The sequence below is a fragment of the Diplocloster modestus genome, from assembly GCF_019042245.1.
GTDB lineage: Bacteria > Bacillota > Clostridia > Lachnospirales > Lachnospiraceae > Diplocloster > Diplocloster modestus.
On record NZ_JAHQCX010000005.1, the window covers coordinates 288,357 to 372,958 of the forward strand.

Below are 84,602 nucleotides of genomic sequence, written 5' to 3' on the forward strand. Positions count from 1 at the left end.
AGGGTCAGGAACTTGGGCGACTGAATGGCAAAATAAGCCAGCAATATAATAAAGATGATCCACAAGCCGTAGGAGCAAAACAGATCCAAAAGCTTTCCTCTTAATACTTTTCCTTTTCTTGACTGTGAATTTTCCATCAATTCCCACCTCCGATCGCGGCTTCCATGATAAGTTCCTGTGTATATTCCTCTCTGTGAAGCTCGCCGGTAAGCACATTATGGCTCATGACCAGAATCCGGTCACACATCCCCATCAGCTCCTCCATCTCAGAGGAAACTAACAGTATGGTTGATTTGTTTTTCGCCAGATCGTTGATAATACTGTAAATCTCATATTTCGCGCCCACATCCACTCCTCTGGTAGGTTCGTCCAGCAGGAAGATCTGCGGTTTTCTCAATACCCATTTCCCGAATACCACCTTCTGCTGATTGCCGCCGGAGAGATTGATTACCGCCTGGCGGGCCGGATCGAAGGTTTTGATATTCAGCTCCTTCACCATCTCCTCAGTCTCCCGCTGTTCCTCCTTCCGGTTGATAAAGCTTAAGGATGCCGCGATCTCCTTTAAGTTCGCCAGCACGATATTCTCTTTCACTGTCTTGGTCATCAGGAGCCCCTCTTCTCTTCGGTTCTCCGTGATAAACGCCATCCCGTTTTTAATACAGTTCTCCGGAGTGATCGGTTTGATCTCCTGTCCCTTATAGATCAGGCCTCCGTCCGTGATCGGGTCAATTCCAAACAGGCAGCGCAGCAGTTCCGTTCGTCCCGCTCCCATCAGCCCGAACAGTCCTACGATCTCTCCCTCCCTTATCTGAAGGTTGATATTTTCAAACCGTCCTTCCTGGCAGATATTCTTAACCTCAAAAGCTACCCCGCCGATTTCCTTTTCCACGGTCGGATAAATCTTATTCAGTTCCCGTCCCACCATCTGCTTAATGACCTCGTTGGTGCTGATGTCCGAAGTCCGGTTTTGAGAGATAATCTCCCCGTCCCGCAGCACGGAGATTTCGTCGCAGTGCTCAAACACATCTTCCAGAATATGGGAAATAAAGATAATCGATTTATTCTGTTTCTGGAGCAGATGCATGATATCAAACAGTTTTACCTTCTCCTTGTTGGACAAAGAGGTGGTGGGTTCATCCAGGATAATAATCTGCGCGTCCTTCATAATCGCCTTGGTGATCTCGATCAGCTGCCGCTGTCCCATAGGCAGGTTCCCGACTATCTCATCCACGCCGAAATCTTCAATCCCCAATTCCTTAAGCTTCTCCGCCGCGATCTTTTTCATGGCCTTCTTATCGATCGTATGAGCCTTGCTCTTGACCATGTCCGTAATAAATAGATTCTCAAATACCGACAGGTTCGTAAATAGATTTAATTCCTGATGTACAAAAGCGATACCCGCGTTCTGAGAAACCTTCGGGTTAACCGGTTCGAACTTTGCTCCATTTAAGTATATCTCTCCGCTGTCCCGTTGATAGATTCCGCCCAGAATATTCATCAGTGTAGATTTCCCCGCCCCGTTTTCACCGACCAGTCCCAGGATTTCTCCCTTTCTCAGGTTGATGGTGATATCTTTTAACACTTGTACCGAAGCAAAAGATTTGGTAACCTGCATAAGCTGCAGTATGTAGTTCTGGTTTTCAGCCAACTTGTTCACTTCCAATCTATGATATACTTGTTTACGCCTTTTCGTTCCGCTTCTTTAATATCGCCACACCGCCGGCCACCAGGATAATGGCGCCTTTTATGATCGTAATGATAAAGTATGGTGTATTTAACAAGTTTAAAGTCACATTAATCAAAATTATCAGAAACGCACCCATCACCGTATTTGGGATTTTGCCCACACCGCCTGCCGGGCTGGTTCCTCCGACGATGATACTGCCCATAATATCAATAAACAGCGTACTTCCGTAACTGGACGCGCCGGATTCCATCTGAGCCATCATGATAATACCGGCAACCGCGGAACAGACACCGCTGAAAATAAAGATCTTAAAGATCGTTTTCTTCACAGGCACGCCCGATATAACGGAAGCCTTAGGATTCGTTCCTGTCGCATAGAGCTGCCTGCCATATAAAGTCTTGCTGCACACCAGGTGGGTCACCACCGCCACCAGCAAAGCCAGTATTAACGCAAAGGGTATCACAAATATCTTACCGTTTCCCAGTATCGTAAAACTATCCGGCAGTCCGGAGATCGTGCTTCCCCCCGTATAGACTACGGCCAGTCCGCTGCCGATCATCTGTGTCGCCATCGTCACAATAAAAGACGGCATTTTAAATCTGGTCACCGCAAATCCGTTTATAACACCAAAAACCAGGCCGATCAGCAACATTGCCGCCAAAGCTACCGGTATCGCATACCATCTGCCGGCCAGCAGGCCGGAAGTAGTGCTCATAATAGAAGCGCCCACCACACAGGTCAAAGCGATAATAGAGGTAGAAGAAAAATCCACTCCTCCGTTCAATACAGAGAAATGAACCCCGCAGGCAACGGTCAGCAAAACGCAGGCCTGGCTGAATATATTCGTAATATTACTCTCGGTAGCAAAATTTGGTACAAAGATCAATGCCACAATGACAAAAACCACAATGAACCAGACAATCGCATCTACCGATTCATAAATCTTCCTCACCCGTTCCATAATCAAACCTCGCTATCTGACTTAGGATTTCTCGTCCACTTACTTCGAAATCAAATAGATTTTATTCAGCAGGACTACTTACCTATTGAATAAAAACCCTGCTGCAAAAAAGCTTCCCACGCACTTGTCCGAGGAAAGCCTCCCCGCAGCAGTTCTTTTCTATCTGATATCCGTTTCTAAAAGGAGGACATTAATAACCTGCAAATCCTGTGGTGTCTACATTTTCGGGAGTTACTTCAAATCCGGGATCTACCAGGCCTTCCACCGGTTCACCCTTGGCGGCCGCTACAGCGGCTTCCACACACAGAGTACCCTGATTCGTTGCATCCTGAACGGAGACGATATCCACATAACCTGCTTTAATCTGATCCACTGCGTCTTTCGCACCGTCGAAGGTCACGATCGTCACATGTTTCTCATCGCCGATCGGATAGAATTTGTCGATCTGCTGTAATGCGGAGATAATCGAAGGCAGAAGAGCGTCTGATGGGCTGAATATCATATTGATATCCGGGTTTGCTTCAAATGCACTCAAAACTCCTGAGAGGGCCAGTTCACCCTTCCACTCGGTGGGAACCTCAGCAACCACATCGAAGATGTCCTTATTCGCGTCTGCTACGTTTTTGAATCCGGTGTCACGGGCGATGGCATTTACGTCGGTAAGACTTCCCACAAGCTTGATCACCTTGTAAGTCTTGCCGTCTTTTTTCGCCTGATCCATGACATAGTTCATTTCTCTTTCTACCATAGCTATATTATCCGAGGTAACCGTTCCGGCAACTTCTGCGCCTTCACCGGCTGCCCGGTTTGCCATGATAACCGGTACATTCGCTTCGTTACATTTCTTGATCGCGGAAACTACGGCCTCGCCGTCTGCCGGAGCAATGATAATCGCATTCGCGCCGCTGGAAATCAGGTTCTCAATCTGCTGGTTCTGTTTCTGAACGTCGTTTTCCGCAATAACTTCGGTGTATTTCACGCCCAGTTCGTCACATTTTTTGTGCATAGCGGTCTGATATTCCGCCCACATCTGAGATTCGATCGCACACATGGAAATGCCGATCATGATGTCATCACCGCTCCCCGCAGCATCCTTAGCCGCCTGTGCGTCATCTTCCGCCGCTTTCGCGGGAGCCTCGCTGGCTGCCGGTTCAGCTGCCGGTTCCGAAGCCGCTTCCTTCGTGCCACATCCCACCATAGTGAGTACCATCGTACATGCCAACAGGATACTTACCATTTTCTTTCTCATACCTATTTCTCCTTTTCCTGATTTTTATAAAAAAGAACGTAATTGTTCTTTTCCATCGTTTCTGTGTACCGTAAGCCGTTTCATTCGGACCTGTTCTTTAAGCTCCATAGCCCGCTGATAATCAAATCCCACCGTGAGCTCGGATTCCGCGGTGGCCGCAGAGATTCCGGTAGCCAGCTTGAGAATCTCTTCAAATTCCATTTCCCGGGAAAATCCATACACCATTCCGCTCAGGAACGCGTCTCCGCAGCCGATGGTGTTCTTAACATCTACTTTAAGCGCATCCACCTGATAAATGAGTTCCCTGTACTTTACAATAGAGCCGTCCCCGCCTCTGGATACCGCGACACATTCGATCCCCTTCGAAGCGATCTGAAATATCCCATCCAGGATATCCGCTTCCGATGCAATGGCCTTTCCAACGACCTGAGACAGTTCGTCCACATTTGGTTTTACCAGAAACGGTTTCTTCTCGATCCCCCGGATCAGGTTCCCGGAACTGGTATCCAGATAAATCCGTATTTTCTTTCCGCCCGCGTCCAGCCGTTCCATAATCACATTGTATATGTACGGTATCTCTGTGTTTGAAGCATCTCCGGACAAAACCAGATCATCGCCGTCCTCCAGGGATTCTTCCATAATATTCAGAAGCTTTTCACATATCCCGGAACTTATTATAGTTCCCCGCTCGGTAATCAGGCTGCACTTATGGTTCTCCTCGATCAGTGCATAATTGGTTCTGGATTCCCCGGTCTCATAGTGCAGGAAGTGCACGTCCACACCCTGACCTTTTAACATGTCCTCAATCTTATGGCCGGTTTTTCCAAAACCGATCCCGTAAGCCCGGTTATCGCAGTTCAAAATACGAAGGTTCGTTGAAACATGGGTACCCTTCCCGCCCAAAACATCCATGGAGCGTACGATTCTGTTCGTATTATCCCGTTGAAACCTGGAAACAAACAGCAGCTTATCAATAGCCGGGTTGATTGTTAATGTACAAATCACGGTTGCGCTCTCTCCTTACCAAACAACTAAATCCACATTCTTGTTTTTTGTTTGTGTGGTTATTGTAGCGCATATCGGGTTAAAAATCAATATTTATTTTGTATTTTTTGTTGATTCGGTCATTTTATGCAAATTTAAGTCCGTTCTCCGCATTGCACAATGCCCGTTTTTGTGCATATTTAATAAATTTGTTATTTCCACGGTCTTTGCGTTAACGTTTACGCTTTTCTTAAATTTATCATATTTCACGAACTTTGTCAAATGTATTTGATTGCATTGTTTTTCAGATTTTTACGTGCTATGCTTCAAGTCAAACGTTACATTCAAAGGAGGTATTTCCAGTGAAAATTTCTTCATTTTCCAGTTTTGATTATGTAATCGGCATCGACATCGGCGGCACTAATTTCCGGATCGGAACTATTACGAAAGATTTAACGTTAAGCAACTGCAGACGGGAAAGCAGCCGGAAATTATTCGACTCCGTACGGCCGGCCGATACGATATCTTCCTTTCTCTCCTCCTATATGGAAACGATACCGGCCGGCAAATGCAGAGGGATCTGTCTGGGTTTTCCCGGAACCGTCGACAAGTCGAAACAGACTGTTTTCTCCTGTCCGAATCTTCCGGTGATCACCAATCAGAACATTGGAGCAGCATTAAAAAAACAGTTTCAGATTCCGGTTATGGTAGAACATGACGTCATCCTGCTGCTGGCAAACGACATGCAGGCTTTTGATCTCTTTGGCTCTGACTGCGTGATCGCGCTCTATGTCGGCACCGGCCTCGGAAACGCCCTCTATATTCACGGCCGTTTTCTCGACGGAAAAAACGGAGTATCCGGAGAACTGGGCCACATTCCGGTGATGGCAAAAAAAGATCCCTGCCCATGCGGGAACCAGGGATGCCTGGAACTCTACTGTGCGGGTAAAAGGCTGGAACAGATACACCAGGACCACTATCCCGAATCAGACATGGAAAACATGTTCGGTTACTATCCGGATTCCGATATATTAAAAGAATATGTGGACAACATTGCCATCGCCGCAGCCTCGGAAATCAATATCCTGGACCCTGATCACATCCTGTTGTCCGGCGGTGTAATCCGCATGAAAAATTTCCCCTACGAATCCCTTTTGGACCGGATTCATTTTCATACCCGCAAACCTTATCCCGAACAAAACCTCCAGTTTATCCGCGGAACCGACGACCCCTTCAGCGGTGTATCCGGGGCCGGAATTTACATGTGGAATCTCATTTCTTAGATTTTACGATTGCACATATTCGGTCATATTTTTTGTTGTTTTTAATACAATTCGGTCATTTATTTCTTGACACCCGTATTCTTCTATGCCATAATGAGGTGGAAATTTCCAGTAATAAACGAACTCTCTCAGAAAGGACTGTTTTTTATGAACAAAGTATCTCCCTCCGTTATGTGCATTGACATGATGGACTTAAAGCACCAGCTGGAAGCGCTGGACCAGGCGCATGTGGACCTTTATCACATCGACATTATGGATGGCCATTTCGTTCCGAATTATTGTCTGAACGGCGATCTGATGGCAGCTATCCGCAAAGTGTCCGACACCCCCATGGATGTACATCTCATGGTCACAAATCCGACTGAATTCATCCAGTACTGCGCGGACCGCGGCGCGGACATCATTACCCTGCATATAGAAACACTGGAGCATCCGATCCGCGCCCTGAAGCAGATCCGCGCTCTGGGTAAAAAAGCAGGTATCGCCATCAATCCCGCCACTGATATCGGACAGCTCAAATATATGCTGGAATTTATCGACCTGGTCTGTGTCATGACCGTAGATCCCGGTTTCGCCGGCCAGACCCTGATTCCCACCAGCTACGAGAAGATCACAGCCATACGCAGCATGTTCACTGAGGCCGGTTACGAGGTGGACATCATGGTGGACGGCCAGGTAAAAGAAGAGACAGCTCCCAAACTGGTGGCTGCCGGCGCTAATGTCCTGGTTCTTGGATCCTCCGGCCTGTTCTGTCACGATCCGTCCGAGTATCCCGAAGTAATCTCAAAATATCAGAATTTATAGAAGGGGGACACAAATCCATGAATGAGTTGAAAATGTTCGGTATGCCCATCCAATTCTGCGAAGAAAGCCAGAAGCTGGTTCCGGCTAACGATACCATCCACTACGAGGACTATTCCCGTAAATACTCAAAAGGAATGTTCGGACTTTTAGCCGACGCTGCATACAAGGTCGAAGACAATCCATACTACGATTTTTACAAAGCGATTGTGGAAGACAACACCAAGGAAATATTCCAGTCCACAGATCTGCGCTATGACAGCACGGTGATCATCGAAGGCACCGCCGGAGGGGAATACAAGAAAACTGCCGGGCATTTCCACATGCCGATTCCCGGACAGTCCATCAGCTATCCGGAACTATACCAGGTCATCAAAGGCACTGCGTTGTTCGTCATGCAGAAAGTAGACGATTACCGGAAAGAGGACGGCAGCATGCAGGTTCAGGATGTCATCCTGACCAAAGTCGAGGCCGGTGAATCTGTAGTAATCCCCCCTGATTACGGACACTGCACGATTAACATAGGCGCAGAAACCATGGTATTTATAAACCTGGTATCCTGTCACAGCACCAACTACTACGACAGCGTCAAACGCCACGCGGGCATGTGCTGTTACGCCTTCCGGACTCCGGACGGCGGATTCCGGATCGAGAAAAATCCCCGCTATGAATTTGTCTGTGAACCCCGCCTGACAGCACCGACGGATTCCGCGGTATGCGGGCTTGAAAAGAACGTACCCGTCTACCGTTCCTTCCTCAAGGATCCCCAGAAGTACAACTACCTGAATGATCCCGCTACTGCTGCGGATGCCATGTTCTCCCTTCTCAAGACACTGTAGTTTGCCAGAGCCTTAGGTTTATACTGCTTACCGGCCCTTCAAATATACTTTCTCCAAATTTACCGCTTGCCAACCCTCTCGGGGCATATTACAATCTATAGAGAAACTAGCAGAGGAATTGGGTTATGAAAAAAGTGACTTTGAAACAGATTGCGGAATTGGCAGATACATCGATAGGCACAGTGGACCGTGCATTGAATGGCCGGGGCAGAATTAACGAGGTGACAAAGCAGAAGATTTTGCAGATCGCAGATGAGCTGGGATATCGGCCCAATAAACTGGCCAGTAATCTGAGCAGGAACAAACAGCTCCATTTGGGGATTTTGTATCCAAAATATCCAACTTATTTTTTTGATGAGATGACGGCAGGTGTGGAACAGGCCGCTCACGCTCTGACGGACTATAATGTGGATATCCGGGCCTTTCGATGTGATTATCTGAATCCGGAGAGCCAATTGCCGCTTTTGGATGAATTAAAACCTGAGGACTATGACGGGTTTGTTTTAAATGCCGGGGGCAGTGCTCTGATTCCATATATCAATCGTCTGGCCGATGCCGGAGTAACCGTGGCCACTTTTAATTCTGATGTAAGAGGGAGCAAAAGGCTATTTCATGTCGGGGTAGACCCCTATCTGGCCGGCAGGATTTCCGGCGAATTGATGGGAAAAATCATGGGGGACAAAGGATCGGTATGTTGTCTGTCGGGTTTTCACTCGGTGGATGCGCATACGGAACGTATGCGGGGATTTATCGATAAGATCTCGGAAGATTATCCTGGAATTACGGTTGCAGGGGAATTTGAGTATCTGGACAGTGACCAGCTGGCAGAGGAGATTTCCGAAAGAATGTTCCGTGAGAATCCGGGCATCGGGGGTGTCTATACAACCAGTTCTCCCGGCGCCATCGGTGTGGGCTGGTACCTTGATAAACATCCGGCTGTCCCGCGTCCCGTCGTCAGCGGCTTTGATGTGACCCCCCAGCTTTGCACACTGACGAAAAAAGATCTGTGTACATTTGTCATTTATCAGAATCCTTCCGCCCAGGCCTACCACAGCCTGATGCTGCTGGCGGATTATCTGCTGCAGGGTGTCCTGCCCGGTAAAAAGCACCTGATGCTTCAGCCCCGTATTGTTTTAAAGGAAACGATCGATGATTATATCTTTGATCCAACACTGTCTTATCAGTTTTTGAAATAAGGACCAAGACAAACCAAAACCGTAGATTATATGTCACCCATTCGTGGATTACATATAATCTATGGTTTTGTGCATTTTCCAAATATTCTATAATCCCTTCATCCCGTTGTACATATTTATTGCATTACACCAATAGGAAGCATTTGTTTTCCGAGGATCTGCCGCTTACATGTCACAAATTCCGTTTTCTCTGCGTTATAGAGGTGTAACGAATCAGCGGTACCGCAAATAAAGGATGTGTAACTATGGAATTACTGCAGGAAAAAGATTTATTGGATCAAACTTTTGCCGACGGAGGCGAAGCGGAATTAAGTCTCGCCATAGAATTCTATGGTCAGGCGCTTTTGCGCTACTGCCACAATATCCTGTGTGATTATCACGAGGCGCAGGACGCTGTACAGATGACTTTTCTCAAAGCATATGAAAACCGTCAGAAGTACAGGAACGGGACATCGTTGTCGGCCTGGCTGTACCGGATCGCATATCACTGCTGCATCGATACTATCCGCCGGAAAACACTCTTTTTCTTTACCCCCGCTTCCGACACGCAAAAACCGCATACTGGGATCAGCGACGAACTATTTGAAGCCCTCAGCCGGTTGTCGGCCATGGAGCGCTCTCTGATCTATGGACGGATTATGGAAGAGAGAAGTTTCCGGGAACTGGCCAAAATCCATCGAATAACCGAATCCGCTGCCCGAAAGCGGTATGAACGTGCCAGAAAAAAGCTGGCAGGACTGCTCCGGAAGGATAACCGGCAGGAGGAAGGCAGTATCGCAGATTGGAGGAGTCAACATGAAATTTGATCAGGATGAACGATTGATAAAAGAACAGTTAAGTAAGGTACGCACTCCGGAGTATGATCTTCAGCTTGCCCTGGCAGATCGTATCCGGCACCCCCGGCGCTTTGCCGGAAAATCATTTATGATACTGGCCGCCGTCCTGCTCGGATTATTCGGTCTGATTGGCGCCGGAACTTATTACGAATGGAAGTCTTTCCGGTTCGACGGTTCCGTGAATGATGGAACTTCTCCCTCACTAGAGAATGCAGTGGCCGGCGAAGATACGGAATTCAGCAATGTCGTCTCCCAGGAGATGTCTCTCGAACCATCTGCACTGGCCCCAGGGGAAGTAAGTATTATTACCCATCTGCAGGATGGACAGAGCAGCTCCAATGCGGCCTGCGGTGTATTTCGAACCGATAGCGAACAGACGCTTCTGGATATGCTGCTTCCATGCGCCATACCATACTCTATTCCCACCCAGCTTCCGGCTGGTTATCAGTTTGAGGAGGCCGTAGTCCAGTTCTATGCGGATGCGGGCATGCTGGATACCCCCTCAGAAAGTCTGACCGTAGAAGGGGAACATGATATAACCATACGTCAGACGCTGAAGCTGCCGGACGGATACCAGAAAAACATTCAGGATATCTATGTTGGTTACATCAACAGCTCCGGGGAATTTATTCGAATAACCATAAGTCTGGCGGCCGCCGATTGGAATGTTTCTTTTGGAGCTCCCGACACCGCCTACAGTGAGAAGCTGAAATTAGACGGCTATAATCAGGCCCTGCTAATCTGTGACGAAAGCAGGAAGAACGGTTCTTATTATTCACTGGGGATGACCAGGGATATTCCCGTTGTCACCGCAGCTAACCTCATGAATCTGGGCCGGTCAGAGCGCAATGCGGCGGCAGGGATTAAGGATAGCCGGGAATCCTTTGAGGAGACTTATGACCAGCTGTCTTATTATATTGAGAGTTCGGCTATTGAAAGGGAGGAGCTTATGAATTTTGTAGATGGGCTTATGCAGCCCTAATAAATAGTGATACCCATGAGAGGGACATGTCCATTTCGATTTGGGACATGTCCATTCTGATCTGGGACATGTCCATTCTAATCTGGACATGTCCCCATTTACATTCATCCCTTTATGATTCGGCTCAGCCTGAAACAATGTAGGGACTTTTCAGCACTTCCGCGGCCGCTGCCATCGCGCTCTCGCAGCTGGCCGCCCGGAGTTCCTGCTTTATACGGGGAGAGCCGGAAGCCGACATGCTGAATTCATCCAGCCCCATCCCCAGCAATAGGCGGGCCGCCTCAATATTGCCGGCCAGCTCGCCGCACATGCCTACCGGAATATGATGCTCATGGCCTGCACGGATCACATGCTGTATACTTCTAAGCACAGCAGGGTGAAAGGGATTATATAGTGTGGCCACCGCCGGGTTACCGCGGTCTGCGGCCAGTATATACTGAGTCAGGTCATTGGTACCGATGCTGAAAAAGTCCACCCGCGAGGCCAGCTCTTGGGCCAGTAACACGGCCGCCGGCGTCTCAATCATAATTCCTGTTTCCAGCCCTTTATCAAAAGGCCGCCCCTCCTCTGATAATTCATCTTTACAGACACCCAGGATTGCCTGAGCTTTTTCCAGCTCTTCCAGCGATGTAATCATCGGAAACAGGATCCTCACCCGTCCAAATGCGCTGGCCCTTAGTATAGCCCGAAGCTGTGTTTTAAAGATATCCGGCCTGTTTAAACAGATCCGGATGGCGCGGCAGCCAAGGAATGGGTTATCTTCCTTTGGAATCTGAAAATAGTCAAGTCCTTTATCTCCGCCGATGTCCAGCGTCCGGATCGTCACTTCTCTGCCTTTCATCCAGTGCACAGCGCTTTGATAGGCTTGGAACTGCTCGTCTTCGGTTGGAAAGCGTCCTTGCTGCATATAGAGAAATTCACTTCGGAACAGGCCGATCCCATCCACATCATAGGCCGCTGCCTGCTCGGCCTCTTCCGGGCTGCCGGCATTCGCACAGATGGAGAGCTTTCTTCCATCCATGGTAATACAGGGCAGTGCCGCACTTTCTTCTGCTTTTTTACACATTTCCCGGTATGCGGCCGCATTCCGAAGGAACACTTCCTTCTCCTCCCGGCCCGGCGAGGTTATAATACTTCCCCGCTGCGCGTCTAAAAGGATCTGCTCCTGACCCCTGATTTCCCGGATGTCAGGCCCCGCGCACACCAGGCAGGGGATTCCTCTGTTCCTGGCTATGATCCCCACATGACTTGTGATACCGCCTTTTTCCGTTATGATTCCGGCTACCAGCTTCATGTTCATCCGGATGGTATCCGACGGTGTCAGGTCTCTTGCCACCACCACGGACGTCTCCCGCAGGGTGTCGAAAGCGGTTTCTTCCGCCCCCTGAAGGATTAACATCAGCCGTTGTGTCACATCCCTGATATCGTCCGCCCGTTCCCTCATATACGCATCATCCATTGTTTCAAATATTCCCGCGTAATGATCTGCCGAAAGCTGCAGCGCTCTCTGCGCATTTTCCAGATCCTGAACGATTCTCCCCGTAACTTCTTCATGGAGTGCACAATCTGTCAATATATCCAAATGTCCGGCGAAAATAGCAGAATTGCCTGCCTGTTCAGAGGTTGCACTTTGCGCTTCTGCTGCCAGCAGTTTCTGCAGCTGCTCCCTGCCCGTTTCCACTGCCTGTTCAAAACGCCGGATTTCACCTTCGATCTCCTCTTCCCTGATCTTATCCTTTCGTACCGGCCTCTTTTCCCGACAAACGAGGAATGCCGGTCCCGACGCATAACCTTCTGAAGCAATTTTACCGCAATTCCATATTTTCACGCCGTTTCATCCACCCCTTCGCCCAGGCCGGAGGCAATCGCCTGAAGAATCATCTCTAAATCCTGCTCCTCTGTCTCGCCGGAACACTCCACGGTCACAACCGTACCCTTTTTGATTGCCGCGCTCATCAGAATCAGGATGCTTTTGGGATTCACCAGCTTTCCCCCTGACCGGATAATAATATTGGATCCGCACTTCCTTGCTATCTTAGACAGTTCTGAAGCCGGCCTCATATGCAGACCTGATTTATTTTTGACTTCAATCGTTGCGCTAACCATAATTACCTCCAAGTTTAACTTTCTATATCTTTTCCTATGGTCTGCTCATACACCTCTTCCGCTTTATCCATAACCTGTTTGATATGCCGAATGGCCTGATCGATCGGAACCTTTACCACCGGTTTCCCTTCAAACCGCTCTTTCTTAGCCACAGCTATGGCATAAGCGATCAGGATCACATCTGCCGACTGACAGATCTCCTTTGGAAGCATATCCGAGAGATTCGATCCTCCCTGCATTTCCACACGCACCGAATGACCGCGGGCGATCGCTTCTTTTTTCAGCGCAGCTGCACACATTTCGCTGTGTGCTACTCCCGCCACGCAGGAAGTGATAATAACCAGTTTCATAGATACACCCTCCTTTCGTACCCGTTTCATAGGCATTTCCCGCTCTCGCGTCCCCGGGACTACAGGCTCATAACCTCATCGTCGCTGTCCGGATCGAAATTCTTCCTGGGCCAGATTTTCCGAAGGAAGATTAACGATGCCGCCGTCATCGCAGCGCCGACCACCACACAGAGTGCATATACAGGCACCGAGCTGATAAAGAACCAGGAAGCCAGTCCCAGAGCTGGGACACTTAACTCCAACCCAAAGAAGCCGGCCAGAAATCCACTGACCAGACAGCCCAGAAAGCTGGCAATAGTGCAACGAATAATATCATTGATCACCAACGGAAGTGCCAGTTCCGTAAAACCACCGATCAAAACAATGGGCCAGGATGTTCTGGCATATCGTCTTTCAGACTTTGTAAAAAGTTTCGGGGCGACGAACGCCGCCACTGTGAATCCGAACGGCGGCACCATGGCGATGGCGATCGCAATGCCTACGAACAGATAGATTCCTTTGTCAAATCCCGCAAACATGATCGCTGTCCCGATCTTACTGATGGGGCCGCCATAATCCACTCCGCCCAGCGCGCCCAGAATCAGTCCGGCGATCCCTCCCTGGGTAGCATCCATACCGGAGAGTTTCGCTACCATATAGTCCGTAAAACGGGCGACCGGCGCATTAATGACATAAATTATGAACAAGCCCACGACCAGGGTCGAAAACGCAGGGACAAAATAGTCCCATACCCCCTGCAGTATCTTATTGGGTTTGATCAGTTTTTTCAGCAACGCCACCACATATCCCACCAGGAATCCCGCCAGCAGCGCTCCTATGTAACCCGACCCATTGGTATTGGCCAGATAGGCGCAGATAAATCCCGGCGCGATGCCCGCTTTGTCTGCAATGGAAAATGCTATGTATGCGCCGAAGATCGGTATAAAAAAGGTCATGCCCACCTGCCCGATCGACGCAACCATCGACCATATAGGAGCATCCGAGATATTGCTGATCGAACTGACTGCGGTAATAATCCCCCCGATCAGTACAAACGGGAGCATATACGATATACCGGAACGCAAATGGTCAAATGGCTTGGAAAATATATCTTTCACAATCTGCTTTTTCGTTTTTTCCACATTTTCAAATTCAAACGTAAGATCATTGCCTGCCATACTGATTTTCCCTCCCTTCCGCTGTTTCCAGCGTGGCTAGAAACTCTTCTGTATTCTTCACTTTACCCCATATTTCCAAATTATCTTCCCGCAATGCCGAGATCGCTATAGAGGAAATCATCTCCAGATGCCGGTTAATAACCGTCTCATCTTCCACTCTCGGTATGGCTATCAGAAAGACAAATCTTACCGGTGTCTCCTGATCCCCATCCCAGTCGACAGCGGAAGTTAAACGGCCGAAGCACAGTCCGGCTTTATTTACCGATGTACTGATCCCGTGAGGCACCGCCAGCTCCGATGTGCTGTAGGTGGAACAGATCTTTTCCCGTTCCAGTACACTTTGTATAAAGCATTCCAGGTCTTGAACCAATCCGTTATCATAGAGCATTTTAGCCAGCTCCCGGATTACGGTGTCCCTGTCACCGGCTTCCAGTTCCAGATTTACCGTATTTTCATTGATTACCTCACGAATTTTCATAGAAGTCCTCCTTATATGCTTCGGTTCAACCAGCTCTGCCTTTATTGCAGGTTATATTTTACAGAGAGATTATCCAGTATATTCCGGAATTCCTTCACTGCATAGGTGATTCCCTTGTCATGTCTGAAAATCGCGGAGGAAAGTATCACCACGTCCGGATTACACTCGATCAGAGGTTCCACATTATCAGTACGGATCCCACCGTCTACCGCCAGTTCACACTTCGGATTTTTCTCATCGATCATCTTTCTTGCCCGCTGTACCAGATCCAGTACGGATTCTCTCCAGTACCAGTTATCTTTCCCGTCGGTATTCGATGTCCCATGCGTGACGATATGAAGACGGTCAATATCATAGATAGCTTCATCCAGGAAACAAAGAGGAGTATAACAGCCAATGGTAAGGCCGATTTTCATTCCCAGCCGTTTACACCAATCCATCCGGTAAGCCAGGGTGGCTCCGATAAACCGTTCCGCCGGAAGGATCAGCATGTTACATCCCACTTCCGCGATTCTGTCTATAAATATCTTATCACATTCGGAAGTGTAGAAGTGACATTCGATGGGTTTATCCGTCACCTTGCGGAATCCCTCGATGATCTGGGGACCGCCCATCAGCTGAAGATTAATGGGGAGTTCCACCATATCGGCCGCATCGGCGTGGACAATGTCTGCGCCGGCATCCATGGCTTCCTTCATGTTAGCGCCAAGTCTTGAGTAGTCAAAATGGGCGATACCAGCTGAAATTTTAATATGTTTCATGTAGCATCCTCCTTTCAGAGTGGTTCTGTTTTGCGGTTACATTTGAATCATATCATTCAAAATTGTACATAGTTTCTAAATAAAATGAAATATTTTCCAAATATATTTACATTACAACCTTTCTTCCTGTCATTTCAGCATCCAAAGCATACAATCTGCCGTTAAAATATAGGATTTGTGTACATTTTTTTGTGCTTTTTTCAATTTTCCATGCAGCCGAACAATTGAATTCCGAATATAAACAGGGTATGATTGGATTATCAACTACCATATCCATAAAATCTGCACGTATGTAACACACATAACAGAAACAGTCTGTACAGAAATGGGGGCTTCCGCTCATGAATCTGACAACACGCCAACAGCGGCTTTTAAAACATTTCGTATCCCGTCAAACAGCTTTATCCTATCCGGAAATCGCCAACGCCTACGATATCTCTAACAGTACTGCGCGCAGTGATATGCGTTATATCAGCAATTATCTGAACGATCAGTACCAAATCAGCTTTCACAGGGACTCTTCCAACCGGTTTTTTCTGGAAAAAGAGGACATACGCACATTATTAAAAGCGCATCTGCCCTTCAGTTTATCCACAGATCCCAATATAAAGTCCCGCCTTCTCCTGCTCATTTACCATCTGCTCTTTTCCCTCCCGCAGACCTTAAGCATGCAAAGACTGGCGGATCTTCTTTTTATCAGCCGTCCCACTGCCTATCATCTGTTAAATACGGCGGAAAATGTACTGGCAGAATATCATATCACGATTCAAAAAGGGTCACCCAACGGGCTTTCCCTGACCTGCCGGGAGTATGCGTGGAGAACCGCTTCAGCCACTTTATACCAGCAATTAAAAAAGCACGGATACCAGATCCGCTCTTCCCGGATCAAAGCCATGCCCGTGTCCTCTATGGATGTAGTCTCCGTCGAGATCCTGGAGGGACTGTTTCCAGGTCTTGACATCTGCAAAATTATAAATCTGCTGCTTCGTTTTGAGAAGGAGCAGGGGATCCGCCTTATAGATTATTCCTTTGAACGAGTGTGTGTCTACCTGACCATATCCTTGTACCGGATCCGGCAGCATCACCTTGTGGAATACCCGGAGTCTTTTTCCGAGACCGGTTCTGAACACACTCCGGCCTATGCATTGAGCCAGGAATTTATCGATCTTCTGGAAGACAATTTTCATATGAAACTGCCGCTCCAGGAATCCCACTTAATCTCATCCCTGTTCTTGTGCAGCAATCTGGAATATCTGAACGCGGATTACCGTTACAGCACCGTCCCCCCATTGCTGCGGGATTTCCTGGATGAACTGCTGGAGAGGACCAGCAATATGCTGAACAGACGTATCGCCAGTGACCGCAAACTGTACGACGACCTGGTACACTACATTCCCTCTGCGATAGGCCGTCTGCGGTACAGATTCAACTCCTACAAGGGTCCTTACGATACCATAAGAAAGCAGTATTCCAGATTGTTCGCCATCATCTGGTCCACGAACCTTCTATTCAATCACTACTTTCAAGTGGAATTGAACAAAGAAGAAAGCTGCTGCCTGGTCTTATTTTTCGCCGCCGCTCTTGAACGGACCGCCAACCACCTCAGGGCCATAGTCGCGTGGAAGAGCGACACCGGCCTGGGCGAAATCGCACTGCTAAACGCTGTCATCGAAAAGAATATACCAAATCTCTCCCTGATCGATGTCCTGCCCCTGCACCAGCTGGACATGAAGCCTTATCACCGCAGCGCTTATGACTTTGTGATCTCCAATTGTCCGGTTACCCATTCCGGCAAAACTGTGGTACAGGTGAACTCCATCCTGACTCCCGACGACATCAACACCGTCCAGAAGGTCATGCTGGAAATAACAGAACGTAAGAATCAGAACACCAGAACCAGAGCGGCCATGCATTATCTGCTGCACCCTTCCGGCATTCTCACAGGAGTGCATCCCAGTCACAAGAATGAGATACTGAAAAAGCTTTGCACTCTACTGGAAATATCCGGGAACGTCACAGAAGCTTTTTATGATACGGTACTCTCCCGGGAATCCATATGCAGCACCTACATCGGAAACGGCCTGGTATTCACCCACGGAGACAGTGAGCAGGTCCGCAAGTCCGCGTTGTCCATCGCCCGGCTCGCTTCCACGATTCCCTGGGACGACGCAGAAGTTGATCTGATCTTCGTCTATGCCTTTAATTTAAACGATCTAGAAAAAAATAATATTAAGATGGATGATTTTTTTTCAATCTTTGTAGATATCACCAATGAAGATGGTATGATGAATGAATTGAGGGAACAGCCAGGCCCGGAAGCCTTTTATGAAACCTTCCTCTCCTTCTTCTAGCAGATATGGCAGGGGTCATACGGCAGGGGACATACGGCGGGGGACATGTTCATTTCAGTTTGGGACATGTCCATTTCAATCAGTCAAAAGGGACATGTCCCAAATCGATTTGGACATGTCCCCTTCCCGCTTTTATTCTATAATCCTTTTTACGATTACATTTACCCACTTTGTATTTCTCTCGCTGCGCACATCATTGGACTTCCAGATCTCCAGTGTCTCCACATCGTCGGACTTCTGAAGTACCTTCGCCAGTGAGGCGATCGTATAGTCATAATAATATCTGCCGTTGTCAAATCCATGGGAATCCCCGAAGCGGAAGGACATATACAATACCCCATCCGGCTTCAACGCCCGAAACACCCGGTTCAGCACGCCTTCCATTTTGTCCTTCTCCACATGCACCAGGGAAGCACAAGCCCAGATCCCGTCAAATACACCGTCAAAATCCAGTTCCTCAAACCGTATATTCAGGACCTCTTTGCCAAGATTGATCTCCGCCAGCTTACACATTTCTTCCGATCCGTCGACTGCGGTAACGTAAAAGCCTGCTTCCTCCAGATACAAAGAGTCCCTTCCCGATCCGCATCCCAGATCCATCACTTCCGCGTTTTCAGGAAGATACTTGACAAAACGTTCCAGCGCCTCCGACATGTCAAGATCAACCGTACTTTCGTAATAGGCCGCAGCGTACTTATTGTAATAATCAATTGAATCCAATGTAATCTCCTACACCCTTCCTTTATATGCTATAACAGAAAATACTTAGATAGAATTATTATAACAAGCCTGTTATAAAAATGCAATCGCTATCGAAGAAGCGAACAGGGCAATCGCTTACGAACAATCAAAGACTTTAAGCAAGTATGCCGGAGAAAGCATACACTTTTTGCGTTTGAGATTAATACTTCCACGGTAAGAAGTCTCGGACTTCAAAAGATTAAGCGCAAGATGACGCATTATATTCATGTTTTCCGCAGCATAACCAGCACGCATGCGCATAGAATCCTCACCAAAATCAACATCCAAAACCCAATGCAGACTGTTTTCTATTGACCAATGTGCACGTTTGGTTTTTAAGAGCTCAGCCGCTGACATTGATTCCTTGCTGAAAATGACATAATGTACCATCGTTTCGCAGGCTTCTTTCCCAACGACTTGTGTACAAGAGCGGATCACCCCTATCCCAGATAGACCAGGCCAGTTCTCTTTGTGTGCCAACCAATCAATTTGTGTTGTCACATAGCATTCTCGTGTTTCATAACGTCCATGCGACTTCTCTGCGGTTTTAGCATATTCACATTGCTCTTGTTCCGTTGAAAAATACAACGTTATATCTTCGTATAACCCCGGCTGGTTTTCTTTTACCGATAGCACATAATCGGCCTGCGCCTCGCAAATGGTTTTTGCAATTTCCCGCTGCGTACCCATTGCATCAATCGTGACGATACAGTCTTTGAGTTCCAGCAATTTCAACAACTTTGGGATTGCCGTTATTTCATTGCTTTTTTCATCTGTTGCTATCTCACCCAAAACCAGCCCGTTTTCTGCTGCCCACGCGCTTACGACATGGACTGCCTTTTTGTTTTCTGCCACGCTTTTGCTTGCACAAATGGTTTTCCCATCCACCGCTACCACTTCATCTGTTATCTTTTGCCGGACAGTTTCTACCCATTCCATAAAGCCAGTTCGTAATTCCTCCGGTTTGATAGCTGAAAATACATCGCCAAACGTATCGTGCGAGGGTATCCCGTTCTCTAAACTTAAAAATCCTCGCAGCCATGTTTCCCGCTCCTTACCGAATAGTTCCATTTCTGTGAATTGCGTGCATCCACTTATGACTGCCAATATCGCTATCGTCAGGATCTCTTCCAGCTTATGCTTTTTTGCATTCCCTACACGGGGATCTGCTATACCTTTAAATATTTCTACCATTCCTCGTTCCATCATAGGCACCTGCTTTCACTTCTTAATTATAGCACCATTTTGGGATCTTCACTTTTTCGTAAGCGATTACCCTGAAGAAGCGAAAACATATCGTTGTAGGATTACAATACATGTGTTACAACTGAATAATTAAAATGCAGGGATTTCTCTTTTGTGTTATATTTTAGTCACCACAGCCACAACATAAACAAAGGAGTTCCCTGCTATGGCTAGTATAACACAAGATATGAGATACCGTCTATCCCTGATCCGTTACGCTGAGAAATATGGCATTACCAAGGCTGCTATCAAATACAAAACCAACCGGCAGTATATCTACCGCTGGAAACGACGCTTTGACGGCTCTATTGAATCCCTCCGTGATCTCTCCAGACGCCCCCACCATCATCCCAACCAGCATACCCCTGCGCAAGAAAAGCTTATCTCGGATATGCGCCGCCGTAATCCCGATGCCGGTCTGGTCATTTTTTGGGTCAAACTCCGGCAGCGCGGGTATTCCCGCTCCATCACAGGTCTCTACCGCTTCCTCCAAAAACACGGAATCATGGCTGTCCATCCCCCGAATCCGAAATACATCCCAAAACCATATGAGCAGATGGAGTATCCCGGTCAGCGTATCCAGGTGGATGTGAAATTTGTCCCTTCCGCCTGTCTTATAAACAGCAGGGTCATTGGGAAGCAGTTCTTCCAGTACACTGCCATTAATGAGTTTTCCAGATGGCGTTTTGTGGAAGCCTTTGAGGAACACAACACCTATTCTTCTGCACAATTTGTGGAACACCTCATAAAAGCGTTCCCCTTCCCCATCGAGTGCATCCAGACAGATAATGGATCGGAATTTACCAACCGCTTTACTTCTCACCGGGACAAGCCCACTCTCTTCCAAAAGCACCTGGAAGCACATGGGATAAGGCATAAGCTCATCCGGCCCTTTACGCCACGTCACAATGGGAAGGTAGAGCGAAGCCATCGGAAGGATAATGAGCGTTTTTATGCTACCCATCTGTTCTATTCCTTTGAGGACTTTGCTGCACAGTTAAAAGTGTATAACCGTAGGGATTACAATAATTTCCCCATGCGCCCTCTTGGCTGGAAAACGCCCAATGAGGTCTTAAAAGATTCTTTACGGTTAATGTAACAAATGTTTGACAAACCTACAGATCGAAGAAGCGAAAACATATCGTACAACCAAAAACAAAGCCCGAAAACAAAACCAAAAATCAAAAGGGTGTAAAGTCTGGAAATCAAAACAGGCATTTCATGATAACACCTTTTTAGGTTCCATAAAGCGGCTTTAATTCAGAACCGCAATCCCGTGTACTATTATTATATATCCACATCCTCTACACGAATGTCCTTATACATAATAGCTAATATTTCTTTCTGCATACCCGTTAGAGCGATATCGCTCTTTTTGGTCTCCCATTGGTAAAATTCCATATCAAAATCGCTATATGTATCATCCAGAGTTGAATCTCCATACAATTTTTCCAAATCCCGCCGCGTGATGCGCATGGCATCATCATAATCCATATCAGAATCGCCGACATTGAGAAGAACATATACCGCAACAAGCCTATCATTTTGAAAAATGTATTGCGCACCGCCTTCCATTGTTTTCAATTCTCCAAATCCTGTAAAATATTCAACAACTGTACTGCCATCTTCACCAATCTCATATTTTCCCTCTATTTTATCCATAATATCATCCATGGATGTTCCCCATATAAGACCCCATTTCTTTTCATTCGCAGACGGGACTGGTTCGGGTATGGGATTTCCACCCGCTAAGCCTTCCGGTTCACAAACATCCTGCAGAGATACTTCCTGACCACACAATACATATAAATCCCCCTTTTCATTATTTATAAACTCATTGCAGCTTCTTTTAACCATATAGTCCACTGTAAAAATCGCAGAACCAGCTTCCCCGTCAATCCACCCGCCAAAGGCCGTCACCACGTCCCTAAAAGTTTCATGATTTAGTGCATGAAAATGTCTGTACGAAATAAAATTTTATATTTAATGGGTAATTTAAACAAAAAACGCTTTGCAAATATAGAAATATACTATTTAATTTAACAAAACCCAGGGTTGCTATAAAAAAATATTTCATAATTTTGTTGACAGATGGCTTATGCGTGAATATACTTTTTATATACAATAAATTCTGGAATTAATTAAATACGCAAAAATGGAGAAGAATATGGCTTATCTTGATGCATATGAAAAGTATCTGGGACAACTCAAAGATGACATTGCGAATGCCAAAAATCTGCAAAAGTATCTGGTATTTGGTTACACAAGCAATCTGGATGTAATTTTCAAATGGGATATCCACCGGTTTAACCGGATCTTAGACAAATTTCTGCTGGAGGAACCCGCATGGGAAAGTGAAGATGCCATCCACAGTATGGAAGACTTTGCGCGCATTACCAGTGAATTTCTGATTAAAGGGATAGGCGGAAGCGTCGAGGTTGCCGATATTGGTGTCTGCGAATACCTGGAGAAGGCCTTTGAACTGGAATACGGGCTGGGCGGAAACGGTGCTCAGGGGGCAGCAGCCCTCGGAACACTGGGTATTCCAGTAGTCGTTCAAATGACAGACTATTCCCCAGAAGTGTGTAAAAAACTGGAGCATGGAGATATCCGGATCGTAGACGAAGCGGGACAATTGGTACCCATGAAAGGACATACACGGAAGGAACCACCGCTGTACCATATGATTCTCCAGTTTACCAAAGGTGACAAATTAAAGATCCGCGGAAAGGAATATAATATTCCGATCTCAAACCGGCTGATACTTTTCTGTGATTCCGTACATAAAGCAGTTCCGATCCCCGCTCATTTTCTCGGCTATTTGGAAAGACATCCCTGCGATATCAGCGCTTACCTGATTGCCGGTTTTGACGCGGTGGTTGACAAACAGATTATGCAGGAACGGCTGGATATATTGTGCCCCCATTACGAGAGACTCAAAAAAGCAAACCCCGACTTCATCCTCTACTTCGAAGGTGCTGATTATATCAACTTAGACGTTAAGGAACTTCTGTACCGCTCGATCAGCAGATATGCAGACATCCTGGGAATGAACGAGGAAGAGCTTGGCATCCAGCTTGGAAGGTTCGGGAAGGACCTGGACAAGGGGAGCCTGCCAAGCGTACTGGATGGGCTTCGGTTGCTGCTGCAGAGGTTTCCGGTACGTGGAATCGTTCTCCACACCAAAGATTACGCCATGTATTTCGGAGCCCGGCTGCCGGGTGTCGATATAGAAAAAGGGTTGACAATAGGGAACCTGATGTCGGCGACCAGGGCGCGTCTTGGAAGATACGGGACCATTGAGATGTGTACGGAAAGCCTGAAGATGGATTTAAGCCCAACAGGCCTCCGGTTCTTCGAAGAGCTGGCACAGATGCAGGTCGATGAGTATATCTGTCTCGTGCCGTCACGCTATCTGGAAAAGCCAAAGTATACGATAGGGTTGGGGGATACCTTTGTAGCAGGGGTACATACCAGCTTTCTGAAATAAACAAAGGAGGTACCTGCCATGTCTTATCTAATGGGAATCGATCTGGGAACATCCAGCTTAAAGACACTCATCATGGATGAATCAGGTCACGTAAAGTCAATCAGTGCCAGGTCTTATCAATTTGATTCTCCCCATAATGGTTATGCGGAACAGGATCCCGGCCAATGGTGGCAGGCCTGCTGCGAAACCACGGCCGAGGCGCTTAGAACAGCGGGAATCTTATCTCATGAGATCCGGGGAATCAGTTTTTCCGGCCAGATGCACGGCGCTGTAATGCTTGACAGCTCTTACCTGCCGGTACGGCCGGCGATCCTCCACTGCGATGCCCGATCCTCCAGGCAGGTGAAAAAGATAAAGGCTCAATTAGGAATCGAGATGATCCGGGAATATTTCATGAATCCGGTCTATACAGGGTTTCTGCTCCCCTCACTGATATGGGTAAGAGAGGAAGAACCATATAATTATGAAAAGATCCGCTATGTTATGCTTCCAAAGGATTATATCCGTTTCCGGATGACAGGAACCATCTCCTCCGATTATTCCGACGCATCCGCGACCCTGGCCTTTGACATCAAAAGGGGCTGCTGGTCCGGGAAGATCCTGGAGATCCTGAATATACCGGTTGATTATTTTCCTGAATGCTGTGGTACGGCGGATATCGCAGGAGAAGTGACAGAGCAGGCAGCCAAAGAGACCGGTCTATGGGCTGGCACATGTGTTATAGCCGGAGGCGGCGACCAGGTCATGCAGGCGATCGGAAATGGAAGCATACAGCCGGGTTCCGCCACGGTAAATGTGGGAAGCAGCGGACAGGTCTGCTTCCAGAGCGCCTGCCCGGTAGCCAACCCGGCATTAAATACGAATACCTTCTGCGGTTACTCCAGGGACCGTTGGATCACCATGGGCGCGATCATGAGCGCAGGCCTTTCCCTAAAATGGATCAACGGAGTGCTCCGTCAGACGGATTACCGGCTGGTTAACAAAGAGGCTGATTCGGTACCCCCGGGGAGCGGCGGGCTTTTGTTCCTCCCTTATCTGACCGGTGAGAGAACCCCCCATATCAACCCTAACCTGACCGGGATGTTCGTTGGTTTAAGCCTGAACACCGGAAGGGCCGAGATGACCAGAGCCGTTATGGAAGGGGTGGCATTTGCCCTCCGGGAATGTATGGAGATCTGCCGGGGACTGGGGCTTCAGGCGGATCGCGTCATCGCATCCGGCGGAGGAGCCAGGAGCATTCCATGGCTTCAGATACAGTCAGATATCTATGGTCTGCCCCTGAAGGTAGCGGACACGGAAGAACAGGCATGCCTGGGCGCGGCAATCGCGGCAGGAACAGGAGCCGGGATATATCAAAACATAGAGGAAGGCTGCAGGCAGGTGGTAAGGTACCGGGATCTGACGGTCACTCCCAGCGAAAGAAATCACGGCGTCTATGACGAATATTACCGGCTGTTCAAAGAAGTCTACCGGGAAAGCAGGAACACGATCGAACAAGTGACGTTATTAGGAAGGAACCCGAATTAGCGAATAATATATAGGAGTGAGCAGGTATGGAGAAAAAAGAGGACTATATTCTGGAATGTGAGGGAATATCGAAGGCATTCGGCGGTACCCAGGCGCTTTCCAACGTACAGCTGCACGTACGCAGGGGCGAGGTCCATGCGCTCCTGGGAGAAAACGGGGCGGGTAAATCCACGCTGATGAAAACAATCATCGGCCTTTACAAAGCAGACGCCGGATCAATTACGTTCGAGGGCATGCCCTATTCGGTAAAAGGGCCGGTGGAAGCGATTGCCGCCGGCATATCAATGATCCATCAGGAACTGAATCCTGAACCATATCTCAGTATTGCCGAAAGTATCTTCCTGAAAAGGGAAAATACCTTTGGAGGTATTCTCCTGAACAAAAAGGAGCAGAACCGCAGGGCCGCGGAAATTCTGGAGAAATTCGCTTTCCCCTTCGGTCCAAAAACTCTGATGCAGGAATTGACCCTGGCCCAGGTACAGATGATTGAGATTATCAAGGCAGTTTCCTGCGATGCGCAATTGATTATAATGGATGAGCCGACATCTTCCCTGGACAGCGAAGAGACGGAACATCTCTTCCGGACTATTCGGGAATTAAAGGGCAAAGGGGTGGCCGTTATCTATATCTCCCACCGGATGGATGAGATTTTTGAGATCTGCGACCGGGTTTCCGTATTCCGGGACGGCACCTTTGTTAACAGCTGTGAACTGGCAGACGTGACGAAAGATGAACTGATTTCCATGATGGTAGGCCGCAATGTGGCAAACGTATTTCCGAAAACGGACTGCGAAATAGGCGAGACGGTATTCAAGGTTGAGAATCTGACCGGAAATGGTTTTGAAAACATTAATTTTGAGGTACATAAAGGGGAGATCCTGGGCATCTCCGGCCTGGTCGGTTCCGGGCGGAGCGAGACTATGCGGGCCATCTTCGGGCTTGATAAGATCAAGAGCGGATCGATGTATTTAGAGGGCAGAAAAATGGTTAATAAAAGCCCCAGGGCGGCCATCAAAAAAGGGATCTGTATGGTTAACGAGGACAGAAAGGAATACGGCCTTTGCCTGTTCCGGTCTATACGGGAAAATATCTCCCTGCCGAATCTGCCGGCCAGGCAGAGAGGCATTCTGATCAATCAGAAGCGCGAAAAAAAAGAGTGCAATGAAGTGGCTAAAATGCTTACGGTAAAGGCCGCCAGTATCGAGCATGACGGATTTTCCTTAAGCGGCGGGAACCAGCAGAAGGTTGTCATTGCCAAATGGTTTATGGCAAATCCCAAAGTTCTGATCCTGGATGAGCCGACCAGGGGCGTGGATGTCGGAGCGAAAGCTGAGATCCACTCCCTTATGTGCGAATTCGCGGCAAAGGGCATGGCGGTGATCATGATTTCTTCAGAACTTCCCGAAGTCATGGGAATGAGTGACCGGATCCTTATTTATCATGAGGGTAAGCTGAACGGGGAAGTTTTAAGGAAAGAGATCATAAGCGGTGCCATGGGACAGGAAAAAATTCTGGCCAAGGAGTTTGGCGGTAAATAGGAGGAGAAAGCAATGGCGGTTAAAGAAGAAAAGAAAGTGTTGGGCATCGACAGGGATAAGTTCCGTATGTTCATGGGGAAATATGGAATCGGCGTAGTACTGTTCATTATGATTATCGTTATTTCAATAATGGAGCCAGCCTTCCGCAGCGCAAAGAACTTTATCAACGTGGCAACTCAGGTATCCATCAACGGTATGATTTCCTATGGTATGTGTCTGGTAATCACCACCGGAGGTATCGATCTGTCGGTGGGCGCTCAGTTAGCTCTGGTCAGCTGTATTCTCGGCCAGTTTATTACAAACTTCGGTGTGAACCCGTTCCTGGCCTGTCTGATCGCTCTGCTGGCTTCGACCGCTTTTGGGTTCCTGAACGGATTTTTCGTAGCCAGGTTTAATATGTTCCCGTTCGTGGTTACACTGTCCACCCAGTTGATTATCCGTGGCCTGGCACAGGTAATCAGCGGCGGCAATGCAATACCGCTGACTAGTGAGACCTTTCAGCATATCTATTCGTCCAAAGTGGGACCGATACCACTGCCCATTGTAATATTATTTATCGTGACGGTCGTCGTATATATTATGCTACACTGGACCAAATTCGGCCGCTATATCTTCGCGGTGGGCGGAAATGTCCATGCGGCTATCGCATCCGGTGTCAGCGAATTCTGGACCAAGGTTGGGGCCTACACCATCAGCGGCCTTCTGGCCGGTATCGCAGGCATTATCTTTACCGCCAAAACTTCGTCTGCCCAGTCTAACATCGGTATCGGCTATGAGACAGACGCGGTCGCGGCCTGCGTATTGGGCGGCACATCCTTCGCCGGCGGCGTCGCCACCATTCCAGGCGTTGTCATGGGTATCTTTATTATCGGTTTTATTTACAACGGCATGAACCTGATCGGAATCGAATCCTATTACCAGTCCATGACCAAAGGCGCTGTTATTATCGGCGCGGTATTACTGGATATGGTATTGAACCGAAAAAAAGGATAGATGACCGTTAGATACGGGAAGTAAAGGCCCCGGGAACGGGGATTTACGATAAAACCATTCCAAAAGGAGGAAAAGAAATGAAAAACATGAAAAAGGGTTTGGCACTGTTGTTAGCAGGCGTTATGGTATTTGGTATGACCGCTTGCGGCGCAAAGGAAGAGGCCCCGGCAGACGCTGCCGCGCCTGAACCCGCCAAGACAGAGGCTCCGGCCAAAGCGGAGACGCCGGCTCCTGCGGCAACCGACGCAGCGGCGCCTGCCGATTCGTCATCAGACGTTGTTGCGGATGTCAACGGGGACGGCAAAATAACCATCGGCTACATCTCCAAGAACCTGGTAGACCCGTTCCATGCCCCCATCAATGCTGCAGCTCAGGAAATCTTTGACCAGATGAAGAAAGACGGCAAGATCGACGACTGGACAGGCGTCCTGGACGGCGAGACCGATCCCAACAAGCAGATCGACCGTGCCGATGAATGTATCACGAAGAACTGTGATATGGTCATTATTCTACCGGCAGAAGCAACCGCTTCCGATCCGGCCGTAACCAAAATGGCGGATGCAGGTATCCATGTAATCGTTGTAAACTCCAAGACAGACAGCACGGATAAAGTTGCGGTATCCTACTGCGGTTCCGACGACGTATACGCAGGCGAGCTTCTGGCGAAATGGGTTATCGAACAGGTTCCCGACGGCGGGAAATATGCGCACTGCCAGGGTATCATAGGCAACTCCGCACAGATCCAGCGTGGTGAAGGCCTTGCCAACACGATGAAGGATCATCCGGAATTCGAATCCGTCGGTGATTTCCCCTGTGACTGGGCAGCCGACAAAGCGGCCAACGTGGCGACAGATATGATGAATAAATACGGAGACGACCTCAAAGCCATCATCTGTGACAACGACGATATGTCCTCCGCAGCTCAAAGAGCATGTAACGATGCCGGCAGAAAAGATATCGTATGCGTTGGCGTCGACGGCAACCAGAAACCTTTGGAAATGGTAAAAGCCGGTGAAATGGGTGCAACCGTTCTCCAGGATGGCGTTGGACAGGTAAAAGCGGCAGTCAGCGTTATCGATGCGATTATCGCAGGACAGCCCTTTGAGAAAGAAAATATCGTTCCGTTCGTTCTGGTAACAAAAGATAATGTAGACCAGTATCTGAAATAAGAAAGGGTCAAATTCTCATCAACTTCTATAGAATCCAATTCTTCTAAATAAAGCACCATCTTAAAACAGCCGGGAGTGCAAATTGCACTTTCGGCTGTTCTGCGTACGCTATACGTCGATATTCCCTATTGAAGTATTCCTTCCATGAACTCCAATCCGGCCATCCTGTCTTATTCCTGTCTAAGCATCTCTTTCACAGACCGTGCCATGGAATCCAGTATCAGATAGCAGCTGGTAGCCCCTGCGTCCAGAACCCCGCGGCTGCGCTCCCCCAATCGGCCGGCACGCCCAATTCTGGCAACCATGTCCTCCGTGGACCTCCAGCCGTCCGCCGCCGCTAGCTGCATATCATCCAGCGCTTCCGTGAATCTCTTCCCCTCCGCGCAGGCTGCGTTATAAGCGTCAAGTGCGGGCAGAAGTGTATCCATCAGGGTTTTATCCCCCACATGGGCATCACCGATCTCCTGGACGGCGTTCGCTGCATTCTGAAGCATGTCTCCGAAGACTTTTTCATCGATCTTTTCAATACCAGCGCTGGACTGTGAAAGCGTTTCGAAGAATACACCGTAGAGCGGGCCCATCGACCCGCCGATCTCCTCCATCAGGGTCTCTCCAAGCACCTGGAAGCCTTCTGACATGGAGAACTCACGTCCCCCAAGCTTCTCTTTGGTGATGGTAAACCCTTTGTTCATATTGATACCGTGATCGCCATCGCCGATCTTCCCGTCAACCTCACTTAAATAATCCTTATTCGACTGTATGATCCGGATCAGGTCCAGGATAACAGTACCGGCCGTTTCATTGCGAAATATCATGTCACACCTTCTTTTTAAAGTTGTTTCAAACCGACTGAGTTTACCGGCAGATTAATACATTCCTTTAATTCCTCATCCAGCTTCATCAGGGTCAGTGTAACCCCCATCATGTCCAGAGAGGTAAAATAATTCCCTACATACGATTTGTAGACCGTAATGCCCCGATCGGCCAGGATCTCAGCCACCTTTTTATAAACAATATACTGCTCCATGACAGGGGTCGCGCCCAGGCCCGACAGCAGCACTACCACTTCATCCCCCAAGGCATACGGAAGGTCGGGCAGAATCAGATCCAGCATCTTTGCTGCGATCCCGTCAGCGGATTTGAGCGGTTCTATCTTGATGCCAGGTTCCCCGTGGTGTCCGATCCCGACTTCCATAGTTCCGTCCTCAATGATAAAATTCGGATGCCCTACAGCAGGAATCGTACAGGGGGCGGTTCCGATCCCCACAGAGCGAGTGTTGTCCATGGCTTTTTGGGCAGCGGCTATGACCTGATCCAGGTCTGCACCCATAGCAGCTTTGGCTCCTCCTACCTTCCACATCAGGATTTCCCCCGCGACGCCGCGGCGCTTCTCCGGCTGGTCTTTGGGAGCCGATGCGCAGTCGTCGTTTGCCACTACCGTTTTGACTGTAATGCCAAGTGCTTTCGCTTTACGGACAGCCATCCTAACGTTCATATTATCACCGGCATAATTCCCATACAGGCAGGCGACCCCTTTTCCTCCGTCGGCCGCTTTGAAGGCTTCCAAAAAAGCGGCCGCTGTGGGGGATGAGAAAATCTCCCCTGCGGCAACCGCATCACAAAGGTTCATGCCAATATATCCGATGAAGGCCGGCTTGTGGCCGGAGCCCCCGCCGGTAACGATGCCGGCTTTGCCTGGAATTGGCGCCTGTTTATATTTGAGGACCCTGGGATTCCCTGTGGGAGCCACGATATCCTTATTCGCCTCCTGGAACCCTTTCAGCATGTCCTCCACCATATAATCAGCTTTGTTAAATATCCGATTCATTAGTCATCACATCCTTTTACCATTTATATTTTTTCATAATAGGAGCGTTCAATCTCCTTGATCCGTTCTACCTTGGGGGCGCTGCCTCCCCCTGAAAAATCGCATTGAAGCCAGATATCCACCAGATACTGGGCCAGCTCCGGGCCGATCACCCGTTCCCCCATACAGAGGATCTGGGCATCGTTGCTTTTTCGCGCGCGCTCCGTGCTGAAAGGGTCGTGGCAGACAGCCGCTCGGATTCCCGGAACCTTATTCGCGGTAATACACATACCGATGCCTGTGCCGCAGAACAGGATACCCCGGTCATAATCCCCCCGGACAACAGCCTCTGCCACCGCTTTGGCCACATCCGGATAGAGTACAGTTTCCCCTCCCTGCGCTCCGAAATCCGTCACATCAACCCCGGGTTGTGCTTTTAAATGGCGGATCATCACCATCTTTAACTGATAGGCCGCTTCATCGCAGCCAATAGCAATATTCATGACAGCCTCCTGACTATGTAATACAAATATATTATTTAAAAAGCGCTTACAGTTCTGCGGCGATTGCTTTTAAATTGGAAAGGCCTTTCACGGCAAGCTCCTCACCGGTATCCGCGAAATTCCGCCAGATCGCGCAGTTGCCCGCCAATTCTTCGAAGCTTGGATCAAAGGATTCGATGACCAGCGGTCCCTCATATCCTGCCTCTTTCAATGCCAGAAAGAATTCCGGGAAGGGTACCAAACCGGTTCCGGGAATACCCCGGTCATTTTCATTTACATGGATGTAACCCAGATATTCTTTTCCACACGCGCGCACGGCGCCGGCAAAGCTTTTCTCCTCTCGGATCATATGGAAGCAGTCCAGGTGGACTTTGACATTGCCGGTTCCCACCTCTTTGCAGAAGCGCACGGCATCCTCCGCGATGTTGAGGAAATGGGTTTCAAATCGGTTCACGCACTCTACACAGATCGTTACATTCCCGGTGTCCTTTGCATAGGCAGCTGCCTGACGCATATTCTCCACACCCCAGTCCCATTCCTGCTGTGTCCGGGGTTTTTTCGTCAGATATCCCCAACCGGCATAGTTGACACCTCCAAGGATTGGGGCGGACAGCTGGTTGCAGATATCCACCGCCTTCTTCATGGCTTTCAGCGCGTTCTCCCTGACAGTATGATCCGGCGAGATCGGGTTGGTCCCAAGGGTCAGGGTAGTGGTGCATACGCAGTCGATCCCAACCCTCTTTAATTCTTTTTCCACGGCATCAGCCGGAAAGGCAAAGGGATCGGCAATCGCAAAATCAACCACCTCGAAGCCCAGATCCTTAGCCTTCTGGATGATCCACAAATCTTTTTCGCTGAAGTTCTCGGCCCATATAAAGCTGTCCACTCCAAATTTAAAATTCATAACAGATCCTCCGTTCTTTTTTACTCCGCCATCCTTTTATAACAGGAAATTACTCCTGCGTTATCTTCGCAAACGCCTGCCCCGGGTTAAACGGATGTGGGAACCTCAGGATTATTATTAGCGAAATTCTGCAGGATAACTAAAGGTTCATAATTGCTTGTGTTGGCAATTACAACCCCTTTTTCAGCCGTCTGGGCAGACACAGAAAATTCATCTCCCGAGATGTCATCGAAGCGCAGAAGCCCGGGAGCCTCACACTCGAAGCCTCCGAAGCTGCCATGTCCCTGGGCCACCAGCGCACAGTAGCATGCCTTGTCCTTAAGCGTATAGGTCTGTCCCGGAAGCACAGTGGTTTCCTTAGCCGCTATCCACTCATTGGCGTAAGCAATCCATTTTTCCACCCCTGAGGCAGATTCGCATTTTACCTTTGGAGCCCGGAAATACGTTTCTTTATAATCCGGCCGGGTACTCTCTTTCCAGTCGATCTGTCCGAAGATCGCGTCCAGATCATCTTTTTCTTCCTCCGGTACGCAGTCGGTCAGAAGGTTATGGGGATTCACCTCCCCCATGGTCACATTTTCCATGATCGTATTCACATCACTGTTCCATTGGGGTTCATAGGTGACCAGAGATGCCGGCGCATGGATAACGCCGGCTGGTGTATACCACCCGGTTCCCAGCTGGATACGATAAGCCCTGGATAACTCCGTGATCCGGTTATCGCAGGTATCATAGTTTCTCAGGCACTCCATAACCTCCTTCTTTGTGGTAGAGGGGTCGAATCCGAAATAGGTCAGGGGGAACCTGCCCAGATAGGCGTTATACTGCACCGGGAAATAATAAGCTTCCGGCTTTCCGTGCATGCCGATCCTGTTTGCCTGCTCTTCTTTCAGATGAAGGTGATGAAACAGAGGCTTATCATAATCGTAGAGCTTTGCAAAAGTCGGCCACGTCCCGTAATTCTTCTGGAGGTCTGCTCCAATCAGATCAGCTCCTAGTTCTCTGACACAGTCGGCGAACAGGATCTTTGACCCGGAAGTTTTATCGGCGAGTACAAAGCTCATACCCTCCGTAGGACCAGTCTCGGGACCGTTCAGCGCTACGGTGACACTTCCCAGCCAACGTTCACAGATCCCTCCTCTGTCCATTCCGAATGCATAGTAGTCATCCGGATGTAGTCTAAGCCTGTGTCCCGGCTCATTGAATCTCCTGGGCACCCAGGTAGGTGTCAATTGTAATATTCCACCGCAGTTATTAAATACCGTTCTGATATCAGACATTTCAAACTCCCTCCTAATTAAAATAGCGTATATCTGCTCTCATTTTTTACCTTGTTTATGTTTGTAATTGAAAAAATAAAATTTCATGAAAAAGGGATTTCTGCTTTGATATTAGCATGATATGTAGGAAAAGTAAATAAATATAAAAATTTTTTTCACGAAAACATTGACAAGACTAGAGAATATCAGCTAATATATAGCTATAAGAGCGGCAAAAGGTTACTTATATTTAGGAATGGGGATTTCTAAGAAAAAATATTTCATTGAAAATTTATTTCAGGAGGAAGAAGTTACTATGCTAATAAACATGAAAGAGCTTTTAGCGGTGGCAAACCAGCATAACTTTGCAGTTCCGGCCTTTAATATCGGTACTGGACAAATATTAAATGCTGTTGTAGAATGTTGTGAGGAGAAGAAAGCACCTGTAATATTAGCCATACATCCTGACGAGCTGTCATTTCAGGGGGACAGCTTTCTTGCAATGTGTATCGACCGGGCGAACAAATCCCATGTCCCTATGGTGATCCATCTGGACCATGGAAGCACGATTGAACAGATTCAACGAGCAATTAGGGATGGATTTACTTCTGTTATGATAGATGCGTCCCATTTGCCTTTTGAAGAAAATATCGAAATCACAAAAAAAGTGGTGGCCATCGCCCATCCTCTCGGCGTATCTGTGGAAGCTGAATTAGGGACCATCGGCACCACCCTGGGTGATACCGAAGGCGGTACGGATCATATTATCTATACAAATCCGGCTGACGCGGTGCAATTTGTGGAGAGGACAGGATGTGATACGCTAGCTGTTGCCATCGGAACTGCCCATGGCATCTATCCTCCTGGTTTCAAGCCCGAACTAAAACAGGAATTATTATCCGAAATAAAGAGTAAGGTTTCGGTACCGCTCGTTCTTCACGGCGGATCCGCAAATAAAGATTCTGAAATTGCAGAGTCGGTAAAGCGCGGAATAAACAAAATCAACATATCTTCCGACATAAAAGATGCTTTCTATCAGCAGCTTAGGATAACACTTAATAATGACGAAAAAATCAGAGAGCCTTTTGAACTTTATCCGGATAGTGTTGCCGCTATGGAGAATATAATTTATCAGAAAATCGAACTATTCAACGATGATGATAAGATGAAGTATTATACGCTGTAGTTTTAGCTGTACAGATGACTGCGGATACCGGGCCCATGGAGGCTGTATGGAAGAACATAAAACAGTACTGGAGAACATCGATCTCTACTATGACCAGCTTTTTATTGCAGAAAAAAAAGTGGCCGACTGTATCCGAAAGAATCCGCAGAAGGCTGTTATGCTGAATGTAACAGGCATGGCCAATGAAAGCGGCGCCAGCGAAGCGACTGTCATCCGGATGTGTAAACATATCGGCTATCAGGGATATTACCAGATGCGTCTGATCCTGTCGGGTGATTTAGGGCGGGATGGCCGGTTCAAAGCCAGCAGTTCAAATCCTAACATGGATTCCGTCAAACAAGTCTTTGAACAGAGCTCCCGAAATATCAGCGCCATGATTCCCCGGCTGGAGTCCGGATTATTATTAGAGTGCGCTTCCATTATCAGTCAAAGCAGGCTTGTCTATGTGGTCGCTGTCGGCAATACAATACCGATAGCCCTGGATCTAAGCTTCCGTCTGGAGCGTTTTGGAATCGCTTCCTACTGTGCCGCAATATCGGAACATTTTCTAAACCACATCAGCCTGGGAAAGTCCGATGACGTGTTGATCGCCATATCCCGGTCCGGTATATCGAAACAGGTTCTGCAGGCAGTTAATGTAGCTACAAAGATTGGAATGAAGATCATCGCCATAACAGCGGAAGAACATTCCCTGTTATCGAAGGATGCTGATTATGTTCTGCTTTCCACCGCCGAAAACAGTCTGTTTGGATCTAAGGGGCCGGATTCCCCGCTTTGTGAGATTGCAGTCAGCGATGCGCTGTTGTATTTTATTCAACATCGCGAGAAGATCCGGCTGGATACTCTGCCGGAAGGATTGGATTCCCATTTAGACGAAATCGAACTGATTCTGGCCGAAACAAAATTATAAATATAAAAGAGTTTCGCAAGCGAAACTCTTTTCATGAATAAAAAATGCCGTGAACCCTTAATATCAAATATCGGGTCACGGCATTTTATCAACCATTGATCATGAATGCTACCAATTTATCAATGTCTTCCTTTTCGTAAGCGATGATCTCTAATTCCGGGATCTCTCCGTTAGAAAAGATATTCGCCATCGATACATACTGGGAAAGCTTGGATTTCAGGTTCAGTCTGTCGCCTTCGCCTGTTACTAACTCTACTTTACCTTTACAGCTGTCCACTACCTGGAAGAATTTATCAATATCTGTTATGTTTTGGACTTTCATTCAATTCTCCTCCTCTCTTTATATTCTACCTACAGTATAGCTGAAATCCGTCGGAATGCAACTATTTTTTGCAACTTTGTGAATCTTTGTTGATATTTGTTACTTTAACAGAATCCCGTTATCGGTTATTTCTACTTTCCCGGCTTTTAAAAGTCTGCCCACTGCCCGTTTAAAGGCATTTTTACTTAAATGGAATTCCCTTTTGATTACTTCCGGCGGCACTTTGTCATTAAACGGGAGCTTTCCGCCATAGCTCTCCATCACTTTCAGGACTGCTTCCACATCCGCATCCATCTGCAGATAAGCCTTCTGGCGCACGCTTAAGTCCATCTTTCCGTCTTCCTTCACCGCAGTCACACGGGCGCTTACCCGGTCACCCACACGAAACTCCCCAAAGCATTCTTTCGCCGGTATCAGCGCGGAATAATGATCGTCCACCGCCACAAATGCACCAAACCTGTCGCTCAGCTCATAGACTGTCCCCTCCACCGTATCCCCGATGGTATAAGGCGTATGCTTTGACAAATACTCATAAATCTTCATCGTGGCGCACAGACGGCTGCTCTTATCCTCATACAGGGACACCAACACCTCGTCACCCTCGCTGACCTTCACTGTCTGCTCCTTAAACGGCAGCAGCAGATCCTTTTCCAGCCCCCAGTCCAAAAAAGCGCCGATCTTACCAGTTTCAGCCACCTTCAGCCTGGCTACCTCCCCGATCTGCAGCAATGGCTGACTGGTCGTTGCAATCAGCCTGTCCTTGGAATCCTTATAGAGAAATACCTCTATCGAATCTCCATGTTCCAGATTTTCCGGCACCTGACGGACCGGCAGCAGAACCCGGTCTTCCGCATTTTCCTGTTCTCCCAGGTAGGCACCGAACTCCACTCTTTTCACCATCTTCAGTGTCTGCCTCTTACCTAATTCAAACATCGTCTTCCTCCGTCCCGTGCATTTCATGCACAAAACCATCCGCCAATGCAGCACAGCGGCGCATTGCGGTCACATCTCGTTCCTTCCCCTATCTCATCAGTTGAACTACCGCATACGGACTCTTCTGTCCATCACATAGCAGGACCGTATCGCTTTCGTCCCCTCTGTGAACCTCAGGGAATATCATATCACCCAGAACCGCCGCCCTGCGGTACTCCGCGCGCATTTCATGAATCGGGTAAATCTGCGGAATGCACTCTCTGGCCATCTGGATATACTGCGCGTTATTTACATGCTGGTTTGTATCGATATGGTACTTGCGCACCGGAAATTCCGCTGCCGGAACACATTCCTTCGGCACGGCCACCTTCCGCGGAGCGTAATCCATCTCAAGCTTCGGATCCTCTCCGTAAGCCGACACATCCGCCTCTTTGATCTTCGTAGGGTGCCCGGTCAGCGTATCGATAAACGCCCAGATCGAATTGGCATACGCCAGCCGCTCCCCATCCTGGCCGAACAGCGCGAAATTTCGATACCCATAGAATAACTTAAAATCATAAGGCCAGGTCGCCACCACTATCTTTTCTCCAAGCCCCGGATATCGATCAACTACCACCTGCCAGGAGCTCAGCAGCCACGCTCTGTTTTTCTCCTTCAGGCGCTCCACTCCAAGCCCTACATCTTCAGAATGAAATGTACTGCAGTCCTGGAAATAATTCAGCACCCCATTTAACGTCAGCAGCCCGTCGGCCCCTACTTCGCTGTAACGCACTCTACTCTCAAACTGATACATTCTCACGCCCTCTTTTCACACATTTCCTGGACGCTCTGCCTTTTACTCTTAAAACCATTAGTCCGTCCACAAAAAGTTTTTCAATATAGAAAAAAGATTGTCCTAATTGATTAAGACAACCTTTTCTTAACCTGGGCTACAAGGATTCGAACCTTGAAATGACGGAGTCAGAGTCCGTTGCCTTACCATTTGGCGATAGCCCATTAATGCTCAACAACGTGTATTATACATGATCCTTTTTTGAATTTCAAGCCCTTTTTTAAAAAATTAGTATTTTTTTACTTTTTCGGTTACTATTCATGGCATCCTATTAAAAATGGCGGATTGGGAGGGGACTGGCTCTTTTCGGTTGAAAAGTCAGGGTGTAAAAAACTATGTGGAGAAAAGTGCCTGTCCCCGGATGTGGGCCTAATCGAGTCAACTTCCGGGGACAGGCACCTTTCTCCATGTAGTTTCTTACCGTTTTACTTTACTGCCGAAAGGAGCCAGTCCCCTCTGCTTAACCGCAAGCCCGCGAACGGTAACTTTTACTTGGCCATATTCGCAAACTTCGTGTACTGGGGCAGCCAGGCCAGATTTACCGTGCCGATCGGGCCGTTTCTTTGTTTGGCTATAATAATCTCCGCCATGTTGGGCGTTTCCGTGTCTTTGTTATAATAGTCGTCACGGTAAATGAACATGACGACGTCGGCGTCCTGCTCGATGGCCCCGGACTCACGCAAATCGGAGAGCATCGGCCTGTGGTCCGGCCGCTGTTCCACAGCCCGGCTTAACTGGGAGAGGGCGATGAGCGGTACATTCAGCTCCCTGGCCAGCTTCTTTAAGGATCGGGATATATCGGAGATCTCCTGCTGGCGGGAATCGGTGCCGCGTCCGCTTCCGGACATTAACTGCAGGTAGTCGATGATAATCAGTCCTAGGTCCTGCTCCAGTTTAAATTTCCGGCATTTGCTTCGCAGCTCGGCGATTGTAATACCGGGAGTGTCATCGATCATCAGTTTTGACTTTCCGATCACATCCACGCCTTCGATTAATTTCTCCCAGTCCGCATCGGACAGGTTACCGGTACGGATCGACTGGGAATCCACCCTGGATTCCAGGGCGAACAAACGGTTTACCAGCTGCTCCCGGGACATCTCAAGGCTGAAGATCGCAGTAGGTACGTTAGCCCGGAAGGCGACGTGCTGGGCGATATTCAGGACAAAAGCGGTTTTTCCCATGGAAGGACGGGCCGCCACCAGAATCAGGTCGGAGTTCTGGAGGCCGGACATCTTATAATCCAGATCCAGGAATCCGGTGGGAATACCGGTTACGGTTCCCTTTGTCTTGGAAGCCAGATTGATCTTCTCCAGCGCATCCAGTACCACCTGGCGGATCGGTACGAAGTCTCCGGAGTTCCGGGTCTGCAAAAGCTCAAATATCTTCTTCTCCGTGTCCTCCATGATGTCTTCCACTTTATCTTTGGCCAGAAAGCAGGCGTTGGTGATTTCTTCCGTGGTCTTGATCATCCGGCGGAGCAAGGATTTTTCACTGACGATATTGGCGTAGTATTTGACATTGGCCGAAGTGGGCACTGCTGTGATCAGATCCCTGACGAATTCCAGGCTGCTGACCTCCGGCGGCACATCTTTGGCTTTTAAGCGGTCCTGTAAGGTGACCAGGTCCACCGGTTTTCCTTCATTGTACAGCTCCACCATTGTTTCAAAGAGGATTCCGTATTGGCTCTGATAGAAATCGTCACCGCATATCAATTCCGATGCGATGACGATAGCTTCTTTGTCCATAATCATAGAGCCGATAACCGACTGCTCTGCCTCGATGCTGTGGGGCGGTACTCTTTTTATGAGTGCTTCATCCATAAAAGGATTCCTCCTAAGCTTCTTCCACGATCACTTTCAACTCAGCGGTTACTTTCGGATGCAGCTTGATGGGCACTCCGTGGGTGCCGATGGTCTTGATCGGATTCGGCAGCTGCATCTTTTTCTTGTCAATATCCAGTCCGATCTGTTCTTTGGCGGCCTGCGCGATCTCTTTGGAGGAGACGCTTCCAAAAGTCTTTCCGCCTTCTCCTGTCTTAACGGAAAGCTTAATCTGTGCTTTTTCGATCTGGGCCTTCAAAAGCACCGCTTCATCATATATCTCCTGCGCCTGCTTTTCCTCGTGGGCTTTCTGTAATTTCAGATCATTCATATTTTTTGTAGTGGCTTCCACACCCAGTTTTTTCGGCAAAATAAAATTCCGGGCGTAGCCGTCATTGACATTGACCGTGTCGCCTTTCTTTCCCAGTGACTTTACATCCTGCAATAAAATTACTTTCATCTATAACGCTCCTTCTTCTATCATTTGATCCAGTGTATTTTTCAGATATTCGATCGCCTGCTCCATCGTATAACCTGTAAGCTGCGCGCCTGCGATGTTCATATGGCCGCCGCCTCCAAGCCTCTCCATGATCAGCTGGACATTCACTTCATCTATGGACCGGGCACTTAAGTAAATCTTGTTGTTATATTCCGTCAGCACAAAGGACGCCTTGATTCCTATGATGTTCAGCAGCTCATTGGCCGCCTGCGCTCCTACGATGGTAGGACTTTCTATGTTTTCATTGGGACACACGGCGATCGCAAAGGCATCCCGGTAAACCTGGGAATGACGCACCGCTTCCGCCCTGGCCTTATAAGCCCCCATATCATTCCGGAACAGCTTGCGCACTCTGGTGACATCCGCTCCGCAGCGTCTTAAGAATGCCGCTGCTTCAAAGGTACGCACACCTGTCTTGCTCATAAAGTTATTCGTGTCAATGATAATACCCGCATAAATGCAGTCCGCTTCCAGATTCTTAATCTTAATCCCCTCTTCAAAATACTGAAGGATCTCAGCTACCATCTCACAGGTAGAGGAAGCATACGGTTCGATGTACGACAGGATCGCATTGGAAATCACCTCAGCTCCCTGCCGGTGGTGATCCAATACGGCGATGGTCTTAGTCATATTCAGCAGGCGCGGGCACTCCGTAAAGCTGGGTTTATTCGTGTCCACCACCACTAACACTGTATTATTATCAACCAGCTCCTCGGCACGCTCGCCGGGGACAAACATATCCTCTTCATATTCCGTAGGATTTACGATAAATCCTTCCATCATGGGGCGGATGGAAGTAGTCACTTCGTTGATAACAATGTAAGCGCGCTTGTTGAGCACCCTGGCCGCACGATAGATACCCACAGCAGCGCCGAAGGAGTCCACATCCGTGATCTGATGACCCATAATGACCACCTTATCCTTGCTCTCCATAACCTCCCGGAGGGCATGGGCCTTCACTCTGGCCTTGACACGGGTACTCTTCTCCACCTGCTTGGTCTTTCCTCCGTAATACTCTAACTTCTCGCCCTTTTTCACCACGGCCTGATCTCCGCCGCGGCCCAGGGCCAGATCTATGGCAATACGGGCATACTCATAATTTTTGTTGTAACTCTCGCCATCCATACCAAGGCCGATACTCAGCGTAATGGCCATTTCATTCCCAATATTTACCGTCTTTACCTCATCCAGCAGATCAAACTTATTCTCCTGGAGCTGGGCTACATATTTGTGTTTGAAAACCACGAAATATTTATCCTTCTCCAGCTTTTTCACCAGTCCGTCATAGCCTGAAAAATACTTATTCACCCGCCGGTCCACCAATGCGATCAGCAATGACCTTCTGACTTCCTCCACGCTCTCCAGCGCTTCCTCAAAATTATCAATGTAGATCAGGCCGCACACCAGTCTCTGTTCCTCATTTTCCTGAATATAGCGGTTGATCTCGGTCTCGTCATAGAGATACAGGGCGACCAGGTAACCCTCATAATCCGGCGCATCCACCAGCGTATTGGACTCGGCCATCTCTTCCATTCCCACGTATTTTAAATCTGCCCGGAAATCCCTTTCCTCCAGATGCACGTGCATGGTTTTCATCTCATCCTGAACCGGAAGCTGCTGCTGTGTAATCTCCGAAAATATATTCGTTACAGACCTCCGGTAGGTCCGCTCCCTCTCCGTCACTTCGCTGAAGGCGTGATTCATCCAGATGACCTTCCCCTTCTCATCCAGAAGCGCATAGGGGATCGCCAGCTCTTTTAACAGTTTCTTCTGAACCTGTCCGTACTGGGTGGCAAATGAAATAAGTTCATTGACGATCAACGGCTTGTTGTATATATAGAGGATGAATACGACCAGAACATAGACGATAACAAAAGCCGTCATCAACGCGCCGGCCCGCAGATCGATCACATAGATCCATATATTCATCAGTACAAGCAAAATCGTCAGCAGTAACGGCCATCGCATATAGGATTTCAATTGTCCCTTTAATCGGATTTTCTCGTTCATGCTGTTTCTCCTATAAAACACAGGCGGATCTTCTAATAACCTCCGCCATCCATATATATAATATTCATCAGTCTGCACAATGCGAATTCTGATAAACTGTATTATATCATTTTTTGAAAGATTATGGAACCCTTAAGATTTTCTTTAGCCGCCTTAAGGTTTAAGAGGGGGCTGGCACCTTTCGGCAGTAAAGCAGAACATTCAGGCAGCTGCATTGAGAAAGGGGCCTGTCCCCGGATGTTGGTCTGCTCTAGGGAAAAAGACGCCTGTTTCCCGGGATATTGGTCTGCGCGAGAGATAATAACGCCTGTTTCCCCGAATGTGGGACGATTCCAGTCGGCATCCGGGGACAGGCCCTTTTCTCCACGCAGTTGCCCGAAGGCTTCGCCTTGCTGCCGAAAAGTGCCAGTCCCCTCCCATAATGCCGGCTCAAAAAAGGGCCGCCCTTCGGGCAGCCCATTATTTTTAATCAACCGTATACGGCATCAAAGCGATATGTCTTGCTCTCTTGATCGCAACAGTCAGAGCACGCTGATGTTTTGCACAGTTGCCGGTAATTCTTCTGGGAAGAATTTTACCTCTTTCAGAGACATATCTTTTTAATTTGTTTATATCCTTGTAATCGATCTCGTTGTTCTCTTTACCACAGAACACGCAGACTTTTTTTCTTCTGCGGCCGCCGCGTCTCTTCATCGGACCGCCCTGGCCATCAGGTCTGTTATATGCCATTTTTCATTACCTCCTATCAGATTAAAAACCGCTCAATTTCATTAGTTAAACGGCAGCTCCTCATCAATTCCATCCGGAATATTCATGAAGCCGTCACCAACCGCCTGGCTGGGTTCGGGTCTGCCCCCATCCTGAAATCCACCTGCTTGAAAGCCCCCTGCATTATTTGCACTGGAGTTTTTGCTTTCGGCGAATTCAATGTCGTCCGCAATGATCTGTACGGAGTAAACTTTTTCACCGTTTCTGTTCGTATAATTGTCGTTCTGAACCCGGCCGCTTAACAGCATACGCATTCCTTTATGGAAATAACGCTCTACGAACTCGGCCTGTTTGCCGAATGCAGTACAATTAAAGAAATCCGTATCGGTATCGCTGTTACGGTTGAACCGGCGGCTGACAGCCAGTGAAAATCTGGCGATCGCCATGGAGTTTTCTCCACCGGAATACCGAACTTCAGGATCTCTGGTTAAATTCCCCATTAAAATAACTTTGTTCATACTGACTCCTCCTATATGTGCACAGTCGTCTTACTCACCCTGTTTTACGCACAAATAGCGGATTACATTTTCCATGATCCGGATACGTCTCTCGATCTCTGCCGGAGCATCAGAATCCGCCTCAAACTGGATAAAGTAATAGAAGCCTTCTCTCATCTTCTGGATCTCATAGGCCAGTCTCTTCTTGCCCCATTCATCCACTTTGGTAATGGTGCCGCCGAAGCGTTCTACGTACCCTTTGATCTTTTCGATGGTAGCGACTCTCTCTTCGTCTTCAATCTTTGCAGTTAAGACGACTGCCAATTCGTACTTGTTCATGTGTTCTTACACCTCCTTATGGTCTTTGGCTCCCTGTCAGAGCAGGGAACAAGGATTAAATCATCAGTTCCTTACGGAACGAATAATATATCACGAGCTACTATAATAGCACAGATTGTCCGTGATTTCAAGGTTTTTTGCGAAGATCTTTCGTGTTTTTTTCCACTATTTTCCTGGCGATCATGATCTGATGTCCGCATCCCATACATTTCAGCCGGAAATCCGCTCCCACCCGGAGAATTTCCCACTCCTGGCTGCCGCAGGGATGCTGCTTCTTCAGTTTTACGATATCTCCCACTTCGTAGTCCATCTATCTGCCTCCATGCGCCTGTATCTGACTCATAATCTCTCCGATGCTGCCCTGTACCAGCAGATCCGCCTTATCATCCATGCCGGTGGGCGCCTTATTGATCAGGACCAGCTTATCGCCCCTGTAATAATCGATGAGGCCGGCCGCCGGGTATACCACCAGAGACGTACCGCCGATGATCAGGATATCCGCTTTTTCTATATATTTTACCGCTTTCGAAAGGATCTTCTGATCCAGACCCTCTTCATATAAAACAACATCCGGTTTAATCTTGCCGCCGCACTCACAATGGGGCACCCCCTCAGATTGTGTTACCGCCTCAACCGGATAGAACCGTCCGCAGCGGGAGCAGTAATTGCGCAGCACGCTGCCGTGCAGCTCCAGCACCTCCCTGCTGCCAGCCTTCTGGTGAAGGCCATCGATATTCTGGGTAATCACCGCCCGTAATTTTCCCGACTGCTCCAGTTCGGCCAGCTTCCTGTGGGCCTCATTTGGCATGGCATCCAGATAGAGCATCTTGTTCCGGTAGAACCGATAGAATTCTTCCGGCTTTCTCTCATAAAATGTGCGGCTCAACATCGTTTCAGGCGGATAGTCATACTCCTGATGATAAAGACCGTCCACACTCCTGAAGTCGGGAATTCCGCTTTCGGTTGAGACCCCGGCGCCTCCGAAAAATACGATATTGTCACTGCTGTCGATCCACTCCTGCAATGTTTGGATAGTATCCATGATTTCCTCCTTGCGTGCGTTTTTCCGCACAAACGGATATCCCTTTTCCGGCGCCACGTCATGCATGCCCTTTGGTCGGTCCTGCAGAGCTGCCAGCCCTGCCGTTCCTGCTACAGCCTCTTAGCGTGAACCACAAAACGCACTTCCTTGTCTTTTGTACAGGTGGACAGGCTGACAATTTTATCATCCGATGTCACAGCCACACCGGTATCATACAGAGATAAATCTTTGATCGTCTGAAGGTACGAAGCGTAACTTTCTTTGGAGCCAAATCCGTTGGTGTAGGTCTCGGACTCCGGCTCCGCCTCATGGCAGGAGAAGATCTGATACATGTAATCCCCCTGGGGCGTGTAGATCCAGAAGAACTGGTTCGCCTGATAATATGATGGGTCCTTATATTTTTTCAGCAGCCCGAACATGGAACCGTTTTTCATGTTATGTCCATAGATAAAGGTGTTATCATCCTGGAAATCGGAGTTGTTTGTATATTCCACAAAGATAGAGCCCACACTGTTCCTGGTGTTTTTCACCGTATGGGTCAGGTAATAATCATTGTCTCCTGTCTGAACCACCGGATAATTAATATCAATATTTTCAAATTCAATCCAGCCCACGATATCTGAATTAATGGCCTTCAGCTCGTCAAAGCTGGCTCTTGAAATGGTCTCGGTCAGGGGCTTCTCTTCCCCCACATCCGCCGCGATCCCCCCGGAAGCTTCGATGGGTTTGGGTTCCGGCTCCTCTTTGGCAACAAACTGCTCCAGGTCTTTGTATTCGTCGCTTCCCTGTTTGTACCCCACGAATATGGAGACCAGCTGCCAGGCGGCAAACAAAAATACCAGCACAGAGACCGCAAGCACTACCTTGCTGGCGGCTGACCACCCTTTGCTGCCCTTCTTTTTGGGAGAAGGTTTTTGAGATTTATGCTCCTCTTCTCGTTTTTCTCTTACTTCCTTTATATCATCATCAAGATCCAGAATGTCCATAAGGCTCTCCTTTCCTGCCGTTACTCATTAGTTTCTATGCAGCCATGGTAAATCTTTTCTCATCAAATATACCACATCTTCTTCCATATTAAAATAGGTTACGGGCTACAATCTAGAATTTTCCAGGGGGGTGGATTCTCAGACGGAGGATATAAAAAAGGCCGGGATATGAGCGAAGCGAAGCTTTTTTTATTTCATAGGAGCACTTTTTCCTCTGAAATAAAAAAACAGCCTGTGGATAGGCTGTTTTGTAGTAGCGGGGGTAGGATTTGAACCTACGACCTTCGGGTTATGAGCCCGACGAGCTTCCAGACTGCTCCACCCCGCGTCACTTGATGCTTTATTAGTATAGTACGTTTCATTGGTAATGTCAAGTTTATATCTTTTGACAATATTTAATTGACCGCATATATCTTATTATATGCAAGAATTTCAGGAATTATTCCTGATTTTCTGCTTGTCAGAAAATACATCAGGGACAGGCAAATTCAATCCCCCATTTATAAAATCCCTAGCGGTTACGGGGGGGACCGCAGCTTAGCATTGATTTGTACCTGTCCCTTTTAAGGTCAGCCCCTGTAATAATTGATCAGGCAGCCTTTGAGAATGATGCTCCTCTCGTCGTCGGTAAGCTCACCTAACTTTAATTCGAATTCTTTCAGGCCGCCGCTTACAACGTAGGCTTTTAGCTGTCCTTTCTTCCGCTCTATCACTTCACGGATGCCGGGTATGAAGAGATAGTCTCCGTTTTTGAAGGGGAGATCGCCCTTTTCGATCAGGAAGGGCAGCATACCCCAGTTGATCAGGTTGGACCGGTATCTCTTGGTCGCGTATTCATTGGCGATATTGGCCCATCCGCCCAGTACTTTCTGGCAGGATGCCGCCTGTTCTCTGGCGGAGCCGTCACCGGGTTTTACGGCAAAGATGGTACTTCCAACACCGACATTTCCCTCGCCCACTTCAGGATATTGGGTGTGGATCGCTTCGAAGACGGGTTTTAGTTCTTCCAGCGCGTCCAGCGGACAGGTGCCGGCTTCGATGGCTTTTTGCGCCTTCTGGACTTCCTTGGCGCGCCCCACATAGGCGGGATCCTTTCTGGAAAGGGTAAACTCGGCCAGGCCCAGAGGGTTGGAACGGTAGGATGAGGTCTCGCCGGAGGGGATCAGTTCATCGGTTGTCGTTACCGGATCGTGGATTTCGGAAACCACTTTTAATACCATATTTTCAGGCAGCGCAGACATGGCCGGCCAATCCTTGATGTTTGGGCCGAACTTGATCTCGACGGAGGGATCTGCCACTCCATGGCTGTCAAAGATTCTGTTTTTATAGATCGTCTTGTCAAAATGATATTTCGGCCCGCGGTATTCCACATCCAGCTCTGTTGCCGCAGTCAGGTAACCCTGATTCGCCGCCGTCGCTGCGATGGAACGGGCATCCATCAATGCTACGGAAGAGATCTGTCCGCTCTGCAGCTTGGACCCCTCTCTGTTGGGGAAATTACGGGTGGTATGACGAATGGAAAATCCGTTGTTGCAGGGCGTGTCGCCCGCTCCGAAGCAGGGACCGCAGAACGCAGTTTTCACGATGGCGCCGGTCTCCATCAGGTCGGCAATACAGCCGTTGCGCACCAGCTCCATATAGATCGGCGTGCTGGCCGGATATACACTCAGCGTAAATTCATCGGCTCCGGTACTTCTGCCGCGGACAATATCCGCCGCATCGCAGATATTTTCAAAGCCGCCGCCGGCGCATCCCGCAATGATTCCCTGATCCACATATAACTTCCCGTTCCGTACCTTATCCCTTAATTTAAACTCCACGGCACCGTCCAGACTTACCAGCGCCTTCTTCTCACATTCTTCCAGGATGTCCATCAGGTTGGCGTTTAATTCCTCTATCGTATAGGTATTACTGGGATGGAACGGCATGGCGATCATGGGCTTCACCTGGCTGAGATCTACATAGACGCACCCATCATAGTATGTCACGGATCCGGGATTCAACTCCTTATACTCCTCCACCCGTCCATGGATATCATAATACTCTTTTACCTTCTCATCCGTCTTCCAGATCGAAGACAGGCAGGTAGTTTCCGTCGTCATAACATCAATACCGATCCGGAAGTCCACACTCAGCTGATCCACACCGGGCCCGACGAATTCCATAACCTTGTTATTCACATAGCCGTTGCCAAACACTTCTCCGATAATAGCCAGCGCCACGTCCTGGGGCCCAACACCTTTATTCGGTGTTCCCGTCAGATAAACTGCCACCACCCCCGGCATATTAATATCGTAAGTCTTATTCAAAAGCTGTTTCACCAGCTCCGGTCCGCCTTCTCCCATAGCCATGGTGCCAAGCGCCCCATAACGGGTATGGCTGTCCGATCCCAGAATCATCTTTCCGCCGCCGGAAAGCATCTCCCGGGCATACTGATGGATAACCGCCTGGTGAGGGGGAACATAAACGCCGCCATATTTCTTAGCGCAGGTCAGACCAAACATGTGGTCATCCTCATTAATCGTACCGCCCACCGCGCACAGGCTGTTATGGCAGTTGGTCAGCACATAAGGCACCGGAAATTTCTCAAGCCCGGAAGCCCTCGCCGTCTGAATGATTCCCACAAAAGTAATATCATGCGAAGTCAGCTTATCAAACTTAACCTGCAGCTTTTCCATATTTCCCGAAGTATTATGATCCTTCAGAATCCCATAAGCCATCGTTCTGGCAGCCGCCTCTTCCCTGGTCACCGACTGTCCATACTTATTCTGCAAAACCGCTGCGGCCTGCGGGCCATCCTCAACCAATTCGGTCCCATTTACCAGATAAACACCGCTGTCATAAAGTTTTACCATAAAAACATATCCTCCTTCAACACGTTAAAAAACGCTTATTTTCAAAATACAAAAACAAATCAAAAATATATCCGCCCCTCCCAAATCCGGAAAAGCGGGCCTGAAAGCCATTTCGCCTCCACGACCATCTAACATTATACATCATTCTCCTATAAAACGCACCAAAAAAATAATCCCAGCCCCGCTAGTAAACTTACGGACAAGCCTCCTCAAATTTAATCACAAGATAATCATCCCTATACTGGGCCGAATGGATCGGAAGATGCCGGCACTCCAGCGGAAGCGGAAATCTTCGGGTCTCGTTCCTTACACTTAAGATTAGTTCTTCCTCGCTTTGTTTCAGATCCAGGTCCCCTTTGTCCGCAAAAGGCAGGAAGATCCTTATGGTTATACAGCCAGGTTCTTTTTGAAGGTGAAATATCTCTTTCCGGAAAAAAATGTCTGAGGGATCGGCGTCCTGGAATAACTGACGGCCGAGAACCAGAAGTTCTGGAATGGTGCGCGCCTCTTTTGGCTGCAGCTCCAGTTGGAAACGAGGGATTTCCGAGAAGCTTTGCCTGATTTCCCGGAGGCCTTCTTCCTGGTGTTCGATCCACTTGCTGAAGTAGCCTTCCATGGCCTGGGCGGGATAGATTCTGTTGATAATGACGGCATCAACATTATAGTTGAACAGGTAAAGACAGGTGAAGGTCCGTCTGGTCTCCTGAATAACTATTTTTTCAGGAGTGGTTACCAGGCGGATGCTGAGCGTTTCTTTGTCTAACAGCAGTCTTTGAAGACGCTGCATTTTGTCCATTAGGTACTCAATATCATCGAATACGCTGTCCGGGGGCATTGGGATTTTTGTGATTTTTTCTATGGCCGGCCCTGCGATTTTGGCGCTCTTTCGCTTAAAGGGAAGAATCTTTTCCATAAAAACGGACAGCATCTCCGGATATTTCAGAAGGGAAAGTGTCTCTCCGGTGGGAGCGCAATCTACAATCAGGGCATCATAGGTGTTATCTTCATAAATATCCAGGATGCGGAACATGGCAAATAGCTCTTCCAGACCCGGAAATACCAACAGTTCTTCTACCTCGATCCCTCCTTCCCCTTTTATGGTCAGCATTCTCTTCAGGTAGCTTCTCAGATGTCCCCAGCTTCTTTCGTTTTCGAGCAGGGTGTCGATTTCCAGGGCATCCAGATTTTCCTGTATTTTGATTATTTCTCTGCCTATTTTTTTGTCAAATGCGTCTCCCAGGCTATGCGCCTGGTCCGTACTCATGATCAGCACTCTTTTCCCTGACTCTGAAAGCCTCAGGGCGGTGGCGGCGGCCACTGTGGTCTTTCCAACTCCGCCTTTTCCTGTATAGATGATAATCCTCATCTTCAGAACCTCCTCGTTCTCTGTTCGTTTTAGACATTTATTGACTAGTCTTCTATATGAATCTTCCTTACACTGCCGGATTCCTGGGCCTCCCCCTGTCCGTCCGGTTCCTTTTGCATATGGGATGGAGGGGCCGCAGGCCTGGTTTTATCATGTTCCCAGGGCGCATATGGTCCAAAGGGCTTAGAATCGGTGCAGGTATGGGCTGCCGCCGAAATGATGGTGTTCATAAGCTCTGCCCTGCATGAGGCCAGGCTTTCGGAAACCAGCGCTTCCAGCTCTTTGCCTATGGCTTCCAGGTGGAGAGATGCCTCTTCCGGTAGCAGCGCCTTCATTGCCAGCCATTCATAGTGTTTTGCTTCTTTTATACGATCTGTTCTGCTTTTATTCATATTTCCTCCGTGATGTGCATTATTTTGCACATATAGGTATGGGTGAGCATCCCTTTGTTCAACCGTTCCTCCGTGATGTGCATTATTTTGCACATTCCTGCCTGAATCTAAGCCGGAGCTTCCCGTCTTCTAACTTGGCCGAGGTGATCATATAGGTCTTCAGCGCATTTGGCAGAGGAATATTCCTCTTATAGTTACCCAGACGTATCACTGCTTCCGTCTCTGTCTGATAGACATCCAGTTCTTCTTTCCGGGCATTCGGTATGAAAACGGTCAAAATATACCCATCGTCCACCTGCTCAAACTGTTCCCGTCTAACCTGTATGGAAGATTCAAACACTTCTTTCCCCGACAGTGCGTCCTTGCAGATCCGCTCCACTGCCTTTGTCCCCCTTACTTCCTCTTCATACCATGGAATAGAACAGAGGGGAATCTCTCTAAAGCTCTCTTCCAGCTGAGTAATATATTTTTTCTGAATTTTCAACCACTCGTCAAAGAACGGATTACCGATGTCCGCTGGAATTACCCGGTTGATATACAATCCATCCACGTTAAAGTTATACAGATTCATGTACATATAGTTTCGCTTTGTCTCTTCCACCACCATTTTTTCAGGTATGGCCACCAGCCGTATGCTGGTGGTATTCCTGTCTTTTAAGAGTTCCTGGAGCTGGATCAGTTTCAGATACATACGTTCGATATCGGTCATGGCCTGCCGGTTCGGAAGCTCCAGTTCAAACAGCCGCTTTGAGACCGGCGACAGTACCCGCATCGCCACTTTTCCCATCGGAAACAGCTTCTCCATGTACCAGGAAAGCAGCTCTGGGAATTTTAGCAGTGACAAGGTCTCTCCGGTCGGCGCACAGTCTACGATAATCCTCTCATAGGCACCTGTATCCCGGATTTCCGCGATCTTTAAAAGGGAAAACAGTTCTTCCATTCCGGGAAGCATTCCGAAGTCTTCCATACTCTTACCGCTGCTGTCTGGCAGCATTTTACCGATGCATTCCATGATATCCCAGAAATCCTGTTCCATTACATAATTGGGATCTATCTCATAGAGATCCAGGTTCTCCCGCTGACACACCGGTTCTTTTCCCAGCTTCACCTCAAATACATCTCCCAGATTATGCGCCATATCTGTACTGACCAGCAGCGTACGCTTTCCCTCCCCGGCGCTTAAAACCGCGTGCGCAGCTGACACACTGGTTTTTCCTACACCGCCTTTTCCTGTAAAAATATAAATTCTGCTCATCCTGCACCTCCTGATATCATTGAGAAAAATTCAGATTTCGTTTGTCGTTGTGCTCTAACTAGTTCTGCAATTGAATATTTCGAATCCCGAAGTATAGGTTTCAGCAAAAGGGTCCCTATTCATAGACCCTTTAACTGATTGGTATTTTCCTTACTTTACGTCTTTGCGTCTGTTTCTCTTTTTCTTCCTTCATAACTATCTTTAACTTATCCATCATGCGGAAAAATAGGTTCAACTCCTCTTGGCTGAAGTTCTCCAGCACTTTTGTACCATAATACATAATCTCGTTTATGATGGCCAGTATCTGTTCCATCCCTTTTGTGCTCAGCTGAATCGTCACAACCCTTTTATCTTCCTCACTGCGGACTCTCAGAACGATTCCCCGTTTCTCCAGCCTGCCCACGATGCCCGTGGCAGTGTTCAACGGCACATTCATATACTCCGCCGCCCTGGTCATGTTCACTTCCTTCTCCCGATACAGCAGCCATAGCAGGAACAGCTCATTTTTGGAACAATCCAACAGGATGTTCTGCCAGATCTCCGGAGCCAGAAGCTCCTTCACCTCGTCCACAAATGCCGCAATATTCTGTTCTAGTTCCTGTCCTGTCTCATTCTTCCTCATCGCCGCCACCATTTACTTCTTTATTCGAACTATTTTAATTCTACACCCGAACTAATTGTCTGTCAACCTTTCCCGCACATCCATCAGTATTCTTTCCACTTAATGTCAAATAAAATCTCCGTTCCACACTGTACAAGGCCTGTATCTTATAGTATGCTTCTCTTAATCAAATGATAAAGAAGGTATCGGAATGACCCCTGCTATACAGGAAGCGATCGAAGTTCTTCTGAACCATTCGGACACTTACGGCTGTCTGCATATAGAATGTAATCAGGAGATTATGGATGAATTATTTCTATATATAAAGGAACACATGCACGGCAAAAACGCGGCGTACATCACACTTCAGGAGAAGGGATATGAGAGGGATACCGTTCGCAGTTATCTGCGTTTTTTTCACGAGCTTTTCGGAGAAACCCGGGATCTGGATACGGTGATGGAAGACTTCGGCCTGCTGGGCTTATCCCGCCGGCGGATGAGGGACTTAAAGCCAGGGGAATGCATGAAGACGCACCTGGCCCGTATCAGTATGCAGAGAGCGGAGTTTTGTTTCCTGGAAGAGCCGCTGCTGAATCTGGACGAGGACGGAACGAAGAAAGTTCTGCACTGGGTGGATGAGCAATGTGACAATGGCGTTTCTTTTATTACCGCTCATTCCTCTCTTCGTCATACCCTTCTAATGCCTGGAACCGCTTTTTATTATGAAAACGGAACTTTTCACCAGGTAGAACATGAGGAGGATTCCGGCACCTGTGAGGAGGATATATTCGAAATATTAAAGATTCCGGCCAAATCCGGGAGCCGGGTTCTGTTCTTTGATCCAAAAGACATTGATTATGTGGAAAGTTCAAACAAAAATAATTATGTATCCGTCCGGGGCGAGCTTTTTCTGGTGCAGAGCACGATGGATCAGCTGGAAGAAAATCTGAAAAAATCCGGTTTTTTCCGCTGCCACCGATCTTATCTGGTAAATCTGCAGAAGGTGGAACGGTTTGAGAAATGGACAAAGAACAGTTATGTCCTGGTTTTAAATAATCAGGCCAAAAGCCAGGTTCCACTATCCAAGGGGCGGCTGGCTGAATTAAAAGAAACTTTCCACTGGTAGCTGTTTATCCCTTTTCTTCTCCATTCGTCCATCTGCATGCTCCATTCGTCGGATTACAGGCTCTTTCGGTCATCAAAAAACGCTGTCCGGTACGAAATACTTGTAATCATTTTCAGATATGGCATAATGGTAAAAAACTTAACAAAGGAGACCTGAAGTTATGGAAGAAATGATTTTTCTGGAAAATGTCAGCCTTCATTTCGGCACCACATTTTCTCTGGATCATATCAGCTTCTGTGTGAAGCCCGGTGAGGTGTTCGGATTCCTTGGGCCAAGCGGCGCCGGTAAAACTACCACGATCAAATTATTAACACGGCAATTGCAGAAAGAGGAAGGGATCATCCGCGTCCTGGGCAAAGACATCCGCTCGGTCACCCGGGATGATTATGACCGGATCGGTATCCTGTCCGATACCAATGGACTCTACGAGCGGATGACGATTGAAGAAAATCTGCTGTTTTTTGCCAGGATCCGAAATGTATCCAGGCAGGATGTGGAGACCCTATTAAAAAGGATGAATCTGGTCGAAACCCGAAAGACTTTGATCAAGAAATGTTCCAAAGGAATGCGCCAGCGGACTGTACTGGCTGCCGCCATTTTACATAAGCCCGCGCTTTTATTTCTGGATGAGCCCACCAGCGGCCTGGATCCAGCCAATATACATGAGGTTCATATGATGCTACAGGAGTTGAACAAAAGCGGTACCACTATCTTTTTGACCACCCATAATATGGAAGAAGCCGACAAACTCTGTAATCGGATCGGTATCCTGAATGAAGGCAGATTAATCCTCACCGGCTCACCGGAAGAGCTGAAGCTTAAGTTCGCTCAGGATCAGATCCAGGTTCTCACCAAAGATAAAGAACGGCTTACCTTTTCCAAGGACAGGGAGGGCGCCCAAAAAATTATGGAACTCATTTCATCCGGCCAATGCCTGACGATCCATTCCCAGGAGCCGAATCTGGAAGAAATCTTTTTACAATTGACAGGGAGGGGACTATGATGAATATCTCACTACGCAAATGGAATGCTTTATTTAAAAAAGATCTCTCTGATTATCTGAAAAACCCGGCGATGTTTATCTGTAACCTGATCCCGTTAATGTTCGTCGTTTTATATAACTTTCTGCCCCTCGATATCAGCGGAGACAAGTCCCTATTTTTATTGACCATCGGTATGCTGCTGAATTCCTGCATGTGCGCGATCGTGGTTCCATCCACGTCGATTGCGGAGGAAAAGGAAAAATATACGCTGCGCACCCTGATTCTCTCCAATGTGAGCGCGGCCGAGTTCTATTTGTCAAAGATCTGCATGGGCATCGTCATCACTATGGCGGGGAATCTCCTGGTTTTCCTGTTATCCAAAACGGAGCTCACTTATCTGCCGGCTTATCTGCTGTTCACCTTCCTGGGAACCCTTTGTCTGGTCATGTTAAGCGCGGTCATCGGTTCTGTCTGCAGGGACCAGATGAGTACCAGCATTCTGCAGGTACCCCTTATGCTGGTGCTGCTGATTCCCTCCATGTTCTCCGGGGCGTTCAAACTGTTCCGCTATATTTCTTACATTTCGCCCATAGACGCCTCATTGCAGCTCTACTATAATGCGGTGAAGGGCGAGCTGTTTTCCGGGAAATCAGCGGTCCGGCTCTGTATCATCGTGGTCTGGGTGATAGGCGGGTCCTTATTATTCAGCTTTATATATAAAAAAAGAGGCTTCGATAATTAAGCACTCTGCTGCGGAGCGTTTTTTATATCATGATTGCAAGCAATCATGGTACCCTCCGGGGATGCACACTCTTTCCTATAACTATGAAATTAAAACAGCGGGCCGCCGGCCCGCTGCTCTTATTCTGGTTTATCCATCAAAGAGAGCTCCACATCTCCCATTCTCTTCACTTCAAAACCATTTTTCTTAAACTCTTCATAATCGAATGCATCCAGTTCGTCACAGGCCAGTTTATGGAATTCATAGAAATTCGGCCACCACTCATAGCCGTCTCCCAGATTATGGGTCAAAAAGGCCTCCGCGATCTCTTTCCCCATCTGAGGCGCCACGTAAAATGCTCCCATAGCCAGGACATTCACACCGTTACCGGTTATCGCCCGCAATGCGGCCGGTACGCTCTCCACCACCCCGGAGAACACGCCCGGGCATTTGCTGGCCGCGATATGGATCCCCATACCGGTACCGCAGAAGAGCAGCGCACGCTCATATTCCCCCTCCGTAATCTTAGCTCCAGCTTTGAGACCGATCCGGTGGAACATTTCCGGATCCTCCTCGTCCGCTGATTTTACGCCGATATCGGTGACTTTCCAGCCTTTACTTTTTAAATACTCCACAACTGCTTCTTTCAAGGGAAATCCTGCAAAATCCGCTCCTACCAACACATACTTGTCTTTTACTGTTTTCATTCTCATTCTCTCCTTTTTATATTTATTTAGCTCTCATTCAAACGTTTTAACGACCAGGATACCTTCTCTAACCTTTTCCCTCCAATCCTATTATTCTTTTCCCATCATTCAAACGTTTTAATGCCTATTATAATAACTCTAGCAAGATTCCCTGATTATAAGCTCCTGCTGTAGAGTAACATTTTCCACAATACCGTCCTCAATCCTGGCTCTGGTCATCCGCCAAAGTTCTTTCCCCAGCAGCTCTCTATCCTGATTCACAGTCGTCAGTCTGGGATGCACAAAACCCGCTATCGGCAGATTATCATAACCCACCACCCCAAAGTCTCCCGGCACCTGATAACCTGCTTCCAAAAACGCCCGCAGCATCCCGATCGCCAGCAGATCAGAGGAAGCCAGGAAAGCCTCCGGAAGTTCCTCTTTCTTGTATCCCTGCAGTAAATCTTTCGTAAACTGATATCCGGCCCGCATATTATCCAGGCAAAGCTTTTCCGATATAAATACGTGCTCCTGCCGGAATTCATATCCATGAGCCCCAAGCACCTTTTTGTACCCTTCAAAGCGGTCCTGCAAGTTGGTCAAATCCAGTTTTTCCGAAATAAAACCAATCGACCGGTATCCTTTCTCCTTTAACATAGATACGACCTGATCTAATATCTTTCTATTATCATATTGAATATAAGGGATCTTACGCCCTTCCATCCGCCGGTCCGCCAGTATCACAGATATTCCCTGCCGGGTCAGTCTGTCGATCGCCTCTTCATCGTCGTGTCCATTCACAACCACTACCGCGTCCACATTATTCTGCACCAGGCTCTCCAGTTCTTTTTTCTCCCGTTCCGTAGAATATTCATAGCCCAAAATCAGAACCGTATAGCCATCCGCATCCGCCATCTCCATAAATGTACTGGCCACCTGTGAATAAAAGCTGTTGTTCAGGTTCGGTATCATCAGCCCGATCATCCTGCTCTTCTTGGATCTCATATATCTGGCCATTGGATTTGGTTTATAATCAAGTTCCCGTACAGCCTCCCGCACCCGTTCCGTAGTCTCCGGCGATATGGGCGCCGTCCCGTTTATCACATGGGATACCGTACCGATCGTAACTCCCGCCCTCACAGCTACTTCTTTAATTGTAGTCCGTCTCCCTGTCTTAGCCATCTTTCCAGTATCCCCTGTGCGCGTTATCTGATCCGTTGTCCCCGGCCAATACCCCAGCTAAAATCAAGCCCCGGTCCAGCACTCGTTAAAACGTTTTCATATATTTTAAATATATACTTTTCCAAGCCAAAAGTCAAGATTTCTGCTCCTGTTTTCCGCCTATTTTTCATCCCGTCCCCCATAGGAACTAATATAATTCGGCTAATAATCCAGGCTGTCCATATAATTCATATAGCTGACCACCATCAGCGCGATCTTGAAAGTCAGCGCGTCATCAAACACCCTGATATCTAATCCGGTGCTCTTCTGAAGCTTTTCCAGCCTGTAGACCAGAGTATTCCGGTGAACATAGAGCTGGCGTGCCGTCTCAGAAACATTCAGATTATTCTCAAAGAATTTATAAATGGTAAATAATGTTTCATCATCAAACGTATCCGGCATCTCATCACCGAATACCTCTTTCATAAACATCTCACACAGCGGCAGCGGCAGCTGATAGATCAACCGGCCGATTCCCAGCGTGCTGTACGCGACGATACTGCGTTCCGCATAGAAGATGCGTCCCACGTCCAGCGCCATCTTTGCCTCTTTATAAGACTTGGATAGTTCTTTGATATCGCTGACGATCGTACCATAGGAAACCCGGACCTGGGTCATCGCCTCCGTATTCAGCATATCTACCAGAATTTTAGCTGTATTGTTCAATTCATCCACACCGTCATTTTCTTTTAACTCTTTGACCAGAATGATATTCTTCTCGTCCACGGCCGTTATAAAATCCTTTGTATTTACCGCGAACAGGTTCTTAACTGTTTCCAGTGCGTTGTTATCCTTCTCATATTTGGTCTCTATCATGAACACCACCCGGCGTGCTTCTATAGCAATATGAAGCTTTTTGGCCCGGTTATAGATATCCACCAGCAGAAGATTATCCAACAGCAGATTCTGAATAAAATTATTTTTATCAAAACGTTCTTTGTATGCCACGATCAGATTCTGGATCTCGCTGACCGCGATCTTTCCAATCATATATACATCCTCGCCGGCACCTCTGGCGATCAGTGTATAGCTGGCCTGTCTGTCGTCCATTACTTTAAAGAAATGATATCCCTGAATCTCCTGGCTGTCCGCCTGTGACTCCGCAAAGCTTTCAGCCGCCTCTTTCAGAAAATCCTCTAATTCACAAGTGGTGGCCACCGGCATGCCGTCCAGATCCATCACACATAAATCAACTCTTGTTATTGCCTTCAATTCGTCTATCGCTGATTGTACAACCTGATTTGATATCATAGTTAACTCCTTTCCCTGCGATTACCCGGCTCTCCCGCCCTTACAACTGCCTGTGGAGAGTATTTCGCAATATCGTTGCTAGCCCCATTCTAAATGTTCTTTTCCAAAAACGCAAGTCCCCTCTCTGAAAAAAGTACCTTTCTCGCGCATTTTCCCGGAAATAGAAAACCCCGGCAGGAAAAGCCCTGCCGGGGTGATGATCTCATTTTAGTTGGTGATGGTCAGTTCGGTTTCTTTGTCGAATACGTGGATTCTCTCTACATCCAGAGCAAATTTCACGGTATCACCCGTTCTTGCTGTCGTACGGGGATCCACTCTGGCTGTCATCGGGAAGCCTTCTACATCGAAGTATAAGTAAACTTCCGCACCCAGCAGCTCGTAAACTTTGATGGTGGATTCCACAACGCTGTTCGGAGAGGCTTCGATGAACATCTGGCTGTCGTTTACATCTTCCGGACGAATTCCGAGTACAACGGTCTTTCCGTCATATCCGCCGGAGATTAATTTCTTCGCCTTTGCAGGAGGAAGCTGAATCGCGTGAGGTCCTACCTGAAGGGTAACTTTATCCCCATTTACCTTGCACACTGCGTCCAGGAAGTTCATCTGAGGAGATCCGATGAATCCGGCAACAAACAGATTGCAGGGAGCTGCATATAAGTTCTGAGGGGTATCTACCTGCTGGATTAAACCGTCTTTCATAACGACGATTCTGGTTCCCAGTGTCATAGCCTCTGTCTGGTCATGGGTTACATAGATGATGGTAGTTCCCAGTCTCTGATGCAGTTTGGAAATCTCAATACGCATCTGGACTCTTAACTTGGCATCCAGGTTGGACAGAGGTTCGTCCATCAGGAATACTTTGGGATCACGTACGATAGCACGTCCCATAGCAACACGCTGTCTCTGGCCGCCGGACAGAGCCTTCGGTTTACGGTCTAACAGGGGTTCCAGATCCAGGATTCTGGCTGCCTCTTTTACCATTTTATCTATCTGATCTTTGGGGACTTTTCTTAATTTGAGACCGAATGCCATGTTATCATATACGGTCATATGAGGATACAGAGCGTAGTTCTGGAATACCATAGCGATATCTCTGTCTTTGGGCTCCACGTCGTTTACTACTCTGTCACCGATCCTTAATTCGCCAGAAGAGATCTCTTCCAGACCTGCGATCATACGAAGGGTTGTAGATTTACCACATCCGGAGGGACCTACGAAGATGATGAACTCTTTGTCTTCGATTTCCAGATTGAAATTCTTAACGGCCTCGAAACCGTTGGGATACACTTTACAAATGTCTTTCAATGATAAACTTGCCATGTGTTAATTCCTCCTAAACTATTTTCTGTTTTATCTCGAGATGGCGTCTCAATTACTGCATTTAGTATAACGTAATCTTCCATTTCCGACCATGCCACTATCCACCAAAGATTCCAGAAATCCTTTGGTACATTCGACAAAGGGATTTTAAAGACAAAGCGGCCGCCGTCAATCTGCCGAAGATTTTTAAGATTTCATAGACAAGTTGACGAATCTTCCTTTTCGATTGATTTATGTCTGCTCATTCGCTATAATCTATTATAAATGCAAACGAAAAATTGTCGAATCAAGGGCGTATCTCGACGCATCCTGATTTCCTAATTCATATCACGAGAGAAAGGTCGATTCTATGAGTAACTTTTTTAACATGGACAATAAGTTCTTCACAGCGCTGGGGCGTATCGCGGACATGATCATTCTGAACGTCATCTTTGTGGTCTGCTGCATACCCATCGTCACCATCGGGGCCGCCTGGACCGCCATGTATTATGTAGCCTTGAAGATGGTAAAAAATGAGGAATCCTATATTATCCGCAGCTTCCTAAAATCTTTCAAGGATAATTTCAAGCAGGCCACGATCATCTGGGTGATCTTCCTGATCGCAGGTATTATCCTGGGCGTGGACTTCTGGGTCATGACCGGCGTAACCGCTGCCTGGGGCAAGGTTTTCTTCTACGCGCTGGGCGTCGTGGCGCTGATGTACGCATTTACCCTGGCTTACGTATTCCCGGTATTATCTAAATTCTATAATACCACGAAAAATACGGTGAAGAACGCATTTCTGATGAGTCTGCGGCATTTGCCCTGGACCATATTGATTGTGCTGATTACGTATCTCCCGCTGATTATCTTTTTCTTTTTGACACAGATTTTCTTTGTTATTTTACCATTCTGGATCATTGCCGGATTCGGCGTGCAGGCTTTTGTCAGCTCTTATATTTTCGTCCGGGTATTTAAGCACTACATGCCGGAAGAAACCGAGATGGAAGAGACGGAATTCCACGTTCCTATCGCCGATGAGGATTCTAAGACAGATAACGAATAAGCGGTAAGGGACACGATCAAAGCAGTATTATGTAGAAGGAGAACGAACCTCCCTCTTGATGTCAGAAGGACCGGTGCACAACACGCCAGATGGAGTGCGCCGATCCTTTTCTGTTTATTGTTTATTGTTTTTCGTTTATTCTTCGATTATTTGGCAATTAAAATTCAATTAGTTTACATTTTGTATCATAATATATTATATTACTGTTGTTCAGAAGTCAAATACTTCGAATTAGAGGACAGCATAGACAATCAAAGCTTCGCCGTGATATAATTTTAATGTAATTTGAGTTTATAATCATTTTACTTCATCAAAATTTTTGCTTTAATCTGATTAATAGAGTGGTTACTTTCAATTCCATCTAATCTTAATATTGTTATTTGGTTACTCAAAAATAAGGCGTAAACAATCCACAAAAACTACTCTTTAGAAATACTAATCTTTTAAGATGCGCTGACTTGTAATCAATCTAAGAATTATACTTTCCTATTAATTTCTCAGAACAAAAATCCCAGAATATAGTCGTGTATTTTAAGAATATGCTGAGATGTAAATTAACTTATTTAATCATGGATTAAAATTTTTACTTTGATGATCATTTAAAACATAATGAAAGTGGGGTGATACCATTGGAAATGTTTATGGAATCCCGTTAGAGTTACTTCTGTTATCGGTTGTGCGGCAGGCTCCAGATATACTGTTGAAATTAACAGAAAGCAGGGTCGTGGACGACTGAACTCGAAAACTATATCTATAATAATTAAGGAAAAACCATGAAATATTACTTAAAAATAATCTGTTGCCAACTCTCATACTATGTAATAATTGGGGGTTTATCAACCGTAAAAGAAAGCCTTGATCACTATGCAAAAGTGAATTTTAGTTCCTTTTATCCGTCGCTCATTGTTTTACTAATATCATGCTTGGTATTAGGCGTAATATTATGTTTTTTAGCTATAGGAATCACTCCTGCCAACAAAAAATTTACTACGATTGAATTAATAATAACGTTATTATTATCACTTTTCGTTTATATTACAACCACAATTATATTTCACTGCCATTATTCCGCTATTATCAAGCTAATTCTCATCTTATATGGGGTGGAAATATTTAAAACCATCTATTATATACGTAAAACCATTTGAATTCGAGACTTAGTACGACAGAAAAAGGGATTCATTCAGGAACAGGACACAGCTGGCCATATGGCTTACACTGTGTCCTGGTTTGTGTGTCCTGGTCTTGTGCTTCCTCTTCTTTCCGCCCTTCGGATAAATTTTCGTAACCTCATTTTGGGCAGCTTTAGCCGTTTATGATATAAGCAGCCTAAAACCAGCTGCTGCCGATCATCTTTACTGTGATAAATAAAAGCAACATTCCGCATATAATAAGCAGCGCCGGAATTATCGCTCTATTCTTCCTCATGCTTCTCCTCTTGTTTATTCTCTTGTTTATTCTCTTGTTTATTCTCTTGTTTATTCTCTTGTTTATTCTCTTGTTTACTCTCTCGCTTCTCCGCTTGATTCTTCTCCTGCGTTTCCGCTTGATTCTTCTCTTGTTCCCGCTCTTCTCTTTTCACTTCCGCTTTGACAAAGGATATGGTCACGCGGAAAAGATCGCCATCCAGGTAGATCTCGAAATTACCGTTCTGAAGCTCTGTCAGGTTTTTGGCAATGGACAGCCCCAGCCCGCTGCCTTCGGTGCTCCTGGACACATCTCCGCGGATGAACCGTTCGGTCAGCTCGTCAGCCCGGATATTCAGCGGGTGCTCGGATATATTTTTGATCGAGAAACGGATAGATCGGTCTTCTTCAGTCAGGTCTACATAAACCCGGGTATGGGACAGCGCATATTTCGCTACATTGTTGAACAGATTATCCAGCATACGGTACAGCCGGCGGCCATCCGCCCGTACTACCACAGGTTCCTTCGGCAGGTTTTCGATCAGCTGCAAATCCCTGGCCTCGAATTTCTCGGTAAATTCCGCAGTCGTCTGATTGATCAGTTCTACGAAATTCAGGTGTTCAAAATTTAATGCAATATTCCCTGAGCTTACCTTGGAAGCCTCCACCAGATCTTCCGTCAGCTGTTTTAACCTCTGAGATTTTTCATCCAGGATACGGATGTAGCCGCTGATTTTCTCATCCTGGATATGTTCTCTTTTCAGCAGATCCACATAGTTGATAATGGACGTCAGGGGCGTTTTGATATCGTGGGACACATTCGTGATCAGATCTGTTTTCAGCCTCTCATTTTTCATACTGTCGGCTACCGCGTTCTGCAGCCCTTCCCCTATGTTGTTCACCGCCTGTGCGATTTTAAGATTGTCATCCTTTAACGATCCTGTTTCCAGTTTATAATCCAGATCACCGTCCCTGATCTTTTGAATACCTTGCATAATCGCACTGCGCTGTCCCTCTTCTCTCAGAAGACGAGCCCCCACAAAGGCGTTGAAGCCAAGGGCCAGCAGTCCGAAGAGCAGCAGGCTGAATCGGGACCGAGCCTGGATCATAAATAAAGCCAGCAGAAAGTCAATCAGCAGGAAGCCCAGATAGCTGACCAACAGCCTGACATTGGAACGGATTCCTCTCACTCCGCCGTACAGGGTACCGATAAACCAGCCAAGAATACTTTTCTTCCAGAAGATACCTCCTTTGATTTTTCTGACCAGGCACAGATATCCGGCCATCAGCAGCAGGTCTGCCAGAATGGATACGGTAATGGCAGACAGGATGATCAGCGACCTTACATTGTACATAGTATTCAGTACCATTACCGCAGCAAAGACGACAAAGCCTCCCAGCGCGGCAATACAGGCCAGGACAAATTCTGTCGGTATGTTGTCTACCGAAGACAGATGGATTTCTTCGTCATCCGCCCGTTTGCCGGCCACGACCGTTAACGCAACCAATACGATAATGTAAAGGAAAAGGGAAATCAATCCTCCGTACATCAGGGCCTGGAACCAGGGTCTGGTCTGTTCATATTCTATTTTGGATTCGTAGAATCCATCGTGTATCGGATATGAGGTATCCACACCTACCGCGATCGTATAGTCTCCGCCTGCAAGCGCCGACAGTTGATTCAGATTCCGGTATATATTTTCCATGGTCACTCTGGAATCCATATAGCTCCAGCCGTTTACTGCCTGATCCAGAGCTTTGTTGAATGAATCTATATTGGACTTGGGACTTTTTTCAAAATTTAAGGAAACGGAATCCAGGTAGATATAAGCCCCCAGCTTGCGGATGCTATGAATGGCTTCGTCCGCTTCGGCCGTATTACTGATACCGCTTATGTTACTGTAAGCTTTTCCGGTGGTTCGGTTTACTATCGTGTAGCGAAGATTGCTTTTATCCTCCTGATATTTCGCCAAATTCCATTTGTACTGTTCAACTCCGTTATACGCGTTGTCGATGGCGTCAGACAAATAGCCATACATCTTAGAAGGATTAATCTCCGGATGCTGTTCCAGATACTCTTCCAGGCTGACATCTCCAACCGGCGCGTAGCTCTCATCAAATTTATAATATTCTTGCTCCGTTTGGACAGTCACGGAATCATCCGCCGTTTTGGATGCAGTCGCGCTCGAATAGCTGACCCCGTCGACATCCGTAGTTTCTGCGGCTTCCTGCATATTATAGCTTTCATTTTCTTTCCCCTGCCTGCCCCACTTTACCAGATCTTCCAGGTAATAGCCTATACTGCGTGTCACTTCTCCTGTAATACGGCCATTTAGCGCATAATCTTCAATATCCACGATTTTCTTCGGATTATAGACGCCGTCCGTTTCGTAATTATATTTATAATCTGTCAGCCAGATTGTGTCATAGACACCGCTCATGAACGCATCATCAAATTGGGTTGACTGCTCATATTTGCCCTGTCCGCTGAACAGGCTGTCTCCGCCCTTCATCAGCATAAGTGTGCCAAAGCAGACGGAGAGCACCATGATGCCTACCAGCACCTGCTGCAGAACCAGCAGGACCGCTTTTCCCCCCGGGGAATAAACAAATCTTTTCATAGTTTCCTCCTTCTTCTACAAGGTTTCAGGATAGCTTTTCGACCTTGTATCCAATCCCCCATACCACTTTCAGATAGCGGGGTTCCTTCGGATTAATCTCGATCTTCTCACGGATATGCCGGATATGGACCGCCACCGTATTATCTGCCGCGATAGCCTCCTCGTTCCAGATATTTTCATAGATCTGATCGATCGAAAATACTTTTCCCTGGTTTTTAACCAACAGCAATAATATCTTATACTCGATGGGGGTCAGTTTTACCAGTTCGCCGTCCACCGTAACTTCCTTCAACTCGTCATTTACTTTAAGTCCTCCGGTCTGAAATACCTGGCTGCCGGATTCCTGTATATTTCCCAATTGGGTGTATCGCCTTAACTGTGATTTTACCCTGGCAATGAGTTCCAGGGGGTTAAACGGCTTCGTCACATAATCGTCCGCTCCGATGTTCAGGCCCAGGATCTTATCCGCGTCCTCGGATTTGGCTGATAAGATGATGATCGGAAGGCTGTTATTTTCCCGGATCTTTAAGGTCGCGCGGATACCGTCCAGCTTTGGCATCATGACATCGATCACCAGCAGATGGATATCGTTCTCTTTTAGCATATCCACAGCCTGCTGGCCGTCATAAGCTTTTAATATGTGATAGCCCTCCTGTGTCAGATAAATGTCGATTGCTTCTACTATTTCTTTATCATCGTCACACACTAATATATTCTGCATTTTTTCCTCCAGTGGCGCGTTTACCGCGCCATAAATTCTACGGAAAAAGGTACACTGTACCTTTTTTCGCATGCTACGCGAAGGGATGGGAGAACATTTTGTTCAACCTTTCCTCCATCGTGCATATTTTTGCACATATAAGTATGGGTGAAAGAACCGAATCGCCCCGCCCTCTATTATACCTCAACCCCTTTCATCGGTCATCTTTTTTCCTTCTTCTGTATCATCTGTTTCTAACAGATATCGGCTCTTTTCCCTTATCTTTACCGATTTCTTATATTTTAATATATCCCTTATGGAGCAGCTATGCTGAGACCCCGCCCGAAGGGCATGTGTTATGGGATGCTGTAAAGTATAACATTTGAATATTAAGTCCTGTTCAAAAGAATTATGAAGAATTTCTTAATATATAAAAGATATATAATAGAATTTGGAATTATAAGCACTTCTCTTTCACGTGCAGCAGCAAGGATGCGGCTCCCGCCTAAACAGTTAAATTGCCTTTCCGGACGAAACACAGATTGCGGCATTTCGCAAATTTAAAACGACAATAACTTAACGGGACATGTCCCAGATCAATTTGGACATGTCCCGTTTCGTATGTTTCGTTGTTTGTCTCTTTAATTACCGAAGAGGGATGCGAAAAAGTTCTTGATCGCATTCCATATATTTGAGAAGAAAGCGCCGATACCGGAGTTATCAAAATTCAGATCCAGATCCAATCCGCTTAATTTGTCATAAATATCCTTTGCCTGATTCAGCAGGGTATCCACATCAATATCCAGATCACTGAACTTCTTCATCAGCTCCAACAGCTGCTGTTTATCATGATCGGATAGGGTGATTTCCAGTTTATCAGAGGCTTTGTTGATCACCTCCATAATGTCCTCATCGCTGTCCAGGCCGTTCTCTGCTACGTACTGCTTGATGAGGGCGATCAGCTCTTCCACTTTCTGGGGATCCCCGATGGTTTTCGCCAGTTCGCCGGTCAGGGCCAGCTCGTTATTGGCCACGGCCAGGGAGTCCTTCGGCAGCTCTTTACCGGTCATCTGCTCATAGGCTTTCGCTACGCCTACCAGTGCCGCAGTACCAGCAATGGGTTTGGGTCCTGCCACGACTACATTGGCATCTTCAATACCGGCGGTAACCAGAGCGTTTCGATACATATTTTCCGTACAATAATTAATGTTAAAACAGCTGACATTGATTCCGGACCCTTTGTCCAGTTTATTAATCAGAACTGAGGACCAGGACTTGGAGCCGATCAGCTTGGAATCTACAAATTCATCCAGATACGCGTGCTCTTCCGCATTCGTGACCTGTACCACATCAAATTCACTCAGGTCACGTCCTTCCAGGCCCAGAAGCCTGAGAACCGTAGCCTTTTGGCTGTCATCAAGATCCGCTCCCAATGCCAGATACGGTTTGGAAGTGGGCGGTTCTGCCTGGGTAGGCGTTTCCGTCGGGGCAGGCGTCTCTGACGGAGTAACCTCAGGAGTCGGCGTCGGATTATTGATCTCATTGGAAGCCCCGTTCTGCGCAGGAGTCGGCGTCGGAGCCGGGGTGGGCGTAGGCGTCGCGGCCGGGACTGCCTCCGGGGTGGGTGTAGGCGTCGCTTCCGGGGCCGGCGTCGGCGTCGCTTCCGCCCCGCCTTCAGCCGACACAGCCTCCGCGCCCTGCTGTGCGCCGTCAGCCGGCTGTTCGGTTGCAAAAGCTGTCATCGTTGACATCATAAGTGTGACCACTGCTAAAAATATGGCCAGCATCCTTTTCTTTTTCATGTTCTCTCCTCCTATAATTAGGTTCAGAATAATTGCTGCGGCTACCCGCCGCTGTTAAATACCTGACCATTATAGCACACTCTTTCCAAATATGTTTTAATAATATCTGAAAATTATATTAAATATAATTACCATATAATTTCCTTAATACGAGCGTTCTGCCACACCTATGGATATGGATGAACATTTTATGTTACCCTTTCTTATCACCGCAAAATAATATAGATCATATAACCCACATAACAGATCACCATGATTACCCCCTCCATACGGTTCACTTTCCGGTTTGACGCAATGAAGAAATAGGACATGATGCTGACCACAATCAGGAATACCATATCATATAGGGATTCCTGGTTTACCAATACCGGATGGATGGCGGATGAGGCGCCCAGTACCAACAGAATGTTGAATATGTTTGAGCCCACCACATTACCCATGGCAATGTCGCTCTCGCCCTTCCTAGCCGCTACCACCGAGGTCGCCAGTTCGGGAAGCGAGGTGCCGATCGCTACGATCGTCAATCCGATCAGGGTTTGGCTCAGGCCGAACGCAGCGGCGATCTGTGTCGCGGCGCTGACTACCAGATTGCCGCCGATGACGATCCCCAGCATACCGGCTAAAATGTAAATAATGCTGACCGCGGGGGACTTCAGCGGCTTGTGATCTTCCGGAAAATCCTGAAACTCTTTTCTGGCCTTCAGCGCATCCTTTAGCGTATAAGCCAGGAATACGGCGAACAGTACCAGCAGAACCATTCCGTCATACCTGGACACATAAGCGGTGGCCTGTCCGAACAACACTTTGTCCAGGCACATCACCAGAAGAACTATGGTAATCAGAATGGAATAAGGGAATTCTCTTCGGATCACCGACCGTTTCACCGCGATCGGCGTCATAACCGCACTGAGTCCTGCCACTACCAGCAGATTAAAAATGTTGGAACCGATTACATTGCTGACCGCCAGCTCGTTTGCGCCGGAAATCGCCGCATTGATACTGACGGAAGCTTCCGGCAGGCTGGTTCCCATCGCTACGATCGTAAGCCCGATAATGATGCTGGGGACTTTCAGCAGCTTAGCTATGTTGGAACTTCCTTCTACGAAATAGTCGGCGCCTTTTACCAGAAAAATAAAGCCAACTGCCAATAACAGATACTTTAACATTTACCATTCCTCCAGCTTTTTCTAATAGTATGTGCGCTTTTGTGTCTGAACAAACGCTTCCTTTTTCCGCTCTGCTTTTCCCAACAAAAAAAGACTGTTTATTGCAACACAAAACTGCAATAAAAGTCTCGCTACAACGATAAGAAGTATGCGGCCCGGATTATTCCCATAATCGTGATGACGGATCCGCATAACATTATTGCTAATGCCAGCTACTCCCCTTTATCTTTGCTAAGTATAAACAATTCAAAAGGGCCTTGTCAAGCGCCGATATCAAAAATCAGCCGTGAATAGTAACTGCTGATAAAATGTTTTATTTTCCTAAATATTTTTTAGGCACGCTAAAAGTTTTTGTATATATCAACGGATAACCTTACAAGTTTCCTTCTATTATCGTTCAATCTGCGAATAGCCCTTTTTTTGTATTTTGATATAATAATAGTATCAAAGGAAAGAGAGGTGTATCATATGTTCCTTGTTGCATATATTTTAGTATTCTCATTGTTAGCAGCGGAGGCTTATCCCGTTCTTCGCAACAGTTGGAGAAAATCCCGCTAGTATGCGGATCCGGTCCCCGAATTGATCCGGATCAATCTTTACGATTGGCCCTTATCATATTGACCTTACCATCATTGCGTTCCTATGTTCTGCTTTATAACTTCTCAGAACCAGGCCGGCACTCCAGTTTACCGTATATGCCGGAATCCCTGGTTCTCATTGATTTTATCTTTCTTTTCCACTATATTGTGATACAATAAATGAAAACATTTTACAGGAGGTTCCCCATGAACCCGAATATTTTGTATGAAGATAATCAGCTTCTGGTCTGCTGTAAGCCGGCCGGTGTTCCGGTTCAGAGCAGACAGATCGGCGTGATGGATATGGAGAGTTCTCTGAAGAATTACCTGGCTTCGAAAGGAAAATCCGGACAGGCTCCCTATCTTGGTCTCATCCATCGTCTGGACCAGCCGGTGGAAGGTATCCTGTGTTTTGCCAGAACACCGGCTGCTGCAGCCTCCCTAAGTTCACAGCTGACAGATGGGACCATGCGCAAATATTACCTGGCCGTAACCACTGCCGTACCTGCGCATGCTCAGGGCACACTGACGGATTATCTGCTGAAAGACGGCAGAAAGAATCTCTCCGCCGTAGCGGACCCCACCATAAAGGGCGCGAAAAAATCGGTACTGTCCTACCAGGTCCAGGCTGCACAGGATTCCCGCGCTCTGCTGGAAATACAGCTGAAAACCGGCCGCCATCACCAGATCCGTGTGCAGCTGTCCCACGCGGGCTTTCCTCTTTGGGGGGATACAAAGTATAATCCGCAGTCCGCATCCCCTGACGAATGGCTGCAAATCGCACTGTGCGCATATCGGCTGGAATTCCGCCATCCTGCCACCGGTAAGGATATGACTTTCAAAATCATGCCGGAAAATGAGATTTTCAGGACATTTGCCAATAATCTGTGACACGGACCTCTATGCCATAAACCAAACCGTCTGACCGTATTCCCAGACCGGCAGCCCGTATGAGGTGAAAAATATGCTTACGATTGAATACTGTGGTTATCACACACACAATCCGGATCAGGATTTGATTTACCGGCCTGCCGGAACACTCAGCTATCTGTTTCTGCTGGCGCTCTCCCCCATGTCCTTTTATTTTACGGACGGGACCAGCCAGGCCGCCAGGCCTGGTGCCTGTATTCTATACGCTCCGGGTATTTATCAGCATTATCAGGCTGAAAAGGAATTCTTCAACAGTTATGTCCACTTTTTTTGCAGCGACAGCATGGTTTCAGAAAAATCACTGCGCATCAACGAACTGTTTTATCCGGACAGTGCGGAAAGGCTGAACTGGCTGATCAAACAGCTATATCATGAATATCTGAACCCCACGGCCGATTCTAAAGAAATGGCTGATCTGTATCTGCGCCAGCTGCTGATCCTGCTGCAGCGTGACCAGCGCAAGGAAAATATCCCTGCCGAACAGAGGTCCGGAATCTATCCCGAGTTGTTGGCCTTAAGAGAGCAGATGCTCAGTTCCTGTGAGCAGCCCTGGGCAGTGGAACAGCTCTGTGATATTCTAAACATCGGCAAAAGCCAGCTCTATCTGTATTACCGGCGTTTCTTTCACAGCTCCCCCAAGGAAGACCTGATACAAGCCAGGCTTCAAAAGGCCCGGTATCTGTTGACCAACAGCAACGTGACGATACAGCAGGCAGCGTTCGATTCGGGATTCCAGAATATCTGTCATTTCAACCGGCAGTTTAAGCTGCATTGCGGGTGTACGCCGGGTGAGTATCGGGATAACCTGCAAGGCCGGTAAACGCGGGGAACGAATAAGGCGGCGTCATCTGTTTTAATCAGTGAATATCGAATTAACTTTTTGCTAATCTTATTACATGGAAGCTTTTGTCACAGAGGACTGCGTGCAGGATTCCGCTTTCAACCTTTGCATTGCCGCCGGAGGAGGGTTTTACGCGGTCAGGGACTTCCTGGGTATTGACGGCTTTCAGGTCAGGGTGGTTCAGGACGATATGCTCTTTTACCTGATAGTCCTTAAACTGGCGCAGATCACAGCTTAACTCCATGGATTCTTCCAAGTCTTTATTTATCGCAAATATAGTCAGCGCGGACGCTTCACCGGATTCGTTTTCATTTAGAATACAGACGCTGTCCAGGTAGGGAGCGTCGCCGTACCGGCATTCGTACACCGGAGTGTCTGCCACGGTGTGCAGTACGGTGCCCCGGCCGTATCTGCTGATCAGAGCAAACGGATAATAGATGGTCTGTTTCCATGCCCCGGTGTCGGAGGTCATGATCGGGGCTATGACATTTACCAGCTGTGCCAGGCACGCGATCCGGACACGGTCGGCATGACGCAGCATGGTGATCATCATACCGGCTGCCAGTAAAGCATCCTCAAAGTTATAGATATCTTCCAGCTGATGAGGTGCTTTACACCAGGGTTTCAGGTGCTTGTCCTGCTCTTTGGAGTGATACCAGACATTCCATTCGTCAAAGGAAAGATGGATGGACTTTTTTTTGCGCTTTTTCGCTTTTACCGCGTCGCAGATGGAGATTACGGAACAGATAAACTGGTCCATGGCCAGCGTATTTGCCAAAAATCCCGGGGTATCGTCTGCGAAGTTATCATAGTATTGATGCAGTGAAAGATATTCTACCTGGTCATAACATTCGGACAGAACAGTGTCTTCCCAGTCTCCAAAAGTATCCATGTAAAGCGAAGAACTTCCACAGGCTACCAGCTCTACGTCCGGGTCCACCATTTTCATGATGCGGCCGGTCTCCGCAGCGATTCTGCCGTATTCAGATGCTGTTTTGTGTCCCATCTGCCAGGGGCCGTCCATCTCATTTCCAAGACACCACAGCTTTATGCCGTGGGGATTTTTATACCCATGGGCTATTCGGAGATCACTGTAATAGCTGCCGCCTTTCAGGTTACAGTATTCCAGAATACTTTTGGCTTCTTCGGGACCACGGGTTCCCAGATTGACAGCCATCATAGGCGCGGTACCCGCCAGTGAGGTCCAGTCCATGAATTCGTTCAGCCCGAACTGATTGGTCTCGATCACATTCCAGGCCGGTTCGATTTTTTGTGGACGCAGCTCTTTTGGCCCGATACCATCTTCCCAGTGATAACCGGAGACAAAGTTCCCACCCGGATAACGGACTACAGGCACTTGTAATTCCCGGACCAATTCCATGACATCCCGCCGAAACCCGTTTTTATCGGAAAGCGGGCTATCCGGCTGATAGATCCCTTCATAGACCGCGCGCCCCAGATGTTCGATAAAAGAACCGTATATTCTCTCATCTACATCTCCCACTCTCATATACCGATCGATATGTAATACTGTTTTTTTCATAATGAATCCCTTCCTCCTGTTCTTGATCAGACTTTGCGTAGTTTCCTTATCCTTTATTCAAGTTATCCCATTTACCATTAAAAAGGAACTGTCTTTTATCTTTATGTATTGACTTTTCTTCCGGTTTTTATCGTTTTTCATCAAAGCGATACGTTGAAAATACCGGTTATAAAAAAGACGAATACAGATATACTAATCAGGAATGTTAAGAAAACAAATCTGCCGCAGAGGAACTGGGTGAACATATGGATTGGAAACTGACGAAAAGAAAAAAAGCAACCCTTGTCATTATCGGGGTAACCATTGCAGTCTATCTGGGTATGAAATACCTGCTTCCACTGGTTATTCCATTTTTCATCGCTCTTTTTCTGGCGCGTTTCATGCAGCCCCTTATTCGAAAAATTAGAAAGAAAATAAAAATCAACAGCGGCCTTCTGGCAGGAATCTTTCTGTTGATCGCCGGCAGCATTTTATTCTTTCTTCTGTTCCTTCTTACAGAAAAACTGATATCCCAGATCGTGTACCTGCTTAACCATCTGAGTGTGTACGAAAGCCGCCTTCGGAATATCCTCTACGGCTGCTGCTGCTGTCTGGAAGACTGGTTTAAGATACCGGCGGAACAGCTGCAGAACGTAATACTGGAAAACATCACGGTCTTTATTGACAACCTCCAGGTAAATCTGATCCCCACAATTATGAACGAGTCTGTGAATTACATCCGGATATTTGTAGAAATACTGGGCGTAGTCCTGATTACGGTCATTTCCACCATATTGATCGCCAAGGATTTCGATAAGCTGAAAGAGTGTAACAGCAAATATTACTATTATCGTTACATCCAGAATCTGGGACACCACCTCATGGCTGCAGGCGGTTCCTATATGAAAGCGCAGCTGCTGATCATGACCATCATCGCCGTCATCTGCATCCTGGGCCTCCTGCTCCTGAAAAACCCCTATGCGCTTCTCGTCGGCATAGGCATCGGTCTTCTGGATGCCCTTCCGGTCTTCGGCACCGGTTCCGTACTGATCCCCTGGGTCATTATAGAGCTTCTGCGCGGAAACTTCTTCCAGGCAGCTATCCTGTTCAGTCTCTACATCATATGCAGCTGCACCCGCGAATTCCTGGAGCCAAAACTAATCGGAGATAAACTGGGTTTCCCACCGGTGGTCATCATCATAACCATATATATTGGTCTAAATCTGTTCGGAATCCCCGGCGTTTTCCTGGGCCCTATCTCACTGCTGCTGATCGGAGAAATCGTCCACGAGATCTTCATACACTATAGTTTGAGTTTGAAGAAGTGAATTTGTTTTAGGGGCCGGGGCTGCTGGAGGGGGATGCCGGGTTCCGGGCAGGGCTTTGCGGGGATGGACGGGGTTGAATGGACGGGCCGGCGCGGGGAAATTCCCGCCGCTGAAAAAGCAACCTCATAAACAGCTACAGGAGCCTCTGAAAGCAGTGGGAATGTCGGCGTGTGAGCCTCTATTCCCACTTAAGTCTCCCTCCGCTATTCGGCCATGCTTTTTCTGCGGCGGGAATTTCCCCGCGCTGGCCCGTCCATTCAACCCCGTCCATCCCCGCAAAGCCCCGCCCGGAACCCGGCATCCCCCTCCAGCAGCCCCTACACTAAATCTATTGGGAGCGATTGCCTTTTCATAACCGCTCAAATATATATTGTTTCAGTCCACCCCCGGCAGTTTTGCAGAGTTGACCGCTTCTTACAGAGCTATATAACGATACCTTATATACATCGGGGATTACCAGTTTTCTACGCCCACTACCTCCTTCAAGCGAATATGGACGATATAGACCCCCAGAGACTGTCCGAAAACCAGGGCGCAGCCCGCCAGGGAGAGCGGTGTCTATGGGCCTCTTCCTCATATAAGGCGCCCGCGTCAAATCTTAATGAAATCGGGTAACAGCCTTAAGTGAGGAAGAGGCCCATAGACACCGCTCTCCCTGGCGGGCTGCGCCCTGGTTTTCGGACAGTCTCCCCACAAATAAAGTAACGAATATATCACTCATCATGTTGAACAAGATGAAACAACAAAGCACATACCTTAAAATTTGTATCCTCCTATTGCAAACTCTAAGCTTTTATTAGAGTAGGAGCAGAGACGCCGGAAACGACTTCCCCGGACAGGGATTACGGCAGTCCTTTGGCTGATACCGGGACGGTTGGCCCACCTCATCGCAGCGCTTCTTTGTGTCCGCTTCCGGCGGGCATAGGGCGGCTGAGTAACCGCTTAGTGAAATTCAAAAGCCGGATTCAGGATGCACGGCGGACTTCACGTCCGACGGGCAAGGGCCACTGAGCCGGGAACGCATCCTGCGTTCCTGGCGAATTGGCCTGGTTCCTGAATCCGGCTTTTGGATTTCACTTAGCTGCTACCAGCGCAAGCCATCAGCCCGCCGGAAGCGGACACAAAGAAGCGCTGCGATGGGGCGGGCCAACCGTCCCGGTATCAGCCAAAGGATTGCCGTAATCCCTGTCCGGGGAAGCCGTTTCCGGCGTCTCTGCTCCGGCCCCCCTAAAACAAAATCCCCTTAAATCTCATACCAACGTATCTCATTAGCCTCCAGCTCCAGCTGGAAGCTGCTCTTATCTCCTGTGTAAATTGTTGTTGTCTGAGGCTCATAGGTATTGTTGACTACGCAGTATTTTCCGCTGTCTACGTAAGCGTGTACTTCTACGTTAAAGTTGCTGCTGAACCATTTGTATAGATTCTCCTCATCGTGGGTGCTCCACAGAATGGAACGGTAGAGCAGGCGGTTGTTCTCGAAGCTGTAGGGCAGCCCGCTTAAGTACACGGCCCTTCCCTGGCCGAAATCATTTACAGCCATCTGGACTTCCTGGTCCCGCTGGGCCAGGATTGTGGTACCTTCCAGGGCGAAGATATTCTTCTTGCCCTCTCCGAAATCCACCGGACCTGTACAGTCTTCCAGAATGAAGTGGCTGTGTTCTTCCCAGTTGTATTTATCATAGCCCAGTGTGAAGTCTCTTTCTTCCTCTATGCCAAATACGTTGGCCAGCTGGATGAATCTGCCGTTGGCCTGATGGCCGGTGGGTTCTCCGACGCCGATCAGTCCTCCTCCCTGATGGACGAATTCTTTTACGGCGGAGGCGATCACCGGATCGCACCACCATTCACCGCCGGTATATGCGGTATCCGCGTCGCCTACGTTTAGCAGGACGTCGATGTCGTTCAGGATGGAGGGGTCTTTCTTAATGTCCTCGAAGCTGATAAAGCGGACATCAAAGGGGGCTCCTGACAGAGCCTCGATGACTCCCGCGTAGGAATAGTTCTGTTTGTGGTAAATGGCGTGATGTACCATGTGGTTGCCCCAGGCTCTCATCCTGCCCCAACAGTTTAGGACCGCGATGGTTTTGATGCAGTAGGGCGTTGTGCCTTTGATATTTTTATAGAGTTCCCGGAACTCGTCACATACGGATTCTACGTAATCCACGAAATCGGGGAACTGGGTCGCTAATTTCAGGTATCCGCCGTAGCCGATCCGGTCCACAGGTTTCCGCAGGATCGCCCGCCGGGCTGTGACCCACCCTTCCTTGGCCAGTTTAACCGGATCGCCGCCCTCGTAGAAGGTGTCCGGGAAGAAATAGGGTAAAAGGCGGCCCTCCGTATATTTTACGCCCTGGATATCGCTGATCAGCCGCAGCGTCGCGCCGTTTCCAACACTTCCCACCACTGCGTCCAGACCCAGTGTTTTGAACTCTTCCATAAACGGCTCGGTTCCGATCCAGTGGTCTCCCAGGAACATCATGGCTTCCCGGCCGCATTCATGGGTAATGTCCACCATCTCGCGCACGATCTTCGCCACCTCCCGGCGCTGGAACGCCTGGAAGTCCCGGAACTCCTTCGTGGGTATCCGGTAGTTGTTATTATAATAGCCCTGGTCGATGATGTATTCCGGCCGGAAAGGATAACCCGCTTCTTTTTCAAACTGCTCCAGAATATACGGGCTCACCGATGCGGAATATCCATACCAGTCCACGTATTTCTCCCGCGCCAGCTCGTCGAAAATCAGTGTGAACTGGTGGAAAAACGTGGTAAACCGCAGTACCTTTACATAAGGATGATCCTTGATAAATTTCCTGAGCCGCTTCATGGTATAGGCGTGAGTCTTTGGCTGACGGACATCGAAAGTAATCTGATGCTCCACATTTTCCCAATTGTTGGTAACTGCGTTGTACATATGAACCGGGTCCCACATGATATAGGCCAGGAAGCTGACCGTGTAATCGTGGAACGGCTCGGTCTGGATCGTCACGTCCCCACCCTTTTCGTCATAGCTCCATTTGTCTGTGGAAACCACTTCACCGGTGGTCCGGTCGATCACTTCCCACCAGCGATTGATATCATCCCGGCTGTTGGGGGTCAGCATATCGGGGTAAAGCCCTTTCATCAGATGGACCTTAAGCCTTCTGCCCGTCGCTGTGTAAAAAGGTGTCATTACATACATCTGCTGTATTTCATCCGGATTGGCCATCGCCCATGCATTATCTTTTCGTGTTGTATAATAAGTCGAATATATTTTAGCGTCCACTTCCCGAAGCTCTTTGGGAAAGTCAGTACCATCACAGTCTCTGACTGCATCTGCCCCCCAGCGGTCCATCAGCGTCAGAGTCTCCGGGATGACGTCAATGTCGGTCGGTATGGTGACACGGCCTTTCGTATGTTCCATATGAAAAGTCCTCCTGATAATTCCGGATTTTAAACTCCGGGTTATTTATATTTGCGGTTGTAGAACCACAGCAGCACTACCAGGCCGGCCAGGCCCAGAAGCATTACTCCCAGTCCGGCTGCGCCCACGTTCTTCTGTCCGATGACCACCAGGGAAAGGCTGATGATAAATACGACCAGAACCACCAGTGCGGTTACGATTTTCTTTGCAGTTTCACTCATAATGTCAACCCCCTTATCCTTTCAAACCGCCGAGGGTCATACCCTGGGTCAGCTTCTTCTGAACACAGATGTAGAGTATCAGGGTGGGTACCATAACGATAACCAGGCCGGCATACAGCTGCCCGTACTGCACCGCGGACTTCTGAGCGGCCATCAGATTCATCAGGCCCACCGGAAGGGTTTTCAGTTCCGGTTTCGTCAGCAATGTCATGGAAATGATGTATTCATTCCAGAAGGCCAGGAAGTTGAACAGAATAACGGTTACCACGCTGGGTTTAGCCATGGGCATAATAACCTGTATCATCGTTCTGGCGTATCCGGCGCCGTCCACATACGCCGCCTCCTCGTAATCCTTGGCCAGCGATTTGAAATAGCCGGACAGCAGATAGATGGTAAACGGCAGGGCTGTCGACGCGTACACCAGCGCCAGTATGAACAGATTGTTCAGGAAAAACGGATGGCCCGTCCACTGCCGCAGCACTTTATCACCGTTATTTAACATCAGGAAAATGGGCACCACGATGTAGTTTACGTTAACGAACAGACCGGCCATAAACATCACGTTCCACAGGCCGCTGCTTTTGAACTTAAACCGGGCCAGTACATAGGCGGCCGGAAGCGCGATCACGATCAGCAGAGCAATACCGATAGCCACGACGATCACAGAGTTTAACATATAAGAACCCATGTTGGCTTTCTGCCAGGCGTCCGCGAAGTTCGCCAGGTGAATCCCCTGGGGCAGCGCCCATGGATTTCCGTAGAACTCGGAGTTTTCCTTGATGGAAGCAATGAAAACCCAGGCGACCGGTACGATAATCATGACGGCCAGCAGGCTTAATACGATATAGATTCCCGCTTTATAAGCTTTCGGACTGCCCGTCTTTAAAGCATTTTTATTTTCTTTCATTCCGATTCACCTCCTTTAGAATTCAAGCTCTTCACGCTTGGTTACAGCGTTCAGGACGCCGGCCAGCGCAAATGAGAACAGGAACACCATAACGCCGATGGCCATACCGTATCCATATGAGGAATTCGTATAGGCCTCCTGGTACATGTAGCTTAAGAACACGCTGGATGCCCCGTCCGGTCCCCCGTTGGTCATGGCTTTTACGAACAGGAAGCTCATGTTGATCGTACTGATGATAAAGAACGTCAGGGTGGTCCTTATATTGGTCCAGATCAGCGGTATCGTAATGGTAAAGAACTGTTTGATTCTCCCGGCCCCTTCCATGCTGGCCGCTTCATAGAGGCTTTCCGGTATGTTCGCCATACTGGCCATATACATGACCATATAGTAACCGATAGCCTGCCATATCATGGCGATGACGATGCTGTAGATTACGATCTTCTGGCTGCCCAGCCACAGGATCGGGTTATCGATGCCGTTCTGCCCCCGGAACAGGTTCAAAAACGAATTGAGAAGGCCCTGGTTCGGATCGTAGATCGCGGAAAAGATCGCGCTGATGACAACTACGGACAGAATGTTGGGGATATAGAAAATAACTCTGTAAAAATTCTGTCCTTTGATTTTCTCACGGGTCAGCATGGCCGCGAAGAGAAGTGCCAGCCCGAAGGTCACGATGGTCACGATCACAATGAGCAGTATGGAATTCTGGAATGCCTGATAAAATTTATCACTTTGGAAAAGCTTCTGAAAGTTCTGTAATCCTACAAAGGTTTTCTCATCCGTATACCCGCCCCATTTGAACATGGACATGCGGAAAACGTCTATCGTGGGAATTATCATAAAGATAAAAAACAGGATGACGGCCGGAGCAAGACAGAAAAATATAAATCTGCCTCTCCCTTTTTGTTTATTCATTGCTTCATCTCCAATCTTTGGGTCTGTGGACAAGAAAGTATTTCCTGTCGAATAAATAAGGGCCGCCGCACTAAGATTTCTGCCTCCTGATCCGGCAGGCTTAAATATTCTTAGTACGGCAGCCCCACTATGGTTTACAGGGGTATTATTTCAGGGCTGCACGGAGTGCATCGCTGTCTTTTTTCACCTGTTCCACCCACTGTTCTTCGGTCTTGTCACCGCTGACCAGAGAGTTGATCGGGTCAAAGAAGGTAGTACGGACGGTTACTCCTTCTACCGGATCTGTGGTTGCGAACGCGTCCATAACCGCGATAGCGCCGGTATCATAGATGGAGTAGTAAATCTTATTGTCGCCTTCCAGTTTATCTGCCATGCCCTTGATCGGCTGTACTGCAGGGGTCTCCCCGGATGCGAAGATCTCGGCTGCTTCATCGCTGTACAGATAAGCGATAAACTGTTTTCCAAGATCCTGGTTTACAGCGCCCTTCGGCATCCAGATCTGCTCGAAGAAGGTATAGGAAGCCCGGTCTCCGCCTTCGGTTACTGCCGGAAGCGCGGTGAATCCCCATTTGAAGCCATCTGCGCGGGGAGCGTCTGCCATCTCACCGATGACCCAGTTGCCGTTCGGCATGAACAGGGCTTTATCATCCAGAATTAACTGCTGGTTTTTACGGAAATCATTGTCGTTGGCGTTAGCCGGAGTGGTTTTCTCCGTATAGGAAGCAAGTTTCGCGATAATATCGAAGGTCTGCTGTGCTTCCGGGGTATCCCAGATTCCTTCTCCGTAGCGGAGCGCTTCCTGGAATTTGTCGTTTCCTGCTGTCTCACGAAGCAGGGCATAGAAGAATGCGTCGAAGTATCCGGCTGTCGGATAGGTAAATAAAGAGATTCCTTCTGCTTTGGCTTTGTCGCCTAATTCCCACATCTCATCCCAGGTCGTCGGCACGGTCCAGCCTTTTGCCTCAAAAAGGCCGGCATCATAGAACAGTCCGCAAGGGCCGTAGAACATGGGCATCAGATAGGTTTTACCATCGCCGTAGGGGTTCGTGATAGAGTTGTCAACGAAACCGGGCAGGATCTTTTCGCCTACCGTAACATCTTCACCGGGAACCGTCATCGCCAATACGTCTGTCATTTCCACGATGTTGTTATCTTTGATGAAGGTTTCGGTCAGGGCGGATTCCGCACCTACCGCACGCATGATCACATCCGGGTAATCTCCGGCTTTCATGGCGGGGGTAATGATGTCTTCGAGCTTTTTATCAATGGTCAGTTCCACTTTCACGCCAGGGTTTGCTTTCTCAAAGGCGGCGGCTACATCCTGCCACATCTGGGCGCCGTAAGCGGTCTCAACTGCTGCTACTTTCAGCGTCTGTTCTCCTGCTGCGGGCTCTTTCGCTTCGTCAGATCCATTGTCTGCGGGTGCGGAACTTTCAGGGGCCGGAGCTTTATTCTCTTCTTCCTTACTGCTGCCGCAGGCTACAAGGCTCAGTGTCATGGCTGCTGCCAGAACCAGGCTTAGAACTTTCTTCGCTTTCATAGTATTTCCTCCTTAAACTTTCTCAATCGCTGTTCATCAGCTTAGAGATCCTCGTTCCTGTGTATCACAGGTCTGTACTTAAAGAATAGTCTGAATTGCCTGTGAATTCAACACAGATATTGCGCATAATTTTATATATCTTGCTTTTTTGCTTAAAATCCAGATCTGATTATATTTATACAGTTTCACACGGTAAATCGCTGTATTGAAGAAATATCATTTGGGATTTTGTATATTTTATAGTTATTTCTTCCAATTTTTCTCGTTTTATTGTCTTGTTTTAGTTTTTTTGCTATAATAAGAATACAAATAATTGATATTACGTAAAACGCAAGAAACATAATAATTTTTGACTAATTCATGAACATTTTGTAAACGGAGGGATCTCATGGGCAATACCAGATATCAGCTGACCGATACGAATCATGATAAAATAGCGGCAAAGCTACTGTTCGTCAGTTCTTCCGTATATGAAGGGGATTGGCCCAGTATTCAGCATACCCATTACTTCACGGAGCTATTCTACGTACGGGGCGGCAGCGGAAAATTTATCGTCGAAGATAAAACATTTTCTGTAACCCAGGACGACCTGGTAATCATCAACCCGAATGTGGAGCATACGGAAGTCTCTCTTGGAACCGTTCCGCTGGAATATGTGGTGCTGGGTGTGGAGGGGCTGTGCTTTTCTTTCAATGAAAATGCGGATTATACCGTATTCAATTACCGCAACCGCCGGGAGAACCTTATGTTCTATTTTAATGCTATGGTGGCGGAAATGGAACAGAAAGAGAAAAATTATGAGCTGGTCTGCCAGGATCTGCTGGAAGTACTTCTGGTGAACGTGGTCCGGCATGCGGGTTTTACCTTTGAAGTCGTCCCTGCTCAGAAAACTACCAGGGAATGCGGACGTGCGAAGAGATATATTGATTCGAATTATATGGAAGATATTACTTTGGATACACTGGCTGAAATCGCGCATTTGAACAAGTTTTATTTTGTTCATGCGTTTACCGGCTGTTACGGCTTGTCTCCGATTAATTATCTGAATGATAAACGAATCCGTTGCAGCAAAGAATTGTTACAGTCTACCGATCACAGTATCGCTGAGGTCGCGCAGCTGTCCGGGTTCTCTTCACAGAGTTATTTTGCCCAGAGTTTTAAAAAAGCATGCGGCGTCACAGCCGGTTCTTATCGTAAAATGATGAAGCGGGGACAGGAGGCGGCAGGGTAGGGAGCTGTGGAGTCCGATGTGATTAAGCTTCCGGTTCTGTTGGCTGGCTCTGTTGGCCATCTGTCATGGTTCCGCTTTTTGCCTGCTTCGCTGCTGCCTTTGTGGTGCCTGATGCTTTTTGGAGGGTGGGGTTCGTTTGTATTTGTTTCATTTGGGTAAATTGGGGGGTGAAATTTGGAGGAGAATTTTCTAATAAATTGTTGACAAATCGGGAGCTTATCTGTATAATAACTTATGCTGACCCAATGGGGATCAGTATCGAAGCGTGGCTCAGCTTGGTAGAGCGCTACGTTAGGGACGTAGAGGTCGCAGGTTCAAATCCTGTCGCTTCGACTTAGGGATTTTCCCTTTTATATAAATTTAATATCGAAGCGTGGCTCAGCTTGGTAGAGCGCTGCGTTCGGGACGCAGAGGTCGCAGGTTCAAATCCTGTCGCTTCGATTATTGAAAAGCTAGTGTTTATGCGGTTTTGTTGTTAATCAACGAATACCGCATTTATTTTTTTCTAAGTTTTTTTCTAAGAACCCGTGTTACTAGAGGATACTTCGTTTCTGAATAATTTATCCGCGTAACCACTTAAAGTATCTTTTTGCATAATTTTATTTGGATGAACATAATTCTTCATAATCATTTCAACGCTGCTTCCCATAATCTCTGCAACAATAGCCGGACTTTTATCATTAACTAATATCATATTCGTACCGAAACTATGTCTTGCATCATATAACCGTATATCTGGCAGAAAAGAATTACCATCTGGTAATTTCCCAAATCCATCCGCAAGCAATTCCAATTCTTTGTTGTGCTTTGCTATGATTCTTTTAAATGCTTTATAATAAACGTCCGGATTTACAGGATTCCCATTTTTTTGTGTAAATATATAATCATTATCAAAATATGTGATATCTTTGCTTATGCATTCTAACTTATCGTACTTTTTCATTTCAATACGACGTAATAGTAAATTTTCGTAAAAAGGTAACACAACTAACGATCTGTGGCTATCATCTGTTTTCATATATGTTTCCTGCGAATATTTGTCATACCCTCGTTTTAGTTTTAAAATACCTTTTCCCAGTAGGTCAGATGCATTTAAACCACATACCTCGCCTGGGCGCATACCATATCCAAACGACATGGCAAACATTTCGTAGTATCTTGATGTTTTCACAGAACCTAACGACATAAAATAACTGATCGTTTCGGTATCCCATACTTTAAATTCGCGTTTTTTCAAAGAAGCTCCTTTTATACCTAAACATGGGTTGTCCGTTATTACACGTTCTGGAAAAACAGCATATTCAAATATCATGTTCAGAACGCTTAATGCTCGATTTACAGTTTTTGGTTTGTATTCCTTCTTCATTTCATCAACGAATTTTTTAATATTTACTGATGTGATTTTATGACAATAAACATCGTCAAATATATCACTAAGGTACGAATTATAATAATCTTTATCAGTACGATAAGTATTATTTGATAATTCCTTATTTTTTACTAGTACAATCCTTGCCTCAAACCATTTACACGCAACTTCTTTAAACTTTGATTTTGTCTTTGGAATTTTTCCATTTTTTACTTTTTCTTTGAGTTTCTCTTCTGCTACAAGCGCCTTTATTTCAGTAGAATACCCTGTGTCTCCATATACAGGTTTTTTATTAATCGAGTCCCATACACAAGGGTAATATTTTGTTATCTCCTTTCCATTTTTATTTTTATACGTTTTCGGTTGTATACTCATAATATCGCACTCCTTAATTCATAACCAAAATTTGATTATGCCAAGGCCATATGATATACTTAGCTCGAGGAAATCAGGCTACGTACAGGTCAATTTTCTCTATTATTCCGCTCCTGTTGCAGCAGGGGCGGTTTTTTTAAGCATCAAGTGTTTTTATTAGTGCCTCCTGCAATATTTTTGAAAAATTCACCCCTGCTCTTTCTGCTTTTTTATTTAGCCAACTCGGTATCGTCAAATTTTTTCTTACCATTTTATTATCAAGCTCTGTTCTATACGATATAAAATCTACATCTACTAATGTTACAATATCCCTGTCACCGTGTACAATTTCTGATAGATCCGAAGGTTCAGGTAGATTTTTCCCCATATCTTCCAGCGTAGTACCCTTTAATCCAATTGCATCCCTAGCCATTTCTATGGACTCTGTAATATCATTCCCCTGCGTATCAATATCCAGGTCTGGGACTCTTATAATGTAAATTCCATCTGTCGGTGTCATAATTGTTGGATATGCTTTTCTCAAAATATTTACCTCCTTTTCCGTAGTGGAAATAGGGACTTTACAGTCCCCATTTCCTTATTAATTTTTTTGCAAGGACTTCATTGATGTCAGGATGGCGGGGGATTTCTTCAAGATGTTCTCCATCTGTATAAATATCATGTCTTCCACCATGTCTTACAAGCTCCCAACCGCCTGCTTCAAACTTTTTTACAAGTTCTCTCCTCTTCATTAGTATGTCCTCCTTACACTTTATATTATACGCATTTATGCGCATTTTGTCAATGCTTTTATACGTATTTATGCGTATCATTTTATTTTTTGCAATGTTCGCACATTTGTACTAATATAAACGGTATAGAGGATATAGACTTAATGAATGTGCTTATATGGAAGATCCGATACGATCGACAATTGTCATTGCGTAAAATGGAACAATTAACTAGTATCCCTCGTTCAACTTTACACGAAATTGAAAGTGGGCAAGTAATGCCTCGACTCGATCAACTGGAAAATATTGCCAAAGGTCTAAATCTCAAAATAACCGATCTCTTCGATTCAGATTTCAAATGAATTATATCATTTCTTAGTAAAAAATATCGGTTTTTGATATAAAAGTCCGGATTTTCGGACAATTATATCGAAATCAAGACATACATGTCCTTAAATAGTATAATTAAAGAAAAAAGGGGACGGTTCCAATGGACTACGACGCTAAGTCATTTAAAAAAGCGATTTACGAAATGGTAGAACCTCTAAACGACCTCATTTTACTTGCAATGATCTATACATACATAAAATACGTTAGATAAGGAAAGTCCCCTTTTAAGGGGATTTTTCTTTTCGAAATAATAATTTAGCATCAAAAGCAAACGTATCCCACACACAAGATTGGTCTACCATAACGGGTAAACCATCATCATATACACCGTCCTCCCACAATCACGACACACTATATAAAACAGTGAATGTCGGTAGTGCAAATGCACTAGGGTTAACTGGGGCGACGGTCTCGTACAGAATCAACAACAAAATTGGAGTGCTCTCGATTGTAGGTAAGGCCAGCGCCGGGATCGGTAATGCAGAGGTGGATCTCGCTTCCGGAATATCCCCAGCACCGGCGGCCATGAGTTATGGTCATGCGTATT

The 84,602-nt window shown here is 47.4% G+C and carries 77 protein-coding genes and 4 tRNA genes (1 of these 81 only partly in view); 26 read left to right on the forward strand and 55 right to left on the reverse strand.

Translation table 11 applies throughout. The features are described 5' to 3' along the window. The 5 genes from KTH90_RS09960 to KTH90_RS09980 form a co-directional block, all read right to left on the reverse strand. On the reverse strand, window positions 1–137 hold the 5' portion of the coding sequence (locus tag KTH90_RS09960; RefSeq protein ID WP_158351227.1) for an ABC transporter permease. 844 nt of this gene lie to the left of the window's left edge; the window shows 137 of its 981 coding nt (coding positions 1–137); it begins with the start codon at window positions 135–137; the stop codon falls past the left edge of the window. After that, window positions 137–1,648, reverse strand: a complete 1,512-nt coding sequence (locus KTH90_RS09965) for a sugar ABC transporter ATP-binding protein (protein WP_238726718.1) — start codon at window positions 1,646–1,648, stop codon at window positions 137–139. Before KTH90_RS09965 ends, KTH90_RS09960 begins: the two co-directional genes overlap by 1 nt. Window positions 1,649–1,679: 31 nt before the next feature. Further along, window positions 1,680–2,648, reverse strand: a complete 969-nt coding sequence (locus tag KTH90_RS09970; RefSeq protein ID WP_238726719.1) for an ABC transporter permease — start codon at window positions 2,646–2,648, stop codon at window positions 1,680–1,682. A gap of 190 nt (window positions 2,649–2,838) precedes the next feature. Continuing rightward, a complete protein-coding gene (locus KTH90_RS09975; protein ID WP_158351230.1) occupies window positions 2,839–3,897 on the reverse strand; it encodes a sugar ABC transporter substrate-binding protein in 1,059 nt (352 codons plus the stop codon). 24 nt (window positions 3,898–3,921) lie between these two features. Continuing rightward, window positions 3,922–4,902, reverse strand: a complete 981-nt coding sequence (locus KTH90_RS09980; RefSeq protein WP_158351231.1) for a 1-phosphofructokinase family hexose kinase — start codon at window positions 4,900–4,902, stop codon at window positions 3,922–3,924. A 341-nt stretch (window positions 4,903–5,243) separates the two neighbouring features. On the opposite strand from KTH90_RS09980, the gene alsK reads away from it, so the two are divergent. The 6 genes from alsK to KTH90_RS10010 all read left to right on the forward strand — a co-directional run bounded on the left by alsK (window position 5,244) and on the right by KTH90_RS10010 (window position 10,818). After that, window positions 5,244–6,164, forward strand: a complete 921-nt coding sequence (alsK, locus tag KTH90_RS09985) for an allose kinase (protein ID WP_238726720.1) — start codon at window positions 5,244–5,246, stop codon at window positions 6,162–6,164. Window positions 6,165–6,311: 147 nt separating this feature from the next. Next, complete coding sequence (gene rpe, locus KTH90_RS09990) at window positions 6,312–6,968, forward strand: ribulose-phosphate 3-epimerase (protein WP_238726721.1); 657 nt, start codon at window positions 6,312–6,314, stop codon at window positions 6,966–6,968. Between the two features lie 17 nt (window positions 6,969–6,985). Next, window positions 6,986–7,804 carry a glucose-6-phosphate isomerase family protein gene (locus tag KTH90_RS09995; protein ID WP_158351234.1) on the forward strand — a complete coding sequence of 273 codons (819 nt, stop codon included), beginning with the start codon at window positions 6,986–6,988 and terminating at the stop codon, window positions 7,802–7,804. 125 nt (window positions 7,805–7,929) lie between these two features. Further along, on the forward strand, window positions 7,930–9,000 hold the full coding sequence (locus KTH90_RS10000) for a LacI family DNA-binding transcriptional regulator (protein WP_238726722.1): 1,071 nt from the start codon (window positions 7,930–7,932) through the stop codon (window positions 8,998–9,000). A gap of 245 nt (window positions 9,001–9,245) precedes the next feature. Beyond that, window positions 9,246–9,806, forward strand: coding sequence for an RNA polymerase sigma factor (locus KTH90_RS10005; RefSeq protein ID WP_238726723.1), 561 nt, complete (start codon window positions 9,246–9,248; stop codon window positions 9,804–9,806). Beyond that, window positions 9,796–10,818, forward strand: coding sequence for a hypothetical protein (locus KTH90_RS10010; RefSeq protein ID WP_238726724.1), 1,023 nt, complete (start codon window positions 9,796–9,798; stop codon window positions 10,816–10,818). The genes KTH90_RS10005 and KTH90_RS10010 overlap by 11 nt, the downstream gene beginning before the upstream one ends. A gap of 124 nt (window positions 10,819–10,942) precedes the next feature. Here the strand turns inward: KTH90_RS10010 and ptsP are convergent, their stop codons facing one another. Genes ptsP through KTH90_RS10040 form a run of 6 tightly spaced genes read right to left on the reverse strand, consistent with a single transcriptional unit; the run spans window position 10,943 to window position 15,670 of the window. Then, window positions 10,943–12,646 (reverse strand): phosphoenolpyruvate--protein phosphotransferase, encoded by a 1,704-nt coding sequence (gene ptsP / locus KTH90_RS10015; RefSeq protein ID WP_238726725.1) that lies wholly within the window; start codon window positions 12,644–12,646, stop codon window positions 10,943–10,945. Then, complete coding sequence (locus KTH90_RS10020; protein ID WP_238726726.1) at window positions 12,643–12,924, reverse strand: HPr family phosphocarrier protein; 282 nt, start codon at window positions 12,922–12,924, stop codon at window positions 12,643–12,645. Before KTH90_RS10020 ends, ptsP begins: the two co-directional genes overlap by 4 nt. Before the next feature lie 14 nt (window positions 12,925–12,938). Then, window positions 12,939–13,274 carry a PTS fructose transporter subunit IIB gene (locus KTH90_RS10025; RefSeq protein ID WP_238726727.1) on the reverse strand — a complete coding sequence of 112 codons (336 nt, stop codon included), beginning with the start codon at window positions 13,272–13,274 and terminating at the stop codon, window positions 12,939–12,941. 59 nt (window positions 13,275–13,333) lie between these two features. Then, window positions 13,334–14,431, reverse strand: coding sequence for a PTS fructose transporter subunit IIC (locus KTH90_RS10030; protein WP_238726728.1), 1,098 nt, complete (start codon window positions 14,429–14,431; stop codon window positions 13,334–13,336). Continuing rightward, entirely contained in the window at window positions 14,418–14,909 is a 492-nt protein-coding gene (locus KTH90_RS10035) for a PTS sugar transporter subunit IIA (RefSeq protein WP_238726729.1), read from the reverse strand. The genes KTH90_RS10030 and KTH90_RS10035 overlap by 14 nt, the downstream gene beginning before the upstream one ends. Window positions 14,910–14,950: 41 nt before the next feature. Then, window positions 14,951–15,670 (reverse strand): ribulose-phosphate 3-epimerase, encoded by a 720-nt coding sequence (locus KTH90_RS10040; RefSeq protein WP_238726730.1) that lies wholly within the window; start codon window positions 15,668–15,670, stop codon window positions 14,951–14,953. A gap of 341 nt (window positions 15,671–16,011) precedes the next feature. Between KTH90_RS10040 and KTH90_RS10045 the strand changes: the two genes are divergently transcribed. After that, window positions 16,012–18,021 (forward strand): BglG family transcription antiterminator, encoded by a 2,010-nt coding sequence (locus tag KTH90_RS10045; protein ID WP_238726731.1) that lies wholly within the window; start codon window positions 16,012–16,014, stop codon window positions 18,019–18,021. A gap of 132 nt (window positions 18,022–18,153) precedes the next feature. On the opposite strand, the gene KTH90_RS10050 is transcribed toward KTH90_RS10045, so the two are convergent. Further along, window positions 18,154–18,741, reverse strand: a complete 588-nt coding sequence (locus tag KTH90_RS10050) for a class I SAM-dependent methyltransferase (RefSeq protein ID WP_158351237.1) — start codon at window positions 18,739–18,741, stop codon at window positions 18,154–18,156. Between the two features lie 117 nt (window positions 18,742–18,858). Further along, window positions 18,859–19,971: an ISAs1 family transposase gene (locus KTH90_RS10055; protein WP_238726732.1), complete on the reverse strand. Its 1,113-nt coding sequence runs from the start codon at window positions 19,969–19,971 to the stop codon at window positions 18,859–18,861. A 223-nt stretch (window positions 19,972–20,194) separates the two neighbouring features. Between KTH90_RS10055 and KTH90_RS10060 the strand changes: the two genes are divergently transcribed. Further along, window positions 20,195–21,106, forward strand: a complete 912-nt coding sequence (locus tag KTH90_RS10060; protein ID WP_238726762.1) for a DDE-type integrase/transposase/recombinase — start codon at window positions 20,195–20,197, stop codon at window positions 21,104–21,106. 188 nt (window positions 21,107–21,294) lie between these two features. On the opposite strand, the gene KTH90_RS10065 is transcribed toward KTH90_RS10060, so the two are convergent. Continuing rightward, window positions 21,295–21,864 (reverse strand): hypothetical protein, encoded by a 570-nt coding sequence (locus tag KTH90_RS10065; RefSeq protein ID WP_238726733.1) that lies wholly within the window; start codon window positions 21,862–21,864, stop codon window positions 21,295–21,297. Window positions 21,865–22,174: 310 nt separating this feature from the next. On the opposite strand from KTH90_RS10065, the gene KTH90_RS10070 reads away from it, so the two are divergent. The 5 genes from KTH90_RS10070 to KTH90_RS10090 all read left to right on the forward strand — a co-directional run bounded on the left by KTH90_RS10070 (window position 22,175) and on the right by KTH90_RS10090 (window position 28,724). Beyond that, entirely contained in the window at window positions 22,175–23,497 is a 1,323-nt protein-coding gene (locus tag KTH90_RS10070; protein WP_238726734.1) for an ADP-dependent glucokinase/phosphofructokinase, read from the forward strand. An 18-nt stretch (window positions 23,498–23,515) separates the two neighbouring features. Further along, window positions 23,516–25,024: a xylulokinase gene (gene xylB / locus KTH90_RS10075; protein WP_238726735.1), complete on the forward strand. Its 1,509-nt coding sequence runs from the start codon at window positions 23,516–23,518 to the stop codon at window positions 25,022–25,024. A gap of 26 nt (window positions 25,025–25,050) precedes the next feature. After that, on the forward strand, window positions 25,051–26,562 hold the full coding sequence (locus KTH90_RS10080; RefSeq protein ID WP_238726736.1) for a sugar ABC transporter ATP-binding protein: 1,512 nt from the start codon (window positions 25,051–25,053) through the stop codon (window positions 26,560–26,562). A gap of 12 nt (window positions 26,563–26,574) precedes the next feature. After that, complete coding sequence (locus KTH90_RS10085; protein WP_238726737.1) at window positions 26,575–27,555, forward strand: ABC transporter permease; 981 nt, start codon at window positions 26,575–26,577, stop codon at window positions 27,553–27,555. 77 nt (window positions 27,556–27,632) lie between these two features. Next, window positions 27,633–28,724, forward strand: a complete 1,092-nt coding sequence (locus KTH90_RS10090; RefSeq protein WP_238726738.1) for a substrate-binding domain-containing protein — start codon at window positions 27,633–27,635, stop codon at window positions 28,722–28,724. A gap of 170 nt (window positions 28,725–28,894) precedes the next feature. Here the strand turns inward: KTH90_RS10090 and dhaL are convergent, their stop codons facing one another. The 5 genes from dhaL to KTH90_RS10115 all read right to left on the reverse strand — a co-directional run bounded on the left by dhaL (window position 28,895) and on the right by KTH90_RS10115 (window position 33,218). Further along, window positions 28,895–29,539, reverse strand: coding sequence for a dihydroxyacetone kinase subunit DhaL (dhaL, locus tag KTH90_RS10095; protein WP_238726739.1), 645 nt, complete (start codon window positions 29,537–29,539; stop codon window positions 28,895–28,897). A 14-nt stretch (window positions 29,540–29,553) separates the two neighbouring features. Continuing rightward, the gene (locus tag KTH90_RS10100) at window positions 29,554–30,552 is read right to left on the reverse strand and encodes a dihydroxyacetone kinase subunit DhaK (RefSeq protein ID WP_238726740.1); all 999 of its coding nucleotides are present in this window, start codon (window positions 30,550–30,552) and stop codon (window positions 29,554–29,556) included. 23 nt (window positions 30,553–30,575) lie between these two features. Continuing rightward, entirely contained in the window at window positions 30,576–31,034 is a 459-nt protein-coding gene (gene rpiB / locus KTH90_RS10105) for a ribose 5-phosphate isomerase B (protein ID WP_238726741.1), read from the reverse strand. A gap of 46 nt (window positions 31,035–31,080) precedes the next feature. Next, window positions 31,081–31,938: a sugar phosphate isomerase/epimerase family protein gene (locus tag KTH90_RS10110; protein WP_238726742.1), complete on the reverse strand. Its 858-nt coding sequence runs from the start codon at window positions 31,936–31,938 to the stop codon at window positions 31,081–31,083. Between the two features lie 86 nt (window positions 31,939–32,024). Continuing rightward, window positions 32,025–33,218 carry a cupin domain-containing protein gene (locus KTH90_RS10115; RefSeq protein ID WP_238726743.1) on the reverse strand — a complete coding sequence of 398 codons (1,194 nt, stop codon included), beginning with the start codon at window positions 33,216–33,218 and terminating at the stop codon, window positions 32,025–32,027. Between the two features lie 295 nt (window positions 33,219–33,513). Between KTH90_RS10115 and KTH90_RS10120 the strand changes: the two genes are divergently transcribed. Both KTH90_RS10120 and KTH90_RS10125 read left to right on the forward strand, forming a co-directional pair. Beyond that, window positions 33,514–34,383, forward strand: a complete 870-nt coding sequence (locus KTH90_RS10120; RefSeq protein WP_238726763.1) for a ketose-bisphosphate aldolase — start codon at window positions 33,514–33,516, stop codon at window positions 34,381–34,383. Between the two features lie 46 nt (window positions 34,384–34,429). Further along, entirely contained in the window at window positions 34,430–35,293 is an 864-nt protein-coding gene (locus KTH90_RS10125) for a MurR/RpiR family transcriptional regulator (protein WP_238726744.1), read from the forward strand. Window positions 35,294–35,381: 88 nt separating this feature from the next. On the opposite strand, the gene KTH90_RS10130 is transcribed toward KTH90_RS10125, so the two are convergent. The 19 genes from KTH90_RS10130 to KTH90_RS10220 form a co-directional block, all read right to left on the reverse strand. Continuing rightward, entirely contained in the window at window positions 35,382–35,615 is a 234-nt protein-coding gene (locus KTH90_RS10130; protein WP_158345641.1) for a polya polymerase, read from the reverse strand. A 99-nt stretch (window positions 35,616–35,714) separates the two neighbouring features. Further along, window positions 35,715–36,548, reverse strand: a complete 834-nt coding sequence (locus KTH90_RS10135) for a CvfB family protein (RefSeq protein WP_158351238.1) — start codon at window positions 36,546–36,548, stop codon at window positions 35,715–35,717. 88 nt (window positions 36,549–36,636) lie between these two features. Then, window positions 36,637–37,341 (reverse strand): acyl-[acyl-carrier-protein] thioesterase, encoded by a 705-nt coding sequence (locus KTH90_RS10140; protein WP_158351239.1) that lies wholly within the window; start codon window positions 37,339–37,341, stop codon window positions 36,637–36,639. Window positions 37,342–37,472: 131 nt separating this feature from the next. After that, window positions 37,473–37,544 (reverse strand) — tRNA-Gln (locus KTH90_RS10145). Window positions 37,545–37,868: 324 nt separating this feature from the next. Next, window positions 37,869–39,200 (reverse strand): replicative DNA helicase, encoded by a 1,332-nt coding sequence (gene dnaB, locus KTH90_RS10150; protein ID WP_158345644.1) that lies wholly within the window; start codon window positions 39,198–39,200, stop codon window positions 37,869–37,871. Window positions 39,201–39,213: 13 nt separating this feature from the next. After that, window positions 39,214–39,660 (reverse strand): 50S ribosomal protein L9, encoded by a 447-nt coding sequence (gene rplI / locus KTH90_RS10155; protein WP_158351240.1) that lies wholly within the window; start codon window positions 39,658–39,660, stop codon window positions 39,214–39,216. Further along, the gene (locus KTH90_RS10160) at window positions 39,661–41,709 is read right to left on the reverse strand and encodes a DHH family phosphoesterase (RefSeq protein ID WP_158351241.1); all 2,049 of its coding nucleotides are present in this window, start codon (window positions 41,707–41,709) and stop codon (window positions 39,661–39,663) included. Window positions 41,710–42,174: 465 nt separating this feature from the next. Continuing rightward, window positions 42,175–42,438: a 30S ribosomal protein S18 gene (gene rpsR, locus KTH90_RS10165; protein WP_158351242.1), complete on the reverse strand. Its 264-nt coding sequence runs from the start codon at window positions 42,436–42,438 to the stop codon at window positions 42,175–42,177. Window positions 42,439–42,479: 41 nt separating this feature from the next. Next, window positions 42,480–42,935 (reverse strand): single-stranded DNA-binding protein, encoded by a 456-nt coding sequence (locus KTH90_RS10170; RefSeq protein WP_158351243.1) that lies wholly within the window; start codon window positions 42,933–42,935, stop codon window positions 42,480–42,482. A gap of 30 nt (window positions 42,936–42,965) precedes the next feature. Continuing rightward, window positions 42,966–43,253: a 30S ribosomal protein S6 gene (rpsF, locus tag KTH90_RS10175; RefSeq protein WP_158345649.1), complete on the reverse strand. Its 288-nt coding sequence runs from the start codon at window positions 43,251–43,253 to the stop codon at window positions 42,966–42,968. 127 nt (window positions 43,254–43,380) lie between these two features. Further along, entirely contained in the window at window positions 43,381–43,563 is a 183-nt protein-coding gene (locus tag KTH90_RS10180) for a DUF951 domain-containing protein (RefSeq protein ID WP_158351244.1), read from the reverse strand. Continuing rightward, window positions 43,564–44,295: an NAD-dependent protein deacylase gene (locus KTH90_RS10185; protein WP_238726745.1), complete on the reverse strand. Its 732-nt coding sequence runs from the start codon at window positions 44,293–44,295 to the stop codon at window positions 43,564–43,566. It abuts the gene before it with no gap. Window positions 44,296–44,405: 110 nt separating this feature from the next. Further along, a complete protein-coding gene (gene srtB / locus KTH90_RS10190; RefSeq protein ID WP_158351246.1) occupies window positions 44,406–45,281 on the reverse strand; it encodes a class B sortase in 876 nt (291 codons plus the stop codon). A gap of 254 nt (window positions 45,282–45,535) precedes the next feature. After that, window positions 45,536–45,609, reverse strand: a tRNA-Met gene (locus KTH90_RS10195). 241 nt (window positions 45,610–45,850) lie between these two features. Further along, entirely contained in the window at window positions 45,851–48,136 is a 2,286-nt protein-coding gene (locus KTH90_RS10200; protein ID WP_238726746.1) for a hydratase, read from the reverse strand. A gap of 193 nt (window positions 48,137–48,329) precedes the next feature. Beyond that, a complete protein-coding gene (locus tag KTH90_RS10205; RefSeq protein WP_158351248.1) occupies window positions 48,330–49,502 on the reverse strand; it encodes an ArsA family ATPase in 1,173 nt (390 codons plus the stop codon). Between the two features lie 44 nt (window positions 49,503–49,546). Further along, window positions 49,547–49,894, reverse strand: coding sequence for a hypothetical protein (locus KTH90_RS10210; protein WP_158351249.1), 348 nt, complete (start codon window positions 49,892–49,894; stop codon window positions 49,547–49,549). A gap of 82 nt (window positions 49,895–49,976) precedes the next feature. Next, complete coding sequence (locus KTH90_RS10215; RefSeq protein ID WP_158351250.1) at window positions 49,977–51,149, reverse strand: ArsA family ATPase; 1,173 nt, start codon at window positions 51,147–51,149, stop codon at window positions 49,977–49,979. Window positions 51,150–51,279: 130 nt separating this feature from the next. Further along, the gene (locus tag KTH90_RS10220) at window positions 51,280–51,771 is read right to left on the reverse strand and encodes a MarR family winged helix-turn-helix transcriptional regulator (RefSeq protein ID WP_238726747.1); all 492 of its coding nucleotides are present in this window, start codon (window positions 51,769–51,771) and stop codon (window positions 51,280–51,282) included. Window positions 51,772–51,961: 190 nt separating this feature from the next. On the opposite strand from KTH90_RS10220, the gene KTH90_RS10225 reads away from it, so the two are divergent. From KTH90_RS10225 to KTH90_RS10235, 3 genes are all read left to right on the forward strand, one after another. Next, window positions 51,962–52,876 carry a LytTR family transcriptional regulator DNA-binding domain-containing protein gene (locus KTH90_RS10225; protein WP_158351252.1) on the forward strand — a complete coding sequence of 305 codons (915 nt, stop codon included), beginning with the start codon at window positions 51,962–51,964 and terminating at the stop codon, window positions 52,874–52,876. Between the two features lie 160 nt (window positions 52,877–53,036). Continuing rightward, complete coding sequence (locus KTH90_RS10230) at window positions 53,037–53,879, forward strand: ABC transporter ATP-binding protein (RefSeq protein ID WP_158351253.1); 843 nt, start codon at window positions 53,037–53,039, stop codon at window positions 53,877–53,879. Next, entirely contained in the window at window positions 53,876–54,601 is a 726-nt protein-coding gene (locus KTH90_RS10235; protein ID WP_238726748.1) for an ABC transporter permease, read from the forward strand. Before KTH90_RS10230 ends, KTH90_RS10235 begins: the two co-directional genes overlap by 4 nt. Before the next feature lie 119 nt (window positions 54,602–54,720). Here KTH90_RS10235 and KTH90_RS10240 read toward each other — a convergent pair whose 3' ends face one another. The 4 genes from KTH90_RS10240 to KTH90_RS10255 form a co-directional block, all read right to left on the reverse strand. Then, window positions 54,721–55,287, reverse strand: a complete 567-nt coding sequence (locus KTH90_RS10240) for an RpiB/LacA/LacB family sugar-phosphate isomerase (RefSeq protein ID WP_158351255.1) — start codon at window positions 55,285–55,287, stop codon at window positions 54,721–54,723. 138 nt (window positions 55,288–55,425) lie between these two features. Further along, entirely contained in the window at window positions 55,426–56,448 is a 1,023-nt protein-coding gene (locus tag KTH90_RS10245) for a LacI family DNA-binding transcriptional regulator (protein ID WP_158351256.1), read from the reverse strand. A gap of 201 nt (window positions 56,449–56,649) precedes the next feature. Next, window positions 56,650–57,738: a PucR family transcriptional regulator gene (locus tag KTH90_RS10250; RefSeq protein ID WP_158351257.1), complete on the reverse strand. Its 1,089-nt coding sequence runs from the start codon at window positions 57,736–57,738 to the stop codon at window positions 56,650–56,652. Window positions 57,739–57,945: 207 nt separating this feature from the next. Next, on the reverse strand, window positions 57,946–59,058 hold the full coding sequence (locus tag KTH90_RS10255; RefSeq protein WP_158351258.1) for an ABC transporter ATP-binding protein: 1,113 nt from the start codon (window positions 59,056–59,058) through the stop codon (window positions 57,946–57,948). 349 nt (window positions 59,059–59,407) lie between these two features. On the opposite strand from KTH90_RS10255, the gene KTH90_RS10260 reads away from it, so the two are divergent. Beyond that, entirely contained in the window at window positions 59,408–60,103 is a 696-nt protein-coding gene (locus KTH90_RS10260) for a YesL family protein (RefSeq protein ID WP_158351259.1), read from the forward strand. A 1,414-nt stretch (window positions 60,104–61,517) separates the two neighbouring features. Here KTH90_RS10260 and KTH90_RS10265 read toward each other — a convergent pair. The 4 genes from KTH90_RS10265 to KTH90_RS10280 all read right to left on the reverse strand — a co-directional run bounded on the left by KTH90_RS10265 (window position 61,518) and on the right by KTH90_RS10280 (window position 67,798). After that, on the reverse strand, window positions 61,518–64,130 hold the full coding sequence (locus KTH90_RS10265; RefSeq protein ID WP_238726749.1) for a sensor histidine kinase: 2,613 nt from the start codon (window positions 64,128–64,130) through the stop codon (window positions 61,518–61,520). Between the two features lie 25 nt (window positions 64,131–64,155). Beyond that, on the reverse strand, window positions 64,156–64,851 hold the full coding sequence (locus tag KTH90_RS10270; RefSeq protein ID WP_158351260.1) for a response regulator transcription factor: 696 nt from the start codon (window positions 64,849–64,851) through the stop codon (window positions 64,156–64,158). A gap of 620 nt (window positions 64,852–65,471) precedes the next feature. Continuing rightward, a complete protein-coding gene (locus KTH90_RS10275) occupies window positions 65,472–66,632 on the reverse strand; it encodes a DUF1002 domain-containing protein (protein WP_238726750.1) in 1,161 nt (386 codons plus the stop codon). A gap of 206 nt (window positions 66,633–66,838) precedes the next feature. Continuing rightward, window positions 66,839–67,798, reverse strand: a complete 960-nt coding sequence (locus KTH90_RS10280; protein ID WP_238726751.1) for a calcium/sodium antiporter — start codon at window positions 67,796–67,798, stop codon at window positions 66,839–66,841. 785 nt (window positions 67,799–68,583) lie between these two features. Between KTH90_RS10280 and KTH90_RS10285 the strand changes: the two genes are divergently transcribed. Next, complete coding sequence (locus KTH90_RS10285) at window positions 68,584–69,267, forward strand: RluA family pseudouridine synthase (protein WP_238726752.1); 684 nt, start codon at window positions 68,584–68,586, stop codon at window positions 69,265–69,267. Window positions 69,268–69,340: 73 nt separating this feature from the next. Continuing rightward, complete coding sequence (locus KTH90_RS10290) at window positions 69,341–70,126, forward strand: helix-turn-helix transcriptional regulator (RefSeq protein ID WP_238726753.1); 786 nt, start codon at window positions 69,341–69,343, stop codon at window positions 70,124–70,126. A gap of 52 nt (window positions 70,127–70,178) precedes the next feature. Here the strand turns inward: KTH90_RS10290 and arfA are convergent, their stop codons facing one another. Further along, on the reverse strand, window positions 70,179–71,690 hold the full coding sequence (gene arfA / locus KTH90_RS10295) for an arabinosylfuranosidase ArfA (protein ID WP_238726754.1): 1,512 nt from the start codon (window positions 71,688–71,690) through the stop codon (window positions 70,179–70,181). 245 nt (window positions 71,691–71,935) lie between these two features. On the opposite strand from arfA, the gene KTH90_RS10300 reads away from it, so the two are divergent. Beyond that, complete coding sequence (locus tag KTH90_RS10300; RefSeq protein ID WP_238726755.1) at window positions 71,936–72,997, forward strand: AI-2E family transporter; 1,062 nt, start codon at window positions 71,936–71,938, stop codon at window positions 72,995–72,997. A 1,243-nt stretch (window positions 72,998–74,240) separates the two neighbouring features. Here the strand turns inward: KTH90_RS10300 and gnpA are convergent. From gnpA to KTH90_RS10325, 5 genes are all read right to left on the reverse strand, one after another. After that, window positions 74,241–76,397 (reverse strand): 1,3-beta-galactosyl-N-acetylhexosamine phosphorylase, encoded by a 2,157-nt coding sequence (gnpA, locus tag KTH90_RS10305; protein WP_238726756.1) that lies wholly within the window; start codon window positions 76,395–76,397, stop codon window positions 74,241–74,243. A gap of 41 nt (window positions 76,398–76,438) precedes the next feature. Next, window positions 76,439–76,618, reverse strand: coding sequence for a DUF6903 family protein (locus tag KTH90_RS10310; RefSeq protein ID WP_158351269.1), 180 nt, complete (start codon window positions 76,616–76,618; stop codon window positions 76,439–76,441). A 13-nt stretch (window positions 76,619–76,631) separates the two neighbouring features. Next, entirely contained in the window at window positions 76,632–77,525 is an 894-nt protein-coding gene (locus tag KTH90_RS10315) for a carbohydrate ABC transporter permease (protein ID WP_238726757.1), read from the reverse strand. A 15-nt stretch (window positions 77,526–77,540) separates the two neighbouring features. Continuing rightward, the gene (locus tag KTH90_RS10320; RefSeq protein ID WP_158351271.1) at window positions 77,541–78,440 is read right to left on the reverse strand and encodes a carbohydrate ABC transporter permease; all 900 of its coding nucleotides are present in this window, start codon (window positions 78,438–78,440) and stop codon (window positions 77,541–77,543) included. A 145-nt stretch (window positions 78,441–78,585) separates the two neighbouring features. Next, window positions 78,586–79,980: a carbohydrate ABC transporter substrate-binding protein gene (locus KTH90_RS10325; RefSeq protein ID WP_158351272.1), complete on the reverse strand. Its 1,395-nt coding sequence runs from the start codon at window positions 79,978–79,980 to the stop codon at window positions 78,586–78,588. Between the two features lie 388 nt (window positions 79,981–80,368). Here KTH90_RS10325 and KTH90_RS10330 point away from each other — a divergent pair, with 388 nt between their 5' ends. From KTH90_RS10330 to KTH90_RS10340, 3 genes are all read left to right on the forward strand, one after another. Continuing rightward, a complete protein-coding gene (locus KTH90_RS10330) occupies window positions 80,369–81,211 on the forward strand; it encodes an AraC family transcriptional regulator (RefSeq protein ID WP_158351273.1) in 843 nt (280 codons plus the stop codon). A 259-nt stretch (window positions 81,212–81,470) separates the two neighbouring features. Beyond that, window positions 81,471–81,544: transfer RNA gene (locus KTH90_RS10335), tRNA-Pro, on the forward strand. 34 nt (window positions 81,545–81,578) lie between these two features. Continuing rightward, window positions 81,579–81,652, forward strand: a tRNA-Pro gene (locus KTH90_RS10340). Between the two features lie 76 nt (window positions 81,653–81,728). Here KTH90_RS10340 and KTH90_RS10345 read toward each other — a convergent pair. The 3 genes from KTH90_RS10345 to KTH90_RS10355 all read right to left on the reverse strand — a co-directional run bounded on the left by KTH90_RS10345 (window position 81,729) and on the right by KTH90_RS10355 (window position 83,686). Beyond that, window positions 81,729–82,955: a tyrosine-type recombinase/integrase gene (locus KTH90_RS10345; protein ID WP_238726758.1), complete on the reverse strand. Its 1,227-nt coding sequence runs from the start codon at window positions 82,953–82,955 to the stop codon at window positions 81,729–81,731. A gap of 136 nt (window positions 82,956–83,091) precedes the next feature. Further along, window positions 83,092–83,478, reverse strand: coding sequence for a type II toxin-antitoxin system HicB family antitoxin (locus tag KTH90_RS10350; RefSeq protein WP_238726759.1), 387 nt, complete (start codon window positions 83,476–83,478; stop codon window positions 83,092–83,094). 37 nt (window positions 83,479–83,515) lie between these two features. Further along, complete coding sequence (locus KTH90_RS10355; RefSeq protein ID WP_238726760.1) at window positions 83,516–83,686, reverse strand: type II toxin-antitoxin system HicA family toxin; 171 nt, start codon at window positions 83,684–83,686, stop codon at window positions 83,516–83,518. A 143-nt stretch (window positions 83,687–83,829) separates the two neighbouring features. Here KTH90_RS10355 and KTH90_RS25445 point away from each other — a divergent pair, with 143 nt between their 5' ends. Next, window positions 83,830–84,027, forward strand: a complete 198-nt coding sequence (locus KTH90_RS25445; RefSeq protein WP_408626285.1) for a helix-turn-helix domain-containing protein — start codon at window positions 83,830–83,832, stop codon at window positions 84,025–84,027. Window positions 84,028–84,602: the final 575 nt, after the last annotated feature.

What these genes read in the sequence shown, in the direction of transcription:
- KTH90_RS10235 (WP_238726748.1), top strand. Translation starts at nt 53,876, where the DNA reads ATGATGAATATCTCACTACGCAAATGGAATGCTTTATTTAAAAAAGAT.
- KTH90_RS10025 (WP_238726727.1), bottom strand. Translation starts at nt 13,274, where the DNA reads ATGAAACTGGTTATTATCACTTCCTGCGTGGCGGGAGTAGCACACAGC.
- KTH90_RS10130 (WP_158345641.1), bottom strand. Translation starts at nt 35,615, where the DNA reads ATGAAAGTCCAAAACATAACAGATATTGATAAATTCTTCCAGGTAGTG.
- KTH90_RS09975 (WP_158351230.1), bottom strand. Translation starts at nt 3,897, where the DNA reads ATGAGAAAGAAAATGGTAAGTATCCTGTTGGCATGTACGATGGTACTC.
- dhaL (WP_238726739.1), bottom strand. Translation starts at nt 29,539, where the DNA reads ATGATATTTCGCAATGAAACGGCCGGTACTGTTATCCTGGACCTGATC.
- KTH90_RS10225 (WP_158351252.1), top strand. Translation starts at nt 51,962, where the DNA reads ATGACCCCTGCTATACAGGAAGCGATCGAAGTTCTTCTGAACCATTCG.
- KTH90_RS10020 (WP_238726726.1), bottom strand. Translation starts at nt 12,924, where the DNA reads ATGGTTAGCGCAACGATTGAAGTCAAAAATAAATCAGGTCTGCATATG.
- KTH90_RS10060 (WP_238726762.1), top strand. Translation starts at nt 20,195, where the DNA reads ATGAGATACCGTCTATCCCTGATCCGTTACGCTGAGAAATATGGCATT.
- KTH90_RS10110 (WP_238726742.1), bottom strand. Translation starts at nt 31,938, where the DNA reads ATGAATTTTAAATTTGGAGTGGACAGCTTTATATGGGCCGAGAACTTC.
- KTH90_RS10120 (WP_238726763.1), top strand. Translation starts at nt 33,514, where the DNA reads ATGCTAATAAACATGAAAGAGCTTTTAGCGGTGGCAAACCAGCATAAC.
- KTH90_RS25445 (WP_408626285.1), top strand. Translation starts at nt 83,830, where the DNA reads ATGAATGTGCTTATATGGAAGATCCGATACGATCGACAATTGTCATTG.
- KTH90_RS10215 (WP_158351250.1), bottom strand. Translation starts at nt 51,149, where the DNA reads ATGAGCAGAATTTATATTTTTACAGGAAAAGGCGGTGTAGGAAAAACC.
- KTH90_RS10170 (WP_158351243.1), bottom strand. Translation starts at nt 42,935, where the DNA reads ATGAACAAAGTTATTTTAATGGGGAATTTAACCAGAGATCCTGAAGTT.
- KTH90_RS10320 (WP_158351271.1), bottom strand. Translation starts at nt 78,440, where the DNA reads ATGAATAAACAAAAAGGGAGAGGCAGATTTATATTTTTCTGTCTTGCT.
- rpiB (WP_238726741.1), bottom strand. Translation starts at nt 31,034, where the DNA reads ATGAATATTGCTATTGGCTGCGATGAAGCGGCCTATCAGTTAAAGATG.
- KTH90_RS10090 (WP_238726738.1), top strand. Translation starts at nt 27,633, where the DNA reads ATGAAAAACATGAAAAAGGGTTTGGCACTGTTGTTAGCAGGCGTTATG.
- KTH90_RS10300 (WP_238726755.1), top strand. Translation starts at nt 71,936, where the DNA reads ATGGATTGGAAACTGACGAAAAGAAAAAAAGCAACCCTTGTCATTATC.
- KTH90_RS10180 (WP_158351244.1), bottom strand. Translation starts at nt 43,563, where the DNA reads ATGGACTACGAAGTGGGAGATATCGTAAAACTGAAGAAGCAGCATCCC.
- KTH90_RS10040 (WP_238726730.1), bottom strand. Translation starts at nt 15,670, where the DNA reads ATGAAACATATTAAAATTTCAGCTGGTATCGCCCATTTTGACTACTCA.
- KTH90_RS10230 (WP_158351253.1), top strand. Translation starts at nt 53,037, where the DNA reads ATGGAAGAAATGATTTTTCTGGAAAATGTCAGCCTTCATTTCGGCACC.
- KTH90_RS10260 (WP_158351259.1), top strand. Translation starts at nt 59,408, where the DNA reads ATGAGTAACTTTTTTAACATGGACAATAAGTTCTTCACAGCGCTGGGG.
- KTH90_RS10185 (WP_238726745.1), bottom strand. Translation starts at nt 44,295, where the DNA reads ATGGATACTATCCAAACATTGCAGGAGTGGATCGACAGCAGTGACAAT.
- srtB (WP_158351246.1), bottom strand. Translation starts at nt 45,281, where the DNA reads ATGGACATTCTGGATCTTGATGATGATATAAAGGAAGTAAGAGAAAAA.
- KTH90_RS10285 (WP_238726752.1), top strand. Translation starts at nt 68,584, where the DNA reads ATGAACCCGAATATTTTGTATGAAGATAATCAGCTTCTGGTCTGCTGT.
- KTH90_RS10035 (WP_238726729.1), bottom strand. Translation starts at nt 14,909, where the DNA reads ATGAAAATTCGTGAGGTAATCAATGAAAATACGGTAAATCTGGAACTG.
- KTH90_RS10290 (WP_238726753.1), top strand. Translation starts at nt 69,341, where the DNA reads ATGCTTACGATTGAATACTGTGGTTATCACACACACAATCCGGATCAG.
- KTH90_RS10030 (WP_238726728.1), bottom strand. Translation starts at nt 14,431, where the DNA reads ATGGCAGGCAATGATCTTACGTTTGAATTTGAAAATGTGGAAAAAACG.
- KTH90_RS10310 (WP_158351269.1), bottom strand. Translation starts at nt 76,618, where the DNA reads ATGAGTGAAACTGCAAAGAAAATCGTAACCGCACTGGTGGTTCTGGTC.
- KTH90_RS10265 (WP_238726749.1), bottom strand. Translation starts at nt 64,130, where the DNA reads ATGAAAAGATTTGTTTATTCCCCGGGGGGAAAAGCGGTCCTGCTGGTT.
- KTH90_RS09970 (WP_238726719.1), bottom strand. Translation starts at nt 2,648, where the DNA reads ATGGAACGGGTGAGGAAGATTTATGAATCGGTAGATGCGATTGTCTGG.
- KTH90_RS10220 (WP_238726747.1), bottom strand. Translation starts at nt 51,771, where the DNA reads ATGAGGAAGAATGAGACAGGACAGGAACTAGAACAGAATATTGCGGCA.
- KTH90_RS10045 (WP_238726731.1), top strand. Translation starts at nt 16,012, where the DNA reads ATGAATCTGACAACACGCCAACAGCGGCTTTTAAAACATTTCGTATCC.
- rpsF (WP_158345649.1), bottom strand. Translation starts at nt 43,253, where the DNA reads ATGAACAAGTACGAATTGGCAGTCGTCTTAACTGCAAAGATTGAAGAC.
- xylB (WP_238726735.1), top strand. Translation starts at nt 23,516, where the DNA reads ATGTCTTATCTAATGGGAATCGATCTGGGAACATCCAGCTTAAAGACA.
- KTH90_RS09995 (WP_158351234.1), top strand. Translation starts at nt 6,986, where the DNA reads ATGAATGAGTTGAAAATGTTCGGTATGCCCATCCAATTCTGCGAAGAA.
- KTH90_RS10280 (WP_238726751.1), bottom strand. Translation starts at nt 67,798, where the DNA reads ATGTTAAAGTATCTGTTATTGGCAGTTGGCTTTATTTTTCTGGTAAAA.
- KTH90_RS10325 (WP_158351272.1), bottom strand. Translation starts at nt 79,980, where the DNA reads ATGAAAGCGAAGAAAGTTCTAAGCCTGGTTCTGGCAGCAGCCATGACA.
- KTH90_RS10315 (WP_238726757.1), bottom strand. Translation starts at nt 77,525, where the DNA reads ATGAAAGAAAATAAAAATGCTTTAAAGACGGGCAGTCCGAAAGCTTAT.
- rpsR (WP_158351242.1), bottom strand. Translation starts at nt 42,438, where the DNA reads ATGGCATATAACAGACCTGATGGCCAGGGCGGTCCGATGAAGAGACGC.
- KTH90_RS10000 (WP_238726722.1), top strand. Translation starts at nt 7,930, where the DNA reads ATGAAAAAAGTGACTTTGAAACAGATTGCGGAATTGGCAGATACATCG.
- KTH90_RS10160 (WP_158351241.1), bottom strand. Translation starts at nt 41,709, where the DNA reads ATGAACGAGAAAATCCGATTAAAGGGACAATTGAAATCCTATATGCGA.
- KTH90_RS10205 (WP_158351248.1), bottom strand. Translation starts at nt 49,502, where the DNA reads ATGAGGATTATCATCTATACAGGAAAAGGCGGAGTTGGAAAGACCACA.
- dnaB (WP_158345644.1), bottom strand. Translation starts at nt 39,200, where the DNA reads ATGGATGAAGCACTCATAAAAAGAGTACCGCCCCACAGCATCGAGGCA.
- KTH90_RS10140 (WP_158351239.1), bottom strand. Translation starts at nt 37,341, where the DNA reads ATGTATCAGTTTGAGAGTAGAGTGCGTTACAGCGAAGTAGGGGCCGAC.
- KTH90_RS10080 (WP_238726736.1), top strand. Translation starts at nt 25,051, where the DNA reads ATGGAGAAAAAAGAGGACTATATTCTGGAATGTGAGGGAATATCGAAG.
- gnpA (WP_238726756.1), bottom strand. Translation starts at nt 76,397, where the DNA reads ATGGAACATACGAAAGGCCGTGTCACCATACCGACCGACATTGACGTC.
- KTH90_RS10085 (WP_238726737.1), top strand. Translation starts at nt 26,575, where the DNA reads ATGGCGGTTAAAGAAGAAAAGAAAGTGTTGGGCATCGACAGGGATAAG.
- KTH90_RS10250 (WP_158351257.1), bottom strand. Translation starts at nt 57,738, where the DNA reads ATGATATCAAATCAGGTTGTACAATCAGCGATAGACGAATTGAAGGCA.
- KTH90_RS10210 (WP_158351249.1), bottom strand. Translation starts at nt 49,894, where the DNA reads ATGAATAAAAGCAGAACAGATCGTATAAAAGAAGCAAAACACTATGAA.
- KTH90_RS10200 (WP_238726746.1), bottom strand. Translation starts at nt 48,136, where the DNA reads ATGGTAAAACTTTATGACAGCGGTGTTTATCTGGTAAATGGGACCGAA.
- KTH90_RS10245 (WP_158351256.1), bottom strand. Translation starts at nt 56,448, where the DNA reads ATGGCTAAGACAGGGAGACGGACTACAATTAAAGAAGTAGCTGTGAGG.
- KTH90_RS10115 (WP_238726743.1), bottom strand. Translation starts at nt 33,218, where the DNA reads ATGTCTGATATCAGAACGGTATTTAATAACTGCGGTGGAATATTACAA.
- KTH90_RS10240 (WP_158351255.1), bottom strand. Translation starts at nt 55,287, where the DNA reads ATGAAAACAGTAAAAGACAAGTATGTGTTGGTAGGAGCGGATTTTGCA.
- KTH90_RS10275 (WP_238726750.1), bottom strand. Translation starts at nt 66,632, where the DNA reads ATGAAAAAGAAAAGGATGCTGGCCATATTTTTAGCAGTGGTCACACTT.
- KTH90_RS10010 (WP_238726724.1), top strand. Translation starts at nt 9,796, where the DNA reads ATGAAATTTGATCAGGATGAACGATTGATAAAAGAACAGTTAAGTAAG.
- KTH90_RS10005 (WP_238726723.1), top strand. Translation starts at nt 9,246, where the DNA reads ATGGAATTACTGCAGGAAAAAGATTTATTGGATCAAACTTTTGCCGAC.
- KTH90_RS10270 (WP_158351260.1), bottom strand. Translation starts at nt 64,851, where the DNA reads ATGCAGAATATATTAGTGTGTGACGATGATAAAGAAATAGTAGAAGCA.
- KTH90_RS10345 (WP_238726758.1), bottom strand. Translation starts at nt 82,955, where the DNA reads ATGAGTATACAACCGAAAACGTATAAAAATAAAAATGGAAAGGAGATA.
- KTH90_RS10065 (WP_238726733.1), bottom strand. Translation starts at nt 21,864, where the DNA reads ATGGTTAAAAGAAGCTGCAATGAGTTTATAAATAATGAAAAGGGGGAT.
- KTH90_RS10055 (WP_238726732.1), bottom strand. Translation starts at nt 19,971, where the DNA reads ATGATGGAACGAGGAATGGTAGAAATATTTAAAGGTATAGCAGATCCC.
- arfA (WP_238726754.1), bottom strand. Translation starts at nt 71,690, where the DNA reads ATGAAAAAAACAGTATTACATATCGATCGGTATATGAGAGTGGGAGAT.
- KTH90_RS10100 (WP_238726740.1), bottom strand. Translation starts at nt 30,552, where the DNA reads ATGAATCGGATATTTAACAAAGCTGATTATATGGTGGAGGACATGCTG.
- KTH90_RS10125 (WP_238726744.1), top strand. Translation starts at nt 34,430, where the DNA reads ATGGAAGAACATAAAACAGTACTGGAGAACATCGATCTCTACTATGAC.
- KTH90_RS10070 (WP_238726734.1), top strand. Translation starts at nt 22,175, where the DNA reads ATGGCTTATCTTGATGCATATGAAAAGTATCTGGGACAACTCAAAGAT.
- KTH90_RS10330 (WP_158351273.1), top strand. Translation starts at nt 80,369, where the DNA reads ATGGGCAATACCAGATATCAGCTGACCGATACGAATCATGATAAAATA.
- KTH90_RS10255 (WP_158351258.1), bottom strand. Translation starts at nt 59,058, where the DNA reads ATGGCAAGTTTATCATTGAAAGACATTTGTAAAGTGTATCCCAACGGT.
- rplI (WP_158351240.1), bottom strand. Translation starts at nt 39,660, where the DNA reads ATGAAAGTAATTTTATTGCAGGATGTAAAGTCACTGGGAAAGAAAGGC.
- KTH90_RS10135 (WP_158351238.1), bottom strand. Translation starts at nt 36,548, where the DNA reads ATGTTTGAATTAGGTAAGAGGCAGACACTGAAGATGGTGAAAAGAGTG.
- rpe (WP_238726721.1), top strand. Translation starts at nt 6,312, where the DNA reads ATGAACAAAGTATCTCCCTCCGTTATGTGCATTGACATGATGGACTTA.
- KTH90_RS10355 (WP_238726760.1), bottom strand. Translation starts at nt 83,686, where the DNA reads ATGAAGAGGAGAGAACTTGTAAAAAAGTTTGAAGCAGGCGGTTGGGAG.